The following is a 115343-nucleotide window of genomic DNA, read 5'->3' on the forward strand; positions in this document are numbered from 1 at the left end:
CGGACACCCTGGGCGTGGACTCGTTCTTCCTGCAGCTCATCTCGGGTATCCAGGAGGTCCTGTCCGAGCGTCATCTCGGCCTGCTCTTCCAGGTGGTCGAGGACGTCGACGACGAGTGCGCGGTGTACCGGCGCTGGTGGGCGGAGCACCGCGTGGACGGCGTGATGGTCGTCGATCCCCGGACGGACGACCCGCGTCCCGACCTGCTCGACGAGCTGGGCCTGCCCGCCGTGGTGATCGGCGGGGTGCCGGACGCGCGGCACCCGGGGCTGTCCACGGTCTGGGCGGACGACGCGGGTGCGATGGCGTCGGTCGTCGACCAGCTGTACGCGCTGGGCCACCGCCGGATCGTGCACATCGCGGGCCTGCCCGGCCTGGCGCACACCGAGCGCCGGATCCGTACGCTGCGCGCGGAGGCCGAGCGGCTCGGGCTCGCCGAGGTGCGCTCGGTGCCGACGGACTACTCGGACGCGGAGGGCGCCGCCGTCACACGCCGGGTTCTGGAGGGCGATTCGCCGCCGACCGCGCTGGTTTACGACAACGACGTGATGGCTGTTGCCGGGGTCGCCGCCGCGGCGGAGCTGGGTTTCGCGGTGCCGGGTGACGTGTCGGTCGTCGCCTGGGAGGACTCGGCGCTGTGCCGCATGGTCAAGCCCTGGCTGTCGGCGCTGTCCCGGGACACGGTGGAGTTCGGCCGGACGGCGGCGAAGGAGCTGACCTCGTTGGTGGACGGTGGTCCGGCCCGGACGGTGCAGGTGCCGGTGCCGCGGCTGATCGAGCGGGAGAGTACGGGGCCCTGCGGGGCTTGAGCCGGGGTTGGGGTGGCCGTCGTTTGTGACGGCCACCCCTGCCTCCGGTAGAGCGGGGGGTATTGCGTCCGCGGGTCGGTTGTAGCTGGTCGCGCAGTTCCCCGCGCCCCTGAGGATGCCGGGGCGGCCCGGTGCCGTCAGAGGCGCGAGCGGTGCAGCGCGAACTGTGCCAGCTGCGCCGACTGGCGCGACCTCGTCACTCGTACCCGCCAGTGCCTTGCCCGTACCGGAGTCGGCAGCAGCAGGATGCGGCTTGCGCCGAGTGTGCCCGCCTCGGTGACGCGCTTCCAGGTTCCGCCGGTGTGCGCCTCGATCACGACGCTCTCGACCTGCTGGCCGTGCCGGATGTCCTCGGCGAGCCGGATCCGGTCCACCTCGCGAGTGCGGCCGAGGTCGACGGTGATCGTCCCCGGCGAAGTCGTCACCCGGGCCCCGCGCGCCAGGTCCTCCGGCAGCTCGCGGTCGATCCGCTCACGGAACTCCCGCAGGCGGGTGACGTCGGCGGCCGGGAGGAGACCGTCCTTGTCGGGCGGCACGTTCAGCAGCAGTACCGCGTTGCGGCCCACCGAGCCGAAGTAGATGTCCGTCAACTGCTGGACAGACTTGGGCCGTTGGTCGGCATGGTAGAACCACCCGTCCCGGATGGACACGTCGGCCTCGGCCGGCCACCACTGAAGGTAGTCGGCCACGGGCCGCGCGGCGACCAGCGCGTCGCGGCCGCCCATGTCGGGAGCGTCGTACGAGAGCGCGAAGTCCATGCGCCCGTTGTCCTTCTCCTGGACGGGTACGACGCTCCACTCGTTCTCGCGGGCGAACCCGCCCTCGTTGCCGACCCAGCGCACGTCGGGGCCGGACACGGCGATCGTGGCGTCCGGCACGAGGGCCCGGATCAGCGTGTACCAGCTGTCCCAGTCGTACTTCTCGACCTTGTCCGGCGGGATGTGGCCCTGGGCGCCGTCGAACCACACCTCGTCGACGGGCCCGTACTCGGTGAGGACCTCGTAGAGCTGGTTGAGCATGTGGGCCCCGTAGTCGGTGGCCTGGAGCGTGAACTGCGGACCGCCTGTACGGTCGTCGCCCTCCACCGGTGTCGGGATCGTGTGCTCGGAGCGGGCGCTGCCGTTGGCGTACACGCCGTGCAGGTACTGGTTCTCGTCGGCCGGCGACATGTAGACGCCGACCTTGATGCCGTGCCGTCGCATCGAGTCGGCGAACGAGCGCAGGACGTCACCCTGTCCGTCGCGCCAACTGCTCGATGCCACGGTGTGGTTGGAGTAGCGGGTCGGGTAGAGCACGAAGCCGTCATGGTGCTTGACGGTGAGGATGGCGAGCTTGAAGCCGCCGTCGCGCAGGGCGCGGGCCCACTGGTCGGTGTCGAGGCCGACCGGTTGGAACACGTCGGGGTCCTCGTCCCCGGTGCCCCATTCGAGGCCGGTGAAGGTGTTCACGCCGAAGTGCAGGAAGGCGGTGCGTTCGAGGCTCTGCCAGGCGATCTGCCGTTCGGTGGGACGGACTTGGGAGGCCTTGCGTACCAGTTCTTCCTGGGTGTCGTCCGGGCTGACGGGGATCCGGTACTGCGGTTCTTCGGCAGAGGCGATGGAGGCGGCGGAGGTCGCAGAGGCGGCAGAGGCAGTGGAGGCGAGCGCCAGGGACGTACCACTGGACGCGACGACAGCCGCGGCTGCCGTGACGAAGAGACGTCTGGAGACGGCCATGCGGGTGGGACTCCTCAGGTCAGTGAAGGTCAGCGGGAGGTCACTGGGCGGTCAACGTCCATACAGCAGGAGGCTGTTGGTCCGGCGGATACTGGACGAGCCGTCCGTCGTCGGCGACGTGCACGGCCATCTGCGTGATCGCGTTGACGAGCCGATAGCCGCCCGGTGACGGCACCAACTGCCAGCGCTGCAGCGTGTTCGTCGCGTCGCAGGTCTCCTGGGTCACCTCGACGCCTGGCTGGAGCGGCACGTTGAGCGTGAGCTTGCCGCCGCGTACCTCCAGACAGCCGTTCGCTTTCTTCAAGGTCACATAGCCGTCCGGGGTGCGCTCGGCCTCGGCGCTGAAGGTCCGGTCGGCCGCGCGGAAGGTGTACGCCCCGTCCGCGACCGGTACCCGCGTGAGGTCCCGCCACCCGGGTGCGTGCCCCACGGCCGCCGCGCGAGAGGTGAACTTCGCGTACGTGGCGTCCGGATGCGGGCTCCCCCACGTGGCCTGCGCGAGGTGTCGCAGTGCCGGATCGGTGTCGACCGCGACCTCGTTCTCGGTCTCACCGCGCCCGTTGTCCGGCCAGAGGCTGATCTTCGCCCCGGTGATGCCCTCCCGCGAGGTGAGCTTCTGGCCCTCGAAGCTGCGCGGGTCCCAACTCTGGTCGTACAGCGCCTTGGTATCCGTGTGGAAGCCGCCGCGCACGAGATAGAGGGCGTAGGCCGCGTTCATCAACGGATAGCCCTGCGCGACGATCTGGCTCGGTTTCGTCGCCACGTTCAGCCAGTGCTCAACTGTCGTCCCGGCGGTTACGGGCACGGTGTTGTCGCCGGTCAGACCGTCGTTCCAGATGCGCAGCTGCTTGCCCTTGGCCGCCGCGTAGGCGTGGACGCGGTTGACGAAGTCGATGAACGCGTCCTGCGGGGTGGCGTTCGCGCCGTACTTCGCCCGCGCGTACTCCAGGACCTGCGGGTACTTGGCGAAGTCGGAGCCGAGCATGTACTCGTCGGCGCCCATGTGCCAGGAGCCGGCCTTGAAGACCTGCGCGTACTCGTCGATCAGGCTGGTGTAGTAGTCGAAGGCGGCCGGCTGAGTGACGTCGAGCCGGGACGGCTGCTTGCTCCCGTCGGAGTCGGTGAGCTGGAGATCCGGACGGTTCTCGATCCAAGGGTCCATGTGCCCCGGGGAGTTGATCTCCGGAATGATCGTGACGTGGTACTTCTCTCCGAGGGAGACGAGGCGACGGATCTCGTCCTTGGTGTAGTAGCCCCACGTGTTGGCCTCGGGGTGCGCGTCGCTCCTCACCTTCAGTTCGAGCAGCAGCTGGTTGAGCTTGTTGTACGCCATGTCGCGTACAAGGTTCTCCAGCCAGTCCGTGGTGATGTGGACGTAGCAGGCGCAGACGCCGACGCCGCGCTCCTCGTACTGCGGCACGTCCACGGTACGGCCGGCGGGCAGCCGGTCACCCTGCGCCAGGAGCTGGAGGACGGTCCGGGTGCCGTAGAAGGCGCCAGTCTCGGTGGCGCCGGTCACCGACAGGCGTTTGCCCGCGCGGAGTTCGTACCCCTCCTTCCCGAGCGCCTTCCTTGTGGGCGCGACGTCGACAACGATGTCTCCGGTGCGCGCACCTCCGCTCACGACGGAGACGGTGCCTTGTCCCGCCGCGCGTAGATCATCGGCGAGGGTGGCGGCGACGCGGCGCTCCGCCGCGCTGTCGGCGACGAGGCGTGCTCCGCGCCCGTAGAGGTAACTTCCGGATTCCGGGGCCCAGTTGGACAGAGCGGGAACGGTGACAGGGGGCGCGGGTTCGGCCGCCTCCGCTGCCCGCGCCACCGGGACGGCTGCCGTGAGCAGCAGTAGCGCCGTCACCACACCGACCAGCCGGGACCGTCTTGGATACGTACTCTTGGCTTCCGTGGTCACGGGCACCTCCCATTCATCGGAGGTGTGATGATTGGGCTGGCTCCAGGGCCTGTCAATGGGGTGCGACACCAGCCAAGTTGAGCCAATGGTCGGATGACCAGCCACTCCGTGCGAACAGCCGGACAGCCGGGGCGCGAAAAGTCCAAGAAGAGCGGACGGAATGTCCAAGCGATGTCCAAGCGTGGCGACTCTCGACGCGACGCCCCGTACCCGGGCACAGTGCTCCTCGTACTCAGCAGTAAGCACTCACCGATAAGCCCACGCCCCGAGGAGCCACCGTGACCACCTGGGCCGGCCGGACCGCCGCCGAGATCGCCGCCGCCGTACGCGAGAAGCGGGTCACCCCGCGCGAGGTGGTGGCGGAACACCTCGCGCGGATCGAGCTGCTCGACGCCCGCGTGGGCGCCTTCCGCCACCTGCGCGCGGCGGCGGCGCTCACCGAGGCCGACGAGGTGGCGGCCCGAACCGACTTGGCCGAACTGCCGCTGGCAGGTGTGCCGTTGGCGGTCAAGGACAACCTGTCCGTACGCGGCGAGTCCACCCGCAACGGTTCCGCCGCGACCCCGGACACCCCGGCCGACCAGGACCACGTCACCGTGGCCAGGCTGCGCGCCGCGGGCGCCGTCGTGGTGGGTCTCACGAACGTCCCGGAGCTCTGCGTCTTCGGCACCACGGACGGCGTGCACGGCATCGCCCGCAACCCGTGGGACACCTCGCGCACGGCGGGTGGCTCATCCGGCGGCAGCGCGGCAGCGGTCGCCGCCGGGATGGTGCCCATCGCGATCGGCAACGACGGCATGGGTTCGCTGCGCATTCCCGCCGCCAACTGCGGCGTCCTCGGCCTGAAGCCGGGCCACGGGACGGTCCCGGCGGACATCGGCCACGGCGACTGGTTCGGCATGTCCGAGAACGGCCCCCTGGCGACGACGACCGAGGACGCCCGGCTGATGTTCTCGGTCCTGGCCGCCACGGATGTCGTACGCGTCGAGGAGTCCGTCATCCGTACGGTCGCCCTCTCCGTGCGCAGCCCCCTGGTCGGCGTCACCATCAGCCGGCCCTACGCGGCCGCGGCCCGCGAGGCGGCCGAGTTGCTGGCGGGTGCGGGGCATCGGGTGCGGCGGGCCGATCCGCCGTACCCGGTGTGGCTGGGGACCACCGCGCTCGCGCACTGGACGGCGGGGACGGCGGTGGATGCCGAGGGGCTCGACCGGCGGCGGCTCACGCGGCGGACGCGGGTCCACGCTGCCGTGGGGCGGCGCTTCGTCGGCTCTGTGCGGGGAGGTGCGCGCCGGGAGCAGCTGCGGGAGCGGTTGGAGCCGTTCTTCGCGGAGCACGATGTGTTGCTCACCCCGGCCCTTGCCCGGCGGGGGCCCGCTGCCGCGGACTGGCACGCGCGCGGGTGGCTGCGGAATGTCCTGGCCAACACGAACTACTCGCCCCTGACGCCGCCGTGGAACCTTACGGGGTGGCCGGCGATGACGGTGCCGTTCGGGACGTTGCCGTCGGGGGTGCCGTGTGCTGTGCAACTGGTCGGGCGGCCTGGGTCGGAGGCGGGGCTGCTGGAGCTGGCGGGACAGTTGGAGGAGCTGCGTCCTTGGCGACGTACAGCTCCGCTGGGGTGACCGGAAGGACCGGACGCCAGTGGAGAAGCTGCGGGTCGGTTGTGGCTGGTCGCTCCCCCACTCTCGGCTTCTCCCCCACTCTCGGCTTCGCTCGAGCGGGGGGACCCCCATGAGCGGGGGGACCCCCATCGCGGCGGAGCCGCACAATGTCACAGCCCCGCGCCTCTTTGGGGCGCCTTTGGGAGCCCGGTATTACAACGCTCGGTACATGATGTGTAGGCCGACCCGGCCCTGATGCGGGTGTTCGTATGCGTCTGGGACTGTACCCAGGATGGTGAAGCCGAGTGAGGTCCACAGCTTCACGGCGGGGTTGGTCTCCACTACGGCGTTGAACACCATGGCCCGGTAGCCGTCGGCCTTCGCCGCTGTGAGGACGTGTTCGGCGAGGGCGCGGCCGATGCCCTGGCCGGACCGGTCGGGGTCGACCATGAAGCCGGCGTTGGCGACGCGGGCCGCGGGACCGCCGTAGTTGGGGGCGGTGTACGCGGAGCCGACGACGGCTCCGGTGTCGTCCTCGGCGACGTACACGCGCTTGCCCGGCGCCATCCAGAGGGCGCGGGCCGCCTCTTCGGAGGTGTCCGGGTCCCAGGCGTAGGTCTCGGCGGCGGCGACGATCCGGTGCCAGAAAGGCCAAATCCGTGGCCAGTCGGCGGCCACGGCTTCTCTGATCGGCATGGGCGTCAGTCTGACACTCCCATGCCGGTCAGCGATCGCGAGGGTTCCGCGGTGGTCTTGGTCGGTCAGTCCACGCTGGGCAGGATGTGGGGCTCCGCGAGGTCGTCCTCGTAACCCGCCAGACGGATCGGGGCGGACCGCGCCCACACCTCGAGGCTGCCGAGCTCCTCGGGCCGGCGACCTGCACGCTCTGTACGTTCCTTGGGGAGCTGATCGAGATTCGTCTTCTCCGGTGTCACCGCGCACTCCTTATGTGTCGGATCACCCTCGGGGCGTACAGGGCCGGTCCACTGCCGGTCGCCTGACGCCCGCTCGGGTCTGAGCAAAGGCCGTTCGGACGCGGTGGCGCCGGTTTACTTGTGTGAGAGCAGGCCGTGGTGACCGGCCTGTCCCGGGACGGACCATGGGTGTGGGTGAGACCCAGTCAGGCTGTCCGTCCGGTACAGAGTACCCAAATGAGCGGGCGCCCGCTCGATGGGGCTGAAAACACGGTGTAACTGTCTGAAGTCGTTCAGCGTCCGATCGGCCATCGGTTCGCCGTGTTTCACTCGGTTGTCCACAGGCACGGATACACCCGGCCGGCCTTGTGCCAACATGATCAACGCCCCATTGTCCACGCGAAGGAGCCGACATGGCCGCCCAGCAGGTACGCGGTGTCATCGCCCCCGGCAAGAACGAGCCGGTGCAGATCCGGACGATCCTCATCCCGGACCCGGGTCCCGGCGAGGCCGTGGTGAAGGTGCAGGCCTGCGGGGTCTGCCACACGGACCTGCACTACAAGCAGGGCGGCATCAGCGACGACTACCCCTTCCTGCTCGGCCACGAGGCGGCGGGCATCGTGGAAGCGGTCGGCGAGGGCGTCACCGACGTGGCGCCCGGTGACTTCGTCGTTCTCAACTGGCGTGCGGTGTGCGGCCAGTGCCGGGCCTGTCTGCGGGGCCGCCCCTGGTACTGCTTCGACACGCACAACGCGAAGCAGAAGATGACCCTGGAGGACGGCACGGAGCTCTCCCCCGCCCTCGGTATCGGCGCCTTCGCGGAGAAGACCCTGGTCGCGGCCGGCCAGTGCACCAAGGTGGATCCGACCGTCTCCCCGGCGGTCGCGGGTCTGCTCGGCTGCGGTGTGATGGCCGGGATCGGCGCGGCGATCAACACTGGAGCGGTGGGCCGCGGCGACTCGGTGGCGGTCATCGGCTGCGGCGGTGTGGGCGACGCGGCGGTCGCCGGCGCCCGGCTGGCCGGCGCGGCGCGGATCATCGCGGTCGACATCGACGAGCGGAAGCTGGAGACGGCCCGGAAGATGGGCGCCACACACGCGGTGAACTCCAAGGAGACGGACCCGGTGGAGGCGATCCGCGAGCTGACGGGCGGCTTCGGGGCCGACGTCGTCATCGAGGCGGTCGGCCGGCCGGAGACGTACAAGCAGGCGTTCTACGCCCGCGACCTGGCCGGCACGGTGGTCCTGGTCGGTGTCCCGACGCCGGAGATGAAGCTCGAACTGCCTCTGCTGGACGTTTTCGGCCGCGGCGGCTCACTCAAGTCCTCCTGGTACGGGGACTGTCTGCCCTCGCGCGACTTCCCGATGCTGATCGACCTGCACCAGCAGGGCCGCCTCGACCTGGAGGCGTTCGTGACGGAGACGATCGCGCTGGACGCGGTGGAGCAGGCCTTCGACCGCATGCACGAGGGCGATGTGCTGCGCTCGGTGGTGGTGCTCTGATGGCGGCCCGTATCGAGCACCTGGTCACCTCCGGCACCTTCAGCCTGGACGGCGGCACCTGGGACGTCGACAACAACGTCTGGATCGTGGGCGACGACTCCGAGGCCGTGGTCATCGACGCGGCGCACGACGCCGACGCCATCACCGAGGCACTCGGCGGCCGCACGCTGCTTGCGATCGTCTGCACCCACGCCCACAACGACCACATCGACGCCGCCCCTGCTCTGGCGGCCCGCACCGGCGCCCCGATCCTGCTGCACCAAGACGACCTCCCCCTGTGGAAGCAGACCCACCCGGACCGCCTCCCGGACGGCGGACTGGCCGACGGCCAGCAGCTCGCGGTGGCGGGTGTGGAGCTGACCGTCCTGCACACCCCGGGTCACGCTCCGGGCGCCGTCTGTCTGCACGCTCCGGAACTGGGCACCGTCTTCACCGGCGACACGCTGTTCCAGGGCGGGCCGGGTGCGACGGGACGGTCGTTCTCGCACTTCCCGACGATCGTCGAGTCGATCCGGTCCCGGCTGCTCGCCCTGCCCGCCGAGACGGTCGTCCGTACCGGCCACGGCGACTCCACGACGGTCGGCGCCGAGGCCCCGCACCTTCAGGAGTGGATCGACCGGGGCCACTGAGACGGGCCTGCCCGCCCCAGGACAGCGGCCCCGGGGCGGAGGCATTCCACGGTTCGCAGTTCAGTTCCCGTTGGCTCCGTCGAAAGCTGGCCATGATCTGCTGACGCGAGACAGCGGCCTTTCTCGCCCGCAGGGAGGACTGGCGCATGGAGCTGCGCAGTGTCGAGGAGCTGATGGATCTGCTGTACGCCTGCCGGGGGGCCTGGGACACCCCCGACGGCGGCGGCGATCCGGTCGATCTGCACGATCACGCGCTGCAGACCGCCGCGCTGCTGCGCCGGAGCCGCCCCGCGGACAAGGAACTACAGGTGGCCGGCCTGGTGCACGACATCGGGCAGCTGCTGCGGCCGGGCGACTACGCGGGACACGCGGACTGTGCGGCCGACGCGGTACGGCCGCTGCTCGGCGAGCGGGTCGCCCATCTCGTGCGCCTCCACAGGGAGGGGTTGGCGTACGACCCGGCCATGGAGGACGTACTACTCCTGCGGCAGGCGGACGAAGCCGCTCGGACGGCCGGTCTGGACGCCGGGGTCCTGGAGGACTGGCGCACGGTGCTGGAGCTGGTGGCGGCCGGACGCGCACGGCTGAGGCCTGTCGACTGAGCAGCCATGCCCTCGGCCGGCCCCGCTCCCGACCGGGGATTGTTGGCTGACGGTCCGTCATGAGACGGTACGCGGATGACGTCGCCGTACGGACTCGAGGGCAGAGTCGCCATCGTCACTGGGGCCTCGCGTGGCATCGGGCTGGCCGTAGCCGAAGCGTTCGTGGCGGCGGGGGCGAGGGTATGCGTGACGGCTCGTGATCCGGACGCGGTGCGCTGGGCCGCGGAGGATCTCGGCGGAGTGGGGCTCGCGGGATCGGTCGCCGATCCGGGTCATCTGCGGGAGTTGACCGAGCTGGCTCTGCGCGAGTTCGGGCGGATCGATGTCGTGGTGAACAACGCGGCGACCAACGAACCGTACGGCCCCCTCATGGACGCCGACCCGGACCGCTGGCGCGAGGCCTTCAACGTCAACGTCGAAGCACCGCTCCGGCTGGTGCAGTACGCGTGGCGGGCGTGGCTGAGGGAGCACGGCGGGTCGGTGGTGAACGTATGCACCGAGGGCGCGGGCCATGTGGGACCGAACGTGGGCGCGTACGGCACCAGCAAAGCCGCCTTGCTCCATCTGACCCAGCAGCTCTCGGGCGAGCTGGCCCCAAAGGTCCGGGTCAACTCCGTCTCCCCCGGCCTCGTACGCACAGAGATGGCCCGCTTCGTATGGGAGCAGGCCGAGGACGAGCTGGCGGCCGGGCTCCCACTGGGCCGGATCGGTGAACCCGAGGACATCGCGCGCGCCGTCGTGTGGCTGGCCTCGGGCGCGGCAGAGTGGATCACGGGGGCGGACCTGCTGGTGGACGGCGGGACGCGGGTACGCGCGGCGCACACGACGACGGCGTACGCCGTGCACGAGCGCCTGCGGGCGCACCGCGCCCCGTAACGGGCGCGGGGAACGGCGCGACCAGCCACACACGACCCGCTCGTCCCGGCGGAGTCGTCGCCCACGGCTCACGCTCGGCACGGAGCCGTTACCACTTGCCGGGCGCGTAGTCCTTCATAAAGACCCCGTACAGGTCCTCGCCCTGCTCACCTCGCACGATCGGGTCGTACACCCGGGCCGCCCCGTCGATCAGGTCGAGCGGCGCGTGGAAACCAGCGTCGGCGAGGCGCATCTTGTCCGGGTGCGGCCGCTCGTCGGTGATCCAGCCGGTGTCGACCGCGGTCATCAGGATGCGGTCCTTCTCGAACATCTCCTGGGCGCTGGTGCGGGTGAGCATGTTGAGCGCGGCCTTGGCCATGTTGGTGTGCGGGTGGCCCGCGCCCTTGTAACCGCGGTTGAAGACGCCCTCCATGGCGGAGACGTTGACGATGTACGTGCGGTTGGCCCCGGCTGCCGTCATCGCCGCGCGCAGGCGGCTGATGAGGATGAACGGCGCGGTGGAGTTGCAGAGCTGGACCTCGAGCAGCTCGACCGGCGTGACCTCCTCGACGGCCTGGATCCAGCTGTTGGTGTCGTGCAGGTCGGGGACGAGCCCGCCCGCGTCGATGGCCGTACCGGCGGCGATCCGCTCCAGGGACGCCGAGCCGGAGACTAGGGCCAGGTCGGTGACGTCCTGCGCGGTCAGGGCGCCGCCTCCGGGGACCGGCAGCGCGGCCACAGCGCCGGAGCCGAAGGTGCCGATCACCTCGGCGGGCGGCAGTTCACCGGCGGGCAGCGGGCCGGACTCGGCGGCGAGCAGCTCGGTGTAGGCCCCCGGCGAGCGGCGTACGGTCTGGGCCGCGTTGTTGATCAGGATGTCGAGCGGGCCCTCGGCGGCGACGGAGTCGGCGAGCGCGACGACCTGGGCGGGGTCGCGCAGGTCGATGCCGACGATCTTGAGTCGGCCGATCCACTCGTCGCTGTCGGGCATGGCCTTGAAGCGGCGGATCGCGTCGTTCGGGAAGCGCGTGGTGATCGTGGTGTGCGCACCGTCGCGCAGCAGCCGCAACGCGATGTACATGCCGATCTTGGCGCGGCCGCCGGTGAGCAGCGCGCGCTTGCCGGTGAGGTCGGTGCGGGCGTCGCGGCGGGAGCGGTTCTCGGCGGCGCACTCCTGGCAGAGCTGGTGGTAGAAGTAGTCGACCTCGACGTACCGCTTCTTGCAGATGTAGCAGGAGCGCGGACGCTGGAGTATCCCGGCGATCTCGCCGGCGTCGGTCACGGACGAGGGCAGGATGCCCTCCGTCTCGTCGTCGATGCGCTGGGCGGAGCCGGTGGCCGTGGACTCGGTGACCGCCTTGTCGTGCGCGGTCTTCGCCGCCCGGCGCTCCTGGCGGCGGCGCTGCTTGACCGTGCGGTAGACGCCCGCGGTGGCCCGGCGCACGGCGATGGCGTCGGGGTGGTCGACCTCGATCTTCTCGAGCTCGTCGAGCACGCTGAGGCAGACGGCCAGCCGCTCCGGGTCGATGCCGGGACCGAACGAGGCCTCCGCGACCACCTCTGCCGTGTCCACGGCGGGGGCCGCCTGGCTGTCGTCTGTCACCGTCATCGTTGTTGCCGTCTCTCGGGGTTTCGCGCCGCGCTCGAACCGCGCTCGCTTTCGAAGGCGGAATTTTACGGAGCGCAGGGCAAATGCACCAAACCCGCGATGATCAGCGGCCTCCTCGGGGCCCACCGGCGGGCCCGTGGACGGAGATCCACGGGCCCGCGAGTGGCTGTCCCACGGCCCCGCGGGCGGCGGTTCAGAGTACGCAGGCGTCGATCAGCTCCTCCACCTCGGCGGACACCGCCTTGGCCAGCCGGTCGAGGTCCGGCACGGCCTCGGCGTCGGCCACGAGCCCGTAGTGGACGCGGCCGCGGAACGTGGAGACCGCGACCGCGAGGGACTGGCCGCGGGCCAGCGGGGCGAGCGGGTACACCTCGGTGAGCGGGCAGCCGCCGAGCTTCATACCGAGGCTGGGCAGCGGCACGCTGGTGACCAGGATGTCGAAGAGCAGCCGGGCCGCCTGGCCGACGACGGGACCGCCGAGCCGGTGTCCGAGCGCCGGAACGTGGTCGGCGAGCAGCGCGACGGCGCCCGCGCCCCGGTTGGGTCCGGCGTCCTTGTTGCGGTCCATGGCCCTGCGCACCGTGTCGAGCCGTCCGAGCGGGTCGGGGTCGTCGACGGGCAGCCGCATCAAGTAGCCGGAGAGCCGGTTGCCCTGCGGGTGCGCGGTGCGCGGGCGGCGCCGCGAGACAGGGATCAGGGCGCGGGGCGCGACTCCTTCGCTGCCGTCGCCGCGCTCGTCCAGCCAGCGGCGCAGGGCGCCGGCGACGACGGCGATCAGGACGTCGTTGACGGTTCCGCCGACGCTCTTGCGAATCTTGTGCACGTCGTCCAGTTCGAGAGCCACTCCCGCGATGCGGCGAGTGCCGGTCGCCTCCGCGACGAGGGCGGAGGAGGACCGGACACCCCAGGTGGCGCGGGCGACGGAGGCGCCGATGTCGAGGGCGCGGCCCACGTCGGAGAGCGTGCCGCGGACGAGGCCCGGCAGCTTGCGGACGTCCGGGAACAGGGCGCGGGAGGGCTCCTCGGGTCGTGGACGGGGTGTCGGCATGTCCATGGGGTCCATGACCGCCGCGGCGAGCGTCAGTGCCCGCAGTCCGTCGGCCAGGGCGTGGTGGAACTTGAAGAGCACGGCGAAGGAGGTGCCGTCCACGCCGGGCACCACGTGCGCCTCCCACGGCGGCCTGCCGCGCTCGAGGGGGCGTTGCATGATCGCGCCCGCGGCCTCGTGGAAATCCGCGACGGGGGCATGCAGCCGAACGTGGTCGAACGGTTCGAAGTCGGGGACGGGCTCGCGTACGGCGCCGCCGAAGGACAGCGGCCTGCGCAGGTCGAAGGCCAGCGGCTGCCGGAGGTCGAGCGGTTGCCAGACGTCACGGATCCGCATGCGCAGTCCGGGGACGCCGGCCGCGCGGGACGCGAGCAGGTCGGCCGCGTGCGGGGCCGCGGCGGGCGAGTTGGCCGCGAAGACCCCGAGGGCCCCGAGGTGCATGGGGTGCTCGGCGGACTCGATGTTCCAGAACGCCAGGTCGAGTGGTGCGAGAAGGTCAGAGGTCAATGGCTTGGCTCTCGCTTCGACGACGGGTGAGCCAGCAGTCAATCCTGGCTGGGCGATTACGGTCAAGTACGATCAAGCTACGCACAGTTAACACCAGATTAAGTCCGGCCCCCAGCGAAAGGGGCGGGACGTGTGGGGCTCAAGGGGTCAGTTCAGCGCAGGCGGGGCGGCATCCGCGGCCGTACCCCACCCGGACGGCTCCGCCCCCACGGTGAAGGCGAGCGAGCGGATGCCACGCAGCGCGTCGGTCGTCAGATACGTACGGTCGTACCCGACCCCGTCGGTGTACGCCGACTGGATGTAGCGTCGGCTGTCCGAGGTGCCCGGAGCCGTCACGGTCAGGGCGCCGCGCGGGTAGTAGCGACGGTCGAGCGCGATGTCGACCCGTTCGAAGACGGGCGTGGACAGGCCCCAGGTGTCGAAGCCGGGCTGCACCGGGAAGATCCCGATCGACGACAGGACGTTCCAGGCGGACATCGTGCCCAGGTCGTCGTTGCCGGTCATGCCGGTCGGCGAGTCCGTGAAGAGCGTCAGCGCGGCGTGCACGACGTCGGTGGTCTTCCAGGGCCGGCCGGTCGAGAGGTAGGTGTAGGGGGCGATGAGGTCGGGCTCGTTCTGCGGGTTGTACTTGTCCGCGTTGTAGTAGTCGTACGGCCCGTTCACCCACACCTCGCGGGCGGTCTTCGCGGGGTCCTCCAGGAGCTGCTCGTACGCGAAGAACGAGTCGAGCCGATCGTTGGCCGCCTGCTCGCCGCCGATCAGGTCGACCATGCCCGGCAGGTCCTGCGGCACGAGCCACTGGTACTGCCAGGACGTGCCCTCGTGGAATCCCTCACTCTTGGCGGGGTCGGCCGGCCCGGTGAAGGCTCCGGAGGCGTCCCGCGCCCGGAAGAAGCCGGTCGAGCCGTCGAAGATCTCGCGGTAGTTCTGCGCACGGGCGGCATACCGCGCGGCGTCCCCGTCATGCCCCAGGCCGCGGGCCATCTCGGCGAGCACCGCGTCGGACAGGGCGTACTCCAGGGTCGCCGACGCGCCGTGGTCGTAGTCCGCGTCGCCGGGCTTGGCGTGCGGGCGGCCCTTGATGTGGGGCGCGAAACCGTGCGCGATGTACTCCTTGTTCGCCTCACGGCCCACCGCGGGCGAGTCGGCGGGCGGCACACCGTCGGCGTTCTCCTTCAGCGCGCGGTACGCCCGCTCCTCGTACCCCTTCAGCAGGCCCTGCTGGTAGGCGTTGGTGAGGAACGGGGTGACCGGGTCGCCGGTCATGATGTTCGTCTCGACCGTCCCGTAGCCCCACTTGGGCAGCCATCCGCTCTCCTCGTCGATCTTGAGCACGGAGATCGCCATGTCCCGCGCCTCGTGCGGCGCGAGCAGGGACAGGAGCTGCGACTGGGTGCGGTACGTGTCCCACAGCGACCAGTTCTGGTAGTAGGTGAAGCCCTGGGCTCGGTGGGTCTTCTGGTCCCAGCCGGTGTAGCGGCCGTCGGCGTCACTGCCGATGTTGGGCGCGAGGAAGGACCGGTAGAGGGATGAGTAGAAGGTGCGGCGGAGCGTGTCGCCGCCGCCCTTGACCCGTACGTCGTCAAGGCGGTCCTCCCACGTCCGCTGGGCCGTGTGCCGGACGGCGTCGAAGGAACGGCCGCCCTCGGAGCGGAGGTTGACCTCGGCGCCGCGCGCGTCCACGTACGAGAGCGCGGTGGTCGCCTCGACCGTGCGGTCCTTGGTGGTGTCGAAGCGGACGTAGGCGCCGCCTCGGCCGGCGCTCACCGACTCCTTGGACCCCTCCGTGACCGTGTCGCCGTTCCAGGTCCCGGACGTCGTGAACGGCCGGTCGAAGCGGGTGATCGTGTAGACGGTGTACGGCTTGGTGTCCTGGCAGAAGCCACTGCCAGTGATCGCGGTGCGCACGGTGCGATTGTCCACGATCTCGACCTTCGTGGAGACGGTCCTGTGCAGCGACTGGCCCGCGTTCAGCAGAACGTTCGCCTTGTCGGTGGCGGGGAAGGTGTAGCGCTGCACGCCGGTACGCTCGGTCGCCGTCAGCTCGGCGTCGATGCCGGTCTTCAGGCCGACCTTGTAGGAGCCCGGGCTCGCCTTCTCCTCGTCGTGACTGAACTCGGCGGCGTACTTCGCGTAGTCCGTCTGCGTGACGTCACCGGTGGTCGGCAGGACGGGCAGATCGCCGCCGAGTCCGCAGCCGACGCCGGAGAGGTGGACGAGCGAGAAGCCGCGGATGTGGTTCTCGGAGTAGTCGTAGCCGGTGTTGTGGCCGGTGTCCGGTGAGAACTGCACCATGCCGAAGGGCACGGCGGCGCCGGGATAGGTGTTGCCCTCGTTCTCGGTGCCGATGAAAGGGTTGACCAGCTCGGTGAGCCGGCCGGCACTCGGCTCGGCGGCCTGGACGGCGGGGACGGCGAGGCCGCCGCCCAGCAGGGCGGCGGCCGTCACCGCCCCGGCCGTGCGCAGGGGCAGGCGCCGGGTCCCTCTCATACGGAAGACCTCCGTTGTCGTCACGTCAGGTGGCCGGGCAACCCGTGGGGGTCGCCCGGGACGCGTCGTGGATCAGCGCCTCGTGCGCGGCCTTCAGCCGCGGCACGTCGGGCTTGACGACCTCGCGGTCGTAGGTCATGAGACCGTTCAACTCGCCTTCCATGTCGGATATCTGGGTGTAGACGGCGCCGTTTCCACCCCGGCAGACCAACGCGCGCACCTCGTCGAGGCGGGCCAGGCGCCGTGGCCGTGACCGGTAGCGGCGCGGCGGCGGCAGGGGCGAGCCAGCAGTCCTTTCAGCGCTGCCGAGGAGTCAACGCTGCCGAGGAGTGAGTGCCGCGAGGCCGGAGCGGACGGCGGCAGCGCTCTCGTCGAGCTCGGCACGCTCACGCGCGCGCCAGTTCGCGTCGATCCGGAAGTCGTCCCCGGTGAAGCGGGGGAAGACATGCAGGTGCACGTGGAGGACCTCCTGGAAGGCGGCCTCGCCGTCAGCCAGGAAGAAGTTGATACCGCTGCAACGCAGGGCTGAGCGACGGAGCGCGCGGGCAAGCCGGTGGGCCACCACCCACACATGGGCGCCGAGGGTCTCGTCGAGGTCCTCCAAGCCCACCGCGTGTGCCTTGGGAACGACCAGGAGATGGCCGGGCGTGACGGGTTGGAGGTCCATGAAGGCCACTACCGCGTCGTCCTCGTAGACCGTGCTGGCCTCTGCCTGACCTTGCGCAATGGCGCAGAAGACGCACTCGCTGACGACCACGGCCCTCTCCTGGACGACTGACTGCCTCTCCCGGACGACTGGACGGGTGTCCGGACGACGCCTACGGCACCCGCCTGCCCTTCGCCTACGACACCCGCTGGCCCTTCCCCAGTCCGATCACGCCCCCCTTGGAGACCGTGTAGAGCTCCTGGTCCCGTTCCGGGTTGACGCCGATCGTCGCTCCCGGGGGCACCTCCACGTTCTTGTCGAGGACCGCGCCGCGGACCACCGCGCCCCGGCCGATGTGCACGTTGTCGTGCAGCACCGAGCCCTGGACGACGGCGCCCGGGTCGACCCGGACACCCGGGGAGAGCACCGAGCGGCTGACTTGGCCCCTGATCAGGCAGCCCGCGCTGATGATCGACTCACTCGCTATGCCGCCCGCGCTGAAGCGGGCAGGCGACAGCTGGCCGGAGTGGGTGTAGATGGGCCAGCTGCGGTTGTAGAGGTTGAAGGCCGGCCGCTCGGCGATCAGGTCCATATGGGCGTCGTAGTACGCGTCGAGGGTGCCGACGTCACGCCAGTACCCCTGGTCACGGACCGTCTCGCCGGGTACGTGGTTCTCGCTGAAGTCGTAGAGCTGAGCCTCGCCCCGCTCGGTGAGCATGGGCAGGATGGAACCACCCATGTCATGCACGGAGTTCTCGTCCTCGGCGTCCCGGTGCAGCGCTTCCACCAGGGCCTTCGTGGTGAAGAGGTAGTTGCCCATGGAGGCGAAGACGCGCTCGGGGTCGTCCGGGAGGCCCGGCGGGTCGGCGGGCTTCTCCAGGAAGCTGTCGACGGTCTGGCCGTCGGTCCCGGGAGCGATGACACCGAAGGACGACGACTCGCCCCGCGGCACCCGTATCCCCGCGACGGTCACGCCCGCCCCGCTCTCGATGTGCTGGTTCAGCATCTGCCGCGGGTCCATGCGGTAGACGTGGTCGGCGCCGAACACCGCGATGTATTCGGGCTGTTCGTCGTGCACGAGGTTCAGCGACTGCAGGATCGCGTCCGCGCTGCCCAGGTACCAGCGCGGGCCGAGTCGCTGCTGCGCCGGGACCGGAGTCACGTAGTTGCCGAGCAGGCTCGACATCCGCCACGTCGTGGTGATGTGCCGGTCGAGCGAGTGCGACTTGTACTGCGTGAGGACGCAGATGCGCAGAATGTCGGCGTTGACGAGATTGGAGAGTACGAAATCCACCAGGCGATACGTTCCGCCAAAAGTCACCGCGGGTTTCGCGCGGTCCGCGGTCAAGGGCATCAACCGCTTGCCCTCACCGCCCGCAAGTACGATTCCCAGCACCGAAGGTCCACCGCGTCGCATGCCGCCGCCCCTCTACCCGCCCGGTTGTGCCACGTTCTTCGAACCACGCCTGCCAGAGAACTACCCCTGGTCGAAGGACTATTCCCCCGTGGACTATGCCTGTTTGAGGAGTTCCTCGTACAGCTGGACCGTGCGCCGGGCCACCGCGTCCCACCCGAACTCCCGCACCGCACGCTCCCTTCCCGCCTCGCCCATCCTCCGGGCGGTCTCCGGATCGGCGAGCAGCGAGTCGAGCGCACGCGCCAGCCGCACTTCGTACCCCTCGGCGGGCCCCTCGGCGGGATCTTCGACGGACACCAACAGCCCGGTCTCGCCGTCCGCGACGACCTCGGGAATCCCGCCGACCCGCGAGGCGACGACCGCCGTGCCGCAGGCCATCGCCTCCAGGTTGACGATGCCCAGCGGCTCGTACACCGAGGGGCAGACGAACACGGCGGCGTGCGTGAGGAGTTGGATCACGTCCGGGCGCGGCAGCATCTGCGGGATCCAGTGCACGCCCTCCCGCACGCGGCTGAGTTCTTGGTAGAGGTCGCGGAACTCCTGGTCGATCTCCGGGGTGTCGGGGGCGCCCGCGCACAGCACGACCTGTGCGGCCGGGTCGATGTCCCGGACCGCGCGCAGCAGGTGGGGCACGCCCTTCTGGCGGGTGATGCGGCCGACGAACAGGATGTACGGGCGGCTCGGGTCGAGGCCGATGCGGTCGATGACGTCCGTGCCGTGGTCCGGCTTGTAGAGGGAGGTGTCGATGCCGTTGTGCACGACGCGGACCTTCGCCGGGTCCAGGGTGGGGTAGCAGCCGAGGATGTCCTCGCGCATGGCCCCGGAGACGGCGATCACACGGTCGGCGGCCTCGATCGCGGTGCGCTCGGCCCAGCTCGACAGGGCGTAGCCGCCACCGAGTTGCTCGGCCTTCCAGGGGCGCAGCGGCTCCAGGGAGTGGGCGGTCATGACGTGCGGGACGCCGTACAGCAGCTTCGCGAAGTGGCCGGCGAGGTTGGCGTACCAGGTGTGCGAGTGGACGAGTTCGCGGCCTTCGAGGGCGGCGGCGATGGAGAGGTCCACGGAGAAGGTGCGCAGCGCGTCGTTCGCGCCGTCGAGCGAGGGCCAGGGCCGGTGTCGTACGACTCCGCCCGCGGCGCCCTCGCCCCAGCAGTGCACGTCCAGGTCGGTGAGTGGCCTCAACTCCCGGGCGAGGAATTCGACATGGACGCCCGCACCGCCATACACGTCCGGCGGGTACTCCCGGGTCAGCAGTCCCACTCGCACCCGGAACCCCCTGTCTCAGCGGCTGCTTCCCACATGGTCACCCAGAAGTGGCTCTTGGGGAAGACCGCAACGGAAGCCCCGCCGGGTTCCGTGCTCAGACTCGGCGCGGAGGACGCGTGAAACAGCAGTCGCCGCATACTCCGCCGCCGGGGACCCGGTAGTAGAGGCAGCAGCTGCGTCGGCGGAACGCCGTGCCGGTCAGGGTGCCGGTGTCCCGCAGGTCGGGGTGGTCGAGGAGTTCCGCGGCGAGTGTGCGGGCGCGATCGCTCACCTCTGTACGGTCGTTGGCGCGGGCCCACCGGTCGAGTTCGCGTGCGGCGCCCGCGAGCGCGGAGGCCGCGTTGCCCCACAGCAGCCCCGCGGAGACGGGGTGCCGGGCCCGAAGGGCCGCCGCGAGGGGTTCCAGGTGGCCGTGGTGCACGAGCTGCCGGATCGTCGCCGCGTCGCCGGGCAGCGCGCGCACCTCGGACAGCCACAGGTCGTCGGGTGCGCTGCCGTCCGCGTCCCAGCGCAGCAGCCGCGGATCGAGGTCGGGCACCTGCCCGTACAGCGCGGCCGCGCCCAGGGCCACCGACCACAGCCGGGCGGCGAGTCCCTGCTGCGCCACCGAGACGCCGATCCGCACCTCGGGCGCGCCCAGCGACCGTACGACCTTGAGGACACGGAAAGTGAGCGGATCCGCCCCTTCGGTGACGCCGTGTGTCGCGTACGCCTCCGCGAGGGTCGGCAGCGGCGGCCGTCCTGTGCGCAGGGCGAAGAAACCTTCGAGAGAGGCGAGTCGAGTGAGATCGGAGTCGAGGTCCACGGAGATCAAGTACACCAAGCGGGCATAAGGGTGCCACTTAAGGGGTTGTACCCGGTGTTGCCCACCCTGGGGAGGACTCGGCGGAGGTCGTACTCCATCGGCAGTACGACCCAATGAAGCCTCAGGTACGACGACACGGGAGCCTTTGAGAGGGATCGTATTAACCATGGAAGCCGACGGTTCGCCACACCGGACGCTCCGCTCGCCGGAGCTGATCCACCACACAGAGAGGAGCGCCGCATGAACGCCATTGTGCTGTCTGTGGTGCTCTCTCTCGTCTCCGCCGTCGCCTACGCCGGCGGGGCCATCGTGCAGGAACGGGTCGCGGCGACGACGCCGGACCAGACGTACGCTCCCATGCGTCAGGTCGCCTGGTGGATCGCGGTGGGCCTGAACGGCCTCGGCGGACTGCTGCACGTCGTTGCGCTGGCCTACGGTCCGCTCAGCCTGGTTCAGCCGCTCGGTGCGCTGACCATCGTGTTCGCGCTTCCGATGGCCGCCGTCTTCGTCCGCCGCAAGGCCGGGGCGACCGCCTGGCGGGGCGCGATCATGGCGACGGTCGGCCTGGCCGTACTGCTGGCGCTGGTCAGCACGGCCGACTCGCGGTCCCTGGACAGTACTCAGCGCGTGGTGGTGGCTCTGGTCACCGGCGGTGCGGTGGTGGCCCTGATGATGGCGGCCCGCGCGGTGCACCGGCACCCCGCGGTGCGCAGTGTGCTGCTGGCGGTCGCGGCCGGTATCGCCTTCGGTATGTCGTCGGTGTTCACGAAGACGGTCGCGGTGGACTGGACGGGCGGCGTCACGCTCGCCGACCTGCCGAGCCTCGCCGTGATCGGCGTCCTGGCGACCGCCGGAATGCTGCTGTCGCAGGCCTCCTACCGGGGCGCCGGACTCGCGGCGCCGCTGGCCACGCTGACGGTCGTGAATCCCATAGTGGCGGCCGCGGTAGGCATCACGATGTTCGGCGAAACCTTCCGCTACGGCGAGACGGGCACCGCCCTCGCGTTGGGCGCCGGGGTCGTCGCCGCGGGTGGCCTGATCCTGCTCACCACGGAGCGGATCGGCAGCGCGGGGCTTCCGGAGCCGGTTCCGGCGACAGCCGGGGCACGCGAGGTGTCCGTGAGCGCCGAGCCGAACCGCCTCAAGACGCTCGAGGAGACCGTTGTCCTGCCCCAGCAGTCCGTCGTGGCGGAACAGCTGGTCTCCGCGGGAGCACGGGAGAAGACGAACACGGGAGTACGGGAGAAGGCGCCCGCACCCGCCGGGGTGCTCGTCGCCGCCCGGGAGGAGGCCCTCCTGCCCCCGCCCGGGTCGAACGGGCCCCCCGCGGCCGACGAGGCGCCCGCCCGCCTACGGGACAGCCTGGACGAACGCATACCGGACAGCCTGGACGAAGCACCGTGGTCCGGCACCTACTACGGCAACCTCTACCTGCCGCTGCTGCCCGCCCCGATCGGGATCCGCTCCCGCGTCAAATCCTGACACCACCCGCGCGCAGATAGGCGACCGGATCGATGTCGCTGCCGAAACCGGGCCCCGTCCGCACTTCGAAGTGCAGATGCGGGCCCGTGCTGTTGCCCGTGGAACCGGAGCGGCCGATGCGCTGGCCGCTCGCCACGCTCTGCCCGGACTTCACGGAGATCGCCGACAGGTGGGCGTACTGGGTGTAGCGGCCGTCGCCGTGCCGGATCACCACCTGGTAGCCGAAGGAACCGCCCCAGCCCGCACTCACGACGCTGCCCTCCGCGACCGACTTGACCGACGTGCCGGTGGGCACCGGGAAGTCGACGCCCGTGTGATAGCCCTTCGACCAGGAGGAGCCCGCGACGCGGTAGGGCGTACCGGTGCCGGCGCTCACCGGGGCGGTGAGCTGCGTCGAGGAGCGGGCCTTCTTCTCGGTCTTCTCCTCAGTCCTGACCTCTGAGGAAGCCTTCTCCGTCGAAGGCTTCTGGGCCGACGTGGGAGTGGCGTCCGTGGCCGGCGCGGTCTTCGTCTTCAGGCTGAGCCGCTGGCCGGGAACGATCATGTTCGGATCGGCGCCGACGGTCTTGCGGTTGGCCTCGTACAACTGCTGCCAGCCGCCCTGCACTTCGCGGGAGCCCGCGATGCCGGAGAGCGTGTCGCCGCGGACGACCCGGTACATCTCGGCGGTGCCGGCCTGGGACTGGGGCGTGGTCTGCGGCTGTACGTCGCGGACGGTGCGCTTGCTGGTCTGGGGCGAGGCTGTCTGGGCGGAGGTGCCCGATGGGTTGATGTCGGGAGTGTCGCCGCCACGTGCGAGGCCCGCGCGGACCGAGCAGACCGGCCAGGCCCCGGGACCCTGGCCCTTGAGGACCTTCTCGGCGACGGCGATCTGCTGGTCCTTGGTCGCGAGGTCGGCACGCGCCGCGTACGCCCGGCCGCCGTACGCCTCCCAGGTGGACTGGCTGAACTGCAGTCCGCCGTAGTAGCCGTTGCCGGTGTTGATCTTCCAGTTGTTGGTGGACTCGCAGGCGGCGACCTTGTTCCAGGTGTCGACGTCGGCCCCGTGCGCGACGCCGGTACCGATGAGCGGTATCGCCATTCCGGCGCCGCCCACCGTGACGGTGAGTGAGGCTCGGTTGATCCTGTTGGGCTGATACCGGCGATGCCGGCCGCGTACGGCCATGAAGGAGCCCCCCTCGACAAGCGTCAGGAGCGGCAAAAGTAAACGCTGCTAACAAGCCGTGACAAGAGGACAATCAGCCGCACTATCTCGCCAAGTGTCCAGGAATACACACCCGTTGATGACTGGTTGTGGGTACATCCGAGACGGATGTGACGGCGAAGTTCGGCAAGGCGCTGAGGCAGGCGCGGCTCCGTTGCGTACACACCATCGGCAATTCAGGACGCGCGGTCGGCGAACGGGCAAGTCAGGATGGCCAGTGGGGCAATACTGGCGGGGCACGACCGGCACTACCGATTCAGGACCTTTAGGAGCCAACCGTATGAGCACATCAGCCCAGATCGGCGTCACGGGTCTCGCGGTCATGGGGCGCAATCTCGCCCGTAACTTCGCACGCAACGGCTACACCGTCGCCCTGCACAACCGGACGGCCTCGCGTACGCACGCGCTGGTGGAGGAGTTCGGCGGCGAGGGCGACTTCATCGCGGCGGAGACCGCCAAGGAGTTCGTGGCCGCCCTCGAACGGCCGCGCCGTCTGGTGATCATGGTGAAGGCCGGCGAGCCGACCGACGCGGTGATCCAGGAGTTCGCCCCGCTCCTGGAGCCCGGCGACATGATCATCGACGGGGGTAACGCGCACTTCGCGGACACCCGGCGCCGGGAGCACGACCTGCGCGAGAAGGGCATCCACTTCGTCGGCGCGGGCATCTCCGGCGGCGAGGAGGGCGCGCTGCACGGTCCGAGCATCATGCCGGGCGGCCCGGTGGAGTCGTACGACTCCCTCGGCCCGATGCTGGAGAAGATCTCCGCGAAGGCGGCGGACGGTACGCCCTGTGTCACGCACGTCGGTCCCGACGGCGCCGGCCACTTCGTGAAGATGGTGCACAACGGCATCGAGTACGCCGACATGCAGCTGATCGGCGAGGCGTACCAGTTGCTGCGTGATGTGGCGGGCTACTCCCCCGCGCAGATCGCGGACATCTTCCGCACCTGGAACACCGGGCGGCTCGACTCCTACCTGATCGAGATCACCGCCGAGGTCCTGTCGCATGTGGACGCGGCGACGGGCAAGCCCTTCGTGGACGTGGTCCAGGACCAGGCCGAGCAGAAGGGCACCGGCCGCTGGACCGTGCAGATCGCGCTGGACCTGGGCGTACCGGTGTCGGGCATCGCTGAGGCGGTGTTCGCACGGTCGCTGTCGGGCCACACCGAGCTGCGCGAGTCCTCACGCGGGCTCGCCGGGCCGAAGGCCGAGCCGATGGACGAATCGGACGCGGCGGCCTTCGCCGACCAGGTGGAGCAGGCGCTGTACGCGTCGAAGATCGTGTCGTACACGCAGGGCTTCCACGAGATCGCCGCGGGGAGTGCCGAGTACGACTGGAACGTCGACCTGGGCGCGGTCTCGGCGATCTGGCGCGGTGGCTGCATCATCCGCGCGGCGTTCCTCGACCGTATTCGCGCCGCGTACGACGCTCGGGCCGATCTGCCGAGCCTGCTGTCCGACGAGACGTTCGCCCAGGAGATCGGGGCGGCGCAGGACGACTGGCGTGCGGTGCTCGTGGCCGCGGTGCACCAGGGTGTGCCCACGCCGGGGTTCGCGGCGGCCCTCGCTTACTACGACGCCCTGCGGGCCGAGCGGTTGCCTGCGGCGCTTACGCAGGGGCAGCGGGACTTCTTTGGGGCGCACACGTATCGGCGGACGGACCGGGAAGGGTCGTTCCACACGATGTGGGGTGGGGATCGGGCCGAGGTCGCGGGCTGAACGGCTCGGCTTGTTAGTTCGGTCCATTGGTTCGGTTTGCGAGTGCGGGTCGTGGGGGCTGGTCGCGCAGTTCCCCGCGCCCCTGATGGGGCGTCGGTCGTGAGTCGCACCGGAAGGGGACGCTGGACGGGGCTTGCCCGAACCACTAGTGGCCCGGCGTGGAGGGTTCCGCGCCGGGCCGCCTGCGTGTTCGCCGTCTTCGCCGTCTTCGCCGTCTGCTAGGAAATCGGGCCCGGCTCAGGAGTGGGCTCCGGTACCGGGTCCGGGCCTGGTGGCTTGGGGACCGGTGACGGGGACGGCTCCGGTACGGGGTGGGGCTCGGGGGCCGGTACCGGGTCCGGGATGGGCTGCGGCCGGTCGGGGCCCGGGCCCGGAGTGGGTCCCGGCTTCACGGGATCGGGGTTGGGGTGCGTCATGGTGTCCTCCAGCCACTCGGAACGTCGGCTCTGGACTTGTCCCACGCGTACCCGTGCCCCGCGCGCGCACTCACCCCGTCGCGGGACGAACGGCGACCAGGTGGCCGAGGCGTTGGCCTGCGCCGCCCCCGCAATGGCTGCCGCGACCGCTCCTCCCGCTGCCGTTCTCGGGCGCGGGCGGCCCGTCAGAACCGATCCGGGTGCGCCCGCAGCCACTCCTTCGCCGCCTCCAGCAGCTCGGGGTCGGCCGCCGGAGCCGCGTCCCGGTGGCGTTCGGCCCACTGGACGACGTACGGGCAGAGCGGGGCGACCGGCATGTCCTCGCGGGCGGAGATGGCGTACAGCTCGCGGGCGAGGGAGCCCGCGATGCCCTTGCCTTCGTGGGCGGGCTCCACGATCGTGTGGACCGGGACGAGCGCGCGGCCGGGGCTTTCGAGGACGAAGTACTCGACGTGGCCGACCACTTCGCCACCCGAGCCGCCCGAGCCGCCGTCGGCGAATGCCTCCAGCCGCCCTCGCTCACGGTCGTCGCGGATCGAGATCTCACTCATGGGCTCTCCTCCTGGGCGAAGGTCAGGCCGTGGCGGCCGTGGCAGCCGCGACGGCCTGGGGGCTGCGCCGCGTGTCCGATCCCGGCACCGGCTCGGACGGGTCCGCGCCGAGCGCCACGATCCGGTTGTCGGCATCCACATGCACGACCCGCGGCCGCAGCGCGCGGGCCTCGGCGTCGGAGACCTGGACGTAACTGATGATGATCACCAGGTCGCCGGGGTGCACCAGATGCGCTGCCGCCCCGTTGATGCCGATGACGCCGGACCCGCGCTCGCCCTCGATGACGTACGTCTCCAGGCGAGCGCCGTTGGTGATGTCGACGATGTGGACCAGCTCGCCGGGCAGCAGGTCGGCGGCGTCGAGGAGGTCGGCGTCGATGGTCACGGACCCGACGTAGTGCAGGTCGGCCTGGGTCACAGTGGCACGGTGGATCTTGGATCTGAACATGGTACGAAGCATGGAGAAACTCCCGATCTGTCTGCTCCCTGCCTGCTTCTTGCAGGTCAAGGGCGTCCTCTGGAGATTACAGCGATTCGCATGTCCGGTCAGCTGCCCGCGGGTGTTTCAGGACTCACACTGACTCATTGCCGACTCTCTCGACGAACCATCAGATCGACTTCACGGCCGCCTCAGTCCTTCGCTCCCTGCCTTGCGCGTTCTCGTCCGCGTGACCGACTCCGGCGTCAACCCGCCGGCAGTGCCGTCGATCCGACGATCGCGAGCCGGCCCGTTACCGGCACGGTCGGCCACGGTCCGCGGGTCGACGCCCACGCGACCAGGGCCAGCGGCGGCACCGGCAGCAGGGTTCCGAGGACCCCTCCGACGGCCACCACCGTGAAGCTCTCCCGCCGCATCATCCCCAGCACCCGCGACCGGCTGCTGCCGGTCAGCCTCAGCAGCGCGAACTCCCGGCGGCGGGTCGCGGTGTTCATCGCCTGCGTGCTGACGACGGTGAGAGCGGTGCAGGCGATGATCACGCCGACCACCACGTAGTTCACCCACGCCATCGCCCGCTGCTCCTCCACCGGGGCGTCGGCCGCCGGCGCTCCGCTCAGCGTGGTGCCCTTGCACCGACTGGTCGACGCCCGCGGTGGTGTGTGACAGGAGCAGTAGTACCGACCGTCGGCCGAACTCCATGCCGTCACCGCGTCGTCGATGGCGTCGAGCATGACGGCGGAGTCACCACCACCGCGTTCTCCAACGGCGTCGTCTGCGCAGACACGCACCGCGGTGCCGTCCGCGGAGGGCGAACTGCCCAGTGAGTCAGGTACTGGCCGGCACCACCATCACGCTGACGATGAAGCTCACCCGACGGCCGGCGAGACGTCAGCGCAGCCGTGGAGGCGGAACCTTCACGGTTCTGCGCGTGGCCACGCCGCCACGACCGTCACAGTCGTCACGCGCCCGCGGTCGGAGTCAGCGACCCACGTGGTGGCCGCCCTCCGCCGGGAGGACGGCGCCGGTGGTCCAGCGGCTCTCGTCGGAGAGCAGGAACAGGGCGGCACGCGCCATGTCGTCCGCCGGGGCCACGTGATTCATCGGCGACATGGAGGCGAGGTGGTCCTGCATGGCGGGTGGGAGCATGTCCCACATCTCAGTGCGGGTGGAGCCCGGCGCGAGGGCGTTGACGCGGACGTTGTACGAGGCGAGTTCGAGCGCCGCGCTCTTGGTGAGACCGTTCACGGCCCACTTCGAGGCGACGTACTCGGAGATACCGGCCACACCCACCATGCCGCCGATGGAGGAGACGTTGACGATCGATCCTCCGCCCGCGGCGAGCAGCGCGGGGATCTCGTACTTCATGGACAGGAAGACACCCTTGGCGTTGACCGTCATGATCCGGTCGTAGACCTCGGTGGGCTTGTCGTGCACGAGGGTTCCATCGCTCGTGACACCGGCGGCGTTGAGCGCCCCGTCGAGGCGGCCGAAACGCTGGACGGCGGCGGCGACCGCGGCCTCGACGGAGGCTTCGTCGGTCACGTCGAGGGCAACGGGGAGGATCTCGGTGTCCGGTGCCGACGGTTCCGCTGCCAGCGCCTCAAGACGGTCGAGGCGCCGCGCGCCCGCGACGACGGTCGCTCCCTCGGCAGCGAAGCGCCTGACAGCGGCCTCCCCCATGCCCGCGGACGCACCGGTGATCAGGATGACCTTGCCCTTGAGACGGCGCCCTTCGATGGTCAGGGGTGCGGGGTTGCGGTTGGCGTGCGTGGTCATGAGAACGCTCCGTACGTGCGAGAAAGGGAAGGAAGCAGATGGGCGGACGGTCGAGCGGCTCTGGTCCGCTCCGCGTCACGGGCCGGGCACTGGCGGTGTCCGGAGGCGGGGCGAGAGGAGTCCGCGGCCGCCGTCTCTCCGCACAGTGCCGCCCTTCCGGCCCCGGCACCAGAGACCTCCTCTGCCTAGGACTGGCAGGGCGACGACGGCCCCGTCCCGGTGCGCGACGATGGCGTCATGGAGAATCGAGAACTGGCCCACTGCCTGCGTACCTGGCGCGACCGTCTCGCCCCGCAGAGCGTCGGGTTGCCGGTCGGCAGTCTGCGGCGTGCCCCCGGGCTCAGGCGCCAAGAAGTGGCGGAACTCGCCGGACTGTCCGTGGACTACCTCGCCCGGCTCGAACAAGGGCGCGCCGGCCATCCGTCCCCCTCTGTGGTGGAGGCCCTGGCACGGGCGCTGCGTCTGTCCCACGAGGAGAACGCCCATCTCTTCCGGCTGGCCGGTCACGCCGATCCGAAGGCCCACCGGATCGCCAGACACCTCACTCCCGGTGTGCAGCGCATGCTCGACAGGCTTGCCGACACCCCCGTCATGGTGCTGGACGCCACTTGGCAGCTGGTCGCCGCCAGTCCCCTGCTCACAGCGCTGCTGGGCGACATGTCCCAGGAGCCGACGCGCGAGCGGAACCTGCTGTGGCGGCACTTCACCGGCCTCCCGTCCCGGATCGTGGCCACCGCCGAGCAGGACGCCGCCTTCGAAGCGGCCACAGTCGCGGACCTGCGTGCCGCCGCCGGACGCTTCCCGGACGACAAGCCACTGCGTGCCCTCATCGCGGACCTGCGCGGAGCGAGCTCCCGTTTCGACCGCCTGTGGCAGGAGCGCACCGTGGCGCGCCACACCTCCAGCCGTAAGACGATCACGCATCCGCAGGTGGGGACGCTGACCCTGGACTGCGACGTCCTCACCGTGGAGGGCAGCGGCTTGCGGACCGTGATCTACACCGCCGTCCCCGGGTCGAGTGACGACCACGGCCTGGCACTTCTGAGAACGATAGGGACCCAGTTCGCCTCACCCCTGGTGTGAAACCGGCCGTTGAGGCGGCTGCGGCACCGGATACGACGTGAGCCGCGCTGGGTGGTCCGAGGGGAGGCAGTGAGGACGGCGTCGCTCGTCCGGCGTACCGCGCAGGGCGGTGAACCCGCGCACGGCGGACGGCGGCCGGGGTAACACCGTGCGGGAAGACCGGCGGCGACGCAGTCGTGCGGTTGCCTGTCCTGACGGACTACGTGTTCGGCGGACTCACCCCGACGTCAGCCCTCGGCGGTACGTGCGCGGTCGTCAGGACGGCCGGTCGGGCCGTACGGCCAGCCGTGGCAGGAAGAACGCGACGAGCGGTCCGATGCCCAGCGCGTAGACGGCTGTACCGATGCCGATGGTGCCGCCGAGCAGCCCTCCACCGGCCAGGACGGAGAACTCTATGCCGGTCCGCGCGAGAAGGACCGGCACGCCCAGCCGCGCGAGTCCGGTCATCAGGCCGTCCCGAGGTCCCGGCCCAAGGCCGGCACCAATGTATAGCCCCGTGGCGACAGCGACGCCGACGGTGCCGAGCCCGAGGAGGCACAGACGCCCTGGCAGCGTCTGCGGAGCGGGTATCACCTTCAGTGCCTGGTCCAGGACGGGGCCGACGAGGACGGCGTTGGCGAGCGTTCCGACGCCGGGACGCTGCCTCAGCGGGAGCCAGAGGCCGAACACGACGGCTGAGACGAGGAGGACGACGACCCCCAGGCTCACCTGTGTGGTCCGGGCGATGCCCTGGGCGAACACCGTCCACGGGTCCGCGCCCAGCTCCGCACGGACCAGCAGTGCCGTGCTGACTCCGTAAAGTGCCAGGCCGCACAGCAGACGGGTGCCTCGTCGAAGGGCCTGGTCCACGGCGGGCCTCATGACTTCGCGACGGCCGCCGCGATCAGCACGGCGGCCGCGTCCGCGGCTTCGGCCGTGGCACGCGCGGCGGCCTGTGGTCCCTGCACCACCACCCGCCCGGCCACTCCGTCGATCAACAGCAACAACTGTGAGGCCAGGTGTGCGTGGCGCGCCGCCCCGGCCTGTGCGCACAAGCCGGTGAGCAGCTCCAGCAGCCACGTCTTCTCCGCCTGGACAGCCTGGCGTACGGGGGCTTCGGCATCGACCACTTCGGCCGCGGCGTTGAGGAAGGCACATCCCCGTCGACCGCGCTCCCCGTACCAGTGGATCAACCATGAGAACACAGCCAAGGGGCGTTCCGCGGGGTCTTCCACCTCGGCCAGCCATGCTTCCAGTTCAGCGGACCTGCGCTCGTGACGGTGCCGCAGGGCGGCCGCGGCGAGTTCGTCCTTGCTGGGGAAGTGCGCGTAGAGGGTCGGTTTCGACACGCCCGCCGCCTGTGCGACGGCGTTCACGTTCGTGGCGCCGAGGCCCCGCTCGTAGAAGACCGTTTCGGCACTCTCGATCAGCAGGTCCCTGGCACTCCGTCGAGGTTTCATGAAACTTAACTTACCAGTTAGGCAAGTTGAGGCACGACGGTAAGCCGGGACGCGATAAGGAGGGGCGAGTTCAAGCGCTTGACACGACACCGCGTCGCTGAGGCCATGGCTGGCACCCGACCACCGCCGGGTTACGCGCCGGGTCGGCTGATCTGAGCAGAGCGGGCAGAGCCGATCTCTCGGTGACCATGAACGGCGGTCTGCCGCGACCTGGTCTCTTGGCCGGCGCGTAGCCCGGTGACAGCCCCGGCAGGCTGGAGCACTCACCCCGGTGGCGACGACAGCGCTCCTCTGGGCCGCCGTCGCCCGCCCCCTGGCGCACCTCACGGCTTCCTACCTGCGCCTGCGCGCCGACCGTCCGGTGTGAGGGCACGAGACACCTCGGCGGCCAGGCCTGGAAGCTGTCCACCTCCCGAAAGTAGCGGCGCCGCCGGAGGAGCGCTGATGACGGCACTGCTGTCAGCGGAAGTGAGCACTTGTGAGCGGTTCAGGCCGCCTCCCGTGAGCAGCCGCGACCGGCACGATGGAGCCAAGCTCCGGGAACGGCCGGACGGTTGGTGCCCTGATCCGTACGGGCGCCGCCGCCCGGGACACCGAGACGGCGCTCCGGCCGACCCCACCATTTCCGCTACTGAAAGTCGTTCCATGCGCATCCTGTTCTCCGGCACGCCGGCCTACGGCCACCTGCTTCCGCTGCTCCCCTTGGAACGGGCCGCCCGTAAGGCCGGTCACGCCACGGCGTTCCTGACCCACGCGTCCCTCGGTGACCTCGTCGCTCCCTCTCCGGTCCTCTCCGCGGGGGCGTCGCTGGAGGAGACGCTGGGTGAGTTCCGCCGCAGGACCGGTACGGACGCCGCCGAGGACATGAGCCCCGCGACGGCAGGTGAGTTCTTCGGCGGCACCCGGGTCGATCTGGGCGCCGACGCGGCGCCGGCGGCGGCGCGCGGCTTCGGCACCGACCTGGTCGTCGCCGAGACGGCGGACTTCCTCGGTCCCTTGGCCGCTTCGCACCTGGGTGTGCCGTGGGCGTCCCACGGCGTCGGCATCGCATTGGAGTCCCCGCTCCCGAGCGAACTGCGGCCCTGGGCGCCGCGGAGGTCATCGGTGAGGCCCGGGAGGCGGGCGAGGCCGTCATCCGTGTGCGGGAGGAGCCGTCCTACCGTGCCGCGGCCCGGACGGCGGCCGGGCACATCGACGCGATGACCCCGGCCGAAGACGTGCTGTCCCTGCTGGCCGCTCGCCTCGGCTGAGCCGTCGGACATGCGCATCGGACATCGGGCATCGGACATCGGGCTGAGCACAGGTTCCGTCGCCGGCCGGCGACGAAGTGGAGAAGGAAGTATGTACGCGATACGACAGTACGAGTTCGGACCGCCGGAGACCCTCGTGTACGAGGAGACAGATCCTCCTCTGCCCGGTCCCGGCGAGGTGCGCTTCGCCGTCACGGCCGCGGGCGTCCACCTCATGGACACCGTCCTGCGCGCCGGACGGGAGAGGGGCATGGCGCTGCCGCGGCTGCCGATGACACCGGGCCGGGAGGCCGCGGGCGTGGTCGACGCGGTCGGCGCCGGCGTCGACGACGGCTGGCTCGGCGTGCGGGTGGTCGCCTACCTGGGGCACGAACGCAACGGCGGTTACGCCTCGCTCGCCGTGGCACCGGTGGAGGCGCTGCACCGCGTACCCGCCGCACTCGACGACCCGGCCGCGGTCGCCGTGATCGGCACGGGACGCACCGCGGTCGGTGTCCTGGAACAGGCCGCTCTGTCGGCCGAGGACGTCGTCGTGGTCACGGCTGCGGCCGGCGGGATGGGCACGCTGTTCGTCCAGGAGGCGCGGCGGGTGGGCGCTTCGGTCGTGGGCCTGGCAGGCGGGCGGCACAAGACAGCGCTCGCGCTGGAGCACGGCGCGAACGGGGCTGTGGACTACACCCGGCCCGGCTGGCGGGAGCGGCTGGCCGAGGAACTGGGGGGCGCCTCCTCGACCGTCGCCCTCGACGGGGTGGGCGGCCGGCTCGGCCGGACCGCCGCGGAGTCGCTCGGCGCCGGCGGCCGGCACCTCTACTTCGGCTGGGCGTCCGACGAGGGCCACTTCACCCGGTTCGGCGCGGACGAGCTGAAGAAGCGCCGCATCACCTCCGAACTGGTGGTGGGACCGTCCCTGTTCGCGCTGCCGGGAGGGATCCGCAGGCTGGAGGAGACGGCCCTGTCCTGGGCGGCGACCGGTCGGCTGCGTCCCGTGGTGCGCTGCTTCCCCCTCTCCGGTGCGGCCGAGGCCCACCGGGCGCTGGAGACCAGGGCGACCGTGGGCAAGGTGGTGTTGCGCCCGGAGACGGGGGCCCGGCACTGAGGTGTCGCCGGCCCGCCCCTCGCCCCACCGAGGGACGGGCCGGCGGCGCGTCACGGCGGCGACAGCGGGCGGCCCTCCTCCTCGTGCCGCCACATGATCTCCACGATGCGTGCGGTGGCGCCCGCCAGGTGGCGCCGGTAGGTGCTGTACGGCAGTCGCAGCCGTCTGGCCGCCGCTTCCTGGGTGGGCGCCCCCTCCAGGAACGCCACGGTGGCCGCGCGGTGCGTCCTGTCACCGTCGCGGTCGGTGACGAGGGTGTCGATGGCGTTGGTGAGCACCTCGCGCAGGGACATGCCGTGGTCGGCCACGAGACGGCTGCCGCGCAGCGGGTTGGCCTCCAGTGCCCGGGGCCGGCGCAGGTCGCGCAGGGCCGAGCGGACCGCGGCGGCGAACTCCGCCCGGCCGAGCCCGGGCATGCCCGTCGCGACGCATCCGTTCCCCTCGCCGTGGGACGGCGCCCCCACGGGACCACCCGGGGACCCCGCCGTGACGAGGTCGCCGCTCGTCTCCGAGAGCATGTCCTGCTGCTTGCCGGCCAGCCACTCGCCGGGCGGCAGACCGCGCCAGTCGTGGGCGAAGAGCCGGTATGCGGCCCCGCCGACGGTGACGGCCCGCGGCAGCGGCGTCATGTCGCAGAACTCCATGTGCGCGTTCCAGAACCCGTCGTCGCGCAGCACGATGAACGACCACGCCGGCCGCGTGTCCCGCAGCAGTTCGCCCAGCATCCGCCAGAGCATCAGGTCCATCACCGGCGAGGGCCGCTGATAATGCCGCGGGTGGACGTGGAACCGGCCGAGAGCGATGCTCTCCCCCGGCCGGAGCGGGCCGTGCGCCGCCACGTGCTCCCAGGCCGCGGCGGCGACCGGGTCCTCCGCCCGCCCCTCGAAGGATGCGGGCCGCAGCCAGGCGGAGAAAGCCACGGCACGTGCCCGGCCCCTCAGACGCTGCACCCGGAAATCCTGCGGCCGGACGCCCAGCCAGTACCGGACCACCGCGGCCGAGTCACCGCCCTCACCCTGCTCGGCGAGCGCCAGGACATCGGCCTCCAGCGACGGATCGTACGGGCGGTCCTCCACCAGGCCAGGGGTGTACCACCCGTGAGTCTCGGCCATGTGTCCCTGCGACCGGTAGAGGAACTGCAGTGCGCCCACAGCCTGGAGCAGCCCGTCCGCGGAGGCGGCCCCCACGCGGTCCAGCAGGTGCGCGTGAATACGCCGGTAGAGCCGGTCGTACCCTTCCGGATCACGCCATCGCAGATCGGCCGCGAGCGCCTCCCGTACGACATCGTGCGGGAACAGCCCGCCGGCACAGTGCTCCATGTACGGCTGGTCCCTGAGCCAGTCGAACAGCTCGGGCGCGTCCTCGCCGACCACGGCGCGCAGCAACGTCTCGGTGGTCAGGTGGGCCTGGGCACACACTTCTAGGGCCAGGCGGTGCCGCGGGCACGGCACGGTTCCCAGGATCTGGCGTAGCAGCTGCGCGATCACCTGGGGAGCGGGGGCCCAGCCGCCCGGCGCGGACAGTCGGCTGTCCTCGGTCCGCGCGATGTGGGCGGCCAGCACGAGCGCGAGCGGATGGCCCGCGGCGAAGGCGAGCAGCGGCTGGTGACGGTCGGAGGCGACACCCTTCTTCTCCAGGAAGACCCGCGCGTCTCCGGCGTCCAGGTCACCGAGCGGCGCCAAGGCGAGCAGCCCCGCCCAGCCGGGATCGGCGGACCAGCTCACGTCCGGCGCGCGCCGTCCCGCCACGACCACGACGGCGTCCTCGGCCAGCTCCAGCAGGAATTCCTCGCGCAGCCAGCCCTCCAGATCCTGGCAGTGCTCGAAGGTGTCGATCAGCAGCAGCGCCCCCGGCTCGCGCGCACCGGCCGCCGCCCTCCCGAACGCCTCCGGTGTACCCGGTACGGTTCGGCCGTCGACGTGCACGACCGGCCTGCCGACGGCGCGCGCCTCATGGGCGTACCGCCGTAGAAGCGCCGTCTTGCCGATGCCGCCGGGGCCGTGCACGTACAGCACGGATGGCGCCCCCGGGGTCCCGGCGAGAGCGTCGCGCAGCAGGCCCAGCTCGGCTTCTCTGCCGACGAACACGGCGTCCCTCGCCCTGTGGACGCGGTCGGCGATCGTGCCGCGTCGCGTTGCATGCATGCCCTGCCTCTTTCTGGCCTGCCCGCCCGACGTCGGTGGTGAGTGCCGTCGATCGGCTGGTCGCCGCATCCCGGACGCCGATCAACCCTAAGCGAAGGCCAGGGCAGAGCTTCGGGCAGGGACCGGCACCTCACCGAGCCAGAGTGCGACCCAGGGCGGAGGCGGTCCGCATCGGACAATCCGCGGTCACCGGACCTGTAGTCGTCCGTCACGCCGAGCTGTCGACGTGTTCGCCCTCCGCGACGGGACGAGGCCGTCCGCTTCTTCTCCGCCCTGATACGGATCGTGTACGGATGCGGGCAGCGGGGCCGACCCGGAGCACGCACAGCCCTTGAAAGAAACGGCCCCATGCCGCGGGCGGGCTTCTGACCTGTGCAGATGACCAAGCGTTAGATTTTGGACTTGAATATTGCACGGAACACGGAGAGACCTGACGATTATCAGGCCAGGGTGGGAGCTGTCCCACGCGCTTCAAGCCCTGCCGCGACGACCTGCAGAGAAGATCTGACTGGCCCGTAATTCGCAACCGACGGCCGCCACCGTCCCGACCGCTCCCGTCCCTGGCCCACGGCTCGCCTTCTCCCTTCTCAGAGCTGATGGGCGTGGGTGCCCCGCAGCCGGCCCCGGGTGTCCAGTAACAGCGGGGAGTACTCGGGCAGCAGGTCGAATGGAACGGCGTCGTGATCCTGCACCAGGATCGTGAGGTCAGCGTCCGCTGCGGCATCCAACGCGTCGGCAGTCCGCTCCACCGGTTCGCCGTCCGGCGCCCAGGCGTCGACGAGAGGATCGTGATAGGTGACGTCAGTGCCGGTCTGCCGCAGCAGTCGCACGATGGTGGCGGCCGGGGTGGCCCGCAGGTCCGTACTGTTCCGCTTGTAGGTCACTCCGACGAGCAGCACCCGCGCGTTCCGCAGGGTCTTTCCTCGCTGACGCAGCAGGTGTTCGGCGCGCCGCACGACATGCGCCGGCATCGCGGCGTTGACCTCTTGCGAGAGTTCGACCAGCCTCAGTGGGGCCCCGGAAGCGCGCGCCCAATGCGTGAGATAGACGGGATCGACCGGAATGCAGTGCCCACCAATGCCCGGACCGGGGCGGAACGCCTGGAAGCCGAAGGGTTTGGTGCGCGCGCAGTCGAGAGCGTTCCACACGTCGACCCCCAGCGCGCCGGCGACGACGGCGAGTTCATTGACCAGGGCAATGTTCACGCTGCGGTACGTGTTTTCCAGGAGCTTCGCCAGTTCGGCCTCGCGTGCGGAGCCCGCTTCCACGACCTGGTCACACAGCTGCCGGAAGAATCCGGCGGCTGCCGCCGTGCACCGTGGGGTGTAACCACCCACGACGCGCGGGGTGTTCCGCACGCTGAAGGTGTCGTTCCCCGGGTCGATGCGCTCCGGTGAGAAGGCGAGGGAGAAATCTCTGCCGGCGCTGAGCCCGGAGGCCCGCTCCACGATGCTTCGCACGACGTCGTCCGTGGTGCCGGGATAGGAGGTGGATTCCAGGACGACGAGGGTGCCGGGCTTCAGGCGGTCCCCCAGACCGCCGGCGGCGCATCGCACGTGGGAGAGGTCGGGTCTGCCCATGTCGTCCAGTGGTGTGGGGACGCAGATCACCGCCACTGAGGCCTCGGCCAGCAGGTTCTCGTCGGCTGACGCTCGGAAACCGGCGTCCAGCATGGCTGCCAGGTCGGCGTCGGTGACATCGGGGACGTGCGAGCGGCCCGAGTTCAAAGACGCGGTCACGGAAGGGTTTTCGTCGATCCCCATGACGCGCATACCGGCGCGGCACGCCTCCCGTGCCAGCGGGAGACCGGTGTAGCCAAGTCCGATGACAGCAACGCTGTACATATCGCCTCCTGGATGCGGGGTGTTGGTGAGGAGGGGCTGGGACTCTCCGCGCGCGGGGCAACGCTTCGAACGCCTGCGGACCGGGGCTCGGGGCGCGGTGTGGCTCGGCGAATCCGGCTGGGTGAGACGGCGGTCCGACGACCGCCGCCGTTCTCTCCCTTGCCGCACGCGTTCGCAGGCGATGACCGGATAATCGAGGCCTTTCTCCTGGTAGCCCCTCCAGGAACAGGGCCTCGACACCCGTGCGCGGCCCCGGGTGGTCGCACTGTTCGCATGGGCAGGCGGCCTCGTCCATACGAGGCGTCGGCCACGTCACCACGTCCCCTCCGCGCCCAGAGGCAGAACGGCGGCCTCCCGTTCTCCGGGCGCACTCGTCATATGGGTGGACCCTTCGTGTGGTGAACCATCAACGAACGCCGGATGTCTCGCGGGCGGCGAGCAGGGCGAGGGTGCTGCGACAGATCTTTCCGGTGGGGCCGAGCGGCATCTCGTCCACCCGCAACAGCAGTTCGGGGAGTTTCCGGCGTTCGAGGCCGCGCTGGGACTCCAGGAACACCGTGAGCTCCCGCAGGTCGGGGGAGCGTGCGCCCGGCGTCTCGCGGATGCATGCGCACAGGCGCTCTCCCAGTTCCGGGTCGGGCACGCCGACGCAGGCCACCTCGGCCACGGCGGAGTGGGTGCTGAGTTCGCGTTCCACCTCGGCCGGGCTGATGTTGTAGCCGCCTCGTACGACGATCTGCTGGAGACGGCCCAGCACATGGAGCCGGCCGTGTTCGTCCAGAAACCCACGGTCGCCGGTACGGACCCAGCCGGTGGGAGTTCGGTACCGGGCGTCCAGGTCGGGGTCCGCCACGTAGCACAGCGGTGTCATCGGACCTCTGGCACGGATCTCGCCGGGGTGTCCGGCCGGCACGGGGACGCCGGTGTCGTCGGTGACGCGGATGCGTGCCACGGCAGGGTCGGGGAGCCCGGTGCCCGTGTCGGGCAGGGCTCCTGTGCCGGCGGTGTGGCAGTTCACGCCGTCGGATGATCCGTAGACGGTGATGACACGGCGCCCGAACCGGTCGCGGCACGCATCGGCGGTGGCGTCCGACAGAGCCGCTCCGCTGGAGACCAGGGCCTGCAAGCCGGTGAAGTCCTCCCGTGCTGTCGGTGGTTGGTCGGCGATGCGGCGCAGCATCGTGGGCACGCCGAAGACGTGCGTGGGACGGTGTTCGACGATCAGACGGAGGGCCTCGGCCGGGTCGAAGGCCTCCTGCACCAGCAGGGTGCCACCGAGGGCGGCGAGCGTCACGGATGTGCCGCAGGAGCCGAAGGAGGAGGCCAGCGGGACGAGCACGAGGTTGCGCATCACGCTGTCACCGTCGTGCAGGGCGCGTACATAGGCGGCTCGGCCGCCGGCCATCGCGTTGTGGGAGTAGGCGACCATCTTGGGCTCCGCCTCCGAGCCGGAGGTGACCAGGATCCGGGCAGGTGCCTCGGGGTCGACCGTACGGGGTACGAAGGTCTGCCGCGCGGGCGTCGCGAGTGACTGCGCGGTGGAATGGCTCTCCCCGACGGTGAACACCACCTCGAGGCAGGGGAGGTGAGCACGTGGTACCGCGTCGGAGGGATCCCTGACGATGGCAGCGCGAGCTCGGGACCGGCCCAGCAGGCTCACCGGACCCCTGCTGCCGTGCCCCGGCGGATAGGGCAGCGCGACGGCGCCGATGGCCGCGACCGCGAGTTCCGCGGCCACCGCCTCCCGCCCGTTCGGCAGCCGTACGGCGACGATGTCCCGCTCGTCCAGGCCGCGTTCGGCGAGAAGTGCGGCGATGTGCCGTACCCGTGCGTCGAGCCCCGCGTAGTCCACCGCACCCGCCGAGTCGATGACGGCCGTCCGACCGGGGTGACGTTTCACGTGCCCGGAGAAGAGCGTGTACAGATCACGGTCGGGGCAGTGGCCCTGTTCGACCCAGGCGCGCCGCACCGGGGCCGGTACCAGGTCACGGATTTCGACACCGGCGTTCGATGTCCATCCGGTTGTCATGAGAACTCCCAGGGCGCGAGGGGGGTGGCGTACTCCCCGACGCTCAGCGCCGGGGCGAACCGTGGGTCACGGGCCAGGTCCGCGAGACTGGTGCACACAGGCGTGGCGGACATGCCCGCTGCCGACAGCCGGGGCAGCCAGGCCGCGGTGGCCCGCGTCCGGGCCCGGGAGACGATCTCCGCCACGCCCGCCGAGGCGCCCAGTCCGAGCGCTCGCGCGATGCGGTCCGGCCGCTCGCGGGCTCCCGGTCCCAGCGAGAGGTACCCGTCCCGCGTCCGCAGCGGACGGTCCGTCCATCCGGCCCGCCGGGGCCGACGGGGCACGAGGGCGGCGGCGGAGAACAAGGAGGAGTCCACGCGTTGGCCTTCTCCGGTGCGCAGCCGCGCCAGCAGCCCGGCCAGTACGCCTTGCGCGCTGACCAGTCCGCCGAGGACATCGGTGAGCGTCAGCAAGGAGGGAGCGGGGGGCTCGTGCACGGGGCGCACCGCGGCGGCGAGCCCGCTGTGTGCCTGGACCAGGTAGTCGGTCCCCACCGGCGGTTCCGGCCCCAGGACCTCGCCCCACCCGGACGCCCACGCGTACACCAATCCGGGGCGAACGGAGTGGAGGTCCTCGGCGTCCAGCCCCAGCCCGGCTGCCTTGCCCGGCGCCCAGTTGTGCAGGAAGACATCGGCCTCGGACACCAGCTCGCGCACCTCCTGGCGTCCCTTCGCGGAGGTGAAGTCGATCTCCGTGACGGCTTTTCCGGCGTTGAGGGCGCTGAAGCGGGCCGAGCAGGCGCCCGCGAGGGGCGGTATGCCGCGCATCGGGTCACCGCCCGGCGGCTCGACGCGTACGACGTCGGCGCCCAGGAGCCGCAGGACGTGTCCGGCCAAGGGCCCCTGGACACGTCGCGTCGACTCGACGACGCGCAGGCCCGCAAGGGGTTTCACCTGCGTCGGGGCGGCCCTGCGGGACGCGTCGTCCGTGAGGGGCCGGCCGATCGCGGCGCCGGCAGGTCCGGGGCACGGTGTGAGGGTCCACGGCCGCGTCGCCGTGGGCGGGAGAGGGTCCTCCCGTACCGGCAGCACAGCGACTCCCGATCGGTCCGCCGCCACCCGAACGGCGGCGTACGAGGCACGCCGCACCGTCTCCGGCAGCGCGGGGGGCAGGGAGCAGGTGGCGGTGGCGAACCGCTGCTGGAACGGCCGCCACCCACGTCCGGTCTCGCCACGGTCCATGCCGAGCCGCTGCCAGAAGTCCAGCCATCGATGGGCGTCGAGGGTTTCGAGTTCGAAGCGCACACCGTCGGCGGAGACGAACGGGCAGCCGCCGGGCGCGAGGAACACCTCCCCCGTACCCGGAGCGCCGGTGCCTGCCGCGCCCTGCTCATGGCCGTCCGCCGCCCCGTCGCCGTGGGCGGTCGCGGCCGCGAGGTACTGGGCGAGGGCGAGCAGCGCGGCCTGGCTCACCGAGGTGCGCACCCGCGTCACGTCGGCGCCCTCGGCCCGTGCGACGAGTGCCGCGCAGACTCCCTGGGCGGTGAGGACCCCCGCCACCGTGGAGGCGTAGTCGACGGCGAGCGGGGTCGGCCGCCCGGCCGCCCTGCCGTGCACGTGCATGATCCCGCAGGCCGCCTGGACGGCGTGCTCGTCGGGCAGGGAGACAGGAAGCGGGCCCTGCCAGTCGATGTCCCACCCGACGGTGGCGGTGACGGGATCGTCCACCAGGGCGAGCACGTGTGCCGCGACCTGGGCGGCCACCGGGGCCGGTCCCCCGGCGCGCGGCACGTGGAGCATCACCGGGTCTCCTCCGCGCGCGGCCGCCGGGCGCCTTCCCCTTCTCCGGCCCGCGGTCGGCGGCCGTGTACCGAGTAGATGACGCTGGACGTGGCGCAGAACGACGGATCCCGCATCAGCGCGCGCACGTCCCTCAGCTGCGCCTCGGTCATGCCCGCGGCGATGAGCTTGTCCCGCAGGTGGTAGGTGTGGTTGAGCTGCAACCTCAGGCCGGGCGATCCCGCGGTACGCAGTTCGATGCGAGGCCGCGGGTCGATGTCGACGAGCCCCGCGGCACGCATGGCGGCCGGCGCGCTCCGGGCCCAGTGGGGATCTCCGCCACCGGCCCGCATGACGGCGCACTTGGTGTCGAGGAAGGCCGCGTAGAGCCGCGCGGATTCCTCGTCCGGGGTGAGCAGGGGCGGTTCGTAGGAGGTGTCGAACTCCTCGATGTGGAGCCACCCTCCGGGCTTGAGAGCGCACACCAACTTGTCGAGGACGGCGAGGCGTTCGGGCAGATGCTGGAGTACGAGACGGGCGACGACGAGGTCGAAGGACGCCTCCGGGAGCGGATCGGTCACCACGTCGTGCTCGACGACGGTCAGGCACGGCCGTCGCGGGATGTGGTGCGGTTTGACGTCGGTGGCCATGACCTCGCCGGTGGGAGCGACGCGTTCGGCGAGCCACTGGGCCACGCTCCCGCCTCCGGAACCGATCTCCAGGCACCGCCATCCGCTCGTCACACCGGTCTCGGCGAGCCGTGCGAAGGTCATGGCGTCGTAGGCCTCGGTGAGGCAGCGGTGCAGCTCGTAGCTGTACGCGTTGTCGTTGTCGAAGACGTAACCCGGGTCCTCGGCCAGGAACTGACGCATGTTGTCTCCCCTTTTCCCGTCTCAGGTCCACCGGCCGGAGCCGTAGGTGTCCGTACGTCCGGTGAGGCGGCGCAGCAGCTCCCTGCGCCGGACCTTGCCGGTGCCCGTGCGTGGCACTTCGTCCCAGGTGAGGGCGACCGGTTCACGCAGGGGCGGCAGGCCACGCACCGCTTCCTGCCAACCGGCACGGTCCAGAAGGCCGTCGGCGGTGACCACGACCGGCAGCGGATCCTGGCCCGGATCAGCGAGGACGACACACTCCAGGGCCTGCGGCAACCGGGCTTCCAGGACGTCCTCGGTCCGCAGACAGCTGAGCTGCGGAGTGCGGTCGACTTCGCGGTCGAGCAGCTCGATGCTTCCGTCGAGGTTGCGGGCGCCGATGTCGCCGGTGTTCCACCACATACCGTGCCGCTTGGCCGACCAGCGGTCTTCCTCGCCGACGTAACCCAGGGCGCAGGCGGCGGTCCTGGCCAGTACCAGACCCGCCTCGCCCCGGGGCAGCGGCTGGAAGGTGTCGGGATCGACCACCCGCAGCCGCGTCTTCAGCGGCACCGGACGTCCCAGATTGCGGGTGGCGGCCCCACGCGACGCCTTGTGTGCCGACTGGCGGGTGTGGAAGCGGAAGGTCAGCGGGCCCGTCTCGGTCTGCCCCCACCCCTCCACCCACACCGGACGGGGGTTCCTGCTCGCCGTGAGGTAGGCGCGGATCGTGGGGGGATGCATGGCGTCGTACGTGCTGATGACCATGCGGACGCGACGGAAGGGATTGTCCAGCCCTTCGGTCAGCGGCTGGAAGCGGACGAACGAGGCGGGCAGCGCCTCGAGGACGGTCGGCGGATGGGCGCGGAGCACCGGGTCCGCGAGGTGCGGGTCCTGTGTGGTGATGATCGAGATCTTGGCCGGGGCCATGCACAGCGTGCTCGCGGTCCAGCAGAACGTCCTGCCGTGGGAGAACGCGCTCGCGTTGACCAGGGTGTCGCTGCGTCGCAGGCCGATGCGCGGCAACCGCACGCTCTCGAACCGCGCCAGCTTGCCGATGATCGTGCGTGTCGAGTGCGCCACCAGCTTGGGGACGCCGGTGGTGCCCGAGGTGTGGTTGATCACCAGAGGCTCGTCGTCGTGCCTGCGGTGCGGGCCGGGGGCGGTGTGCCCGCGTACCTCGTCCATGCCCAACTTCCCTGGCGCGGTGCCGTCCAGAAGCAGGGTCACGCGTGCGGCCGCGGCGAGGTCGGTGCCCTCCTTCCGGCCGCGTTCCAGCACATCGGCCGTCGTGACGAGCAGAGCGGGACCGAGGCGGGCCAGCAGTGTTCCCAGCGCCTCGCCCGACAGGTGCGCGGACAGTTGCGCGGGCACGGCGCCGACGCGCACGGCCGCGCAGGCCAGCAGGTCGTAGTCCCAGTGGTTGTCCTTGACGATCGCCACCCGGTCGCCCGGCCCCGTCCCGGCGGCGGCCAGCCAGCCCGCTGCCTCCCGTACGAGCACGGCGAGTTGGGGGAGTGTGTAGTGGGTCCGGGCGCCCCCGTCGATGTCGAAGGGCCGGTCCAGGTACACGTGGGTGCCGATCCGGTGTGCGGCGCACTCGTCGAACAGGACGCCCATGTCATGCGGTTTCAAGAGACGTTCTCCTCTGCGGGGAGTGAGGCGAGGAGGGGCCGTGCGACCGACCGGGGCGACCGCAGCCGGCTCAGGACACGTGACGCGGCGAGCGCGCCCGACCGCACGGCACCCTCGCTGGCCGGCCGCAGCATCACCCAGTCACCGGCGTACTCCACCGGCCGTGCCTCCCGCGCCATGAACTGCGCGCGGTGGCGCAGCGCCTGGGGCGTGGCCTCGGGCAGGCCGTGGGTGAAGGCGTGCACGAAGCGGCGATCGCCGGCCGCCTCCAGACCGGGTACGTAGCGTGTGGCGGCCCGTACGAGCCGGTCGGCTGTCTGCTCCTCCGGCGCCTCCATCAGTTCGGGGATGCGGCGGGCATCGGCCATGAGGGTCAGCAGGCCCTTGCCCGCGGGCGCCCGGTCCGGGTGCTTGGCGTGGTCCACGATGATCGCGGAGAGCACGTCGTCCTCCGCATCGGGTGTCAGCAGGATGTACAGGGGCTTGCGGGACGCGGGCGCGAGCGGCCGGTCCAGCAGGCAGCTGACCTTGAGCGTCGGCGTGAACGTACTCGCCGACAGGAACGGGAGTTCGTCGGCCGGGGCGTTGGCGTGCAGCCGCGCCGCGACCGGAGCGGGCACGCAGAGAACCACCGAGCGCGCCGTGACGATGTCGTCGCCCACCCGCAGCCGCACGGAGCCTTGCTCGGCGACGACCTCGTGCACCGTGCTGCCGGTGGCCACGTCGAGTCCTTCGGCCAGCCGACGGGCGAGCAGGTCCATGCCGTCGCGGTACGTCCGCCAGCGGGCGGGCGGTCCCACCGACAGCAGCAGGCTGACCATCGGCGCCGCCGCGGAGCGCGCCGTGTCCCAGCCGAAGAAGCTGCCGGCGACCGGCTGGAACAGGTAGTCGTGAACGTCCCTGTGGTACCGCCGGGCGAACTCCCTGACCGTCGAAGCCCCCACCGGCGTGCGTTCGGGGTGGTCGTCGTCGAACTCCCGGCGATGCGCACCTGTCCAGGCCAGGAACCGGGCGAGATCGAACCGGGCACGGGGCGGGAGCCCGGCACCGGTGAGCAGCGCGGAGGTGTCCGCCACGCCGGGGTGGGCCCGCCCGCCGCGCCACACACCGATCGACTTGCCGATGCGCGGTACGTCGTGCTTCGGCACCCCCAGCCGCGAGAGCAGTTCCCACGTCGCGCGGTACCCCTGGTCCGAGACCTGTTCGGCACCCTCGTCGATGGTGTAGCCGTCGTGCCTGAAGCTGTGCATCCGGCCGCCGACGTGCTCCTGCTCCTCGAACACCCGCACCTCGAGACCGGCGCGCCGCAGTTCGTGTGCGGCGGTCAGCCCGGCCATGCCGGCGCCGACCACGGCGACGTCGAGATCAGGACTCATGCCGAGCCCCCCGCGCCGACGATCAGATTCGCGGTGATCAGCAGCACTGTGCTGACCCGGTGCGCCGGGAAACCGAGCCTGCGGGCGCGCATGATGTCCCCCTGCCGGAAGCCGGTGAGGTACTGCCGCGCGCGCAGCACGGTGACGGGCAGCATCAGGAGCACGAACCACCACGGGGCGATCCCGACGGCGGAGGAGATCGCGCCGATCAGGAACTCCGCCACGGACAACGAACCGATGAAGAGGGCGTTGCCTTTGGGCGAGACCAGGCACGCCACGGTCAGACGCCCGACGGCCCGGTCCCCGGGGATGTCGTTGGTGTTGGAGTACACGCCGAACAGCAGCGGCCCGAAACCGAACAGCACCCCCTGGACGAGCACGAATCCGGAGAAGTGGCCGGCCGCCAGCCCGTACGCCCCCATGACCAGCCCCGCGCCCAGCCCCGCGAGGAAGATCTCCTGGAAGCCGTGATAGCTGATCTTCAGCCCGTAGGAGTACTGGATCGAGACCGCGAACAGTGCCACGACCAGCACCACCGTCCAGGTGGTCAGGTGCGCGGCGGTTGCCATGGCGGCGGCCCACAACACGGCACCGATGACGGCGGTGGCCCAGCCGAAGCCGAGCGCTTCGCGCAGCGTCAGGGTCCCCGCGACCAGTGGCTTGCGGAGTTTGTTGCGCAGCGGGTTGTCCGGGCCATAGTTCGCGGCGTCACTGCCGTCGCGGTAGCCGGTCACGTCGTCGAGGGCGACCATGGCGACGATCACGAAGACCCCGCCGAAGAGAAACAGGGCGAGTGTCACGATGGTCGCGGGCGACAGGCCGGCGACGGGCAGCAGCACCGCGGACAGGGCCACGGCGATGCTCGGGTAGTAGTCGTAGACATCGAGTTTGCCCAGGCGGGCGTAGCTGCGGACCTTGCTCTCCGGGCGTACGTGGCCGGCCGTGAACGGTCCGGCCTCGGTGCGGCTCGTCATCTGCTCCGCTCCTTCGGCTTACTTCGGATTTCTTCGGATCGACCCCGGACGCCTTCTGGGGCGGCCGGTGAGGGGCCCGCGGCTGGTGCCGCCGCGTCACTGGTCATCGGGTCGTGCTCAGGTCGGCGTAGCCGCAGACGGTGTCCGCGATGTGTTCCACCTGGGCATCGGTGAGGCGCGGGTGTACGGGGATGGCGAGTTGGCGCCGGGCGGCGCTCTCCGCGTGCGGCCAGCTCCGGTCCGCGGGCGCGAACCGGGTGAAGGCAGGCTGGTGCGGTAGCGGCAGGGGGTAGTACACATGGCTCTCGACGCCACGGGCGGCCAGGTGTGCCTTCAGTTCGTCCCGCTTCTCGGCGAGGAGGGAGTACACGTAGAAGCAGCGGCCGTTGCGGCCCGGTGGAGGGGGTAGCACTCCGCGCTCGCGCAGTGGCGTGAAGCGTTCGGTGTAGTAGTCGGCGATGCGGGCCCGGCGCTCCAGCAGACCGGGGAAACCGGGGAGCCGGTGGAGTTGGAAGGCCGCGAGCACTTCGTCGAACCGGCTGCTGTAGCCGGTTCGCCGGTAGACGAACCGCTCAGCCTGCCCGTGGTTGCGCAACAACCTGACGGCACGCCCGAGTTCGGGGTCCATGGTGACGACGGCGCCGCCCTCGCCGACGGTTCCGAAGGTCTTGACCTGGACGAAGGAGAACACTCCGGCCTCCCCCCAGGTCCCGGCGGGGCGGCCGTCGAGGCTACCGCCCTGGGCGACCGCCGAGTCCTCGACCAGGCGCAGGCTGTGACGCCGGGCGATCTCACGCATGCGGGGCATGTCGGCCATCACGGAGAACATGTGCGCGGGCATGATCGCCCTGGTCCGGCCGGTGATCGCTTGTTCCACGCGGTCCGGGTCGGCCACCATCGTCCACGGGTCGATGTCCGCGAACACCGGCGTCGCCTCCAGTCCCACCACGGTGTTGGCGAGCGGGGCGCAGCCGTAGGCCGGTACGACCACCTCGTCGCCGGGTCCGATGCCCATGGCGTGCAGTACGAGGGTCAGTGCGGAGGTGCCGCTTGAGCAGGCCACTACGTCGGCGGCGTCGAGCGAGGTGCGCAGGGCTTCCTCGAAGCGGGCGGTGTGCTCGCCGAGGAGGAACCTCTGTTCCGGGGCGGTGCCGATCTCGTGGACGAGGTCCAGGAGCAGCTGCCGGTCGTCCTCGAAGAGGTCCGGGGGGAAGAAGGGAATCGTCACGCCGGCCTCCTGGTCGGGAACCGGCGGACGAGGTCGCACACGGTGTCGACGTCGTCGATGCTCAGGTCGGGGTACAGCGGGAGGGCGATCGTGCGTTCGCAGGCCGCCTCGGCGTGCGGGAAGTCACCGCGGCGGTATCCCAGGTCGGCGAAGCACTCCTGGAGGTGCAGCGGGGTCGGGTAGTACGTCTCGGTGCCCACACCGTGTTCGGCCAGGTACTCGGCCAGCTCGTCGCGCCGCTCGACCTCGATCAGGTAGACGTAGAAGACCGGCTGGGTCCGCGCGGTGCGTGGCACCACGGTGGGCAGCCGCAGTACGCCGGGCGCGTCGGCCAGTCTTTCTGTGTAGGCGGCGGCGAGTCGGGCCCGGCGGGCGATGTCCTCGTGCAGCCGGGCCAGCTTGGCCAGGAGGACAGCCGCCTGGATGTCGTCCATCTTGCTGTTGACGCCGTTGAGTGTGGTCTCGTTGCTGATGCCGGGGAAGTGGGCCAGCGTCCGGCCGTAGCGCCCGTGGTGGCGCAACGCCGCTGCGGCCTCCGCGAGTTGCCGGTCGTCGGTGAGGATCGCCCCGGCATCGCCGATGGCCCCGAGCGTCTTGGTGGGGAAGAACGACAGCACCCCGCCGGCTCCCAGCAGCCCGGCGTGTGCCCCGCCCCACCGCATCCCGATGGCCTCGGCACTGTCCTCCACCACGGTGAGCCGGTGGTGGTGCGCGACGTCGAGCAGCCCGTCCATGTCGGCCATCTGCCAGAACAGGTGGACAGGCATGATCATCCGGGTGCGAGGGGTGACCGCGTCGGCCGCGGATTTGGGGTCCATCGCATAGCTGACAGGGTCGATGTCGGCGAAGACCGGTCGGCCGCCGGCCAGCACGACGGAGGAGGCCGACGCCACGAAGGTGAAGGCCGGGACGATGACTTCGTCGCCAGGCCGCAGGCCGCAGGCGCGCAGCAGCAGCACCAGCGCGTCGGTTCCGCTGTTTACCCCCACCGCGTAGCGGGCGCCGGTCCACTGGGCCAGGGCCTCCTCGAACCGGGCGACCTGCCGGCCGTGCGAGAACTTGCCGTTGTCGAGGACTTCGGTCAGCCGGGACCGGATGTCCGGCCAGAGATCTTCGAACGTGCGGGCCTGGGTGAAGAAGGGCACCTGCCCCGAGGCGCCGCCCGCTGTGCCGGTCGCGGTGCCGAGCCTGCCGTTCCTCTGGCCGAAGGATGCGTCGCGCATGGTTCCTCTCGTGGCGGTGGGGCGAGGCAGGGGAACGTGGTGCAGGCCCTGCCGGGCAGGCGGCCGAAGCACCAGATGGCCTTGAGAGCCTGTTTCTGAACCCCCGTCGTCCGCGCGGAGCGCGGGCGCAGCGCCCGCCGCGATGGGGGTCCCCCCGCTCATGGGGGTCCCCCCGCTCGAGCGAAGCCGAGAGTGGGGGAGAAGCCGAGAGCGGGGGAGGCTGTCGGACACAGCCGGTGCGTGCCCTCGGCCTGCGGCGTTGCAGGTCATGTGGCGGAGCCACCTGTCCTGCGGCGACGTGCGGCGAGGGTGCGCACCGGGCGTCGGGGCGCAGGCGGGGGTTCAGAAACAGGCTCAAGGACCGGCGGCGAGCGGTCGAAAGGAGGGCAACGCCCGGCGCTCCCACGGTGTGCCGGGGAGCGCCGGACGAAGGTCCGCGGGTCAGAGCAGCGAGAACTCCAGCTCACCGGAGTGGTAGCGGTGTACCGCCTGGATCAGCTCCTCGACCGACAGCTGACCGTTACTGTCCGCGTCGATCTGCTCGAATGCCGCGTCCGCCGTGGACTCGTCGCTGCCGATGGCACGGATCCAGTGCCGGAACTCCTGGGGGCTGACCTGACCGTCGCCGTCGGTGTCGCACAGGTCGGCGATCGCCTTGATCGTCGGGCGCAGCACTTGGTCGAAGCCGGCCTGCCCGCGGTCGAGTACCTGCTTCGCCGCCACGTCCTGGAACTGGTCGAGGCTCAGCGCGCCGTCGGGCCCGACTCCGGCCTGGTTCGCCAGGTATTCCCACATCCCCAGGTACGCCTTGGTGAGGGCCTGGCCCTTCGAGGAATTCCCGGATTCCCCGAACGAGTCCAGGATGCGCTTTGCCTCACCTGCCCAGTCACTACGGTCGATGGTGCCGTCGCCATTCTTGTCCCACATTTCGAAGCGGCGACGCAGTCGCTGCTCCTGCACGGAAGTAGTCACACTTTTCCTTTCACGTGGTTTTCTCGGGACTGCGGTTCGCTGTCAGACTCACGGCCTGGCGCGTCTCCGGAGAGATACCCACCATAAAAGGTGCCACTAACTCACTCTCAAGAGTGATAAACCATCGCGCCGGAAATGTTTTGGGCGCACTGAAGCGCACTACTGAATCAACCAGGTGAAGATCTTCTTCAGCCGCGCAAGCCGCCCGGATACAGCCGAACCTCAGTCTCTGTCTTCGAGCGCTCCGATGCGCCGGCTCAGCAGGAGGACGATGCCTGATACAGCGATCGGGGCCACCTGAGAAATGAGTTGCGCGATCACATCCGCGGTGTCGAAGCGACCCAGATGCGCAACATGGAATGCCAGATGGGGAACCGTGAAGGCGAGACAGCCGAAGGCCGCGGTGCGCACCAGCCGCCGCTCCAAAGAGACAGCGGCCAACGCCAACACCGCCGTCAGGGCGAGCGACAGGGCACCGAGGTCGCGCACCAGGTGTTCGTTGTACGGCGGGAATTTGGCCAGCCACCCATAACCGGGGAGAGGGAACCCGTCATAGAAGGACCGTGGCGCGAAAAGAGCCCACACTCCTGGCAGCCCCTGCCCCAGGGACAGCAGTAGCAGCGCGGCACGTACCGGGAGCAGTCCGGCCACCGGCCCCGGTCCCGGTCCCACCATGCCGATCGCTTCGGTCCGATGAGCGGTTTCACGGGACTTGGCGGGCATGGATCCCTCGTCGGGACCCGTAAGGCTCTGCTGTATCCGCGGGTGAGGGGCCGCTCCGAGCGTCCTGCGCCCGGAGCGGCCCCTGCCGCCGGCGTGCGGCTCAGACACCCAGAAGAGGGGCGTCGAGTTCGCCCGCGTGGTACTGGCCCACCGCGGCCACGAGCTCCTCGACGGACAGCTGCCCGTTACTGTCAGCGTCCACCTTGCGGAACGCCTCGTCCGCGTCGATCCGGTTGTCGCCGATGGCACCGAGCCACGTCCGGAACTCTTCCGGATTGACCTGCCCGTCGCCGTCGACGTCGCACAGGTCGACCATCGCGCGGATGCTCGGGCGGAGCATGGTGCTGAAGCCGGCCGCGCCCGCGCTCAGCATCTGGGTGTCGGCAATCTCGACGAACTGCTCCAACGTCAGGGTCTCACCGGCGGCGATGCCGGCCTCTCGCGTCATGTAGTCCCACATGTGCGGGTACGCGTGCAGCAACGCCTGGGCCTTGGGAGAGTGCTCCGACTCGCCGAAAGCGCGGACGATGCGCCGGGCCTCTTCCTCCAGGTCACGGCGCCCGATAAGTCCGTCCCCGTCGGTGTCGTACAGCTCGAAACGCTGTCGGAGACGCTCGACCTGTGCGGTCTTGTTGGACATCTCACTCCTCGTTCTCGAAAGAGCTGCGGAGAAAACCGGCCGCCTCGCCAGAAACACAGGAGATCGAAGGATCTCCATTCCAGAATTCCAGAGGAATCAAAAATCCCGAGGGTATGGCCGAGCAATCGACCGCATCATGCAAGGCATATACCGCATGCCCTGTGCAAGATACATGAGTACTAGCATTCCTCGACTCCTGTCAACGGGGGTATGCGACCGGAAGACCGCAGAAACATTTCCTCGGATTCTCGACCGACCCCTGATGGCCAGTTGTTTTCGGTCGCAGGTTCGACCGAGTAAACGGGTGGGGCTTCTGGGCGTCCACCCGCCAGGCCGGACGGACCACGCAGTCGCCTTGCCGTGATTTTCGAGCCATCTTCTCAACAGTCGGCGAGCGCGGCGCATAAATACATGGGCGGCCGCTAATAGATACGTTGCAACGAGCCCGCGCCCATGCAGCCGACGCCTCGCTCAACAACATTCCGCGAAGGTCGTCGCGCGCGTTTCAGGGGAAGAAAGATGGGTATGCCGAAAATTTTCATACTAATTCGCCGACCTGATCTCGGACCACCCTGCTTCGTATCCGTGGGCGAATTCGCAGCCGTGTGCGACACCAGAGAAACGCGTGCGGTGGGTGGAGGAACCCGAGCCGGCGCGACGAACCAGTCGAAGAGGTGGGTCGAAGAGTGCTGCGTACGCTGATCGTCGGCCTGGGCCGCGCTGGCCTGGGACTGCATGTGCCGGTGCTGATGCGTGCGCGCTCCACAGCCGTGGACATGTTCGCCGATCACCCGATCGTGGGGGTGGACCCCGGAAACGCGCCGCTTGCCCGGCAGCGGGAAGATCTCCTGATCGTTGATTCCCTGGCACGAGCACGCGAGCTCCTCGACCCGGCGCAAACTGTCGTCCACCTGTGCACTCCGCCCGCCGTACGCGCCGAGGTGCTCCGCGATGTCGCCGCGCTCGGCTTCCGGCGGATCCTCATGGAGAAACCGCTGGCCGGTGACCGAGGCGCGCTCCAGTCCATCCTGCACCTCGCACGGGAACACGAGCTGCGACTGTCCGTGGTGGCGCCCTGGCTGCACAGCGCGCTGACGCGGCGTCTCGTCCAGATCGTGGCCGACGGGGGACTCGGCGCGGTCCGCTCCGTGTCCGTCACCCAGCACAAGCCCCGGTTCCGGCGCTCTCTCGGCAGCAGCAGCCACACCTCCGCCTTCGATGTGGAGGCACCGCATGCGGTGGGCGTCCTCCTGCGCCTCCTCGGGGACGCCCAGGTGTGCGGCGCCACCTGCGCCGACCTACAGGTGGGGAAGGTGACGGTACCGCGCATGGGCGGTGCGCGCCTGGAACTGCTGCACGACGGCGGGACCCGGAGCGAGGTGGTGTCCGACCTGTCCTCACCGGTACGCCAGCGGCGCATCGTGCTCGACATGGCGGGCGGCAGCGTCGTTGGACACTACGCGGTCGGCCAGGACGACGACTTCGCTCAGCTGGAGATCACCCGCGACGGCCACACCGTACGTGAGGTCCTTCGTGACGACTCCCTCACCTCGTATCTGACCCGCGCCTACCGCCGCTTCGTCGATGACGCCGACGCCGACGCGGACGACCTCGACCTGCACGTACGGACGGTCCAGCTGCTCGACGAGGCGAAGCGGCTCGCGGCGGGCGCGCACGAGGCAGTGCCGCCCCACGGCGGCCGGACCGCCCACAAGGAGGCGACGGTCCATGCGAGTTGACCTTCCCTCCGGAGCGGACCCTCTGCACCCCCCGTACGGCGTGCCCGAGGACGACCCCGTCGGACGGGCGCGTCCCGGCGTCCGTTTCGCGGGAATCGGCGACGAGGCCGCGGCAGATCTCGCCGGCCAACTTCACGCACTGCGACAACTCCGCTGGGAGACCATCGAGTTGCGTAACGTCGACGGTGTCGCGGTCGCCGACCTGGACGACCCGGCCTTCGCCGACCTGACCGAGCGGATCGCGGCAGCGGGCCTCGATGTCGTCTGCGTCGATTCCAGGATCGCCAACTGGAGCCGCCCGATCACCGGTCGCTTCGAGGACGATGTGGCGGAGCTACGGGTGCTGGCCCGGCGTTGCGCCATCCTGGGCACCCGGTATGTCCGGGTGATGTCCTACCCCAACGCCGGCCTCGACGAGGAGGAGTGGGGCAGCCGGGTGCTGGACCGGATGGCTCTCCTGGTCCGGCAGGCCGAGCAGCACGGGCTGGTGCTGCTGCACGAGAACTGCAGCGGCTGGGCCGGCACACGGGCCGACCGGATGCTGGACCTCCTCGACCACGCCGACAGCCCGGCGCTGCGGCTGCTCTTCGACATCGGCAACGGCGTCCCCCACGGCTACGACGCCCGCGCGCTGCTGAGCGCCGTCATCGACCATGTCGCTCACGTACACGTCAAGGATGCCCGGACCGGACCGGACGGCCACGTCACCTACACGCTGCCCGGGGAGGGCCGGTCCGAGGTGTCCGCCTGCGTGCGTGCCCTCCTCGACCACGGCTACACCGGGGCCCTGTCGATCGAACCGCACACCCACCTGCGGCCGCACCAGGACCACGACGCCACGGGTACCGACAGTGTGGCGGCGTTCGTCGGTTACGGCCGATCCCTGGAGCGCCTCGTGCGGCAGGAAGCCCTGGCTGCCCGCGCCCCCGCCGCCGGAGGGGTGCCGCATGCCTGACCTCCCGCCCCGCCTGCCTCCCCCACCCGACTCCGCCGCCGCTCCCCTGCCGCGTCCCGCACGGCTGACGCCAACCGATCACGAGCTGCTGCTCGACCTCCTCGACACCCCCACCACGGGTCCGCTGGAGTCGGACGGTGACGGCCCCGCCGCTCGCCTGTGGGAGGCCGGACGGGCCTATGCCACGGCTGCCGCGGCGCTCGGTCTGAGGGTGCTGCGCCACGCCCCGGCGGAACCAGAGGTGCTGCGCCGGGACGACGTACCGCTGACTGTTCGGGAGGCGGCGAAGGACGAGACGTTCCTGGCCCGGCAGCCCAGCCTGGTGCTGCGACTCGGCCCGGAACTCCCACGGCAGGACACGGTGATGTTCAACGTCCACCTGGACACGGTGGCCGGGTGGTGGCCGGCCCGCTTCGACGGACGGCGCTTCACCGGCCGAGGGGCGATCGACGCCAAGGGCCCCGCCGTTGCCCTGCTCGCCGGTATTCGGGCAGCTCGCGCGGCCGAACCGGCCCTGGGCAGCCGGATCGGCGTGCTCATCCAGGCGGTCGCGGGTGAGGAAGGCGGTGCCATGGGAACGTTCGGCACCCGGCCGCTGGTCGAGGAGGGGTTCACCGGCGGGCTGAACCTGTTCTGTGAGCCCACCGGGCACCGGTTCCTGCCACGTTCCACCGCGTCCATGACGGCCTGCGTACGCGTTCGGGGTGAGGACGCGGTGGACGACCGCCCCGAGGCCGGGCACAACGCGACCGTGTTGCTGGGGCACATCGGCCAATACCTGGCCCTGGCCCTGCCATCGCGAATCGGCGACGGCAAAGTGTGCGTGGCGGGCCTGCACACCGGCGAGCGGCACAATCGGGTCTACGGCACCGGCCGACTGCTGCTCAACGTCTCCTACGGCTCCCGGCAGACCGGCCGGGCCGCCGAGCGCATGCTGGGGCAGGCGTTGCGCGAGGCGCTCGCCGACTTCTCCGCCAGGGCCGCCGGCACCCGTGACCTGGCCAGGACGGCCACTGACGCGGCACGGATCACGTCCTTGCACTGGTACAAGCGGGGCCTGCCCGCGCTGGACGGCCGGGGTCGCGCGCCGTGGGCCGAGGAACTGCTGGAACGACGCGCGGGCCTGGTGCGCTGGCCCGACGAAGAGCCGGCTTTCACCTGCGACGCCATCTGGATGGCCGGCGTCCCCGACAGCTACACCGCGGTCTTCGGCCCCGGCAACCTGCACACCAACCACGCGCACGCCGACGGCGAGTACGCCGACCTGGACGACTTGGACCAGTACGCCGACGAGATCGCCCGCGTACTCGTCGCACGCGTCCGCCACCCGCCGCAGGACGGCGACGTCACCCACGACGACGGCGCTCCACAAGCACCTCACGCTCTCTCAGCTGTCGCGCCCGGCGCGGCCGCGGACAGGATCTCTCCCCGATGACCTCGCCGACTTCCACGACCCCGGCAACTGCCAGTGCCAGTGCCAGTGGCACTGCTACAAGGGCTGTGCCGACCCTTTCCGACCCGCGCCTCATGCCACCCCGGCCACCCGGCGACGCCGGCGTGCGGGTGCCATACCGGGAACTCGCCGCCTTCGTGGCCGATGTCTTCGGCGCCAGGGGCCTCCCGGAGGACCGCGCGGGAGCCGCCGCCGCGGCGCTGTGCCACGGCGACCTCACGGGCTTCACCAGTCACGGCATCACCAATCTCACCCGGCTCTACCTGCCGCTGCTCGACACGGGCCGGTGCGACCCGCGGGCTGAGCCACGGATCGTCGCCGACCACGGTGCCTCGGTTCTCCTCGACGCTCGCCGGGCGCTCGGGCTGTGGGCGGCCGCCGAGGCGATGGACCTCGCGGTCGAGCGCGCCCGCCGGTACGGGGTCGGCATGGTCTCGGTGCGTGGCGCCACACACTTCGGCTGCGCGGGCTACCACGCCCTGCGCGCGGTCCAGCACCACATGGTGGGCCTGGTCACCGCCAACTGCGGCCGGCAGCAGATCGTCCGCCCCGTCGGCGGACGGGCCGCCATGCTCGGCACGAACCCCCTCGCGCTGGCCGCCCCGGCCGGCGACCTGCCCCCGTTCGTCCTGGACATGGCCACCACCGTGGCCCCCACCGGCAGAGTCCGGGCCGCTGCACGCGCAGGGCAGAACGTGCCCGTGGGCTGGCTCCAGGACGACGACGGCGCGCCGGTCACCGACCCGGCGGCCTTCGACCGCGGCCAGGCGCACCTGAGCTGGCTCGGCGGTGACCCCGACGCCGGTGCCTACAAGGGCTACGGACTGGGCCTGCTGGTGGAGGTGCTGTCCGCACTCGTCCCCGGAGCCGGACTCGGCCCGCATGAGAAGACGGCGAAGCCCGCCGGCCCCGACGACGACATCGGCTGCCTCATGCTGGCCGTCGCCCCTGGGCGGCTTCGGCCCGAGGCGGAGTTCCTCACCGATGCGGCCGGCCTGTTCGGCGCTCTTCTCGGCTGCCCGCCGATCCGGGCGGACGAGCCGGTGCGCTATCCCGGCTGGCCCGAGGACGCGCGTTGTCGCGACCGGCGCGCTCACGGCGTCCCGCTCGAAGCGGCCCTGCATCAGGAGATGCTCGACCTGGCCCGGACCAGCGGCCTCCGCTTCCCGGCACCGGTGCCACCCACCGAGGAGGGAAGCCCGGCATGACCATCCCCCGCATCGGCCTCATCGGCCTCGGCGTCATCTCCCGCTTCTATCTGGCCGCACTCGAACGCGAGGCGTGCGCGCGGCTGGTGGCAGTATGCGACCCCGACGAGGACCGGCTCGCCACCGCACCACCGCAGGTGCCGCGCTACCGCGACCACCGCGAGCTGCTGCGGGCGGCGGACCTGGACGCCGTGGTGGTCAACGTGCCCAACGACCTGCACTACCCGGTGTGCAGGGAAGCGCTGGAGGCCGGACGCGCGGTGTGCGTGGAGAAGCCGCTCGCCACGAAGCCGCTCGATGCCCACCACCTCGTGCGGCTCGCCCAGCACAGCGGCGCCGTGCTGTTCACCTCTTTTCACCGCCGCTACAACAGGGAGGTGAACGCCCTCCGCGACCGAATCGCCTCCGCCTCACCGATCACTTCGCTGACAGTGCACTACGAGGAGACGATCGAGGAGCACGCCGGACGGGATCGCTGGTATCTCGACCCGGAGCGCTGTGGGGGCGGCTGTGTCGCCGACAACGGGCCCAACGCGTTCGATCTGGTCCGCCTGTTCCTCGGAGACGTCCAGGTGACCGAGGCCGTCGTGCACCGCGACGCGCACGGCGTCGACCGGCAGGCGCAGGTGCTGCTGGACGCCCCGTCCGGCGCGGCGGCACGGGTGGCGCTCGACTGGTCCCGCCCCGGTGAGCGCAAAACGGTTGAGGTGCGACTTGCCGACGGGACCGTGGACCGTGCCGACATGCTCGCGGGCCATCCGGAGTTCAAAGGGTCCCTCTGGCACGAATACGTGGGCGTGCTGCGGGACTTCACCGACATCCTGTCCGGCCGCCGCCCGAACGATCCCGGCGGCCTGGCCACCCTGGAGCTCGTGGCCGCCACGTACGCGCGTGAACGCGCCGGCCGACCGCGTCCCCGCCAGGAGGCACCCCAGACATGACGCCAGGCGAGGACGGTGCCAAACGCGCCGTACACGGGCAGTTGGTGAAGGTACTCACCCACCGGCGCGATGACCGGGGTATGGCGCTGGAGGAGTTCGCGAGCCGGTGCGTCCGCCGTGGTGAGGTGCATGAGCTGGTGACCACCGACCACACGGAGACCACTGCCGGCGCCCGGATCGACCGGGTCGGCTTTCTGGGCTTCGTGGAGATCGGATGCGCCGGGGTCATCGACCGGGGCGATGTGGTCTGGGCGAACGGTAAGCGGGTGGGGACGGTCCTGGGATTCGACGCCTGTCACTTCCCGAACCACTACAACATCCTCATCTCGGTGCCCGAACCGCTCTCCGGCCCGCAGCTCGGTCTCGTACCCGAAGTGGAGGTCCGGTTCGAGCAGCGGGCAGCAGTGCCGCGTCCGCCCGGCGGCCCTCCGGCCACCGTCCACTGACGACCGACAACCTGAGGCCCGATCACCAGGAGCACCCGCTCATGAACCCTCGTCTCAATCTCACCGAGCTGGAGCCCACCGCCTACCAGGCCATGCTGGGCCTGGAGCAGTACCTCGCGTCGAGCCCGCTGCCGGCATCCCTGAGGGAACTGGTCAAGCTGCGGGCCAGTCAGCTCAACGGCTGCGCGTTCTGCGTGGACCTGCACAGCCACCAGGCGAAGAACAGCGGAGAACCCGACGAACGACTGTTCTCTGTCGTGTCCTGGCGCGAGTCCCCCTTCTTCAGCGAGGCCGAACGTTCCGCGCTCGCGCTGACCGACGCCGCGACCCGCCTCGGCGCGGAGGGCGTGTCCGACGACGTGTGGAACGAGGCCGCCGCCCACTACGACGACCGGCAACTGGCGGCGCTCGTCATGACGGTCGCCACCATCAACGCCTGGAACCGGATCGGCGTCAGCACCCGCATGGTGGCCGGCTCACAACGAGCCGACAGGGCCTGAAACCCGCCAAGGGGGCTGTGGGCCGGGGGGGCGGGCCGGTGTTCTCCGTGCCGATCTCCCTTACTCGGGCACCGAGTTGGGCTGACCCGCAGGGCGAGAACAGGGATGGCCGAGAAATCCCGTTATTTATTCCGGGTCATTGACGAAAAAGGTGGAGGGCCACCATGCTGTGCGCCATGCGCATGCGGCATGCGGACAGCGGGCTGTCACGGAGGCTGACCTCGAGATGACCCCGGCTGACAGCGGGGCCGGGCCGTCCTCGGCCACGTGAGGCGCGGCGCCCACGTCGCCGCGCGGCTGAGCGGTAATCCCGCACGGTCCGGGCGGAGTTGAGCGTCGGGCGCAGCGCAGAGCCCCTGCAAGTGGCAATCCGACCGCGGCCATGAAGATCACGATGCGGTTCACAGCGCCACGAGCTCTGGCGCGAGAGACGCGAGAGAAAGGAGAGTTGTGATGGGGGAAAACTTCGGCGTGGAGTCGACCGGAGCCCACAAGCACCATGTGTTGTCCCGTCGGCGGATGCTCGGCGTGTCCGGGGCTGCCGGGCTGGCCGCGTTGGGCGCCGCGGGGTTCCGGGACGATGTGTCCGGACCGAGCAAGAACACGGGACCGAGCCAGAGTGCGGAAGCGGCGCAGAAGGTAGGGCTGAGCCAGAACGCAGGACCGGGCCAGGACGTCGTGCCGGGCGAGGATGCGGCTCGCGTTACGGCACCGCCCCCGGTCGGGGTCCTCGGGGCGAACTTCAACGGCGACCCGGGCAAATTGACATTCGAGCAGCTGGAGGATGTCGAGGCCACTTGGCTGCGGGGGTTCTACCCCATGCGCGATGCCGACGGTTCCTCCGCGGACGAAATCGCCGGGAGCCCGCAGATCGGAATGCTCCTGGATGCCAGTGCACGTGGCTACGGCACGGTCCTGTCGCTGAAATTCGAGTACAAAGAGAATCCCATCCCGACCCCGGGCAGCGACGCCTGGACGACCGCGTTCGAGCGCCTGGAAAAGGTACTGCCGGTCGTCATGAACAAGGTCGACATCCTGGTGATCGGCAACGAACCGTTCATCGAAAGCCAACCCGAGGACCGCGACGACCGCCTCAACGTCTTCTACGAGAAGCTCGCCCAACGCGTCATCGCCTACCGTGACGAGAACTCGGCGGACAAGACCGAGCTCTACATGGGTGCGCTCAACCACCTCGATGACGAGAGCAGGATCACGCGTGCCAAGAAGCGCTGGATGCGCTTCGTGAACAACACCATGGCCATCAAGGGAGTGGACATCCATCCGCACCTGGCGGCCCCGGGCGACGGCCAGGACTACCTCACATTCATACTCGACGGCCTCGATGGCTTGCGCACCGATCAGAAGTTCCTGGCCACCGAATTCTCCCTGGTCAACCTCTGGTTGGACCACCTGACGGACCCGGTCTCCGCCGAATTCGCACACGATTACCCGGAGGAGCAGGGGAAAGAGGTGTGGGAGGTGCTCAAGGGAGCCATCGATGACCGCTCCACCCAGGAGGATGAGCGCTTCACCCAGAAGAAGTGGGACGATTTCCTCGCCATGAGCCCCTGGTTCAAGAGCAACAACACCTTTCTCCAGGACCAGGTCGAGAAGTTCCGCAGCACCGAAAAGCTCGCGGTGGCCACCTACGGGGTGATCCAGGACGACGCCATGACGACGGACTTCACCGCGACGAAACAGCCGTGGATCCTCAACAGCCTGTTCTGCCCGTACACCGTGGTGGACGGCGAGGACGGTCTGCCCGGACGGAACCGTGTGTGGATCGACCAGTTCCGCGCACTGCAGAAGACCTGACGGTCACGGCCGCCCGTCAGACCCGGGGGCGGCCGTACCGCGCGTCGTTGTCACGCGTCGGCACCAGCGCGGCGAGCGCTGAGCTGGTGTCCCGCAGGTCCTCGGGGAGGTACTCCACCGCACCGACACCACGACCGCGATCCAGCCTCCGGCGCACGCTCATCGTGGCCCCCAGGTTCTTGCTCAACCCGACGGTCTCCACCAGGTCGGACAGGAACATCATGTGTTCGTCGATTCTGGCCTGCTCGTCGGCGGCGGCGCGGACCTCCGCGATGAGCGCGTCGCGCACCACGGGGTCGGGGTGGTGGCGTTGCCTCGCGGGGGATCGGAGGAGGCCGCTGTGCCGGCCGGGCTCTGGACGCAGTACGCCTCGCTCGGCGAGCGCCGCCCGGTGCAGCGAGAACCCTTGGTGGTGCCGCCGGAACCACCAAGGGAGGCGGACGCGGCCGTGTCCGGAAGCGGAGCCGTGCTGCTGCAACTCGGCCAGCAACTCGTCGGCCCAGGCGAGGCCGGTAGGGCCGGTGTCCAGCAGCTCGATCTCGACGCCGTGCGTGCGGTGGACGTCGAAGCCGAGCATCCTGGATTTCCGGGAACGGACCAGCAGCTTGCGACGCAGCGCGAGTTCGCCGAGTTCGGCCGCCGCGCATCCGATCACCGCCCGAGCGGAGCCGTGCACCTTGCCGGAGGCCAGGTGTGAGAGCAGGACGAACTCCTCGGGCAGGGACAGGTTCCGCGGCGGAGGCACGGACATGTGACTCGTCTTCCCTTCTTCTGGCGGACGGCCGGGCAGGCGGGCAGGCGGGCGGGCAATCGCCGGCCTGTCAGCCGCGGTACGTACGCAGGTACGTCGAACCGGGCGACGGCTCCCGCCGCGTTCAGTGAGACCAGGCCGATCTGCCACAGCCACATGGTGTCCGCGATCGGTCCGCCGGACATCTCGCCGTACGCCCGCCGGATCGGCGGTGCAGTCGCCCTCAGGAGCGTCACGGCGCGTACCCGCTGCCTACGCCGCCGCCTCTCCCGCCGCGGCGATCTCCGGCACGCCGTCCCGGGGGACGTCGGACCCTCCCGGCTTCTCGAACTGCGTCCGGTACAGCTCCGCGTACCGTCCGTCCGCCGCGAGCAGTTCCTCGTGCGTGCCGCGCTCGACGATCCGGCCCGCCTCGACGACGAGGATCAAGTCGGCGGCCCGTACCGTCGACAGCCGGTGTGCGATGACGACCGCGGTACGCCCCTCCAGGGCCTCTGTGAGCGCCGCCTGCACGGCGGCTTCGGAGGTGTTGTCCAAGTGGGCCGTGGCCTCGTCGAGGACGACCACCCGCTGGCGGGCCAGCAACAGCCGGGCGATGGTCATGCGCTGGCGCTCGCCGCCGGAGAGCCGGTAGCCGCGCTCGCCGACCACCGTGTCGAGGCCGTCGGGCAGGGAGCGTACGAGGTCGTCGAGGCGGGCCCGGCGCAGGACGTCCCACAGTTCGTCCTCGTCGGCACCGGGCCTGGCGAGCAGCAGGTTGGTGCGGATCGACTCGTGGAAAAGGTGCCCGTCCTGGGTAACCATGCCTAGGGTCGCCCGCATCGACTCGGCGCTCACCTCGCGGACGTCGACGCCGCCGATGCGTACGGAGCCCTCATCGGTGTCGTACAGCCTCGGCAGCAGCGCCGCGATGGTCGACTTGCCCGCGCCGGACGAGCCGACGAGGGCGACGGTCTGGCCGGGTTCGGCACGGAAGGAGATGCCGTGCAGGACCTCGGTGCCGCCGCGCGTGTCGAGCGCGGCGACCTCCTCCAGGGAGGCCAGGGAGACCTTGTCGGCGGACGGGTAGGCGAAGCGGACGTCGGTGAACTCGACGGAGGCCGGGCCGTCCGGAACCTCGCGCGCGTCCGGCTTCTCCTCGATCAGCGGCTTCAGATCGAGGACCTCGAAGACGCGCTCGAAGCTGACCAGGGCGGTCATGACCTCGACCCGGGCTCCGGCCAGGGAGGTCAGCGGCGCGTACAGGCGGGTCAGGAGCAGGGCCAGCGACACGACGGCGCCCGCTTCCAGGCTGCCGCGCAGCGCGAACCAGCCGCCGAGCCCGTAGACCAGGGCGAGCGCGAGCGCGGAGACGAGGGTCAGCGCCGTGATGAACGCGGTCTGCGCCATCGCCGTGCGCACCCCGATGTCCCGCACCCGCCGGGCCCGCGCCGCGAACTCCGCGGACTCGTCGCCGGGCCGGCCGAAGAGCTTGATCAGCGTGGCGCCGGGCGCGGAGAAGCGCTCGGTCATCCGCGTACCCATCGCGGCGTTGAGGTCGGCCGCCTCGCGCTGCAGTTTCGCCATCCGGCTGCCCATGCGGCGGGCGGGTACGACGAAGACCGGGAGCAGCACCAGCGCGAGCAGCGTGATCTGCCAGGAGAGCGTGAGCATCACGGCGAGGGTGAGCAGCAGGGTCACCAGATTGCTCACGACGCCGGACAGGGTGTTGCTGAACGCTCGCTGGGCGCCGATCACGTCGTTGTTGAGACGACTGACGAGCGCGCCCGTACGAGTGCGTGTGAAGAACGCGACCGGCATGCGCTGCACATGATCGAAGACCGCCGTCCGCAGATCGAGGATGAGCCCCTCCCCCAGGTTCGCCGAGAGCCAGCGGCCCACCAGTCCCAGCGCCGCCTCGGCGAACGCGATCAGGGCGATGAGCAGGGCGAGTCGTACGACCCTGCCCTCCTCCCCGCCGGACACGATCACGTCCACGACACGTCCGGCGAGGACCGGCGTCGCCACGGCGAGCAGTGCCGTCGCCACGCTGAGCACCACGAACTGCGCGATGCGGCGGCGATGCGGGCGTGCGAACTCGGCGATGCGGCGCATCGTCGCGCGGGCGAAGGGGCGGCGCTCCGGCCGGGCGGTCATGACGCTGTGCAGCTGCGTCCAGGCTGTGGTCTCCATACTCATGGGACCGACCGTAGAACCTCAAGCAACATTGAGGTCAATGTCGAGGTCAATGGAGTCCAATCGAGGCCAAGGGAAAGCCGATGACACTCACCGAACCGATCCTCCCGCCCGACACGAGCGACCCGATGCCGTGCCCGGCGTGTCAGGCTCCGTCCCCATGCCCGCAACCCCACGTTGGTGCGGCGTGGAAACGCTCTCCCGATGTGACGGTCGAACGCCTCCCCCCGAGCCTCCCCAGACGCCTCCCGGTCCGGCAGATCCTGTGCCTCCTCCCGCTCGCCCTCGTGGTCGTCGTCGCGGTGCAGCACCGGTCCGTGCTCGCCGACGGCTTCGGCCACCTGACGACGGCCGAGTGGCCGTGGCTGCTGGTCGCGGTCGCCGCGACCTGCCTCACCTGGGTGGCCGCGGCGGTCACACGGCAGGGCGCGCTCGTCGAGCGGCTTCCCAAGGGCCGGTTGCTGGCCGCGCAGTTCGCGGCGGGCGCGGCCAACCATCTGCTGCCGACGGGTCTGGGTGCGAGCGCCGTCAACCTGCGGTTCATGACGGTGTGCGGGGTCCCGCTGGCCCGTTCGTCGTCCGCGCTCGCGCTCTACATGCTCGCCGAGTCAATAGCCCGGATCGGGCTTCTGCTGGCCCTGTTGATCGCCTTCCCCGACGCCCTGCGGGTCGACGTGCTCCTCCCGAACGGGTCGGTCGGTCCGCTGCTGCTCGTCGTGGGAGCGGTGGTGTGCGTCGCGGTGACGGTCCTGCTGCTCATACGACGGGTGCGTACCGTCGTGTTCACCTTCCTGCGGACCGCGCTGGGCGAGGCCAGGTCCGTGCACAGCCGACCGGCTCGCGCGCTCGCGCTGTGGGGCGGCGCGATCACGTTCCCCGCGCTGCAGGCGGCCGGACTGGCCGCGGTGGGGCAGGCGTTGGGGCTGTCGGTACCCCCACTGCACATGGCGGTCGCGTATCTGGCGGCGACGGTCGCGGTCGCCCTCGTCCCGACACCGGGCGGCCTCGGCTCGGTGGAGGCCGCGCTGATCGTGGCACTGGTGGCGGCGGGCGGTCCGGCGGCGGTGGCGACCGCGGTGGTGCTCGCCTACCGCATCATCACGGTGTGGCTGCCGCTGCTGCCGGGGGCGCTGACGTTGGGCGCGCTCGTGCGGTGGAAGGTGATCTGAGGCGTCCGTATACCGCTTCGGGGGCCCGGCCGGTGATGTGCCGCAACTCCTCGGCGTGCGGAGCGAGTTGGGCGCACACGGTCTCGGCGCGCCAGTCCTGCCGCACGAGCGCGTCGGTGAGCGGCTCGCCGGTGTCGGGGTCCAGGCGAGGACGGTCTCGACCCCCGACCCGTACAGCTCGGCCGGGTCGACCTCGACCGGTCCGCCGGGCGGATACCGGGGACGTACGGGCGCGCTGCCGGAGCCGATCACACCGCGCTCGGGGCAGACGACAAGGGCTTTGACACCCGGATGCACCCTGGTCCACGGCGAGCACCGGCCCCAGCATCGGCCACCTCCGTGAGTCGTCGATCACGCGGGTCGCCGGTGATCACGGAGCGCCAGCCCGGTCCGGGTCTTGCCGGACGTCAAGGCTGCCGCGAAGGTGGGCGGATGGCCTGTCCGTGATGGCCCTGGCGTGAAGCACACCCGCACATGTAGCAGGATTAGTGAACCCGCCGGTCAACGACCCGTTGTCCCGGCGGGCTCGCACATTCCGGAATCCAGCAGTAACCGAGCAGCAGGTGACAACAAGGTGACGACACATCACATACCGGGTGCAGGCCCCCTTCCCGGCACGACGGGAGGCAGTTGGTGAACCGAGACCTCACACTGCACGACTGGATCGTGGCGGGAATCTGGCTGGCCGTCGGGCTGGCGGCGGGCGTTCTGCTGCGCCTCCTCCTGCGCTGGCTGGGCAAGCACGCGACCCGTACCCGCTGGAGCGGGGACGACGTCCTCGTCAACGCGCTGCGCGCGCTGGTGCCGGTCGCGGCGCTCGCGGGCGGGGTGGCGGCCGCCGCGGCGGCGCTGCCACTGACCGGCCGGATCAACCACACCGTCAACCAGATCCTGACGGTCCTGCTCATCCTCGCCGCCACCATCACCGCGGCGCGCGTGATCACCGGCCTGGTGAAGGCCGTCACGCAGTCCCGTTCCGGCGTCGCCGGTTCGGCCACGATCTTCGTCAACATCACCCGCGTCGTCGTCCTGGCCATCGGCTGCCTGGTCGTCCTGCAGACCCTGGGCATCTCGATAGCCCCGCTGCTCACCGCCCTCGGCGTCGGCGGTCTCGCGGTGGCTCTGGCCCTCCAGGACACTCTCGCCAACCTCTTCGCGGGCATCCACATCCTTGCCTCGAAGACGATCCAGCCCGGCGACTACATCCGCCTCACCAGCGGTGAGGAGGGGTACGTCGTCGACATCAACTGGCGCAACACGGTCGTGCGCAACCTCTCCAACAACCTCGTGATCATCCCCAACGCCCAGCTCTCCAGCACCAACATGACCAACTACAGCCGCCCGGAACAGGAGATGACCCTCACCGTGCAGGTCGGCGTCGGCTACGACAGCGACCTGGAGCACGTCGAGCGCGTCACCTCCGAGGTCGTCGTCGAGGTCATGACGGAGATCGAGGGCGCGGTCCCCGAGCACGAACCGGCCATCCGCTTCCACACGTTCGGGGACTCGCGGATCAGCTTCACCGTGATCCTGGGTGTCGGGGAGTTCAGCGACCAGTACCGGATCAAGCACGAGTTCATCAAGCGGCTGCACAAGCGGTACCACGTGGAGGGCATCCGCATTCCCTCTCCGGCGCGCACCGTCGCCCTCCAGCAGAACGGCGTGGCGATTCCCACGCAGCGCGACGGATCCATCACCATCCCGTAGAACGAACGCATGACGGTACTTGGGGTCGACATCGGTACGTCCAGCAGCAAGGGCGTGCTGGTGGACGAGGACGGGACCGTGCTCGCGACGGCTGTCCGCCCGCACGCGGTCAGCCGTCAGCGGCCCGGGCACGTCGAGATGGACGCGCGGGTGTGGTGGGACGAATTCACCTCGATCGCCCGGGAGTTGCTGAAGTCCCTCGGTGACGACGCCTCGGTCACCGCGGTGGGCGTCAGCGGTATGGGCCCCTGCGTGGCCCTGGCGGACGAGGCGGACACGCCGCTGCGCCCGGCGATCCTGTACGGCGTCGACACGCGCGCGACCGAACAGATCGCCCGCCTGGACGCCGAATTGGGCCACGACGCCGTGCTGCGGCGCTGCGGGTCCCTGCTGTCCACCCAGGCCGTGGGCCCCAAACTCGCCTGGCTGGCGGAGCACGAGCCCGAGACGGTCGCGAGGGCCCGGCGCCTGTACATGCCCAGCTCGTACCTGGTGTGCCGACTGACCGGGACGTACGTGCTCGATCACCACTCGGCGAGCCAGTCGGTCCCGCTCTACGACTCGGTGGCGCAGGAGTGGTACCAGCCGTGGGTCCGACGCGTCGCCCCGTGGCTCGAGCTGCCCCTCCTGAGGTGGCCGGGAGACATCGCCGGTCACGTCACCGCCGAGGCTGCCGGAGTCACCGGTCTGCCCGCCGGAATCCCGGTCGTCACCGGCACGATCGACGCCTGGTCGGAGGCGCTGAGCGTGGGAGCACAGCACACCGGTGACCTCATGCTCATGTACGGCAGCACCATGTTCCTGATCAACACCGTGTCCGACCGCATCCTGGTGCCCCAACTGTGGAGCACGGTCGGGGCATTGCCCGGAACACGCAGCCTCGCGGGCGGCATGGCCACGTCCGGCGTGATCACGGACTGGTTGCGGGAGCTGTTCGGCACACCCGACCACGCCTCCCTGCTCGCCGAGGCCGAGTCGTCCGGGCCCGGCGCGCGGGGGCTGCTGATGTTGCCGTACTTCGCGGGTGAGCGGACTCCGGTGGCCGATCCGTACGCACGCGGTGTGATCGCCGGACTGACGGTGGAGCACACCCGCGGCGACCTCTACCGGGCCGCCCTGGAGGCGACGGCCTTCGGCGTACGGCACAACGTCGAGGCGATGCGCGCGGCCGGTGCCGACATCCGCCGTGCGGTCGCCGTGGGCGGCGGCACCCAGGGCGGCCTGTGGACCCGGATCGTCTCAGCCGTGACGGACCTGGAGCAGGAGGTCAGGACCGTCACGCTCGGAGCGAGCTACGGGGCGGCGTTCCTCGCCGCGAGCGCCGTCGGCGGGCCGCTCATCGACTCTTGGAACCCGGTGCGCGAGCGGATCGCCCCGGACCCGCGCCTCCGCGCCCGCTACGACGAGCTGTACGCGCTGTACCTGCGGCTGTATCCGGCGACGCGCGACCTCACCCACGCGCTGGCCGAGTATCAACGGGACGTCGCTCGCTGAGAGTTGAGGGGATGTGCGCGCCTCCGCGCCCCCTGAGTCCGACCGGGGGGCGCTTCCGCGGGCGCGTTCAGCCGATCACGATTCCTCCCGGAGGACCTTCACATCCCACGGCCCCAGCGAGACCTCCTGGTCCGCGGCGTACGAGGTCCCTGTGAGCACGTCATGTGCGGGCATCGGCAGGACCACCCGCGCCGGATCCCACGACCAGTTGTGCAGGAAACGCACACGGCGCCCGTCCCGAGAGGTCGCCGCGGTCGACGTGACGCTCGGCGGGGCCGGGTGCCGGACACCCGCCGGGGCGGCCCAGCGGAAGAGAGCCTTCGCGAAGGCCGGGTCCGGCACGGTGCCGACGTATGTGATGCGCCCGGCACCGTGTTCGTGCGTCGTCGCCGCGGGCCAGCGGCCGAAGTGCGGGTGCTCGTAGGTGACCAGCGTCTCCGCTCCCTGAGGCTGAAGGCCGTCCGCCCAGTGGAGGGCGCGTGCCTGCTCCGGCAGGGGGAAGGTGTCGGTGCCGTGGACGACGAGTTCGCCGCCCAGGTTGCTGAACTCGTCGTACGTGACTCCGGCCGCCTTGGCCAGGCGGGCGGGCTGTGCGTCCGTGCGGGCCCTGGCCTCGTGGTCCGCGTAGGCCGTGCGCGGGCCCAGGACCAGGTGGCCGCCGGCCGTGGCGTAGGCGAGCAGGCGGTCGAGGGTCGCGTCGTCGGCCGCGTAGAAGGCGGGGACGACCAGCACCGGCGGCAGGTCCGCGGCGTCCAGCTGCCCGGGGTGCGTGATCCTGCTCTGCAGCCCCGCGTCGAAGGCGCCTCGGTAGAAGGCGTCGAAGACGGTCTGGTACGAGCGCTGGTCCGGGCCTCCGTCGGGCGTGGCGAGCGGAGGCTGCGCCTGGAGCGCCCATTTGCTGGGGCCGGAGTAGAGGAACGCCACGTCGGCGTCCGGGGTGAGGGAGGCCACCAGATCGCCTGCGGTCTCCAACTCGGCTCCAAGCGCGGCGAGTTCGCGGTACACCCGGCCGGGGCGCCCGTTGTGCGGCAGCACGCCGCCCCAGTAGGTCTCGGTACCGAAGTGCAGGGTGTGCCAGTGCCAGTACTCGATCATCGAGGCGCCGCGCGAGATGAGCGCCCAGGCCGCCTGGCGCCACTGTCCGTCGTACGCGGGGCGGTTGTTCCAGGGGAAGCCGATGGCCTGCGCGTCGGTCTCGGTCACCAGGAAGGGTTCCTGGCGGGAGGAGTACATGCGGTCGGCGCTCTGGTACAGCGCCCAGGTGCCGTTGGTCGTCCAGCCCTGATCACCGCGGCCCTCGTCCGGCAGGGCGAGGGCGTCCTGCATCGTGTAGTACGGGTTGCCGGCCGTGACGTCGAGCTCCTTGGTCAGCTCGTCGTCCTCGACCCCGGGCCGCTCGTAGGAGATGCACGTCGTGACGAACTGGTCCGGCCGGGCGTACTCGCGGACGATCTCCGTCTGCCAGGCGATGAACTCGGTGGTCAGCCGGGCCTGGAAGCGGCGCCAGGCCAGGTCGTACTGCGGTTGCGCATTGCCGTCGGGCGTCCACAGGTCGGCCCAGGTCGACAGCCGGTGCGACCAATAGACCAGTCCCCACTCGCGGTTGAGGGTCTCCACGTCGCCGTACGTGTCGCGCAGATGGTCGGTGAAGCGCTGGAACACGCCATGGTTGTGGAAGAGGTGGAGTCCCGGTTCGTTGTCGACCTGGAAGCCGATGACGGCCGGGTGGGCGGCGTACCGGCCGACGACCTTGCGGATGACTCGCTCGGCGTGGAAGCGGAACGCCGGGTGGGTGAAGTCGACTTCCTGGCGGCCGCCCCAGCCGATGCGCTGTCCGGTCCGGTCCTCCCCCGCGATCTCCGGGTACTGCCGGGCGAGCCACGGCGGTACGGCGTACGTCGGCGTCCCGAGGATCACGCGGATCCCCCGCTCGTGGGCGCCGTCCAGAACCGGCTGGAGCCAGTCGAGGTCGAAGCGGCCGCTCGTAGGCTCCCACGTCGACCAGACGGACTCGCCGACCCGGATCACCGTGAAGCGGGCCTCCGCCATCAGGTCGAGGTCGTCCTTGAGCCGCTCGTACGGCTGGTACTCGTGGTAGTAGGCGGCACCGAACAGGACCCGGTCGGGCAGGTCGAACATGATTCTCCTTCAGGTGAGTCGAGTGGGCGTCGGATGGCACATCGGCCGGCTGGCACCCCGGCGGGTGTCAGCCCTTGACCGCCCCCGTGGACAGGCCCTCCAGGAGCTGCTTGCGCAGGAGGACGAAGAGGGCGACGGCCGGGAGGACGGCCAGCACGGCACCGGCCATCACCAGGTCGTACTGTCGTTGCTCCGAGAGGAAGAGGGTCTGCAGGCCGAGCGGCAGGGTGTACTGCGAGCTGTCGGAAACCAGGACCAGCGGCCACAGGAAGCTGTTGTAGCTCTGCAGGAACTGCCATACGGCGAGCGCGCCGAGCGAGGGCCGCAGCAGCGGCAGTACGATCCGCCGGAAGATGCCGAACTCGCTCGCCCCGTCGATGCGGGCGGCCTCGAGGAGCGAGTCCGGGATGGACTGCACGATGTACTGCTGCATCATGAAGATCCCGAACGCGGGCGCCACCCAGGGCACGATCAGCGCGAACCACGGGCTGCCGAGCCCCGTCTTGACCAGGATCACGAACAGCGGCACGAGGATCACCGCGAACGGGATGGACAGCGAGCTGAACATCACCCCGAACAGCATCTTCCTGCCGGCGAACCGGAACTTGGCGAAGCCGTAGCCGGCCAGCGCGCAGACGAAGACCGACACGACGGTGGCGACGACGGCGACCACGGTGCTGATCAGGAACCAGCGCACGAACGGCTGGTCCTCGATCAGCGCACGGTAGTTGTGCAGGGTGAAGGGATCCGGAATCAGCTTCGGCGGATACGCGAAGATGTCGCCGCGCGGCTTGAACGACCCGCTCAGCGCCCACAGCAGCGGGGCGAGGAAGGCGAGAAGCAGCAGGACCAGGGTCAGGTAGAGCAGGCCACGTCGGCTCCTCGCGCGTACGGAAGAGCGTGCGGAAGAAGTGATCGCGCTCATGAGGATGCCCTCCCGATTCCGAGCAGACGGTTGAAGAGCTGACTGAGGCCGAAGACGACGACGAACAGCACGACGGCCGCGGCGGCCGCGTACCCGAACTGCTGGCGCTGGAAGGCGGCCCGGTAGATGAACATCGTCACCGACAGGGTGCTTTCGGCGGGTCCGCCGCCGGTCAGCAGGTACGGCTCCTCGAAGATCTGCGCGGCGCCGATGAAGGAGGTGACGACCACGAAGGCGGTCACCGGTTTCAGCGCCGGGAGGGTGACCGTGGTGAACGTGCGGATGCGTCCGGCGCCGTCGAGGGCGGCCGCCTCGTACAACTCCTTTGGTACGGCCTGGAGTCCGGCGAGGAAGAACACGGTGAGGTAGCCGGTCCAGCGCCACAGCATCACCAGGCCGATGCTCACCTTGGCCAGGTCCGGATCGCCGAGCCAGTCCACGCCTCCGGTGCCGAACAGGGCGCGCAGGACGGAGTTCAGCAGCCCGAACTGCCGGTCGAATACCAGGCCGAAGATCAGCGCCACAATGATCGGAGACACGACGATCGGCACGAAATAGGCGGTGCGCCACAGGTCGCGGACGCGCAGACCGCGCGTGTTGAGGGCCTGCGCGATCAGCAGGGCCAGCGGTACGACGAGGCAGACGGCGATGAGCACGAAGATGCCCGTGTTGCCCAGAGCGCGGTGGAAGCTGACGTCGGTGGCGAGAAGACGGTAGTTGCGCAGGCCCACCCAGTGCGGGGTGCCAAGACCGACCCATTCGGTGAGGCTCAGCCAGAGCGAGACCGCGATCGGGATCAGCATGAACAGGACGTAGAGGACGTAGAAGGGGGCGATGAAGAGGTACGGGGCGCGAGACTTCTTGAGACGGGGAGCGGCCTGGCGCGCACCCGTACGTTCGCGGGGCGTACTGGCCGGATCAGCGACAGCAGTGGTCATGGGCGGCTCTCCTGGGCGTACTTTCCAAACTGCGGTATCGCGCCCCGAAAGGGGCGCGGGGAACTGCGCGACCAGCCACTGACGGCCCGCAGCTTTCCGACGACGAGCGCTAACGCCCCGCCTGGTCACGAAACTCTTCCGCCGTCCCCTTCAGCGCCTGCCTCGGACTGAGGTCCCCGCGATAAGCCCGCAGCAGATTCCCGGCAAGCACATCGAAGAGGATCGACTGATCGGGACTCGTGTAGAGCGGAGGGACGTCCGGCAGCAGGTCGCGATAGAGGCCGAAGAGCCGCTGACCACCGCAGAACTCGTCCTTGAGCGCGCCGAGTTGCGGGTCCTCGAACACGGACCGGCGAGTGGGCAGGTAACCCGTCTCGGTGAAGCGGCGGACCTGGCCGTCGTGCGTGAGCCAGGTGTTGAAAAGGAAATCCGTGGCCGCCTGTGTATTGGCCTTGTCCTTGACGACGCCGAAGCCGGTGCCGCCGAGGGCCGCCGTCGTCCCGCCGCCCTTCGCGAACCGCGGCATCGCCTTGACCCGCCACTTCCCTTTCTGCTCGGGCACGTTGGGCACAAGACCGTAGTTCTTGTACCAGATGGCCATGGGCAGGCCGATGACCCTGCCCTGTTTCAGGGCGGTCTGCATCGCGGCCCCGTAGTAGTCGGAGACGTCGATGACGAAGCCGCTGCGCAACCCCTCACACAGGAAGCCCAGCGTTTCCTCGGCCTCGGCCGAATCGAGCACCAACTGCTGGTCGGCGTCGAAGAAGGCGCCGCCGCGCTGGTAGAGCAACATCTGGAAGGACTGCACGACCTGCCCCGGGTCGCTGCCGGCCGTACTGACGACGCACAACGAGGCGTTGTGGTCCTTGTGCACGCGGGCGCCGAGTTCGGCGAACTCCTCCCAGGTCGGGGTGTCCTTCGGCAGGCCGTACTCGGTGAACAGGTCGTCGCGGTAGTAGTAGACGACCATCGGGGTGTCCGAGTCGAGGGCGTAGAGCTTGCCGTCCTTGGCGTAGGGAGCGGTGCGGGCCGGCAGCAGGTCGTCCTTCAGTCCCGGCACGGCAGCGATGTCGGGGGTGAGGTCGTACAGCAGCCGCTCCGAGATGTCGCCGCGCAGCATGCGCGGGAAGCTGCCGATCTCGAATCCCGCCATGTCCGGTGTGCCGCGTCCCGCGACGGCCTGGGCGAGCAGCTTGGTGACGAGGTCGGCAGGTCCGGTGCGAGTGACCTTCAGGCGGAAGCGGAAGTCGGTGAGCCGGTCGGCCTCCGGGATGCCTTTGGTGAAGAAGGCCTCGTATCCCGGGTCGTGGGTCCACAGGGAAAGGCTCACGTCTCCGGAGGTACGGGCGGTGGTGCTGTCACGGCCGCAGGCTGCGAGTGCGGCGGCCGCGCCGAGGCCGAGGGCGCCGCGCAGCAGGGTGCGACGGGGCAGGGGCGGTGGGGTGGTGAACACACGTGACTCCTCACGTGGTGCGGCTGCTACGAGTGCGCGTGCGACGGCCGTCCCCGACGGCGCACGCGGGCAGGGCGGATCGGGCCGACGGCGGAGTGCGGTCGGCCGTCCCGCCGACGGTTCAGCGGTTCGGACGGGTGAGTGGCTGGGGGTCGGGGCGAGTGGGGGCGCTCAGCGGATGGAGCGCGGGGGTGCGGTGGAGTCTCGTACGGTCAACTCGACCGCGAGATCGGCGGGTTCGGCCGGATCGGGCCTGCCCTCGATCATGGCGACCAGGACCTCGACGGCGCGGGTCGCGACGGCGGCGAAGTTCTGGCGGACGGTGGTGAGCGGTGGGGAGAGGTAGGCGGCGGCGGGGATGTCGTCGAAGCCGACCACACTCAGGTCGCCGGGCACGGTGAGGCCGGCCTCGGTGAAGGCGCGCAGTGCGCCGAGTGCCATGTCGTCGTTGGCGGCGAACACGGCGGTCACATCAGGGGTTTGGGCCAGCGACTGTCCGGCGGCGTATCCCGAGGCCGGTGTCCAGTCGCCGTCCGCGGGCAGTGGTGGTTCGGGGGCTCCGGCCGCGGCCAGTGCCTCGCGCCAGCCGCGGGCGCGGTCGCGGGCGGTCCACCAGTCCTGTGGGCCGGGGATGTGCCAGACCGTGCGGTGCCCGAGGGCGAGCAGGTGTTCCGTGGCGATCCGCGCCGCGGCCACGCCGTCGGCACGGACCACCGTGCTGGGTCCGCCGGCCAGGTGCACGCTCTCGCCGAGGCTGACCATCGGCACGTTCGCGCTCAGCCGCAGCGGTGTGCCGTCGTCGATCGGCTCCGACAGGACGATCCCGTCGACGCCCTGCTCCAGCAGGGACTCCACGGCTGCCGGGATACCGGCGCCGCCCTGGCCCTCCAGGGTGCTGGCCACGGCGAACAGGTAGCCCGCCCGCTGCATGGCCCGCTCCAGATCGATGAGCAGAGCCGACGGGCCGTAGAGCGCGGTGCCGAGGGAGACCACGCCGATCCGCCGGTACCTGCCCATCAGCAGGGCGCGCGCCGCGTTGTTCGGACGGTAGTCCAGCTCACGGATGACGCTGAGCACGCGGTCACGGACGTCGGCGCTGACGTGGGGCTCACCGTTGACGACACGGGACACGGTCTTCTGTGAGACCCCCGCGGCACGGGCGACCTCGGTCATCCCGGGGCCGCGGCGGCGGCGACCGGGACCACTGGGCGACGGCGGCTCGGTACTGGTGGTGGCCATGAACCCTCCTCACACCCTTAGGAATTGACTACGTAGTCAGTCTCTCGCGAGATCCGCGAACGTCGGCGTGACTACGTAGTCAGGCCAGTGTTCACAGCCTCGTAACGTGAGTCAATACTTTGTGCGGCACTCTCTGCGGCATCGCTACTGCCCTGCTTGCCTTGCCGACCGAAGCACGCGAGCTCCTCGAAACCCTTCGCTCAGGTCGCGGAGACTTCGACACCGAGGCTGGGAAGGAGCGCGGAGTCGACGTAATCGACGAAGAAGGCCCGGTCGACCAGCAGATCCTCGATCAACGGACGAGTGATCAGGGCACCGACCAGCATGTGCGGGAGGTACGCCAACGCGGGGGTGTCCGCAGGGATTTCACCCCGTTCCACCGCCCGGCGCATCATCGCGTTGAACCCGTTCAGCTCGGGATCGATGAACAGCTCGCGCAGCGCCTTGAGAAGATCGGGGTGGCTGTGTGCGGCATGAACCAGACCCCGCATCAGTTCGGTGTTCCTCTGCATCCGCCCGTCACCGATCTGGTCCGCCATCGCGTGGAAGTCGCCGCGCAGGGTCCCCGTGTCGATGTCGCTGGGACTGGCGGCGGCCTTGTCCTGCCGCACGGCCACGGCCACCAGCTCGGGCTTGCCCACCCACTGACGGTAGAGGGTGGCCTTGCTGCAGCGGGTGCGGGTCGCGACGGCGTCCATGGTGAGGGCTTCGTAGCCGACTTCACGCAGCAGATCGAGTACGGCGCCGAACACTTCCGCCTCGCGCTCCGGCGTGATCCGGCTGCGCCGCGTCCGCGGGGCGGCTCCCGGCTCCGCTGCGGCGGCTGACGTCGAACGCCCGGCCACGGCTGTCATCATCGACCCCTAACCTGAACTGTACGGTTTCGTACAGATGAACGGTAGCAGGCAATCGATGAATACGAAACCGTTTCGGTAGTGGAATGAATAGGGGAAGCCCGCAGCACGCCCGGCGCCGGGCCGGCCGCCCAGAGCCCCTCCGACCCCCCACCCTCACGCCACCTGCGAAACTGGGCGGGGAGCAGCTCTGGAAGGGCGGCACATGACCAGCACGTCACCGGTCACGGCGAAGCCGGGACGTCCCCGGGACGCGGGTGCCGACGACCGCATCCTGCGGGCCGTCGTCGACGAACTCGCCGAGGCCGGCATCGTCGGCTTCCGCATCAACTCCGTCGCCGCGCGCGCCAAGGTCGCCAAACGGACCCTCTACACCCGCTGGACCGAGCGGAACGATCTGATCCTGGCCGGCCTGAACACCCTGGGCGGACATGTTCGGGCGCCGCACACCGGCAGCCTCGAAAACGACCTGCGCATTCTGTACGACGGGACCGCCAACGCCTTCGACGGTCCCCAGTGGCTGATCGCGGTCCGCTGCTCCCTGGAACTCCCCGACTACCCCGAGCTCTACGCCCTGTTCCAGCGCGACTGCATCGACCAGCCCCTCGCCGTCGTCGAGGACGTCCTCTTCGACGCACACCGGCGCGGTGAGCTGCGCCCCGGCCTCGACCGCTCCGTCGCCGCCGAGGCCTTCGCCCACTCGATCACGGGCTTCAGCACCCACATCGCCCGCCTCCGCGGTGTCAGCGCGCTCGGCGTACGCGAGCAGTTCCTCGACTTGTTCCTGCATGGGCTGCGCGCCGAAGGCGGGGCGGCGGGCACGGGGTGACGGTCGGGGCGCCGGTTCAACCGTTCGGTTGAACGGAGATTCCACCGGCTGTGCCCCTCCACTGCGGCTTACGGACGACGCGCGGTCCCGCGCCCGGCGAACAGAATCGTGATCGCCGCCGCACGCCCCGCCTTCCGCGGTCCGCAGATCAGAGAGGCACAGCCATGTCCCACTTCCTCAGCCGACGCCGAGCGCTCGCCACCGGAGCGGGTGCCGCGTTCGGCATCACGGCCCTCGGCGCCTCGGCACAGTCCGCGTCGGCCGCCACCTCCGCCGCCGGGTCCAGGACCGGCGGCCCGGAGGAGACGAGAACGCTCGACGAGCTCCATCAGGCCGCGCTCGCTGAGGGCGGCAAGCTCGTCATCTACGCGGGCGGGGACACCGCGACCCAGCAGGACGCCACCAAGGCCGCCTTCCTGAACCGCTTTCCCGGTATCGACCTGAAGCTGATCGTCGACTACAGCAAGTACCACGACGTCCGCGTGGACAACCAGTTGGCGACGGACACTCTGGTCCCCGACCTCGTACAGCTCCAGACCGTGCAGGACTTCGTGCGCTGGAAGAAGTTGGGCCGGCTGCTGTCGTACAGGCCGGCCGGTTTCGCCGCCGTCCACCCCGGGTTCAAGGACCCCGACGCCGCGTGGATTGCGATCCAGGTCATCGGGTTCAGCTTCATGTACGGCGTGGCCGCGGCCGGAGCGGACGCACCCAGGACACCGGAAGAACTGGTCGACCCCCGCTGGCAGGGCAAAATCGCTTCGTCGTACCCCCACGACGACGACGCTGTCCTCTACCTCTACGCGCTGTACGCGAAGACTTACGGCTGGGACTGGGTGGCCGCGCTCGCCGCACAGGACGTGCAGTTCGCCCGTGGCAGTCACACCCCCGCCGCGGCGGTCAACGGCGGCACCAAGGCCGTCGGCGTCGGCGGCTCCGGCTCGCTGATCTCGCCCTCCACGACCATGAAGTGGGCCGTCGCGGACGGCCACCCGTTCATGGCCTGGGGCCAGCGGGCCGCGATCCTCAAGCAGGCCGCCAACCCCACGGCCGCCAAGCTCTACCTGAACTGGCAGCTGTCCACGGCCCGTCAGCAGGCCGCCTTCAACGGCTGGTCGGTACGCACCGACGTCACCCCGGCGGGCGGGCTCAAGCCGGTCTGGGAGTACCCGAACGCGCACGTCGACGGCTTCCCCCGCTTCATGGCCGACCGCGCCGAGATCGAGCGGTGGAAGCAGACCTTCGCCCTCTACTTCGGCGAGGTCAAGGGCGATCCGACGCCCGGCTCGCTCGGACTGCGCCCCGGCGCGTAACTCCTGGGCGCAGCAGGCATGTTCGGCGGGCTGCCCGTGCTTCGGCACGGGCAGCCCGCTGTTTTCGCTCTTGACATGGGCCACACATGTACCGGCTTAGAATCGGGTGCCCTGTACGACTGCCCCGTACGCCCGAAGAGGACCCTTCCATGCCCGACACCGACTCCGTCCGTGTGTCCGTGAGGGCCCACAGGCTCCGGCCGGAAATGCGCCATCTGCCGCATCTGGCGTTCTTCCTCACCGTCGGCGGGGCCATCTCGCGGCTGATTCAGCTGAACAGCCCGTTGTGCTGGTTTCTCGCGTCTTTCAGCGCGCTGCTGGCCATGACGTACGCGGGCGGGCTGATATTCGAGGATCGGCTCAGCTCGGGTGTCGTGCGTGCCTGGCCTGCGGTGCTCATCCTCCTGTGGACGCTGCTGACCTTCTACGCACCGCAGCAGCTGACGGGCGTGTACGGCTGGTCCGCGGTTCCGCTGGCCTGCGTCGCCCTGCGCGCGCTCGGCCGACGGTCGGCCGTGGCGGCGGTGGCCGTGATCACCGGTTTGCTCGTCGCGGCCCTCCTGTACAAGACAAGTCCGGTCAGCCCCGAAGCGGTGGTGGCACCCGTCGCCGCCGTCTGGGCCACGGTCGCCCTCTACTGGGCCCAGCAGCGGGAGGCCGCCGTCCGGCAGCGCCTCGTCGACGAACTGCGCGGCACCCGCGACGCGCTGGCCAGGCGCCAGCGCGAGGCCGGGGTACAGGCCGAGCGGGCCCGTATCGCCCGGGATCTGCACGACACGCTGGCCCAGGAGCTCTCCGGCAGCCTGATGCTGCTCCAAGCGGCGGAGCGCGACTGGGACCGCCGTCCGGAGGCCGCCCGCACGCAGGTACGCGCCGTCGCCGAAACACTCGGGGCCAACCTGACCGAGACCCGGCAGATCATCGGCGATCTCACTCCGCTGGACCTCGCCGAGGAGGGCCTAGAGAGCGCGCTGCACGTGCTGTGCGTCCGCGCCCAGGCCGCCGGCACCGCCCCCCACGTGCGTTTCCGCATCGTCGGCGAGCCCCCGCCCCCGCTGCCCGAGGACACCGCGGTGGCCCTGCTGCGGGTGGCTCAGGGCGCCCTGGCGAACGTACGGGAGCACGCCCACGCGACGCAGGTGGTGGTCACTCTCCGCGGGGACGCAGACCAGGTGGTTCTCGAAGTGCGGGACGACGGCCGGGGTTTCGAGCCGGGCAAGACTCGCCCCGGCAGCGGGCGCGGATTCGGTCTGTCCGCCGCCAGGGCACGGCTGCGCGAGTGTGCCGGGACCTTCGAAGTGAGCAGTTCGCCCGGCCGGGGAACCCGCGTCCGGGCCGGTGTCGCGGCACGGCCCGTGGCGCGTCCGGCCGCTGACCTCGCCACCGTGGCCGGCGGATGACCGAGCGACCGCTGCGGATCCTCATCGCGGACGATCATGCCGTCGTACGCGCCGGACTGCGGGCGCTTCTCGACGGCGAGGCCGACCTGGAGGTCATCGCGGAGGCCGGCAGCGGCGAGGACGCCGTCCGGCTGGCCACCCGTACGCGACCTGACGTGACCCTCATGGATCTGCGGCTCGCGGGTCCCGGCGGCGGGATCGACGGCATCGAGGCGACCCGGCGGATCGTCGGGCAGGCGCCGGGCATGCCCGTGGTCATGCTCACCAGCTACGGCGGGCGGGCCGACGTCGTGCGCGCGATGGAGGCCGGAGCCCGCGGCTACGTCCTCAAGGCGGGCCCGCCCGAGGAGCTCTTCCGCGCGGTCCGTGCCGCGGCCGCCGGCACCATGGGCCTCGCACCGGAGGTGGTGGGCCAACTCGTCGGGCAGGTGGTCAGCCCCGACCAGGTACTGAGCGACCGCGAGATCGAGGTGGTCCGGCTGCTGGCGGACGGCCTCAGCAATCGGGCCATCGCGCAGGAGTTGTTCGTCACCGAGGCGACGGTGAAGACCCATCTCATCCGCATCTACCGGAAGCTGGGTGCCGACAACCGGGCGTCGGCGGTGTCGGAGGCCGTCCGCCGCGGCGTCCTCGAACTCCACTGAGGTTCCCACCGAGGGCTCCGCCGAAGGAACGAGCGAGCGGGCCGTCACCAGGGTTTACGGCCCCTGCTCACTGGCCCCACCCCTTGCCCGACGCGGCTGGAGCCGTGTTACAGTTCGGCCCACCAATCGACAGGAAACCTGTCGATCGAATGGCTCGACCATAGGGATCCCCATGTCCATCCTGGCCCGGCCGGCGGTGGCCTCCTTCGCCGCCAAGGTGATGCAGCGTGCCGTTCTGCTGGCCAGTCGGCGTGGCTCGGCGGCTTCTTCGGCCGACACCTTCCCCGAGTTCCCGCGCAACGCACACGAGCTGACGGTCCCGACCTCGGTCGCCCCGGCCCGGGTCATGGTGTACCTGCCCCCGACCGAGGGGCCGCCCCCGCCGGTCCACGTCAACTTCCACGGCGGCGGCTACGTCCTGCCGCTGACCGAGCTGGACGACGCGCTCTGCCGGTTCCTCGCCGCCGAGGCGGGTGTGGCCGTGATCAACGTGGACTATGTCGTCGCCCCGCAGCACCGGTTCCCCGCCCCGACCCGCCAGGCGTTCGAGGTCGTCCAGTGGGTCGCCTCGCACGGTGCCCAGCACGGCTGGGACGGCAACCGCCTCTCCGTGGGCGGTCAGAGTGCCGGCGGCGGCCTGGCCGCGGCAGTGGCACGCCAGGCTCTCGAAGAGGCCGGACCCGCGATCGCACTGCAGGTCCTCCACTACCCCCCACTCGACCTCGCGACGAGCGCCAAGGACAAGCGCGCCGCCATCGCCAAACCGGTGCTGCGCCCGTGGATGGCGGAGATCTTCGACGCCTCGTACGTACCGGACCCGCGCGAGCGCGCCGACCCTCTCGTGTCGCCCGCGAATCCGGCGGACACCACGGATCTCGAGGGCATCGCCCCGGCCCTGGTCATCACGGCGGAGTTCGACCTCCTCAAGTCGGAAGCAGTGCGCTATGCGGAGCGCCTCAAGAAGGCCGGCGCACTGGTCGAGCACTACGACGTGACCGGAGCCGACCACGGGTACGACGGCAAGGACATCGAGAAGGCCCGCCAGGTCTATGCCCTGATCGCCGAGCATGTGGGGCGGGCCGCCAAGACGACGCCGTCCGACGCCGCTTGACGGCTGTCGTCCCCCTTTTCCCCATGTGCCCACGTTCCGCCGGGCGTTGATGACGTCCGCCGGTGGCTGCGGCCGTCCGATGGCTGCGGCGATGAGTGCCGGTACGGCGGCGATCTCGCCGCCGCGGCACATCTGTCGGGACCGGCTCCCAGGCGGGTCTCCGGAGCGGCCGTTCTCGGTCAGGCCGAGGATGTCGGTGAAGAACCGGACGCTGCTGTCCAGGTCCGGGGTGAGCAGTTCGACGTGCCCGAGGTGGGCGATGCCTCCGAGGGGCGGGGACATGCGGGCCTCCTTACAGGTGGTGTGCGGCTCAGGCCTGCCGGGGGAAGACCGTGCCGTCGAAGATCTTTCGTGCGGTGCGTACGACGGCGGTGCGCCGGGCCACCGGGACATCGCCCGCGGCGTCGGACTCGACGCTCGTCTCGATGTCCGCCTTGCCGTCCGTCTCGGCGTCCGTGTCGATGTTCATCTCGGCGTTCGTCTCGATGGTCGTCTCGATGTCGAGGAATCCGGTGGGGTGCTCGATGCGCAGCCGGTCCCCTTGCGCGGGCAGGCGTGCCACGTCCTGGCCGACGCCGCCCTCGACGCGCAACCCGGCGGCGACGCTCGCGGCGCCCAGGACACCGATGGAGGTGTGGCAGCGCACCGGGATGAAGGTGCGGGTCATAACCGCTCCCCCGGCCAACGGCGGCGCGAGCAGGCTGAGTTTGGGCACGGTGGTGCCTTCGACGTCGCCGAGACCCATCAACTTGCCGGCCGCCAGCCGGATCTCCCGGAGCCGATCGGCGAGGGCCTGGTTCTCCTCCAGGTCCCCGGGCGTTTCGTAGCCGGTGCCGTCAAGGGAGGGCGCGGCGATCAGTACGGTCGGCATGCCGTTGTCCACGCAGGTGACGGGCACGTCCGCGACGATGTCGCGGACGTGACCGGTGGGCAGCAACGGGCTGCTGCCCGGCGGGAATTCGATCACCACGGGTGCGGCGGTCCCCGGCACGCCGGAGATCTCGGCGGAGCCGGTGTAGGCGACGCGCCGGTCGGGGGTGGGGAAGGCCGCGATGGCGAGGTCCCCTGTGTTGAGCATGCGGATCCGTACGGACGTCTCTCCGTCGCCCGGGATGACCAGTCCGCGTTCGACGGCGAAGGGACCGACTCCGGCGAGCAGGTTGCCGCAGTTCTGACGGTCACTCACCTCCGCTGCGTCGACGCCGACTTGGAGGAACAGGTAGTCGACGTCCGCCTCGGGGACGGCCGATACGGAGACCACGGCCACCTTGCTGGTGAGGGGATGCGCCCCGCCCAGGCCGTCGATCTGGCGCGGGTCGGGGCTACCCATGACGCGCAGCAACAGGTCGTCGCGTACGGCGGGGTCGGCGGGCAGGTCCTCGGCCAGGAAGTAGGCGCCCTTGGAGGTGCCACCGCGCATGAGCATGCAGCGCACCGACTCGTTGCCCGTCACGACCCCACTCCGGCCCGGGCCCCGAAGTTTCGCAGGCCTCGCTGGTGGTCCTCGTACGACTGACAGGTCAGGCACCCGACGGTGACCTTCCCTCCTCGGGAGGCGGCGGGGGTGATGGGTGCCCCGGCCCACCGCAGGACGTCCCGGGCGGGCGCGGCGATGACAGGCTTCGATCGTGGGATGGCCGGCGCGGGCGCCTCACCGTGCGTCATTGCTGCAATCTCCTTGATGGACAGGCCAGTTGGCCCATCCCCCGCGGTGTCATTCGCGCAACGCGTCGATCACTCCCGCGAGGTGGGCACGGACGGCGGCTTCGGCCGCCTGCGGGTCCCGGGCCTTGATCGCGTCGATCATGGCCAGATGCTCACTCAGGGACTTCTGGGGGCGCCCCGGTCGCAGCGCGAGCTGGAAACGGTGCCGCACCAGCTGCGCGTTGAGCCGCTCCAGCAGCTCCACGGCCGTCTGCTGGCCGGAGATCCGCCTTATGCGGGCGTGCAGTTGGTGGTTGAGGTCGGAGTAGGTCACCGGCTCTCCGTCGGCGACGGCCTTGGACATCGCCGCGCCGAGGTCCGACAGCTCGGTCAGCTGCTCGCCACTGGCCGCGACGGCCGCCTTGGCCGCGCACAGCCCTTCGAGGACCATGCGGCACTCGGTGATGGCGATGGCTTCCTCCACCGTCACCACCCGCACCCGCGAACCGCGGTTGAGGATCCGCTCGACCAGCCCCTCCGACTCCAGCTCGATCAGCGCCGCCCGGACACTGGCCCGTGTCACACCGAACTGCTCAGCGAGTTCGTTCTCCACCAGCCGCTGGGCCGGTGCCATCTCGCCGCCCAGAATCGCCTGCCGCAGCTGCACCAGTGCGTGTTGCCTGGCCTGCTCTCCGGTGCTCGGACGAGCTTGTTTCGGCATGTGCTCCCCCCTGAATGAGTGCCTGTCGAAGCTAAAACCAGTGGAACAAGATTGTCAACAATTTTGTCCCCTATGTTGCCGACAGGCTGCAGCGACGGCTACGGGTCAGGACCTCACGACATCGAGGGCCCTGATATCCGCCGAGGCGGACCAGGGCCCCTCAGGAGGCCGCGGGGAAGACACCGCACAAAGGTCGCCGCACAAAGGTCGCCGTACGAAGGCCGTCGTACGAAGGCCGTCGTACGAAGGCCGTCGTACGACGACGATCGCGGGCGGTCAGGCCGCCACGGGGAACCCAGGCGTACGGAGCACCCGCCGCTCGGCGTCCACCGCGAACACTTCGCAGCCCTCGCGCGCGGCGGCCCAGTCGATCCCCTCCACGCCCATCGCGAACGCCGCGGTCGCCGTCGCGTCCGCCTCGGTCAGGGACGAGGCCACGACGGTCATGCTGAGCAGTCCGGTCGCCGGGCGGCCGGTGCGCCCGTCGAGAATGTGGTCACCCCGTTCGTACCGCGCGGAGGTCGCCACCGCCCCGTCGGCGATCTCCAGCACGGTGCACAGCTGATCAGCCTGCTCCGGGTGCCGCACGCCCACCCGCCACGGCCGGCCGGCCGAGACCACGTCGCCTCCCGCGTTGAGGCAGAACGTCGTCACGCCCTCGGCGCGGAGCAGGTCGCCGGCCCGCTGCACCGCCCAGCCCTTGACCATCGCGCAGGGATCGAGCCCGCGACCGGGCATCCGCACCTGGAACGCGCCCCCGCTCGCGACCCGGTACTGCTCGCACAGGTCGAGGACCTCGACCAAGTCCGGGCTGAGCTCGTGGAGTTCGAGCTCTCCCCGGTCCAGCCGGGACACCTCGCTGTCGGGGAGGAAGGGGCTGAACCGAGCGTCGACCTCGCGAAGCCAGGCGAACGCCTGGTCCGCGGCCATGGAGGTGCCCCCGTCGCCGTCCCCCTCGACGTCCTCGCCGTCGATCCTCAGCGAGATCGGCAGCCCCATGATGTGCTCGACTCGGCGCACTTCCTCAGGCCTTCGCGTCGATGGCGGCCTGGAGCGAATCGACATATCCCTCGCTGGTGATCGTGGCGCCGGACACCGCGTCGATGTCGGCGCTCTGCGCCTCGAGCGTCTCCGCGATCAGCTTCGGAACGGCGGCCGTGGTCTGCGGGTGGTTCGGCTGCTGGAGCATGCGTACGGAGCTGATCTTGTCGCCCTCGAAGGTCACCTCCACCTGCACGGCACCCTTCTCGGTGTTGACCGTGCTGCCCTGGACGACCTGCGAGGCGTCGCCAGACCCGGCTGACGACGAGGACGAGGAGGTCGGCGAGGGGGCCGGGGCCGGCGCGGCGACCTCGGTGGTGGACGTCGTGCCACTCGACGGTGCGTAGCGCCACACCGGGATCAGGCCCGCGACAGTCAGGACCAGAATAGGCAGTGCTCGTTTCACCTTGTTCCTTCCAGGAGGTCCCGGCCTTCAGGCCGGGGAGGAATGGATCTCGAACAAGCGACGCGTAGCGCCGCAGCGTCTCCGTACGATGGCCCAGTCGTTCCGTGAACCCTTGAAGGCACGAACCGGCCTGGCCGGGGAGACGGTTGTACGTGGTGTCGACCGGATCGATGTCGCCAGGACTTTCCTGGCGTGGGGCCTTGTCACCGGTCCCGCACCGCTTGGCGGTCCAGCCGTCATGCGGTGGATGCGACCGGTGACCGCCCTGTCGTAGGGGGCAGTCGGGAGCGCGACGAGGTGTGGACGGCTGAGCGCATGAGCTCGGTCGCTTCGCGGCCGAGAAGGTGACGGTGTCTCTCTCATCCCGCCAGGCTGAAGCGCTCGAAGTGGATCTGCGACTTGGGCACGTCCAGCTCACGCAGAGTGCGCAGGACGGCGCCGGTCATTCCGGGCGGTCCGCATACGAAGACGTCCCGCTCGGCCACGTCCGGCACGAGGATCGAGAGCTCGTTCGGCGCCAGCTTGTCCGGGGTCGCCGGTCCGGTCACCAGGTGCAGGTGGGCGCCCTTGGCGTGGGCGAGTTCCCGCAGCTCGTCGTAGAGGACGGCGTCCTGGTCGGTCGCCACGCGGTAGATGAGCACCGAGTGACCGTGCAGTTCTTCGAGCAGGGCCCGGATCGGGGTGATGCCGACGCCGCCGGCTATGAGCAGCGAGTCGGGGCGGGTGCGGTGCAGGGTGGTGAAGGCGCCGTAGGGTCCCTCGGCGAAGACCCGCGTGCCCACCTTCAGATGGCGCAGGGCCGCGGTGCCGTCGCCCGCCGTCTTGGCGGTGAGCCGGAGCGTCCGGCCGTCCGGCGCCGCCGACAGCGAGAACGGGTTGGCCTGCCACCAGCGGTCCTTGGTCAGGAACCGCCACAGGAAGAACTGGCCCGCTCGTGCCGGGAGCCGGTCCAGGTCGCGCCCCGTGATGTAGACGGACACGACGTTGTCGGACTCGGGGACGACGGCCGAGACCCGCAGCTGGTGCCGCAGGTTACGCCACAGCGGGAGCACCAGCCGGCCAAGGAGCACCGAGCCGAGCGCCACTCCCCAAAGGACGTACCAGTACGTCTTGGCCGCGGACGACGAGTTGAAGGTCGTACCTGCCGCGACCTGGTGCGTGAAGGCCAGCACCACCGCGACGTAGGTGTACAGGTGGATGAAGTGCCATGTCTCGTACGAGAGCCGGCGGCGGGCGTAGCGGGCCGAGACGGCGCCGATCACGAAGATCAGACACAGCGCGACGATCGCGCGCAGCACGCCCTCGACGGTCTCGGCGAGGTCGATCAGTTGGTTCACGGGATTCATCGAGGACGACTGGGCGTAGCCGAAGGTGATGAACACGGCGTGGCTCAGCAGCGTCCACAGCAGGCCGAAGCCGACCCAGCGGTGCCAGGAGGTCAGCCGGTCCATGCCGATGCGACGGTCGAGCCAAGGCAGTCGGGCGACCAGGAGCAGCTGGAACGCCATCAGGAGCGCGCCGTACAGCCCGGCCAGCCGGCCCAGCACGATGAGCGCGTTCGAGGCGAACCCGGCCTGCGCGAAGAACACGGTCACCACGGCCGCGTTCGCGGCGAGCAGGGCGTACAGGCCGGCGCGGGCCACCACCTTGGGGCGCACCGCCGTGGGAGGTGGGGGGACGGTCGTCTGGACAGTCGTCACGGACGGCAACTCCTTGATCCGGGTCCTGGGACTCCGAGCCTGCCTGGCGGGAGCTGTCGTTTGCCTGTCGGTTAACTTTCAAGTGGTTATCGATGTGGCGTTGAGGGGCGGGCGGGTATGGCGTGAGGAGGCACGTGAAGCACTATGGGCACGTGGAAAAGGTACGACTTCTCGTCGTGGACGACGATCCGCCCATCGCCGACCTGGTCGCGACGGTTGCCCGCTACGAGGGCTGGGAGGCGGTCACCGCCAACTCCGGCGAGGAGGCGCTGCTCCGCGCCGCCGACTTTCACCCGGACATCGTGGTGCTCGACCTGATGCTGCCGGGCCTTGACGGCTTCGCCGTCCTCGACCGGCTACGGCTGTCCGGGACGATGGTGCCCGTGGTGTTCCTCACCGCCCGGGACGGCGTCGCCGACCGGGTCGCGGGGCTGACCAGGGGCGGTGACGACTACCTGGTCAAGCCGTTCGCGGTGGAGGAGCTAATGGCTCGGCTGCGGACCGTGCTGCGTCGCAGTGCGGGGCCCGGGTTCCAGCGGTCCGTGCTCAGGGTGGCGGACCTGACGATGGACGAGGACACCCGTGAGGTGCGGCGTGACGACCGGCTGCTCACGCTCACCCCGACCGAGTACGAGGTGTTGCGCTACCTGATGCGCAAGTCGCCGACCGTGCTGACCAAGGCCCAGATCCTGGACCACGTGTGGGAGTACGGCTTCGGAGGCCGCTCGAACGTCGTGGAGCTGGTGGTCAGCCGCCTGCGCCGCAAACTCGACGACAGTGGCGAGCCGTTGATCCACACCGTGCGGGGCGTCGGGTACGTGGTGCGGCAGGTCACCGAGTGATCGGCCGCGCGATCGGTCGTGCGCGGGAGACCTACCGCAGACTTCGCCTGGGCACCCGGCTGGCGCTGGGCATGGGTGTGCTCTCACTGGTCGTGTTCGCCGTCGTCGGGGCGGCACTGTCGACGTACATGCGGGAGTACCTGGAGCGACAGCTGAGCAGCCAGATGACGCACGTCCAGATCGCCCAGTCCAAGGACGTCGTGGACTACGGCACCGTGCAGGGGAAGCCGTACTACGGCTGGTACACCGCCTCGTACGAGGTCTCGGCCGGCGGCAGGACCGTGCTCCGCAGGCCCGCCGACGTGCCGGCGGACGCAGAGGAACTCGCCACAGTCGCCGCGGCGCTGCGGACCACGGGCTCCGACCCCATCTTCCGCACCGCGCAGCTCAAGGGGAAGGGCACGTACCGGCTCCGCGCCTGCGAGGCCGAGCCCGGCGTGGTCCTGGTCACCGCGGCGCCCATGGGGGACATCGAGAACACCATGGACCAGTTGGCCACGGTCCAGGTCATCGCGTTCACGGTCGCGCTGGTGGGGCTCGTGGTGTTCGGCCGTGCCGTGCTGCGGCGAGGCCTGCGGCCGCTCAGCGACATGGCGCACACGGCACGCGACATCACCTCGCACGACTTCACCGACTCGGCGCGGCTGCCGGTACGCGCCGACCGTGCGAACGGCGGCCCGGAGGTCGAGGAGCTGCGCACCGCGTTCAACACCATGCTGGAACACATCGACGATTCGCTGGCCGTCCGCACGGAGGCCGAACAGCGGCTGCGCCGTTTCGTCGCGGACGCGTCGCACGAGTTGCGTACGCCCCTGATGTCGGTACGCGGCTACGCGGACCTGTTCCAGTACGCGGCGGCCAACGAGCCCGAGGAACGGGACAAGCACCTGGCCCGTCTGCGGGCCGAGGCGGCCAGGATGGGCGTGCTCCTCGACGACCTGCTGCTGCTCGCCCGCCTGGACGCCGCCGAGGTGGAGGCACCGCTGCGGCTGGCGGACGCGGACCTGGTGGAGCTGGTGTGCCAGGCGGCGGACGCGTTCCGCGCCGGCCGGGCGGATCATCCGCTGACCGTGGAGTCCTGTCGCGGCCCGGTGCCAATGCGGCTCGACCTCCTGCGGATCCGGCAGGTGCTGGACAACCTGCTCGCCAACGCCGCCGTGCACACCCCGGCCGGTACCAAGGTGTGCGTGGAGGTGTCCGTCCAGTCCGGTGTGGCCGTGGTGCGGGTCACCGACTCCGGACCGGGCATCCCGGCCGCCGACCAGGAGCGGGTCTTCGACCGCTTCTACCGCGTCGACAAGGCACGCACCCGCGACCGGGGCGGCAGCGGCCTGGGCCTCGCGGTCGCGCGGTCACTGGTGCGCGCGCACGGCGGCACCATCGAGCTGACCAGCCGACCGGGCTCGACGACCTTCACGATGAGGATCCCGCTGGTCCGGGCATAGGCGTCCGTCGGCTCACCCCTCGCGATACACAGCGCCGTGAGGAGCTCGATCGCGACCTGCGTGGCGAGATGCGCGTCGTCCCGCCACCGCTCAACCGCACCGTCGGTCGGCGCACCCCCGAAGGCAAGGGCTCGGCGGCCGCCGCCTGTCTCTCCGCCCTGATGTTCCTGCCGGTCGGAGCCGTCATCGTCGTCGAGCACCCGCCGACGGCAGGGTCCGTCGCCTACGCCGTCGCCGCCGGAGTCCTCGCCTCCGCGGTGCCGTACCTCGCGGACCTGTTCACCCTGCGCCGGGAGCCGGCCCCGGCCTTCGGCCTCTTCATGAGCGTCGGCCCGGTCCTGGCCGGCCTGGTCGGCTGGGTCGCCCTCGGCCAGAGCCAGGGCTGGGCGGAGTGGGGCAGCATCGCGGCCATCGTCGCCGCCAACGCGCTCAGCATCACGTCGGCCCGGCCGACGGGACGTCGGCCGGGCCTTTGCTCATCGTGAGTCCGGTGTACGTGAGTCCGGTGTACGTGAATCCGGTGTACGTGAATCCGGTGTACGTGAATCCGGTGTACGTGAATCCGGTGTACGTGAATCCGGTGTACGTGAGTCCGGTGTACCCGTCACTCGGTGTAGAACGTCGCGTCCGCCTTGGCCGTCGTCGTGTCGGCGGGCTGCGTGTAGAGCAGGTACTCGTAGTGCCGGATGTAACGGCCGGGGAAGTTGAACGACTCGAAGGAGACGCCCGCGGCCGTGTCGGCCAGGCCCGCCCGCTGGTAGAAGCTGGCGTCGTTCTTGAAGGTCGTGGTCCCGTCGTTCTTCTCGACCCAGACCTCGTTGTTCTTGTGGCGGAGGTAGTAGCCGGGGAAGTTCGCCGATTCGAGGGAGACGGTCCCGGTGCCGGCGAGGCCGGTCACCACGCGGAACTGGGAGTCGGCGAGGTTGGTGACGTTCGCTTCCAGCTTGCCGCGGTATTCCCAGTGGCGGATGAACCGGTTGGGGAAGTTGTAGGAGGAGAAGCGGACCGGGGTCACGCCGTCGGCCACCGGGATGCCGAAGTTCGGGCTGCCGTCGGCGTTCCAGTACAGCTTCTGGTACCGGGTGCGGCGGTTCGGGTCGTTGAGCGGGTCGCCGCTGATGTCCTTGTAGTTGCGGTCGTGGTAGACGAGGATGTCCGACTTTCCGTCCTCGGACGTGGTGAAGGTGTTGTGGCCGGGGCCGTACTGGCCGGTGGCGGTGTTGCTCTTGAAGACCGGGTTCGGGTTCTTCGTCCAGGAGGCCGGGTTCATCAGGTCGGCGGTGTCATTGGCGGTCAGCAGTCCGAGGCAGTAGTTGGCATCGGTGGCCGCGGCCGAGAAGGTCATGAAGACCTTGCCGTTGCGCTGGATGACGGCAGGGCCCTCGTTGACCGTCTGGTTGACCTTCTCCCAGGCGAGGGTGGGACGGGAGATCATGACCGGGCTGCCGGTGATGGTCCAGGGGTTGGACATCCTGGCCAGGTAGATGTTGGTGCCGGCGCCGACGGCCGGGTCGTTCTGCGCCCAGCTCAGGTAGCGGGTGCCGTTGTGCACGAAGGTCGTCGCGTCGAGCGAGAAGGTGTCCAGCGGCAGGGAGATACGGCCCTTCTCGGTCCAGGTGCCGGTGAGCGGGTTGGCGGAGCTGGACTCCAGGACGTACGGCCGGATCTTCCAGATGTCGTTGGAGGAACCGGCGGTGAAGTAGATGTACCACTTGCCGTCGATGAAGTGGATCTCCGGGGCCCAGATGTGGGCGCCCATCTCGCCGCTGGCGTGCTTGGTCCAGATGGTGGTCTCGGCGGCGGTGGACAGGCCCTGGAGGGTGGTGGCCCGGCGCATCACGATCTTGTCGTACGCGGGGACGGTCGCCGTGAAGTAGTAGAAGCCGTCGGTGTGCTTGAAGATGTGCGGGTCGGCGCGCTGTTCGGCGATGGGGTTGGTGAAGGTCACGGCCGGGGAGGCCGGGACGGCCGCGTGGGCGGGCATGACGGTGGCGGTGAGCACGGCCAGTGCGACGGCCGCTGCCGTCAGGACTCTGCCTATGAGGCGTCTCATGCTGCTGGTTCTCCTGAGGGGGCACTGGGGAGGGGAGGGAGGGGGAGGTGCGGGGGCGGCTGCGGGGAGGGGGAGGCGGCAGCCGCCCGCCGGGTGTCACTCAGGTGACGGGCTGAAGCTTCCACTGCTGGCAGTTGTTGTTCAGCCAGGACCACTGGCGCACGTCGGCGCCGTTGGCGGTGGAGCAGTTGGCGACGTCGGCGACCTTGCCGGTGGACTCGTTCACGATCCGCACGTAGTCTCCGGTGGCCGTGTGGACCAGGCGGTATTTCTGGCAGTTGTTGTTCAGCCAGGACCACTGGGTGATGTCGGTGCCGTCGGCGGATGCGCAGCCGGCGGTGTCCATGACCTTGCCGGTGGCCACGTTCACCAGTCGGCTGGTGTCGTTGGCCAGGTCCTCGATGCGCCACTTCTGGTTGGCGCCACCGTTGCAGCTCCACTGGAAGATGTTCGTACCGTCCGCGGTGTTGCCGCCCTCGACGTCCAGACACTTCCCGCTGTTGCGGTTCACCAGCGTGTACGCGGTCGGGGTCGCCGCTGTCTCCCCGGAGGGGCCGGGCAGGGTGGTGCCGAGGGCTACCGGGGTGCCGAAGTTCGGCGTGCCGTCCGCGTTCCAGGTGAACTTCTGCGCACGGGTGGTGCGTGCGTTGCCGCAGCCGCCGTTCGCCGCGCTGTTCCCGTGGTAGACGATCCAGTTCTCGGTGCCGTCGGGCGAGGTGAAGAACCCGTTGTGGCCCGGCCCGTACACCCCGGCCGCGTCATCGCGCTGGAAGACCGGCGTCTGCTTCTTCGTCCAGGCGGACGCCAACAGCGGGTCGCTGCCGGTCAGTTCGAGCTGGCCGAGCTTGTAGTCGGGGGTCCCGCACGCGCTGGCGGAGTAGGTGAGGAACGTCCTGCCGTTGCGGTACAGCGGCTCGGGGCCCTCGTTGACAGCGCCGCCCGAGGTCTCCCAGCTCAGCGTGGGGCTGGAGATGATGCTGAAGGTGGAGCTGCTCAGCGTGTACGGGTTGCTCATCGGCGCGATCACCAGGCTCTGCGTACTGCCGTTGATGAAGCCGCTGCCGAGCAGGTACAGCTTGTTGTCGTGCCGCAGCACGCTGGCGTCGATGAGCCAGCCGCCCGGGGTGAGGTTGGAGCCGCTCAGCTGGTTCTTGAAGGTGTACGGGCCCATCGGATCGGTGCCCGCGCTCTCCAGGACGTACGTGCGCTGGGAGTCGCAGCAGGCGACACCGCTCTGCCCCGCGGAGTAGTACAGGTACCAGCGGCCGTCGAAGAAGTGCAGCTCCGGCGCCCAGAAGTTGGTGTTGCGGGTGGCGGTGGTGTCCGACCACACCTGCACGCTGGCGGCCGTGGACAGGCCGGCCAGGGTCGGCGACTTCCGCATGGTCAGCACCCCGGTGAAGGACGTGGTGACCAGGTAGTAGTTGCCGTTGTAGTACTCCAGCCAGGGGTCGGCGCCCTTCTGCGACTTGATGGGGTTCGTGTACGGCCGCCCCTCCGCGGCTGCGGCGGGCTGCGTGGCGACGGATGCGAGCATCACGAGCAGCGCTGCCACGAGGCTGAACCAGTGACGGGTACGGAGCACGGAGGGTCCTCTCCTGACGGCCGCCGTTCGAAATACCGGACAGCGTGCGTAACTTCGACCAGAACATAAGGACGAGACACCCGCGAGTCAACGGTTCCGACAGGTTTGATTCCGGTCAGCTTTCCATCACGTAAACGATCAGTGATCCGGCATCACGGCCCGGCGCTGTCCGACGCGTCGAACGCGCCCCCAACTCGGCACTGAGCTACGGCTCTTGGCGAAGGCGGTGGGAGGGCGAAGGGAGAGTGTCCGACCGGTCGCACGTTTCCTTGCGCCTCTTGACGCTGCGCTCCACCTCGATTGACACTCTCGCAACGCGACGTCACACAGACGAAACGGCACGGTGCCCGCTGCCTGAGGCCTCGCATTCCCTTTTTTCTTCGGTCCCGCCTCAGCAAGGGAACTTGAAACGATGCAAAACGCACGACCGCGCAGCCGCGCGAGACGCTGGGCCGGTCACCTCGCCGGACTCACCGCCGCGTCACTGTTCCTGGGCACCGCCGGCCCCGCCACCCCCGTACACGCGGCGGACAGCGCGGAGAGTGCGGAGATCACCGACGGCCTGGCCCTCTGGTACAAGCTCGACGCCGCCTCCGGCACGACCGTGACCGACGCCTCCGGCAACGGCCGCGGCGGCACGGTCAACGGCACCGCCGACTGGTCCGCGACCGGTGAGGGGCTCGCCTTCAACGGCTCCGACACCTACGTCAAGGTGCCGGACAACATCATGAGCGGCATGAACTCGATCACCGTCGCGATGGACGTACGGATCGACTCCGCCCAGGCGAGCCCGTACTTCCTCTACGGCTTCGGCAACACGAGCGGGACCGCCGGCAACGGCTATCTGTTCACTACCGGAAACACTTTCCGGGCCTCCATCGCCTCCGGCAACTGGTCGACGGAACAGAACACCCAGCCCTCCCCCGCGCGCGCCATGACCCGCTCCGTCTGGAAACACGTCACCTACACCCAGACCGGCACCACCGGTGTGCTCTACGAGGACGGCGCGGAGGTGGCCCGCAACACGGCGGTCACCATCACCCCCGGCTCCATCGGCTCCGGCACCACCACCGCCAACTACATCGGCAAGTCCGTGTACCCCGGCGACAAGCTCTTCAAGGGCAGGATCCGCGACTTCCGGGTGTACGCCCGCGCGCTGGCCGACACGGAGGTCGAGCAGCTCTCCCTCCCCGTCGCCACCCAGGGCGTCGCCGACGACAAGGCAGCTCTCACACTCGGCGACACGAGCGCCGTCGTCTCCGACCTGACCCTGCCGGCGTCCGGCACGGCAGGCGGCTCCACGATCACCTGGGCGAGCGACACACCGTCCGTGGTGTCGCCCTCCGGTGCCGTGACCCGCCCCGCCGCCGGTGAGCCGGACGGCCACGCGACGCTCACAGCGACGTTGCGGAAGGGAACAGTGACCGACACCAAGACCTTCGACATCACGGTCCCCGCCGCGTTCGACGACGCCGCCGCCACGCAGCAGGCCGCCGAGGCACTGACCGTGCCCAACCTCGACGACGTACGCGGCAACCTCACCCTCCCCACGAGCGGCGCCCACGGCACGGACGTCACCTGGTCCTCCGCGAAGCCGGACGTCATCGCCGCCGACGGTGTGGTCCACCGCCCCGCGCACGGCGACGGCGGCACCACGGTGGAACTGACCGCGACCGTCACCAAGGGCGACGCGAAGGCGACCCGCGTGCTCACCGCCAAGGTTCCCGAACTCCCCGCCGAGGAAGCCCTCAAGGGCTACATGTTCAGCTACTTCACCGGCGAGGGCACCTCGGACGGCGAGCAGCTCTACGCCGCCCTCAGCAAGGGCAACGACCCTTTGAAATGGCGGGAGTTGAACGACGGCAAGCCCGTCCTGACCTCCACGCTCGGTGAGAAGGGCCTGCGCGACCCGTTCATCATCCGCTCCCCCGAGGGCGACAAGTTCTACCAGATAGCCACCGACCTGCGGATCTACGGCAACGGCAACTGGGACGCCTCCCAGCGCACCGGCAGCAAGTCCATCATGGTCTGGGAGTCCACCGACCTGGTCCACTGGACCGACCAGCGCCTCGTCAAGGTCTCCCCCGACGCGGCCGGCAACACCTGGGCGCCCGAGGCGTACTACGACGAGAAGCTCGGCTCGTACGTCGTCTTCTGGGCGTCGAAGCTGTACGACAACGAGGCTCACTCCGGCGACACGTACAACCGCATGATGTACGCCACCACCCGCGACTTCCGCACCTTCAGCGAGCCCAAGGTCTGGATCGACCGCGGCTACTCGGTCATCGACTCCACGATGATCAAGCACGAGGACACGTACTACCGCTTGTCCAAGGACGAGCGGAACAACACCTCGTCCACCCCCAACAGCAAGTTCATCTTCGAGGAGAAGAGCGACTCGATCCTCGATCTCTCCTACGACCCGGTGGCCGAGGGCATCGGCAAGGGGGCGATGAGCGCCGCAGAGGGGCCGCTGGTCTTCAAATCCAACACCGAGGAGAAGTGGTACGCGTTCCTGGACGAGTTCGGGGGCCGCGGCTACATCCCGTTCGAGACGACGGACCTCGCCTCCGGCAACTGGACCCCGTCCACCGGCTACGACCTGCCTTCCAAGCCCCGGCACGGCACGGTGCTCCCGGTGACGCAGGCCGAGTACGACCGGCTGCTGCGCGCCTATCAGCCGGACCAGCTCGTCGAGTCCGTCGAGGACGTCTCCGTGACGACGGGCATCGGTGACGCCCCGGTTCTGCCGGGCACGGTCATCGCCGACTACGCCGACGGGGTCAAGCGCCCCGTCTCCGTGGCCTGGGACGACGTCCCGGCCTCGGCGTACGCGCAGGCCGGCACCTTCACGGTGACGGGCAGCCTGCCGGACGGCGCCGCGCTCAAGGTCCGTGCCGAGGTCACCGTCTCGGCGGAAGGCCCCGAGGTGCCCGCCGACCTGCTCCTGCGCTACGACTTCGACGAGACCGGCGGAAACATCGCCCGTGACTCCAGCGGCCGCGGCTACCACGGCACTTACGTCCGTACGCCCGACTTCGGCACCGGGGTGGACGGCGGCTCCTTCAAGATGTCCGGAGGGGCCGGCACCTCCACCACCTCGCCGTACGTCAGGATCCCGAACGGCGTGCTGAAGGGCACCGAAAGCGTCACCGTGTCCACCCACGTCAAGTGGAAGGGCGGGGACAACTTCCAGTGGCTCTTCGGCCTGGGCCCCGACAGCAACAAGTATCTCTTCGCCTCGCCGTCCAACGGCGGCGGCAAGCTGTTCTCGGCGATCACGAAGGCCACCTGGTCGGGCGAGAAGCAGATGACGGCGGGCTCCCCGCTCACCGCGGGCGAGTGGCAGCACGTCACCGTCACCGTGGACAGCGCCGCCGAGACGGCGGTCCTCTACGTGGACGGCATCGAGGCGGCCCGGGCGACCGGAGTCACCATCAAGCCGTCCGACCTCTACGACGCGAGCAAGGGCTACAGCGGCTACATCGGCAGGTCCCTGTACTCCCCGGACCCGTACTTCGGCGGCGAGGTGGACGACTTCCGGATCTACAACCGGGCCCTGTCTGCCACCGAGGTCCTCGAACTGAGCGGCAACACCACGGGCATCGCCGCGGCGACCCACCCCGCGCTGAAGGTCGACGCCATCGTCGACGACGCGGACAGCAGGATCACCCTCCCGCTGACCGAGGGCAGTGATCTCACGGCCCTGGCCCCCGAGTTCACCCTCGCCCACGGCGCGTCCATCAGCCCCGCTTCCGGCACGCTCCACGACTTCACCGAGCCGGTGACCTACGAAGTCACCGGCTCGGACGGCGAGAAGCGCACCTGGACGGTGGCGGCCCTGGTGATGAAGAGCCCCGTCCTGCTGGGCCTCAACGCCGATCCGAACATCGTGCGGTTCGGCGACACCTTCTACATCTACCCGACCACCGACGGCTTCCCGGGCTGGAGCGGCACGCAGTTCAAGGCGTACTCCTCCACCGACCTGGTGCACTGGAAGGACCACGGGGTCATCCTCGACCTGGGTCCGGACGTGACGTGGGCCGACAGCAGGGCGTGGGCCCCGACGATGGAGGAGAAGAACGGCAAGTACTACTTCTACTTCTCCGCCGACACGAACATCGGTGTCGCGGTCTCCGACTCACCCACCGGCCCGTTCAAGGACGCCCTGGGCAAGCCACTGATCGCAGCGGGCAAGTACACGGGCCAGATGATCGACCCGGCGGTCTTCACCGACGACGACGGACAGTCGTACCTCTACTGGGGCAACGGCCGGGCGTATGTCGTCCCCCTCAACGACGACATGGTCTCCTTCGACGAGTCGAAGGTCACCAACATCACGCCCAGCGGCTACAACGAGGCCTCCTTCGTCATCAAGCGCAAGGGCACCTACTACCTCATGTGGTCGGAGAACGACACCCGGGACGAGAACTACCGTGTCGCCTACGCCACCGGTTCCTCGCCTCTGGGCCCCTGGACCAAGCAGGGCGTGATCCTGGAGAAGCGCCTGAGTCTCGGCATCAAGGGGCCGGGCCACCACTCGGTCGTCAAGGTGCCCAACACCGGCGACTGGTACATCGCCTACCACCGCTTCGCCATCCCCGGCGGTGACGGCACGAACCGCGAAACCACCATCGACAAGCTGGAGTTCGACTCCGACGGCCTGATCAAGAAGGTCGTCCCCACCCTGTCCGGCATCGACCCGGTCACCATCGTCCACGCCGGCCCGAACGCCATGGGCACCGAGGGCAGCGCGATCCCGGTCACCGGCACCATCTCCGGGGCCGGAGACCCGAAGTGGACGGTGGAGGAGGGAGCGCCCTGCGTCTTCTCCGACCCCGACGCAGTCCTCACCTCGATCACCTGCGCCGACGACGGCACCTACGAGGTCACGCTGACCGGAGGCCGCAGCAGCGACACGCTCACCGTGACCGTGGACAACGCGGCCCCGGTGATCACCTCGGCAACGGGCCCGAGTGCTCCGCTGTCGGTCGGCCAGCGCGCCGTCGTCACCGCGAAGTTCACCGATCTGGGCTCCGGTGACACCCAGACCTGCCGGGTCGACTGGAAGGACGGCACGGACCCGGCGCCCGGCACGGTCACTGGCTCCGCGTGCGAAGCCACCCACACGTACACCTCGGCCGGCGTCCACCGTCCGGTGATCACCGTCACCGACGACGAGGAGGCCTCGGACAGCTCCAAGCTCCCCGAGCTGATCGTGTACGACCGGGCGGCCGGCCCCGTGGCAGGCGTGGGCATCATCTCCTCGCCGGCCGGCGCCTACCCGGCCAAGCCCACCCTGACCGGTCCGGCCGCCTTCTCCTTCGGCGCCAAGTACAAGAAGGGCGCCACCGTCCCGGACGGCAGCGCCACCTTCGACTACAAGGCCGGCAACGTGAAGTTCCGTGCCACGTCCTCCGACTGGCTGGTGGTCACCGACTCCGAAGCCCAGTACCAGGGCTCCGGCACCGTCAACGGCACCGGCGGCTACGGCTTCCGCATCACGATCACCGACTCCCCCGACACCTACCGCATCAAGATCTGGAAGAAGTCCACGGGCGACGTCCTCTACGACAACCTCACGGGCAGCAAGGCCTACGGCATCATCTTCGGCTGACAGCGACAGCGACAGCGACAGCGGGGCCGTACGGCCCTCATGACACCACCGGGCGGCGCCCGGGGCTCACCACGCCCCGCGCGCCGCCCGGTGCGTTGCTCAACGCCGCGGAGTGCCCTCCCCTGTGGCCCGTGCGAGTCCGCCGAGCCAGGTGGCAGACGGCTTCGGGGTGCGTTCGAAGGTGTCGGGGTCGACGGAGATGAGGCCGAAGGTGGGCTTGTAGGAGCCCCATTCATAGTTGTCGAGTGCGCTCCAGTGGAGGTAGCCGCGTACGTCGAGGCCGTCCTCCAAGGCGGCGGAGACTTCCTGGAGTGCTCCGGTGGTGTAGTCGATGCGGCGTGTGTCGTCGTCGGTGGCGATGCCGTTCTCGGTGACGATCAGGGGGACGTCGCCGACGATCTCGGCGGTGTGGCGCAGGGCGTATCCGATGGCTTGCGGGTAGTACTCCCAGCCGGTGAGGGTGCGTTCGGCGTCGTCGGGAGCCGCAATCGGGCCGTCAGCGGTGATCCTGGTGCGGGTGTAGGACTGGACGCCGATCCAGTCGTCGTCGCGGGCGGCTTCGATGAAGACATCTTCGCGGGGGTGGCTGTAGGCGGCCGTGGCGGCTTCGGCACCGGGGAGTGCCTGGTACACCTGGTTGGCGATCGACCAGCCGACCTGGATGTCGGCGGAGATCGCCTTGACGGCGGCCGTGGCGCGGTGGTGTGCCTGGATCAGGGCGTCGGTGGTGGCCTTGTCCGGGAGCGGGAGTCCTGCCGTGGGAGGTGCTTCGGTGCCCAGTTCGCGGACGGCGCCGGCGACCGCGATCATGTTGGGTTCGTTGATGGTGCACACGTGCCGTACGCCGCTGCCGATGACCGGCGCGGTCGCCCGCACGTACCGCTCGAACAGGTCCACCGCCCCGTCCGCGGTCCAGCCCCCGCGCTCGGCGAACCAGCGCGGCACGGTGAAGTGGTGCAGGGTGACCATGGGCCGCAGGCCGCGTTCGACGGCGCCGTCGACCATGCGCCGGTAGTGGGCGATCTCGGCCCGGGAGAAGTGGCCGGGGGCGGGCTCGATGCGGGCCCACTCGATACTGAAGCGGTAGTCGGTGAAGCCCAGTTGGGCGAGCAGGTCCATGTCCTCGCGCCACCGGTGGTAGCTGTCGGCCGCGTCGAGGCTCGGCTCGGCGATGGAGCCGCCGCCGTGTTCCATCTGCCACCAGTCACTGTTGACGTTGTTGCCCTCGATCTGGTGGGCGGCGGTGGAGGCTCCCCACAGGAAGCCGTCGGGGAAGCGGAGACCGTCGGCGGTGACGTTCATGGCTGAGCCTTTCCGGAGTCGTGCGGGGTGTCGATCAGCGCGTGCGGGCTCTCGCCCGTCAGGGAGTCGTGGGGCCGGGCCAGATGGCCGAGGCGTCGTCGCGGTGCGGGTCCGGCAGCCGGATCGGGCGGACGGGAATGGTGCGCTCGCGTCCATCCGTGACGGCCGTCCACGGGGCGGGGTGCCCGGAGTAACACAGAGTGGTCAGGACGAAGACGCCGTCGGCGTAGACCTCGACGTACTCGCCGATGGTGAGGATGCGCAGCGTGGCGGCGGGTTCGGCCAGGACGGTTTCGCCGAGCCGGATGCCGCCGGGGCCGGTGACCCAGAGGTACTTTCCGTCGCAGCCCACGGCGAGGGCGGTGTGGTCGCCGCCCGGGCCGTCGGTGCGCAGGGTGATCTCGACAGGCCCGGAGATACCGATGTCGCCGACCGCGTGCAGGGCGGGGCGGTCGGTCTCCTCGCCGAGCCAGGCGTTCAGGCCGGACCACCATTCCAGGCGAGGCGCCGAACTCTCCCGTACGACAAGGGACTTGGGCTGGGCGAGCATCCCGCGGCAGCGGTCACCGGTGTCGGTGAGGCCGACGCGGCGGGGCGTGGTGTGCAACACGACGCGGGAGCCGTCGGGGGCGGCGATCACACGGGGAGCGTAGGCGCCGGTGGGCCCGAGGGGGCCCCGGCCGGTCCAGGGGCCGCGCAGGCTCGGAGCGGTCCATGCCTCGAAGCCGCGGGTGGCGCCGATGGAGCCGAGCAGCAGCCAGCTTCCGTCGTCGAGACGTTCCAGGACCGGGCACTCCAGCTCGTCCACGTCGCCGGGTGAGAGGAGCGGCGGATGCACGGTCCAGTGCTCCAGATCGTCGGAGGTGGCCAGCGCGACGCAGCCGCTGACCTCCACCGGGAGGGAGGCGTCGCTGGCGCAGACGACCATCACCCAGCCGTCCGACTCGTCGTCGCGTACGACGAACGGGTCGCGCCAGCCCATGCGTTCACCGGTGCGGTACCAGCGCGGGTCCGCCTCGACCACCGGCCCGGACCCGTGGCGCCGCCAGCCCGTGCCGTCCTCGCGGTCGGAGTACGCCAGCCCGACCGACTGGACCGGCCAGCCGCCCGGCGTGAGACCGGAGACACCCGTGTAGAACATCGCCATCCGGTCGCCGTGCCGGAACGGGTGCATGGTCCACACCGCCTGCTGGTCGAAGCGGCCGGGCAGTCCGTTGCCGAAGACGGTGCCCCGCGGCTGCCAGTTGACCAGGTCGGTGGAGGTGGCCCGGCCATAGGAGGTCTCCATCCGCAGATGGTCGAACTCGTCCGTCCAGGGGCCCTGCAGGTGCAGCACCGCGTACGTGCCGTCCTCGTCGCGCAGGAGGGCGAAGTCGTTCACGCAGAGGCCGGGCGGGGCGTATCGCATGCACAGTTCCTGTCGGCTCACCAGCGCTCAAACGTGTGCGCTGCCCTTTGGTAACAACACGGCCTCTTCAGAATCGGCCCAAGTAAATATGAACGCAAACGCTTGCGCAACAACGAGGCCGGGTTTACGGTCACGTCACTCGCAGATCACACCGATGTGAAACCGACGGGAGAAAAGCGCTGTGACGGTCAGCATCACCGATGTCGCCCGCGCCGCCGGAGTCTCGGCGTCCACCGTGTCCCGCGCACTGCGCGGCCGGCCAGGCGTGTCCGACGAGGTACGGGCACAGATCGCGGCCGTCGCCGCCCAGCTCGGCTACACCGCCTCGCGTTCCGCGTCGAGCCTGGCCAGCGGTCGCACCTTCACCATCGGGGTCGTGGTCCCGTACGTGGGCCGGTGGTTCTTCGGCACCGTGCTGGACGCCGCCGAGCGCGAGTTCAGTGCCGCCGGGTACGACGTGCTGCTGTACAACCTCGGCTCCCCGGAGACACGCAAGCGTTTCTTCACCAAGCTGCCGGTCCGCAAGCGGGTGGACGCCGTGCTGTCGCTGCTCATCCCCGACGAGGAGGAGTCCGCCGCACTGCGCTCACTGGGGGTGCCGCTGGCCAGCACGGTCGGCGGCACCCGGCCCGGCTTCACCGTGGTCGGCATCGACGACCGGGCCGGGACGGAGAGCGCCGTACGGCATCTGGTCAACCTCGGCCACCGCCGCATCGGCATGATCAGCGGAGCCAGCGGGCCGCTGCACTGGACCACCCCCATCGAGCGCCGCCAGGCGTATCTCGACGTCCTGGCCGACGCCGGGATAGAGCCCGATCCGGCCCTGGAGGCGGACGGCGACTACACCGTCGAAGGCGGCGAGCGGGCCATGACCGAACTGCTGGCCGTCTCCCGTCCGCCGACCGCCGTGTTCGCGCAGTCCGACGAGATGGCGATGGGCGCCCTGCGGGCCCTCAGACGCCACCGGCTGAGGGTGCCGGAGGACGTGTCCGTCGTCGGCTTCGACGACCACGAACTCGCCGACGTGGTCGGCCTGACCACCGTCGCCCAGCCGGTCGCCGAGCAGGGCGCGGAAGCCGCCCGACTGCTGCTGCGTCAGCTGGACGAACCCGGCGCCGAACCACCGGCCGGGCAGGTGCAGATGCCCATCCGTCTCGTCCTGCGCGAGACCACCGCCCCGCCGCGCCCGCGCGGACCGCAATAACTCCCTCAGCTCCACACCCCCACGCCCGGAAAACACGTCAGCACGTCAGCACGTCGAACCCTCTCCACAGCACGGAGGCACAGCCATGAGCTCGACCAGCAACTCGACCAGCAGAAGGTACCGCCGCACCGCTCGTACGGGACTGGCCCTCGTCCTGCCCTTGGCGGTACTGGCCGCCTGCGGTGGGGGCGGCGGCACCGATGCCTCCGCCGAGGCCGGGAGCGGCAAGGGCACCATCAGCGTCTGGGCCCACCAGGGCCAGAAGAACGAAACCGCCGCGCTGCAGAACGCGGTGAAGTCCTTCAACTCCTCACAGAGCAAGATCAAGGTCGACCTCAAGCTGATCCCCGACACCGACTACACCAAGGCCATCACGGCCACCGACGCCTCCAAGCTGCCGGACGTGATGGAGTTCGACGGCCCGACCATGGCGAACTTCGTCTACAACAAGAAGCTCGCGCCGATCGACGACTACGTCTCCACCAAGACCATGGCCAACGCCACGGGTGCCATCAAGGCCCAGGGCGAGATCGACGGCAAGCACTACGGCCTCGGCATGTACGACTCCGGTCTGGGGATCTACGGCAACAAGAAGCTGCTCGACGCGGCCGGGGTGAAGTACCCGACCGGCCTGTCCGACGACTGGACCGCCGAGGAGTTCACCGCCGCGCTCAAGGCACTGAAGGCCAAGGACTCCGACGGCAAGCCCTTCGACCTCCAGGAGACCGCCGGCTACGCCAACGAGTGGGGTACCTACGGCTTCGCCCCGATCGTCTGGTCGGCCGGAGGGTCCCTCCTCAAGGACGGCAAGGCGGAAGGCGCCCTCGACACCCCGGCCGTGGTCTCGGCCATGAAGACCTTCCAGTCCTGGAAGACCTACGTCGACCCCAACACCGACGGCAACGCCTTCGCCAAGAGCCGCGTCGCCCTGAGCTGGGTCGGCCACTGGATGTACCCCGCGTACAGCGAGGCCCTCGGTGACGACCTCGTCGTGCTGCCGCTGCCCGACTTCGGCAACGGCCCCAAGACCGGACAGGGCTCCTGGGCCTGGGGCGTCGGCGCCAACAGCAAGAACGCCAAGGCCGCCGGCACGTTCCTCGACACCCTCCTGGACGACGCCAACGTCACGGCCATGACGACGGCCAACGGGGCCGTGCCCGCCACCAAGACGGCCCTCGCCAAGAGCACCCTGTACAAGCAGGGCGGCCCGCTCCAGCTCTACTCCGACCAGCTCGCCAAGCCCTGCGGCGACACCGACATCTCCAAGGCCTGCGTCGCCGTCACCCGCCCGGTGACCGCCGGCTACCCCGTGATCACGTCGAAGTTCAGCGAGGCCCTGAACTCCATCTACGGCGGCGCCGACCCGAAGAGCGCCCTGGAGAAGGCCGCCCGCGCCATCGACCAGGACTTCTCCGACAACGCCGGCTACCAGATCCCGTAGGACCCATCGGCGGGGGCGGGCCCGAGGAAGGCGCGCCCGCCCCGCCCGGAACAGGACCCTCCCGTCAACTTCTCGGCCGCCAACGGCCCGAACTCGTCGGCTCGGCTTCGTGACACCTTGTCGCGCTCGCGGCTGCCCCTACGACAGGACGGCCACGGGTCGCATCCACCACCAACGTGGTGCGGGACCGTTGACAGGGCCCCACGCTGGGACAAGCCCAACGACACCCGCCCGGTCAACGCCGTACAAAACCGTGTCCCCGGCAAGCCGGTTCGTGCCTTCCAAGCTCACGGACGGATACGCAGAACCTACCTGTCCGCCGAGCGGCCGGACGGCAGAGGAAGACGATTCCCTCGCACGAGTGAACGCCTGGCTCCCTCGCATGAACAGGACGAAAACCATGGAACCCGCATACGCCGCGCCCCCTGCCGCGGAGAAAACTCAGCCAGAGACAGACACGAAGCCAGTGCCTTCGAGGCGAGCGGGCCGCAAGAACCGTGACTGGCTGCACGGACTGCTCATGTCCGCCCCGGCCGTCGTCGGCCTCATCGCCTTCGTCGGTGTGCCGTTCGGCTACGCCGTGGTGCTCTCCTTCTACAACGTCCGCCTCGGCTCCCCGCTGCAGCCCACCTTCTTCGGCCTGGAGCAGTACCGGCGGCTGTTCACCGACCCCGACCTGTCCGGACCGTTCCTGCGGGCCCTGCTCAACAACCTGACCTTCGCCGTGGTCGTCGTACCCGTGCAGACGGCCCTGGCGCTGGCCCTGGCGATCCTGCTCAACCGCAAGCTCAAGGCCATCGGCCTGTTCAGGTCCCTCTTCTTCATGCCGGTCGTCTTCCCGATGGCGCTGGTCGCCGTGATCTGGCGCCTCATCCTGGCCCGCAGCGACCAGGGCATGCTCAACTCCGCGCTGGACGCGGTGAGTTTCGGCAACTGGGGCGCCTTCGACTGGCTCGGTGACGGCGCCACCGCGATGGGCTCGATCATCGTGCTGTCCATCTGGCAGGGCGTCGGCTTCCAGATGGTCATCCTCCTGGCCGGTCTCCAGCAGATCCCGGGTGAGCTCTACGAGGCCGCCGAACTCGACCGTGCCGGCCGCTGGCAGCAGTTCCGCCACGTCACCCTGCCCGGCATCCGCGGCACCCTCGTCTTCGTGGCCATGCTCACCTCGGTGCTCTCCTTCCGGGTCTTCGACCAGGTGTACGTCCTCGTCCGCGGCGGCGGCCTGGACGAGGACGCCACCCGCACCGTGATGTACCAGGCCGTCACCACCGCCTTCGACCAGAACAACATCGGCCAGGCGTCCGCGATCACCGTCGTCTTCTTCCTGATCGTCGTCGTCCTGACGCTCATCCAGCGCCGCGTCGTCCGGCCCGGAAACGAGGACTGACCCATGGGCACGACCCCTACGCCCCTGCGCCGCTTCATGGACTACGCCGTACTCAGCGTGCTGGCCTTCGTCTTCGTACTGCCCGTGATCTACCTGTTCCTGGGCAGCCTCAAGCCGTCCGACGAGGTCCTCAACGGCCTGTCCGGCTTCCTCCCGACCAACCTGTCCTTCGACAACTACTCCGCCGTCCTCGACAGCCTCAACTCCGACAGCACCGGCTACTTCTGGCGCTTCATGGGCGTCTCACTGCTGCTGGCGTTCGTGGTGGTGACGGGGGGTCTGTTCGTCAACTCGATGGCGGCGTACGGGCTTTCGCGGCTGAAGTGGCGCGGCCGGGAAGCGGTCTTCACGCTCGTCCTGCTGCTGATGCTGGTTCCGTTCGAGTCGGTGGCCGTGCCGCTCTTCTACATGTTCAACGACCAGCGCAACACGCTCTACATCCTGGCGCTCCCGTTCATCGCCAACGCCTTCTCGGTCTACCAGTTCCACACGTTCTTCCGTCAGATCCCGCCGAGCATCGAGGAAGCGGCCCGGATCGACGGGGCGGGCCCCTGGCGCACCTTCTTCGCGATCATCGTCCCGATGAGCAAGCCGGCCTTCGCCTCGGTCGCGATCCTGACCTTCCTCATCCAGTGGGGCTCGTTCCTGTGGCCGGTGCTGATGGTCTCCGACCCGTCGGTGCGCCCGCTGCCGCTGGAGATGAGCGTCTTCCAGGGCCAACAGCCCCCGGACTGGGGCCAGATCCTCGCCTTCGGCGTCCTCCTGGTCCTGCCCGTACTGGTGGTCTTCGCCTTCTTCCAGCGCTGGTTCGTCCAGGGCGTCGCCAGCTCCGCCGTCAAGGGCTGACCCACGCCGACGGCCCGCCCCCGAGCTCGGGGGCGGGCCGTCGGCGTGAACGAACTGACGGGTCAGGTCTTCTTCCGCGTCGTCATCGCCCGCTGGATCAGGATGAAGGCGCACAGCAGCACACCCGTGGCGATCTTCGTCCACCAGGAGCTGAGCGTGCCCTCGAACTGGATGATGCTCTTGATCAGGCCGAGGACCAGCACGCCGAACAGGGTGCCCAGCACATAGCCGGAGCCGCCGGTGAGCAGCGTGCCGCCGATGACGACCGCGGCGATCGCGTCGAGCTCCATGCCGGTGGCGTGCAGGGGGTCACCGGACTGGATGTACAGGGTGAAGAGAAGCCCCGCGAGCGCCGAGCAGAAGCCGCTCATCGTGTACACGGCGATCTTCGTGCCGCCCTGCGGGAGACCCATCAGCATGGCCGACTGCTCGTTGCCGCCGATGGCGTACACCCGGCGTCCGAAGCGGGTGTAGTGCAGTACGTAGAACGCGGCGGCCAGGACGACCAGCGCGACGATGGCTCCGATCGACAGGAAGGCCCCGCCCAGTGACACCTGTGTCTGGGCCATGCTGCTCACGGAGGAGTCGCTGATGGAGATCGACTCCTTGCTGATGACCAGGCACAGGCCCCGGAAGAGGAAGAGGCCGGCGAGAGTCACGATGAAGGGCTGGATCTCGAAGTTGTGGATCACATAGCCCATCAGGAAGCCGCCGAAGGCGCCCACGGCCAGGGCCATGGGTATCACCACCAGGATCGGCAGTCCCTGACGCTCCACCAGCCATGCCGTGAACATGGTCGTGAAGCCGATCACGGAACCGACGGAGAGGTCGATGCCGCCGGACAGGATGACGAAGGTGGCACCGACGGCGGCGACCAGCAGATAGCCGTTGTCGATGAACAGGTTCATGAAGACCTGTGTCTCGCCGAACCCGTAGTTCTGATACCGGCTCAGACCGATGACGTACATCACGAGGAAGAGTCCGGCCGTCACCAGGACGGGCAGTCGCCGGTCGCCGAGCACACGCGCGGCCCTGCTGGGCATCGTGCGGCTGTCGGGCGCCTTGGGCTTCTGGGTGGTCGTGCTCATCACGACACCTCCATCTTGGGAGCGGCCTCGGTCGCTGCGGCGGGCTCCGCCGGAGTCGCGGCCTGCTTGCCGCCTCCCTTCGCGCCGAAGTTCCTGGAGCCGAACACCTTGGCGCGGAACTTCGGGGACTGCATCAGGCAGACGATGATGACGACGGCGGCCTTGAAGACCAGGTTGGTCTGCGTCGGTACACCGATGGTGTAGATCGTGGTGGTCAGGGTCTGGATGACGAGGGCGCCGACCACCGTGCCGCCGATGGAGAACCGGCCGCCCAGCAGCGACGTGCCGCCGATCACCACGGCGAGGATCGCGTCCAGCTCGATCCACAGGCCGGCGTTGTTGCCGTCCGCGGCCGAGGTGTTGGAGCTGATCATCAGACCCGCGATGCCCGCGCACACCGCGCAGAACACATAGACCATGATCTTGATGCGCATGGACCTGATGCCCACAAGCCGGCTCGCCTCGGCGTTGCCGCCGACCGACTCGACGAGCAGGCCGAGCGCCGTGCGGCGGGTCAGCGCCACAGTGACGGCCACGACCGCAGCCACCACGAAGATGGAGAAGGGCAGCGTCAGCCAGTAGCCGCCGCCGATCAGCTTGTACGGCTCGCTGTTGACGGTGATGATCTGCCCGTCGGTGATCAGCTGGGCGACACCGCGCCCTGCGACCATGATGATCAGCGTGGCGATGATCGGCTGGATGCCCATCCTGGCGACCAGGAAGCCGTTCCAGAGGCCGCAGACGACCGCGGCCACCAGACCCAGGGCCATCGCGAGGAGCACCCCGGAGAGGGCGCCCTGGTCGGCCTGGTCACTGATGTACGAACAGGTCAGTGCGCCGGTGATCGCGACCACCGCGCCGACCGAGAGGTCGATGCCGCCGGTGGCGATGACCAGGGTCATGCCGACGGCCACCAGGATGAGGGGCGAGCCGAACAGCACGATCGAGACGAGACTGCCGTAGAGGTGGCCGTCCGTCATCTTGATCGAGAAGAAGTCGGGGGTGAAGGGAACGTTGACGAGCAGCAGGATGACCAGCACGGCGACCGGCCAGAAGAGGTGATGCTGCGTCAGTGCTCGCCATCGGGCAGTGGTGGTCACTGGTGCTCTCCGCTCGCGATGGTCTCCAGGATCCGGGTGGGGGTGATCTCGGGCCCGTTGGCGAGCTGCGCCACGAGCTTGCGGTCACGCAGCACTCCGATGGTGTGACTGAGCCGGAGTACCTCCTCCAGCTCGGCCGCGATGTACAGCACGGCCATGCCCTCCTCGGAGAGCGAGACCACGAGTTTCTGGATCTCCGCCTTCGCGCCGACGTCGATGCCGCGCGTCGGCTCGTCCAGGATCAGCAGCTTCGGCTGGGTGATGAGCCAGCGGGCGAGCAGCACCTTCTGCTGGTTCCCGCCGCTGAGTTGGCCCACTCGGGCCTCTGGGTTGGCGGGGCGGATGTCCAGCGCCTTGATGTACTTGGCGACGAGTTCGTCGCGCTGTGCGGCCGGGATGGGCCGGATCCAGCCGCGCGAGGCCTGCAGGGCGAGGATGATGTTCTCCCGCACCGTCAGATCCGGTACCAGGCCCTCGGCCTTGCGGTTCTCCGAACAGAACGCGACGCCGGCGCCGATCGCGTCGTTCGGGGCGCTCATCGAGACCGGCTTGCCGCCGATGGTGACCTTGCCGCTGTCCGGCTGGTCGGCGCCGAAGAGCAGCCGGGCGAGTTCGGTACGGCCCGAGCCGAGCAGTCCGGCCAGTCCGACGACCTCGCCCTTTTTGATCTCCATGTCGAAGGGGGCGATGGCACCGGTCCGGCCGAGGCCGTCGGCGCGCACCAGTGTTTCGCCGACGTCGGCGTGCAGCTGGTGGTCGTGCAGCTCCTCCAGCTGGTCCAGGGCCTTGCCGATCATCAGCTGGACCAGTCCGACCTGGTCGAGGTCGCTGACCATGTGCTCGCCGACGAGGGTGCCGTTGCGCAGGACGGTCATCCGGTCGCAGATCTCGTAGATCTGGTCGAGGAAGTGCGAGACGAACAGGATCGCGACGCCTTCGTCCCTCAACTGCCGCATCAGGCGGAACAGTTCGAGGACCTCGTCGCGGTCGAGACTGGACGTCGGTTCGTCGAGGACCAGCACTTTGGTGCCGGCTCCCGCGCCGTCGCTGTCGCCGGTGCCCACGGACCGTACGATCGCGACCAGTTGCTGCACGGCCAGCGGGTACGAGGACAGGGGCGCGGTCACGTCGATGTCGAGGCCGAGCCGGTCGACCAGCTCCGCCGCCTCCCGGCGCATGCGGCTCCACTGGATGCGGCCGAAGCGGGTGGGTTCACGTCCGATGAAGATGTTCTCCGCCACCGACAGGTTGGGGCAGAGGTTCACCTCCTGGTAGACCGTGCTGATGCCGGCCTGCTGCGCCTGCAGCGGGCTGTCGATCCGCACAGACGTCCCGTCGAGGGTGATCGTGCCGCTGTCCAGCGAGTAGACGCCGGTCAGCACCTTGATGAGGGTGGACTTCCCGGCCCCGTTCTCGCCCATCAGGGCGTGGATCTCGCCGGGGAAGAGCCGGAAGTCGACACCCGACAGAGCCCGTACCCCCGGAAACTCTTTGACTATGCCCGTCATCTCCAGGACGGGCAGCGGCTCTGCCATGGCAGCGCTCCTCATGGATTTCGTTCAGGCCCGCAGGGAGCCCCCTGGACCGCCCTCCGGACGGAGGGGTCGGTCGGGCGGAGGCTCCCTGCCGGTGGGTGCGGTCGGTCAGTACTTGCGCTCGGGGAGCGCGGCCTTGGCCTGGTCCTGCATGAAGTCGCTCTCCTCGGTCTTGATCCAGCGCTCGACCTTCTCGCCGTCCTTGACCTTCTGTACGACCTCCATCAGCTGGGGGCCGAGCAGCGGGTTGCACTCGACGATGGCGTTGATCTTGCCCTCGGACATGGCCACGAAGCCGTCCTTCACGCCGTCGACCGTGACGATCAGGATGTCCTTGCCGGGCTTCTTGCCGGCCGCCTCGATGGCCTGGATGGCACCGATGCCCATGTCGTCGTTGTGCGCGTAGAGCACGTTGATGTCCGGGTTGGACTGCAGGAAGGCCGCCATGACCTGCTTGCCGCCGGCGCGGGTGAAGTCACCGGTCTGGCTGACGACGATCTTCCAGTCGTCCTTGTGGTCGGCGTCCATGACCTCCTTGAAGCCCTTGGCACGCTCGATCGCGGGGGCGGCACCGGTGGTGCCCTCCAGCTGTGCGATCTTCACGGCACCCTTGTGGCCGGCCGTCTCGAGGACCTTCTCCAGGATCTTGGCCGCGCGCCTGCCCTCGTCCGTGAAGTCCGAGCCGACGAGCGTGACGTACAGGGACGGGTCGGAGGTCTCGACGGAGCGGTCGGTGAGGACCACCGGGATCTTCTTGGCCTTGGCCTCCTTCAGCACCGCGTCCCAGCCGGTGACGACCACCGGCGAGAAGGCGATGACGTCCACTCCCTGGGTGATGTAGCTGCGGATCGCGGAGATCTGGTTCTCCTGCTTCTGCTGCGCGTCGGAGAACTTGAGGGTGTAGCCCGCCTCCTTGGCCGCTGCCTTCACCGAGTCGGTGTTGGCGCTGCGCCAGCCGCTCTCCGAGCCGACCTGGGAGAAACCGAGGGTGATCTTCTTGCCGCCGCCGCTGCCGCCGGCGGAGTCCGAGGCGCTGTCGTCCTCCTTGGCGCAGGCCGCCAGGCCGCCCGCTGCCGCCACGCCGACCGCCGCGGTGAGGAAGTTGCGTCTGTTGAGCATGTTCTTCTCCTTTGAAGAGCCGGCCCGTGAGGGCCCGCTGGTACTCGGTTACTCGGTTACTCAGTTACTCGACGGGACAGACTGCACTGCGTCCAGCCTGTCGATCATCGTTCGAAATATCGATCACGCTGGGTTGGGGACAGATGCGGTGGATGTCTCGTCAGGGAGGGGGTTGAGGGGGTCCGGCATCAGGGTGGATGCGGGGAGCTGCTGGCGCGGACGACGAGTTGGGGTTCGATGAGGATCCGGGACGCCCCGGTGGAGGACCGGCCCTCGATCAGGTCCAGGAGAAGGGCGATGCTCCGCTTGCCCACCGCAGAGAAGTCCTGCCGGACGGTGGTGAGCGGCGGGGCGAAGAACTCCGACTCCGGGATGTCGTCGAAGCCGACCACCGCGACGTCCCGGGGAGTTCGCACGCCCGCTTCCCGAAGCGCCCGCAACACCCCCAGCGCCATCTGGTCGTTGGCCACGAAGACCGCGGTCAGCCCCCGGCCCACCCAGCCGGCCAGTTCCTGGCCTGCCCGGTAGCCCGACAGCGGACTCCAGTCCCCGCTCAGTGGGGGCGGCGCCTCGATGTCCGCCGCCTCCAGGGTCGCCCGCCATCCGGCGACCCGGTCCGCCGCCTCCTGCCAGTCCTCGGGTCCGGCGAGGTGCCAGACCTTGCGGTGCCCGGCGGCCAGCAGATGCCCGGTGGCCAGCCGTGCGCCCAGCCGCTGGTCCACGTTGACGCTGGGGATTCCCAGGCCGTGCCCGCTCCCGACGGTCACCACCGGGAAAGGGTGGCGGAGTTCGGCGAGGGCGGCGACCGCCGACTGGCGCGGCGCGATGGCGACCACTCCCTCGACTCCGCCGTCCCTGAGGTGATCAAGGGCTTCGGAGAACGTGGAGACAGTCATCTCGCGCAGACTCACGGTCGAGACGAGGTAGCCCTCGGCCCGGGCCGCCTCCTCGAGCGCGAACAACGTGCTGGCCGGACCGTACAGCGTCGTGTTCGAGGCGACCACACCCAGAGTGCGGGTGCGGCGGGTGGCCAGGGCCCGTGCGGAGGAGTTGGGACGGTAGCCCATTTCCTCGATCGCGTGCAGCACCTTGGCCCGTGTCTCGTCCCGCACGTTGGGGTGATCGCCCAGAACGCGGGAAACGGTCTGGTGGGACACGCCCGCCAGTCGCGCGACATCGGCCATGGTGGGCGGCCGAAGCTGTGATTGTGTCATGGCCGCACCTCCTTGGCGGTCGTATACCGAAAAGACCTGTGACGTGGGTGGACATGTCCGTGAGGCAGGGCCCGACCCCCCTCCGCGGCAACCGGTCCACCGGGTGGCCGGGTAACTCTCCGAGCGTGCCGCCTCCCCCGGTCCGGACGGGGAATCGTCCTGTGCGGATGGCCGCGAACCTTACGACACCGACCACGGAGGCGAGTTGTGGCACTGCGAACAGCACGGTCGTACCTCCCTGGATGTCGGCCGGATGTCGGTTCATGCGATGCGGAGGTCATTGTGAGCGCTAACAATTCATGCCGGTCAAGGGGTGACGCAGAAGGAGGGCGTCACGTTTGAGTAACGTGACCGAAGCATGTGAACAGTCCCGCGAAGGTATTGACGCGCATGAGGCATGGCCCTATTTTCAGCACCGAAACTTCGAACCACGACCGAAATATCGGACGTCGTTGCGGCTCGGTTCCAGCCGGAGGAGCGCACCCCTCCCCGGCGGTGCTGATGCTTCGCCGACGACCGACGGTCATCAGCTCACAGTCAGGGGCCAACTGGCAGCCGCCGCAGTCGACTTGGCGACGGCGCACGTACGACACGGGTGGTGGGCCCGTGGAGAGGACGACGACTCCCGGCGGCCAACCGCCGCCTGTACCGGGCACCGGCCTGTGCGGCGGCGGTGCCAGGCTCGAGGCAGACAGAGGTCCCGGGTTCACGACCGACAAAAAAAAATCGTACCGGGTCCACGCCCTGGGGCGCCGGAGAAGGCCGGCCTCGGTACGACGAAGCACACGGCGGTGACGAGCACGTATGCGCTGGTGTCCCTCACCCAGTGGTCCCTGGGCATCCGGCAGCAAGCCGGCGTAAGTCTGCTCGTCGCCCTGCACAACGTCGCCCTGCACGGCACGCTGCGGGTACTGGGCCGGGCCGTCGCGCTGAGCTTGGTCGAACCGGTACTGACCTCGGCCTGCTGCCCGTCGAGCAACCGCCGCCCGCGCCCGCTGATCACCAGTCGTCCACTGGCCACCACCCACCGGCCATCCGGCGCCGACCCGCTGCCCGCCGACCTATGCCTTCGCTCACACTTACGAAAACCAACGTAATGCCGGGTTAGCGTGGATATCACCTGAGAGGTGATGTCTGTGCCGTTCATGTCGGCGAAGCTCCGTTCTGCGCTTCCCACCGTTCCCCCGCTCGTCCGTAGGGTGGCCAAGATCGGCGGCCTGTGCCTGCTCGGCTACGCGGCACTGTGGCTGGCCGCCACCGTGGGCATGCTCGGCGTGCACGTATGGGCCGGCAAGGAAGCCCCGACCGGCACCCGCCTCTCCGGAATCAACCACTTCGAGTCGGTCGACGACCGCCTCTGGCGCGGCTCCGCCCCGGACGAGGCCGGCTACCGGGCTCTCGCGGACCGCGGCGTACGCACCGTCGTCGACCTGCGCGCCGAGAACCTCTCGGCCCGGGAGCTCGCCGAACCGGCCAAGGCCGGCCTCACCACGGTCCGCATGCCGATCAGGGACGGACAGACGCCCACATCCGCGCAGGTCGACTCCTTCCTCAGGACCGTGCGGACCGCCGACGGGCCGGTGTTCGTGCACTGCGGCGCCGGAGTGGGCCGCACCGGCTCGATGAGCGCCGCCTACCTGGTTCGCACCGATCAGGCCAACTCCCACCAGGCAGCCCTGAGGACCCTCGCGATAGGCCCACCCTCCATCGAGCAGGTCTACTACGTCCTTTCCGCGGGCCGGGACCACTCCCAGCAGCCGCCCGCCGCGGTCGAGGCACTCAGCCGCATCCTCGACGCGCCCCGCCGCATCAAGGCCTCGCTGTAGGGCGCCGGTCAGGCCTGGCGCAGCTTCGTACGGATGCGGGACCAGCGCGGATGCGGGACCAGCTCATCGGCCGGCCGGCCCGGGAAGCGCAGGCCGCATCGTGACGACTTCCGGAATCGCCGATTCGCGCTCTTTTCACGAAGCTCTGAAAAGAGTGCGGGCATGGAATCACTGAGATCAGTGAAATTATCGGCAGGTCTCGCGCGCGTCGACGCCGTGCTCGCCGCGAGCCGCACGGGACGCGTCGGCGGCAAAATCGCGGCGCTGCCCCGACCGCAGCTCTACGGCCAACGGTGGTGGCGCCGGATTTCCGCCGATGCCACCACCGCATAGTGAATTCGTACGCGACACATGAGTGAATTCAAGTGAATTCATACGTGTCACATGCATGTACCACAGTTGCCGTTCAGCCGTCGACAGCGAGTTCACCGGAGAAGGCGGCGGCCATGCGCAGCCACGGCGCGGCCTCGTCCGCCCGCCCTTGACGTTCCAGCGTGCGGCCGAGCATGAGGTGGGCGTAGTGCTCGACCGGGTCGCGGTCGATGACCTTGCGCAGCTGCTCCTCTGCTCGCCGCAGCTGCGCCGAGTGGTAGTAGGCGCGGGCCAGCAGCAGCCGCGGGGCGGTCTGCTCAGGGACTTCCTCGACGACTGCGGTGAGCAACTTGGCGGCCGTGATGTAGTCCTTGGCCTCGAAGAGCAGCCCGGCGCGCTCCCAGCGTTCGGCGGTGGTCTCCTCGTGAGGCACACCTACGCCGTTGTCGAAGAGGTGCAGGGCGGTTGCCCAGCGGTCGGCGGCGGGCGTGCCGTCCGGCTGATAGTCGTTGAAGTTGTCGATCACTGAAGTTCCTCTCCCGGCATCACTTGCGACATCCGTTCACTGGCGTCGCGGAGCCTTCACGCGATTGAACGTTCAACTGCAAGAGGGCATTCCCCTGATCCGAGCCGAGCCGAGCCGCAGGCGGCCAGGGCCGGCAGCGGGCGTGCCCCGGCGTACCCGACTTCGCGGCCTCACGAGCCAGGGATCCGGAAGGTGGTGCTGCCTCCGGACCCCTTTTTCCGTCTGGTCTTTCCGTTGAGTTGTTCCGTCTGGCTGCCTGCCGCTTACGTGAGCTCCGGATGGCCAAGGAGCTCGGCGTACCCGGCGGGAAGACCACTGATGAGCTTGTTCAGTTCGCCTCCCGATACCGTCTCGCCGAGCACGGTCAGCACGCATTGCGTGTGCCGGCGGGCTTCCTCTTCGCCGCTCCCGGTGGTTTCGGCGACATGCTGTACGAACTCGTGGACCCCCCAGGTCGCCGCAGGCCTGTTCTCGGCGGTGAGGGCGGTCGCGAGCTCCTTCGGGAGCTGGTCGGCGAGTTTGCGTGCCGCGTCGGGCTGCATGCGGCTGCCCAGCGCGGACACGACGGCCTCGGCGGTGCGGGCCACCTCGGCCGTGTCCTCGTACCCGCCCCGCTCCCGCACCTGGGAGAGGAACTCTCCGTACGACATGGATCTCACTTTCTGGTGGGATGCCGGGTTCTGATGGGATGTCTGAGAGGTCACTTGTTGGGGGCCGCGGCGCTGATGTCGCCGAGGGCGGACTGGGGATCGCGTTCGATCGCCAGGTCGGCGAGAGCGACCATGCCCACGGCCTGGTCGCCCTCGACCACCGGCAGCCGGCGCAGCGCGTGCTCGCGCATCAACTGCACCGCGTGGCCGACCTCGTCGTCTGGCTCGACGGTCACGAGCTCAGGGCTGCACGCCTCCTGAACGGTCGTGTCGCCCGGGTCCTTCTCCTCGGCGAGCACGCGTATCACCAGGTCGCGGTCGGTCACCAATCCACGCAACCGATCGCCCTCGGTGACGAGCACGGCGCCGATGTCCTCGTCGCGCATGCGATGCGCCACCTCGCTGACTGCGGTGAGCGCGCCCACCGAGACGGGTGCGCTCGTCATGATCTCGCGGACTTGCTGGGCCATCGCGGTCCTCCTCGGTCGGTCCTGCGGCGACCGCGGCGGCCGCCGCTGCCCAGCCCAGTACCCCTGAGGGCCGCGCCCACTCAGCGCTCCGCCGGACGCACGGCATCCGTCCGTGGTTCCCGCATGGAGCCCTGATGCGGGGGGGGTACCCGCGTACGTCCGAGGCGACAGACTCTTTGGGAGGTGCGAGATGGCCACGATCAGTCCCATCGATCTGCAGAAGGCGCTCAAGGGTGCGGAGTACCCGACCGGCCGAAAGGACCTGGTGCAGCTCGCTCAGGACCACGGCGCCGACACCGCCCTGGTGGAGCGCATCGAGTCGCTGCCCGACAAGGAGTTCGACGGCCCCGACGCCGTCAGCCGGGCAGTCTTCGAGTCTGCTTGACGGGCGCGCTCACCGCACTCACCTGACCCACGGCCACGGCCATGGATCTCCGTCAGTGAGGAGAATCCTGGTGGCTCACACAGACGTTCAAGAAGTCCTGTAGTCCTGAGCGGCGTGCAATCACCGGCCGGCAGACAGCGCCGCTCCTCGCGTCGGCGGCGACCGCACGCCCACCCACTGCTCGTATGCCGATGCAGGTGTACGCCCCGGGGGGCTCCGCTCTCAGGCAGTCAGGGCCTGCCCCGGCCCGAGGTGGAGGTGGGCGAGGAGAGCGGTCCGATGGAGGTCGGCCACGGGGGCGAGGAGGTCGGGGTGGCGCAGCAGCGCCGCCGCCCGGAGGTCGCGTTCGTCGGGTGAGACCAGCCGCCGGAAGTCGATCGGCAGCCCTGTCATGCGGTCGCCAGCGGCGACCGCGGTCACCGCCATCGCCGCCAGCGCCGGTTCGGTGAGCAGGCACGCCGCCCAGCTCGCCACGACCTCGTCCACCCAGGTACGCCACGCGTACCGCGCCACGTCCTCGGTCCAGGTCGTGTCCGTCGCACTGTCGGCACCCGTGATCCAGTCGAGCCGCTCGGAGCCGCCCGGTCCCGCCATGCCGACCAGCGCGGCGTCCATCGACGTCGGGTAGCGCAGCCACGCGGCGACGGTCACGGCCTGCCGGGCCTGCACTTCGGCAAGGGCGGAGTCCAGCGCACCGCCACCTGCCGGATAGGCGCGCGTCAGCCACTGAGCGGTCGCTGCGATGAGCGGGGAGAGATCTGCGGGCACCACTGAGCCGTTCGAATTACTGGGATATGGGAACTGGGACGCTATCTCGCGCGCGCGTCGAGGGAAATGGCACGGACCACGCGGAAGACGTGGTTTGGGACACATCCGGCAGCCGCCACGCCCTCGGGGGCGGCAATGACCCGGAGCGTGATCTCGAAAGAGCTTCACTGACGTCCGGAGAGGCCTTCGAAAGAGCGCGAGGCCATGACAAACGTAAAGGAGCCACGGAATGGGACACGGCGGAGACGTCATCAGCGAATTGACCACCGACCACCAGGAGGTGGAGGAGCTGTTCACGAATATCGAGGAGCTGCCCTCGGGCGATCCTCAGCGA

General features: G+C 69.9%; 96 protein-coding genes and 3 pseudogenes (2 of these 99 running past the window's edge). 40 read left to right on the forward strand and 59 right to left on the reverse strand.

Going from position 1 to position 115343, the window contains the following annotated elements:
• A protein-coding gene (locus ACTWQR_RS04900) for a LacI family DNA-binding transcriptional regulator (RefSeq protein ID WP_443225633.1) crosses the window boundary here: on the forward strand, positions 1 to 809 show its 3' portion. The gene continues 235 nt to the left of window position 1, outside the view; 809 of the gene's 1044 nt are visible here — the last part of the coding sequence; its start codon lies beyond the left edge, outside the window; it ends in the stop codon at positions 807 to 809.
• A 137-nt stretch (positions 810 to 946) separates the two neighbouring features.
• Here the strand turns inward: ACTWQR_RS04900 and ACTWQR_RS04905 are convergent, their stop codons facing one another.
• Both ACTWQR_RS04905 and ACTWQR_RS04910 read right to left on the reverse strand, forming a co-directional pair.
• Positions 947 to 2524 carry an alpha-L-fucosidase gene (locus tag ACTWQR_RS04905; RefSeq protein ID WP_443225634.1) on the reverse strand — a complete coding sequence of 526 codons (1578 nt, stop codon included), beginning with the start codon at positions 2522 to 2524 and terminating at the stop codon, positions 947 to 949.
• Positions 2525 to 2564: 40 nt separating this feature from the next.
• On the reverse strand, positions 2565 to 4433 hold the full coding sequence (locus ACTWQR_RS04910) for a family 20 glycosylhydrolase (protein WP_443225635.1): 1869 nt from the start codon (positions 4431 to 4433) through the stop codon (positions 2565 to 2567).
• Positions 4434 to 4711: 278 nt separating this feature from the next.
• On the opposite strand from ACTWQR_RS04910, the gene ACTWQR_RS04915 reads away from it, so the two are divergent.
• Complete coding sequence (locus ACTWQR_RS04915) at positions 4712 to 6055, forward strand: amidase (RefSeq protein ID WP_443225636.1); 1344 nt, start codon at positions 4712 to 4714, stop codon at positions 6053 to 6055.
• Positions 6056 to 6247: 192 nt separating this feature from the next.
• Here ACTWQR_RS04915 and ACTWQR_RS04920 read toward each other — a convergent pair whose 3' ends face one another.
• Together ACTWQR_RS04920 and ACTWQR_RS04925 are read right to left on the reverse strand one after the other, a co-directional pair.
• A complete protein-coding gene (locus ACTWQR_RS04920) occupies positions 6248 to 6730 on the reverse strand; it encodes a GNAT family N-acetyltransferase (protein WP_443225637.1) in 483 nt (160 codons plus the stop codon).
• A gap of 65 nt (positions 6731 to 6795) precedes the next feature.
• Positions 6796 to 6969: a hypothetical protein gene (locus ACTWQR_RS04925; protein ID WP_443225638.1), complete on the reverse strand. Its 174-nt coding sequence runs from the start codon at positions 6967 to 6969 to the stop codon at positions 6796 to 6798.
• 392 nt (positions 6970 to 7361) lie between these two features.
• Between ACTWQR_RS04925 and ACTWQR_RS04930 the strand changes: the two genes are divergently transcribed.
• From ACTWQR_RS04930 to ACTWQR_RS04945, 4 genes are all read left to right on the forward strand, one after another.
• The gene (locus ACTWQR_RS04930; RefSeq protein ID WP_443225639.1) at positions 7362 to 8450 is read left to right on the forward strand and encodes an S-(hydroxymethyl)mycothiol dehydrogenase; all 1089 of its coding nucleotides are present in this window, start codon (positions 7362 to 7364) and stop codon (positions 8448 to 8450) included.
• Entirely contained in the window at positions 8450 to 9079 is a 630-nt protein-coding gene (locus ACTWQR_RS04935) for an MBL fold metallo-hydrolase (protein WP_443225640.1), read from the forward strand. Before ACTWQR_RS04930 ends, ACTWQR_RS04935 begins: the two co-directional genes overlap by 1 nt.
• A 146-nt stretch (positions 9080 to 9225) precedes the next feature.
• On the forward strand, positions 9226 to 9681 hold the full coding sequence (locus tag ACTWQR_RS04940) for an HD domain-containing protein (RefSeq protein WP_443225641.1): 456 nt from the start codon (positions 9226 to 9228) through the stop codon (positions 9679 to 9681).
• A 75-nt stretch (positions 9682 to 9756) separates the two neighbouring features.
• Positions 9757 to 10557, forward strand: a complete 801-nt coding sequence (locus ACTWQR_RS04945; RefSeq protein ID WP_443225642.1) for an SDR family oxidoreductase — start codon at positions 9757 to 9759, stop codon at positions 10555 to 10557.
• Between the two features lie 88 nt (positions 10558 to 10645).
• Here ACTWQR_RS04945 and ACTWQR_RS04950 read toward each other — a convergent pair whose 3' ends face one another.
• The 8 genes and pseudogenes from ACTWQR_RS04950 to ACTWQR_RS04985 all read right to left on the reverse strand — a co-directional run bounded on the left by ACTWQR_RS04950 (position 10646) and on the right by ACTWQR_RS04985 (position 20342).
• Entirely contained in the window at positions 10646 to 12145 is a 1500-nt protein-coding gene (locus ACTWQR_RS04950; RefSeq protein WP_443225643.1) for an SDR family NAD(P)-dependent oxidoreductase, read from the reverse strand.
• A gap of 193 nt (positions 12146 to 12338) precedes the next feature.
• Complete coding sequence (locus ACTWQR_RS04955; RefSeq protein WP_443225644.1) at positions 12339 to 13700, reverse strand: wax ester/triacylglycerol synthase family O-acyltransferase; 1362 nt, start codon at positions 13698 to 13700, stop codon at positions 12339 to 12341.
• 147 nt (positions 13701 to 13847) lie between these two features.
• The gene (locus tag ACTWQR_RS04960) at positions 13848 to 16190 is read right to left on the reverse strand and encodes a GH92 family glycosyl hydrolase (protein ID WP_443225645.1); all 2343 of its coding nucleotides are present in this window, start codon (positions 16188 to 16190) and stop codon (positions 13848 to 13850) included.
• Positions 16191 to 16215: 25 nt separating this feature from the next.
• Positions 16216 to 16428: pseudogene (locus ACTWQR_RS04965) on the reverse strand (hypothetical protein); the annotation flags it as partial.
• A gap of 75 nt (positions 16429 to 16503) precedes the next feature.
• The gene (locus tag ACTWQR_RS04970; protein ID WP_443225646.1) at positions 16504 to 16947 is read right to left on the reverse strand and encodes an HIT family protein; all 444 of its coding nucleotides are present in this window, start codon (positions 16945 to 16947) and stop codon (positions 16504 to 16506) included.
• An 85-nt stretch (positions 16948 to 17032) separates the two neighbouring features.
• A complete protein-coding gene (gene glgC / locus ACTWQR_RS04975) occupies positions 17033 to 18253 on the reverse strand; it encodes a glucose-1-phosphate adenylyltransferase (protein ID WP_443225647.1) in 1221 nt (406 codons plus the stop codon).
• Between the two features lie 93 nt (positions 18254 to 18346).
• Positions 18347 to 19519: a glycogen synthase gene (gene glgA, locus ACTWQR_RS04980; RefSeq protein ID WP_443225648.1), complete on the reverse strand. Its 1173-nt coding sequence runs from the start codon at positions 19517 to 19519 to the stop codon at positions 18347 to 18349.
• A gap of 94 nt (positions 19520 to 19613) precedes the next feature.
• Positions 19614 to 20342, reverse strand: a complete 729-nt coding sequence (locus tag ACTWQR_RS04985) for a (2Fe-2S)-binding protein (protein ID WP_443225649.1) — start codon at positions 20340 to 20342, stop codon at positions 19614 to 19616.
• A 222-nt stretch (positions 20343 to 20564) separates the two neighbouring features.
• Between ACTWQR_RS04985 and ACTWQR_RS04990 the strand changes: the two genes are divergently transcribed.
• The gene (locus tag ACTWQR_RS04990) at positions 20565 to 21806 is read left to right on the forward strand and encodes a DMT family transporter (RefSeq protein ID WP_443225650.1); all 1242 of its coding nucleotides are present in this window, start codon (positions 20565 to 20567) and stop codon (positions 21804 to 21806) included.
• Here the strand turns inward: ACTWQR_RS04990 and ACTWQR_RS04995 are convergent.
• A complete protein-coding gene (locus tag ACTWQR_RS04995) occupies positions 21796 to 22971 on the reverse strand; it encodes a transglycosylase family protein (protein WP_443225651.1) in 1176 nt (391 codons plus the stop codon). The two genes, ACTWQR_RS04990 and ACTWQR_RS04995, sit on opposite strands and share 11 nt — an antisense overlap.
• A 319-nt stretch (positions 22972 to 23290) precedes the next feature.
• Between ACTWQR_RS04995 and gndA the strand changes: the two genes are divergently transcribed.
• Positions 23291 to 24730, forward strand: coding sequence for an NADP-dependent phosphogluconate dehydrogenase (gene gndA / locus ACTWQR_RS05000; RefSeq protein WP_443225652.1), 1440 nt, complete (start codon positions 23291 to 23293; stop codon positions 24728 to 24730).
• 601 nt (positions 24731 to 25331) lie between these two features.
• Here the strand turns inward: gndA and ACTWQR_RS05005 are convergent.
• From ACTWQR_RS05005 to ACTWQR_RS05020, 4 genes are all read right to left on the reverse strand, one after another.
• Positions 25332 to 25697, reverse strand: a complete 366-nt coding sequence (locus ACTWQR_RS05005; RefSeq protein ID WP_443225653.1) for a GNAT family N-acetyltransferase — start codon at positions 25695 to 25697, stop codon at positions 25332 to 25334.
• Between the two features lie 22 nt (positions 25698 to 25719).
• Positions 25720 to 26157 (reverse strand): aspartate 1-decarboxylase, encoded by a 438-nt coding sequence (panD, locus tag ACTWQR_RS05010; RefSeq protein ID WP_443225654.1) that lies wholly within the window; start codon positions 26155 to 26157, stop codon positions 25720 to 25722.
• Between the two features lie 224 nt (positions 26158 to 26381).
• Positions 26382 to 26867 carry an FtsX-like permease family protein gene (locus ACTWQR_RS05015; RefSeq protein WP_443225655.1) on the reverse strand — a complete coding sequence of 162 codons (486 nt, stop codon included), beginning with the start codon at positions 26865 to 26867 and terminating at the stop codon, positions 26382 to 26384.
• Between the two features lie 247 nt (positions 26868 to 27114).
• Positions 27115 to 27912 carry an SDR family NAD(P)-dependent oxidoreductase gene (locus tag ACTWQR_RS05020; RefSeq protein ID WP_443225656.1) on the reverse strand — a complete coding sequence of 266 codons (798 nt, stop codon included), beginning with the start codon at positions 27910 to 27912 and terminating at the stop codon, positions 27115 to 27117.
• A 237-nt stretch (positions 27913 to 28149) separates the two neighbouring features.
• On the opposite strand from ACTWQR_RS05020, the gene ACTWQR_RS05025 reads away from it, so the two are divergent.
• Entirely contained in the window at positions 28150 to 28995 is an 846-nt protein-coding gene (locus ACTWQR_RS05025; protein WP_443225657.1) for a helix-turn-helix transcriptional regulator, read from the forward strand.
• Positions 28996 to 29250: 255 nt separating this feature from the next.
• Here the strand turns inward: ACTWQR_RS05025 and yczE are convergent, their stop codons facing one another.
• On the reverse strand, positions 29251 to 29844 hold the full coding sequence (gene yczE / locus ACTWQR_RS05030) for a membrane protein YczE (protein WP_443225658.1): 594 nt from the start codon (positions 29842 to 29844) through the stop codon (positions 29251 to 29253).
• Between the two features lie 8 nt (positions 29845 to 29852).
• A complete protein-coding gene (locus tag ACTWQR_RS05035; RefSeq protein ID WP_443225659.1) occupies positions 29853 to 30434 on the reverse strand; it encodes a TetR/AcrR family transcriptional regulator in 582 nt (193 codons plus the stop codon).
• 645 nt (positions 30435 to 31079) lie between these two features.
• Between ACTWQR_RS05035 and ACTWQR_RS05040 the strand changes: the two genes are divergently transcribed.
• Both ACTWQR_RS05040 and ACTWQR_RS05045 read left to right on the forward strand, forming a co-directional pair.
• Positions 31080 to 31637: a hypothetical protein gene (locus tag ACTWQR_RS05040; protein ID WP_443225660.1), complete on the forward strand. Its 558-nt coding sequence runs from the start codon at positions 31080 to 31082 to the stop codon at positions 31635 to 31637.
• Positions 31638 to 31775: 138 nt separating this feature from the next.
• The gene (locus tag ACTWQR_RS05045; RefSeq protein ID WP_443225661.1) at positions 31776 to 32780 is read left to right on the forward strand and encodes a zinc-binding dehydrogenase; all 1005 of its coding nucleotides are present in this window, start codon (positions 31776 to 31778) and stop codon (positions 32778 to 32780) included.
• A 50-nt stretch (positions 32781 to 32830) separates the two neighbouring features.
• Here ACTWQR_RS05045 and ACTWQR_RS05050 read toward each other — a convergent pair whose 3' ends face one another.
• The 13 genes from ACTWQR_RS05050 to ACTWQR_RS05110 form a co-directional block, all read right to left on the reverse strand.
• A complete protein-coding gene (locus ACTWQR_RS05050; RefSeq protein ID WP_443225662.1) occupies positions 32831 to 34924 on the reverse strand; it encodes an AAA family ATPase in 2094 nt (697 codons plus the stop codon).
• A 587-nt stretch (positions 34925 to 35511) separates the two neighbouring features.
• The gene (locus tag ACTWQR_RS05055; protein ID WP_443225663.1) at positions 35512 to 36768 is read right to left on the reverse strand and encodes a nucleotide sugar dehydrogenase; all 1257 of its coding nucleotides are present in this window, start codon (positions 36766 to 36768) and stop codon (positions 35512 to 35514) included.
• A 406-nt stretch (positions 36769 to 37174) separates the two neighbouring features.
• Positions 37175 to 38797, reverse strand: coding sequence for a class I adenylate-forming enzyme family protein (locus ACTWQR_RS05060; protein ID WP_443225664.1), 1623 nt, complete (start codon positions 38795 to 38797; stop codon positions 37175 to 37177).
• Positions 38794 to 40575 carry a CoA transferase gene (locus ACTWQR_RS05065; protein WP_443225665.1) on the reverse strand — a complete coding sequence of 594 codons (1782 nt, stop codon included), beginning with the start codon at positions 40573 to 40575 and terminating at the stop codon, positions 38794 to 38796. Before ACTWQR_RS05065 ends, ACTWQR_RS05060 begins: the two co-directional genes overlap by 4 nt.
• Positions 40575 to 41426 carry a methyltransferase domain-containing protein gene (locus ACTWQR_RS05070; RefSeq protein ID WP_443225666.1) on the reverse strand — a complete coding sequence of 284 codons (852 nt, stop codon included), beginning with the start codon at positions 41424 to 41426 and terminating at the stop codon, positions 40575 to 40577. The genes ACTWQR_RS05065 and ACTWQR_RS05070 overlap by 1 nt, the downstream gene beginning before the upstream one ends.
• Positions 41427 to 41447: 21 nt before the next feature.
• Positions 41448 to 43025 (reverse strand): AMP-binding protein, encoded by a 1578-nt coding sequence (locus ACTWQR_RS05075; RefSeq protein ID WP_443225855.1) that lies wholly within the window; start codon positions 43023 to 43025, stop codon positions 41448 to 41450.
• Between the two features lie 11 nt (positions 43026 to 43036).
• Positions 43037 to 44416, reverse strand: a complete 1380-nt coding sequence (locus ACTWQR_RS05080) for a protoporphyrinogen/coproporphyrinogen oxidase (protein ID WP_443225667.1) — start codon at positions 44414 to 44416, stop codon at positions 43037 to 43039.
• Positions 44413 to 45390: a UbiA family prenyltransferase gene (locus ACTWQR_RS05085; protein ID WP_443225668.1), complete on the reverse strand. Its 978-nt coding sequence runs from the start codon at positions 45388 to 45390 to the stop codon at positions 44413 to 44415. The genes ACTWQR_RS05080 and ACTWQR_RS05085 overlap by 4 nt, the downstream gene beginning before the upstream one ends.
• Before the next feature lie 103 nt (positions 45391 to 45493).
• Positions 45494 to 46618 (reverse strand): DegT/DnrJ/EryC1/StrS family aminotransferase, encoded by a 1125-nt coding sequence (locus ACTWQR_RS05090; RefSeq protein ID WP_443225669.1) that lies wholly within the window; start codon positions 46616 to 46618, stop codon positions 45494 to 45496.
• Positions 46615 to 47841 carry a DegT/DnrJ/EryC1/StrS family aminotransferase gene (locus ACTWQR_RS05095; RefSeq protein WP_443225670.1) on the reverse strand — a complete coding sequence of 409 codons (1227 nt, stop codon included), beginning with the start codon at positions 47839 to 47841 and terminating at the stop codon, positions 46615 to 46617. The genes ACTWQR_RS05090 and ACTWQR_RS05095 overlap by 4 nt, the downstream gene beginning before the upstream one ends.
• 441 nt (positions 47842 to 48282) lie before the next feature.
• Positions 48283 to 48813, reverse strand: a complete 531-nt coding sequence (locus tag ACTWQR_RS05100; protein ID WP_443225671.1) for an EF-hand domain-containing protein — start codon at positions 48811 to 48813, stop codon at positions 48283 to 48285.
• Between the two features lie 222 nt (positions 48814 to 49035).
• Positions 49036 to 49536 carry a hypothetical protein gene (locus tag ACTWQR_RS05105; RefSeq protein ID WP_443225672.1) on the reverse strand — a complete coding sequence of 167 codons (501 nt, stop codon included), beginning with the start codon at positions 49534 to 49536 and terminating at the stop codon, positions 49036 to 49038.
• A gap of 100 nt (positions 49537 to 49636) precedes the next feature.
• Positions 49637 to 50176 carry an EF-hand domain-containing protein gene (locus ACTWQR_RS05110; RefSeq protein ID WP_443225673.1) on the reverse strand — a complete coding sequence of 180 codons (540 nt, stop codon included), beginning with the start codon at positions 50174 to 50176 and terminating at the stop codon, positions 49637 to 49639.
• Between the two features lie 686 nt (positions 50177 to 50862).
• On the opposite strand from ACTWQR_RS05110, the gene ACTWQR_RS05115 reads away from it, so the two are divergent.
• From ACTWQR_RS05115 to ACTWQR_RS05150, 8 genes are all read left to right on the forward strand, one after another.
• The gene (locus tag ACTWQR_RS05115) at positions 50863 to 51915 is read left to right on the forward strand and encodes a Gfo/Idh/MocA family protein (protein WP_443225674.1); all 1053 of its coding nucleotides are present in this window, start codon (positions 50863 to 50865) and stop codon (positions 51913 to 51915) included.
• Complete coding sequence (locus ACTWQR_RS05120; RefSeq protein ID WP_443225675.1) at positions 51905 to 52870, forward strand: sugar phosphate isomerase/epimerase family protein; 966 nt, start codon at positions 51905 to 51907, stop codon at positions 52868 to 52870. The genes ACTWQR_RS05115 and ACTWQR_RS05120 overlap by 11 nt, the downstream gene beginning before the upstream one ends.
• Positions 52863 to 54305 (forward strand): M20/M25/M40 family metallo-hydrolase, encoded by a 1443-nt coding sequence (locus ACTWQR_RS05125; protein WP_443225676.1) that lies wholly within the window; start codon positions 52863 to 52865, stop codon positions 54303 to 54305. The genes ACTWQR_RS05120 and ACTWQR_RS05125 overlap by 8 nt, the downstream gene beginning before the upstream one ends.
• Positions 54306 to 54397: 92 nt before the next feature.
• On the forward strand, positions 54398 to 55531 hold the full coding sequence (locus ACTWQR_RS05130) for an Ldh family oxidoreductase (protein ID WP_443225677.1): 1134 nt from the start codon (positions 54398 to 54400) through the stop codon (positions 55529 to 55531).
• Complete coding sequence (locus ACTWQR_RS05135) at positions 55528 to 56472, forward strand: Gfo/Idh/MocA family protein (protein ID WP_443225678.1); 945 nt, start codon at positions 55528 to 55530, stop codon at positions 56470 to 56472. The genes ACTWQR_RS05130 and ACTWQR_RS05135 overlap by 4 nt, the downstream gene beginning before the upstream one ends.
• Positions 56469 to 56918 carry a DUF6917 domain-containing protein gene (locus ACTWQR_RS05140; protein WP_443225679.1) on the forward strand — a complete coding sequence of 150 codons (450 nt, stop codon included), beginning with the start codon at positions 56469 to 56471 and terminating at the stop codon, positions 56916 to 56918. Before ACTWQR_RS05135 ends, ACTWQR_RS05140 begins: the two co-directional genes overlap by 4 nt.
• A gap of 41 nt (positions 56919 to 56959) precedes the next feature.
• Positions 56960 to 57418 (forward strand): carboxymuconolactone decarboxylase family protein, encoded by a 459-nt coding sequence (locus ACTWQR_RS05145; protein ID WP_443225680.1) that lies wholly within the window; start codon positions 56960 to 56962, stop codon positions 57416 to 57418.
• A 453-nt stretch (positions 57419 to 57871) separates the two neighbouring features.
• Positions 57872 to 59233, forward strand: coding sequence for a hypothetical protein (locus tag ACTWQR_RS05150; RefSeq protein ID WP_443225681.1), 1362 nt, complete (start codon positions 57872 to 57874; stop codon positions 59231 to 59233).
• A 16-nt stretch (positions 59234 to 59249) separates the two neighbouring features.
• Here the strand turns inward: ACTWQR_RS05150 and ACTWQR_RS05155 are convergent, their stop codons facing one another.
• Together ACTWQR_RS05155 and ACTWQR_RS05160 are read right to left on the reverse strand one after the other, a co-directional pair.
• A complete protein-coding gene (locus ACTWQR_RS05155) occupies positions 59250 to 59984 on the reverse strand; it encodes a GOLPH3/VPS74 family protein (RefSeq protein WP_443225682.1) in 735 nt (244 codons plus the stop codon).
• 252 nt (positions 59985 to 60236) lie between these two features.
• Positions 60237 to 62156 (reverse strand): ABC transporter ATP-binding protein, encoded by a 1920-nt coding sequence (locus ACTWQR_RS05160; protein WP_443225856.1) that lies wholly within the window; start codon positions 62154 to 62156, stop codon positions 60237 to 60239.
• A gap of 209 nt (positions 62157 to 62365) precedes the next feature.
• Here ACTWQR_RS05160 and ACTWQR_RS05165 point away from each other — a divergent pair, with 209 nt between their 5' ends.
• On the forward strand, positions 62366 to 63328 hold the full coding sequence (locus ACTWQR_RS05165; protein ID WP_443225683.1) for a lysylphosphatidylglycerol synthase transmembrane domain-containing protein: 963 nt from the start codon (positions 62366 to 62368) through the stop codon (positions 63326 to 63328).
• A gap of 28 nt (positions 63329 to 63356) precedes the next feature.
• Here the strand turns inward: ACTWQR_RS05165 and ACTWQR_RS05170 are convergent.
• Positions 63357 to 63656, reverse strand: a pseudogene (locus ACTWQR_RS05170) (FGGY family carbohydrate kinase); the annotation flags it as partial.
• A gap of 305 nt (positions 63657 to 63961) precedes the next feature.
• On the opposite strand from ACTWQR_RS05170, the gene ACTWQR_RS05175 reads away from it, so the two are divergent.
• Complete coding sequence (locus ACTWQR_RS05175) at positions 63962 to 65035, forward strand: mechanosensitive ion channel family protein (RefSeq protein ID WP_443225684.1); 1074 nt, start codon at positions 63962 to 63964, stop codon at positions 65033 to 65035.
• A gap of 9 nt (positions 65036 to 65044) precedes the next feature.
• Positions 65045 to 66529 carry an FGGY-family carbohydrate kinase gene (locus ACTWQR_RS05180; protein WP_443225685.1) on the forward strand — a complete coding sequence of 495 codons (1485 nt, stop codon included), beginning with the start codon at positions 65045 to 65047 and terminating at the stop codon, positions 66527 to 66529.
• Positions 66530 to 66604: 75 nt separating this feature from the next.
• Here ACTWQR_RS05180 and ACTWQR_RS05185 read toward each other — a convergent pair whose 3' ends face one another.
• The 6 genes from ACTWQR_RS05185 to ACTWQR_RS05210 all read right to left on the reverse strand — a co-directional run bounded on the left by ACTWQR_RS05185 (position 66605) and on the right by ACTWQR_RS05210 (position 74068).
• Positions 66605 to 68668, reverse strand: a complete 2064-nt coding sequence (locus ACTWQR_RS05185; RefSeq protein WP_443225686.1) for a beta-galactosidase — start codon at positions 68666 to 68668, stop codon at positions 66605 to 66607.
• A 67-nt stretch (positions 68669 to 68735) separates the two neighbouring features.
• The gene (locus ACTWQR_RS05190; protein WP_443225687.1) at positions 68736 to 69593 is read right to left on the reverse strand and encodes a carbohydrate ABC transporter permease; all 858 of its coding nucleotides are present in this window, start codon (positions 69591 to 69593) and stop codon (positions 68736 to 68738) included.
• Positions 69590 to 70531, reverse strand: a complete 942-nt coding sequence (locus ACTWQR_RS05195; RefSeq protein ID WP_443225688.1) for a carbohydrate ABC transporter permease — start codon at positions 70529 to 70531, stop codon at positions 69590 to 69592. The genes ACTWQR_RS05190 and ACTWQR_RS05195 overlap by 4 nt, the downstream gene beginning before the upstream one ends.
• 109 nt (positions 70532 to 70640) lie before the next feature.
• Complete coding sequence (locus ACTWQR_RS05200) at positions 70641 to 71984, reverse strand: ABC transporter substrate-binding protein (protein ID WP_443225689.1); 1344 nt, start codon at positions 71982 to 71984, stop codon at positions 70641 to 70643.
• 171 nt (positions 71985 to 72155) lie between these two features.
• Complete coding sequence (locus ACTWQR_RS05205; protein WP_443225690.1) at positions 72156 to 73223, reverse strand: LacI family DNA-binding transcriptional regulator; 1068 nt, start codon at positions 73221 to 73223, stop codon at positions 72156 to 72158.
• Positions 73224 to 73423: 200 nt separating this feature from the next.
• Positions 73424 to 74068, reverse strand: coding sequence for a TetR/AcrR family transcriptional regulator (locus ACTWQR_RS05210; RefSeq protein ID WP_443225691.1), 645 nt, complete (start codon positions 74066 to 74068; stop codon positions 73424 to 73426).
• Positions 74069 to 74282: 214 nt separating this feature from the next.
• Here ACTWQR_RS05210 and ACTWQR_RS05215 point away from each other — a divergent pair, with 214 nt between their 5' ends.
• The 5 genes from ACTWQR_RS05215 (at position 74283) to ACTWQR_RS05235 (ending at position 79371) form a co-directional block, all read left to right on the forward strand.
• Complete coding sequence (locus ACTWQR_RS05215) at positions 74283 to 74906, forward strand: TetR-like C-terminal domain-containing protein (RefSeq protein ID WP_443225692.1); 624 nt, start codon at positions 74283 to 74285, stop codon at positions 74904 to 74906.
• 164 nt (positions 74907 to 75070) lie between these two features.
• Positions 75071 to 76216 carry an ABC transporter substrate-binding protein gene (locus ACTWQR_RS05220; RefSeq protein WP_443225693.1) on the forward strand — a complete coding sequence of 382 codons (1146 nt, stop codon included), beginning with the start codon at positions 75071 to 75073 and terminating at the stop codon, positions 76214 to 76216.
• 149 nt (positions 76217 to 76365) lie between these two features.
• Positions 76366 to 77616, forward strand: coding sequence for a histidine kinase (locus ACTWQR_RS05225; protein WP_443225694.1), 1251 nt, complete (start codon positions 76366 to 76368; stop codon positions 77614 to 77616).
• Positions 77613 to 78260: a response regulator gene (locus tag ACTWQR_RS05230; RefSeq protein WP_443225695.1), complete on the forward strand. Its 648-nt coding sequence runs from the start codon at positions 77613 to 77615 to the stop codon at positions 78258 to 78260. The genes ACTWQR_RS05225 and ACTWQR_RS05230 overlap by 4 nt, the downstream gene beginning before the upstream one ends.
• A gap of 172 nt (positions 78261 to 78432) precedes the next feature.
• On the forward strand, positions 78433 to 79371 hold the full coding sequence (locus ACTWQR_RS05235) for an alpha/beta hydrolase (RefSeq protein ID WP_443225696.1): 939 nt from the start codon (positions 78433 to 78435) through the stop codon (positions 79369 to 79371).
• A gap of 310 nt (positions 79372 to 79681) precedes the next feature.
• On the opposite strand, the gene ACTWQR_RS05240 is transcribed toward ACTWQR_RS05235, so the two are convergent.
• The 5 genes from ACTWQR_RS05240 to ACTWQR_RS05260 form a co-directional block, all read right to left on the reverse strand.
• Positions 79682 to 80824 carry a 4-oxalomesaconate tautomerase gene (locus tag ACTWQR_RS05240; RefSeq protein ID WP_443225697.1) on the reverse strand — a complete coding sequence of 381 codons (1143 nt, stop codon included), beginning with the start codon at positions 80822 to 80824 and terminating at the stop codon, positions 79682 to 79684.
• Between the two features lie 261 nt (positions 80825 to 81085).
• A complete protein-coding gene (locus ACTWQR_RS05245) occupies positions 81086 to 81736 on the reverse strand; it encodes a GntR family transcriptional regulator (RefSeq protein ID WP_443225698.1) in 651 nt (216 codons plus the stop codon).
• A 276-nt stretch (positions 81737 to 82012) separates the two neighbouring features.
• Complete coding sequence (locus tag ACTWQR_RS05250; RefSeq protein WP_443225699.1) at positions 82013 to 82756, reverse strand: FAD:protein FMN transferase; 744 nt, start codon at positions 82754 to 82756, stop codon at positions 82013 to 82015.
• Between the two features lie 4 nt (positions 82757 to 82760).
• Entirely contained in the window at positions 82761 to 83183 is a 423-nt protein-coding gene (locus ACTWQR_RS05255; RefSeq protein ID WP_443225700.1) for an FMN-binding protein, read from the reverse strand.
• A 359-nt stretch (positions 83184 to 83542) separates the two neighbouring features.
• Positions 83543 to 84883 carry a ferredoxin reductase family protein gene (locus ACTWQR_RS05260; RefSeq protein WP_443225701.1) on the reverse strand — a complete coding sequence of 447 codons (1341 nt, stop codon included), beginning with the start codon at positions 84881 to 84883 and terminating at the stop codon, positions 83543 to 83545.
• Between the two features lie 152 nt (positions 84884 to 85035).
• On the opposite strand from ACTWQR_RS05260, the gene ACTWQR_RS05265 reads away from it, so the two are divergent.
• From ACTWQR_RS05265 to ACTWQR_RS05275, 3 genes and pseudogenes are all read left to right on the forward strand, one after another.
• Positions 85036 to 85725, forward strand: a complete 690-nt coding sequence (locus ACTWQR_RS05265; protein WP_443225702.1) for a response regulator transcription factor — start codon at positions 85036 to 85038, stop codon at positions 85723 to 85725.
• Positions 85722 to 87170: a sensor histidine kinase gene (locus tag ACTWQR_RS05270; RefSeq protein WP_443225703.1), complete on the forward strand. Its 1449-nt coding sequence runs from the start codon at positions 85722 to 85724 to the stop codon at positions 87168 to 87170. Before ACTWQR_RS05265 ends, ACTWQR_RS05270 begins: the two co-directional genes overlap by 4 nt.
• An 89-nt stretch (positions 87171 to 87259) precedes the next feature.
• Positions 87260 to 87655 (forward strand): annotated as a pseudogene (locus ACTWQR_RS05275) (EamA family transporter); the annotation flags it as partial.
• 119 nt (positions 87656 to 87774) lie between these two features.
• Here the strand turns inward: ACTWQR_RS05275 and ACTWQR_RS05280 are convergent.
• Positions 87775 to 89223 carry a family 43 glycosylhydrolase gene (locus ACTWQR_RS05280; protein WP_443225704.1) on the reverse strand — a complete coding sequence of 483 codons (1449 nt, stop codon included), beginning with the start codon at positions 89221 to 89223 and terminating at the stop codon, positions 87775 to 87777.
• Positions 89224 to 89323: 100 nt separating this feature from the next.
• Positions 89324 to 90760 (reverse strand): family 43 glycosylhydrolase, encoded by a 1437-nt coding sequence (locus tag ACTWQR_RS05285; RefSeq protein WP_443225857.1) that lies wholly within the window; start codon positions 90758 to 90760, stop codon positions 89324 to 89326.
• Between the two features lie 460 nt (positions 90761 to 91220).
• Here ACTWQR_RS05285 and ACTWQR_RS05290 point away from each other — a divergent pair, with 460 nt between their 5' ends.
• Positions 91221 to 96425 (forward strand): family 43 glycosylhydrolase, encoded by a 5205-nt coding sequence (locus ACTWQR_RS05290; protein ID WP_443225705.1) that lies wholly within the window; start codon positions 91221 to 91223, stop codon positions 96423 to 96425.
• A gap of 99 nt (positions 96426 to 96524) precedes the next feature.
• Here the strand turns inward: ACTWQR_RS05290 and ACTWQR_RS05295 are convergent, their stop codons facing one another.
• Both ACTWQR_RS05295 and ACTWQR_RS05300 read right to left on the reverse strand, forming a co-directional pair.
• Positions 96525 to 97727 (reverse strand): glycoside hydrolase family 1 protein, encoded by a 1203-nt coding sequence (locus ACTWQR_RS05295; protein WP_443225706.1) that lies wholly within the window; start codon positions 97725 to 97727, stop codon positions 96525 to 96527.
• A 58-nt stretch (positions 97728 to 97785) separates the two neighbouring features.
• Complete coding sequence (locus ACTWQR_RS05300; RefSeq protein ID WP_443225707.1) at positions 97786 to 99135, reverse strand: mucin-1; 1350 nt, start codon at positions 99133 to 99135, stop codon at positions 97786 to 97788.
• A gap of 181 nt (positions 99136 to 99316) precedes the next feature.
• On the opposite strand from ACTWQR_RS05300, the gene ACTWQR_RS05305 reads away from it, so the two are divergent.
• The 4 genes from ACTWQR_RS05305 to ACTWQR_RS05320 all read left to right on the forward strand — a co-directional run bounded on the left by ACTWQR_RS05305 (position 99317) and on the right by ACTWQR_RS05320 (position 104016).
• Complete coding sequence (locus ACTWQR_RS05305) at positions 99317 to 100339, forward strand: LacI family DNA-binding transcriptional regulator (RefSeq protein WP_443225708.1); 1023 nt, start codon at positions 99317 to 99319, stop codon at positions 100337 to 100339.
• 85 nt (positions 100340 to 100424) lie between these two features.
• Complete coding sequence (locus tag ACTWQR_RS05310) at positions 100425 to 101780, forward strand: ABC transporter substrate-binding protein (RefSeq protein WP_443225709.1); 1356 nt, start codon at positions 100425 to 100427, stop codon at positions 101778 to 101780.
• A gap of 400 nt (positions 101781 to 102180) precedes the next feature.
• On the forward strand, positions 102181 to 103170 hold the full coding sequence (locus ACTWQR_RS05315; RefSeq protein WP_443225710.1) for a carbohydrate ABC transporter permease: 990 nt from the start codon (positions 102181 to 102183) through the stop codon (positions 103168 to 103170).
• Positions 103171 to 103173: 3 nt separating this feature from the next.
• Positions 103174 to 104016 (forward strand): carbohydrate ABC transporter permease, encoded by an 843-nt coding sequence (locus tag ACTWQR_RS05320; protein WP_443225711.1) that lies wholly within the window; start codon positions 103174 to 103176, stop codon positions 104014 to 104016.
• A 62-nt stretch (positions 104017 to 104078) separates the two neighbouring features.
• Here ACTWQR_RS05320 and yjfF read toward each other — a convergent pair whose 3' ends face one another.
• The 5 genes from yjfF to ACTWQR_RS05345 form a co-directional block, all read right to left on the reverse strand.
• Complete coding sequence (gene yjfF / locus ACTWQR_RS05325) at positions 104079 to 105104, reverse strand: galactofuranose ABC transporter, permease protein YjfF (protein WP_443225712.1); 1026 nt, start codon at positions 105102 to 105104, stop codon at positions 104079 to 104081.
• On the reverse strand, positions 105104 to 106204 hold the full coding sequence (locus ACTWQR_RS05330) for an ABC transporter permease (RefSeq protein ID WP_443225713.1): 1101 nt from the start codon (positions 106202 to 106204) through the stop codon (positions 105104 to 105106). The genes yjfF and ACTWQR_RS05330 overlap by 1 nt, the downstream gene beginning before the upstream one ends.
• Positions 106201 to 107739 (reverse strand): sugar ABC transporter ATP-binding protein, encoded by a 1539-nt coding sequence (locus ACTWQR_RS05335; RefSeq protein WP_443225714.1) that lies wholly within the window; start codon positions 107737 to 107739, stop codon positions 106201 to 106203. Before ACTWQR_RS05335 ends, ACTWQR_RS05330 begins: the two co-directional genes overlap by 4 nt.
• Positions 107740 to 107847: 108 nt before the next feature.
• Positions 107848 to 108858, reverse strand: coding sequence for an ABC transporter substrate-binding protein (locus ACTWQR_RS05340; protein WP_443225715.1), 1011 nt, complete (start codon positions 108856 to 108858; stop codon positions 107848 to 107850).
• Between the two features lie 188 nt (positions 108859 to 109046).
• The gene (locus ACTWQR_RS05345; RefSeq protein ID WP_443225716.1) at positions 109047 to 110072 is read right to left on the reverse strand and encodes a LacI family DNA-binding transcriptional regulator; all 1026 of its coding nucleotides are present in this window, start codon (positions 110070 to 110072) and stop codon (positions 109047 to 109049) included.
• A 791-nt stretch (positions 110073 to 110863) separates the two neighbouring features.
• On the opposite strand from ACTWQR_RS05345, the gene ACTWQR_RS05350 reads away from it, so the two are divergent.
• From ACTWQR_RS05350 to ACTWQR_RS05360, 3 genes are all read left to right on the forward strand, one after another.
• Positions 110864 to 111169, forward strand: coding sequence for a hypothetical protein (locus ACTWQR_RS05350; protein ID WP_443225717.1), 306 nt, complete (start codon positions 110864 to 110866; stop codon positions 111167 to 111169).
• Between the two features lie 102 nt (positions 111170 to 111271).
• On the forward strand, positions 111272 to 111898 hold the full coding sequence (locus ACTWQR_RS05355) for a phosphatase domain-containing putative toxin (protein WP_443225718.1): 627 nt from the start codon (positions 111272 to 111274) through the stop codon (positions 111896 to 111898).
• A 180-nt stretch (positions 111899 to 112078) separates the two neighbouring features.
• A complete protein-coding gene (locus ACTWQR_RS05360; protein ID WP_443225719.1) occupies positions 112079 to 112231 on the forward strand; it encodes a hypothetical protein in 153 nt (50 codons plus the stop codon).
• A 73-nt stretch (positions 112232 to 112304) separates the two neighbouring features.
• Here ACTWQR_RS05360 and ACTWQR_RS05365 read toward each other — a convergent pair whose 3' ends face one another.
• From ACTWQR_RS05365 to ACTWQR_RS05375, 3 genes are all read right to left on the reverse strand, one after another.
• Positions 112305 to 112736, reverse strand: coding sequence for a tetratricopeptide repeat protein (locus ACTWQR_RS05365; protein WP_443225720.1), 432 nt, complete (start codon positions 112734 to 112736; stop codon positions 112305 to 112307).
• Between the two features lie 263 nt (positions 112737 to 112999).
• A complete protein-coding gene (locus tag ACTWQR_RS05370) occupies positions 113000 to 113386 on the reverse strand; it encodes a DUF2267 domain-containing protein (RefSeq protein WP_443225721.1) in 387 nt (128 codons plus the stop codon).
• 50 nt (positions 113387 to 113436) lie between these two features.
• Positions 113437 to 113856: a CBS domain-containing protein gene (locus ACTWQR_RS05375; protein WP_443225722.1), complete on the reverse strand. Its 420-nt coding sequence runs from the start codon at positions 113854 to 113856 to the stop codon at positions 113437 to 113439.
• Between the two features lie 190 nt (positions 113857 to 114046).
• Between ACTWQR_RS05375 and ACTWQR_RS05380 the strand changes: the two genes are divergently transcribed.
• A complete protein-coding gene (locus ACTWQR_RS05380) occupies positions 114047 to 114241 on the forward strand; it encodes a DUF2795 domain-containing protein (protein ID WP_443225723.1) in 195 nt (64 codons plus the stop codon).
• A gap of 222 nt (positions 114242 to 114463) precedes the next feature.
• Here the strand turns inward: ACTWQR_RS05380 and ACTWQR_RS05385 are convergent, their stop codons facing one another.
• On the reverse strand, positions 114464 to 115009 hold the full coding sequence (locus ACTWQR_RS05385; RefSeq protein WP_443225724.1) for a hypothetical protein: 546 nt from the start codon (positions 115007 to 115009) through the stop codon (positions 114464 to 114466).
• 229 nt (positions 115010 to 115238) lie between these two features.
• Here ACTWQR_RS05385 and ACTWQR_RS05390 point away from each other — a divergent pair, with 229 nt between their 5' ends.
• Positions 115239 to 115343: the start of a hemerythrin domain-containing protein gene (locus ACTWQR_RS05390; protein ID WP_443225725.1), read on the forward strand. 459 nt of this gene lie beyond the right edge of the window; only the first 105 of its 564 coding nucleotides appear in the window; the start codon lies at positions 115239 to 115241; the stop codon falls past the right edge of the window.

The organism is Streptomyces sp. 2A115, from assembly GCF_052245575.1.
Taxonomy (GTDB): Bacteria; Actinomycetota; Actinomycetes; order Streptomycetales; family Streptomycetaceae; genus Streptomyces.

Bases quoted from the DNA above. Each gene is read 5' to 3' on its own strand.
- ACTWQR_RS04960 (WP_443225645.1), bottom strand. From the start codon at position 16,190: ATGAGAGGGACCCGGCGCCTGCCCCTGCGCACGGCCGGGGCGGTGACG.
- ACTWQR_RS05230 (WP_443225695.1), top strand. From the start codon at position 77,613: ATGACCGAGCGACCGCTGCGGATCCTCATCGCGGACGATCATGCCGTC.
- yjfF (WP_443225712.1), bottom strand. From the start codon at position 105,104: ATGAGCACGACCACCCAGAAGCCCAAGGCGCCCGACAGCCGCACGATG.
- ACTWQR_RS05380 (WP_443225723.1), top strand. From the start codon at position 114,047: ATGGCCACGATCAGTCCCATCGATCTGCAGAAGGCGCTCAAGGGTGCG.
- ACTWQR_RS04940 (WP_443225641.1), top strand. From the start codon at position 9,226: ATGGAGCTGCGCAGTGTCGAGGAGCTGATGGATCTGCTGTACGCCTGC.
- ACTWQR_RS05285 (WP_443225857.1), bottom strand. From the start codon at position 90,760: ATGCTCGCATCCGTCGCCACGCAGCCCGCCGCAGCCGCGGAGGGGCGG.
- ACTWQR_RS04950 (WP_443225643.1), bottom strand. From the start codon at position 12,145: ATGACGGTGACAGACGACAGCCAGGCGGCCCCCGCCGTGGACACGGCA.
- ACTWQR_RS04990 (WP_443225650.1), top strand. From the start codon at position 20,565: ATGAACGCCATTGTGCTGTCTGTGGTGCTCTCTCTCGTCTCCGCCGTC.
- ACTWQR_RS05160 (WP_443225856.1), bottom strand. From the start codon at position 62,156: ATGGAGACCACAGCCTGGACGCAGCTGCACAGCGTCATGACCGCCCGG.
- ACTWQR_RS05130 (WP_443225677.1), top strand. From the start codon at position 54,398: ATGCCACCCCGGCCACCCGGCGACGCCGGCGTGCGGGTGCCATACCGG.
- ACTWQR_RS05345 (WP_443225716.1), bottom strand. From the start codon at position 110,072: ATGACACAATCACAGCTTCGGCCGCCCACCATGGCCGATGTCGCGCGA.
- ACTWQR_RS05245 (WP_443225698.1), bottom strand. From the start codon at position 81,736: ATGCCGAAACAAGCTCGTCCGAGCACCGGAGAGCAGGCCAGGCAACAC.
- ACTWQR_RS05280 (WP_443225704.1), bottom strand. From the start codon at position 89,223: ATGAGACGCCTCATAGGCAGAGTCCTGACGGCAGCGGCCGTCGCACTG.
- ACTWQR_RS05110 (WP_443225673.1), bottom strand. From the start codon at position 50,176: ATGTCCAACAAGACCGCACAGGTCGAGCGTCTCCGACAGCGTTTCGAG.
- ACTWQR_RS05370 (WP_443225721.1), bottom strand. From the start codon at position 113,386: ATGTCGTACGGAGAGTTCCTCTCCCAGGTGCGGGAGCGGGGCGGGTAC.
- ACTWQR_RS04920 (WP_443225637.1), bottom strand. From the start codon at position 6,730: ATGCCGATCAGAGAAGCCGTGGCCGCCGACTGGCCACGGATTTGGCCT.
- ACTWQR_RS05065 (WP_443225665.1), bottom strand. From the start codon at position 40,575: ATGCTCCACGTGCCGCGCGCCGGGGGACCGGCCCCGGTGGCCGCCCAG.
- ACTWQR_RS05135 (WP_443225678.1), top strand. From the start codon at position 55,528: ATGACCATCCCCCGCATCGGCCTCATCGGCCTCGGCGTCATCTCCCGC.
- ACTWQR_RS05235 (WP_443225696.1), top strand. From the start codon at position 78,433: ATGTCCATCCTGGCCCGGCCGGCGGTGGCCTCCTTCGCCGCCAAGGTG.
- ACTWQR_RS05335 (WP_443225714.1), bottom strand. From the start codon at position 107,739: ATGGCAGAGCCGCTGCCCGTCCTGGAGATGACGGGCATAGTCAAAGAG.
- ACTWQR_RS05340 (WP_443225715.1), bottom strand. From the start codon at position 108,858: ATGCTCAACAGACGCAACTTCCTCACCGCGGCGGTCGGCGTGGCGGCA.
- ACTWQR_RS05180 (WP_443225685.1), top strand. From the start codon at position 65,045: ATGACGGTACTTGGGGTCGACATCGGTACGTCCAGCAGCAAGGGCGTG.
- ACTWQR_RS05040 (WP_443225660.1), top strand. From the start codon at position 31,080: ATGCGCATCCTGTTCTCCGGCACGCCGGCCTACGGCCACCTGCTTCCG.
- ACTWQR_RS05080 (WP_443225667.1), bottom strand. From the start codon at position 44,416: ATGAGTCCTGATCTCGACGTCGCCGTGGTCGGCGCCGGCATGGCCGGG.
- ACTWQR_RS05225 (WP_443225694.1), top strand. From the start codon at position 76,366: ATGCCCGACACCGACTCCGTCCGTGTGTCCGTGAGGGCCCACAGGCTC.
- ACTWQR_RS05125 (WP_443225676.1), top strand. From the start codon at position 52,863: ATGCCTGACCTCCCGCCCCGCCTGCCTCCCCCACCCGACTCCGCCGCC.
- ACTWQR_RS05075 (WP_443225855.1), bottom strand. From the start codon at position 43,025: ATGGGCGTCCTGTTCGACGAGTGCGCCGCACACCGGATCGGCACCCAC.
- ACTWQR_RS05140 (WP_443225679.1), top strand. From the start codon at position 56,469: ATGACGCCAGGCGAGGACGGTGCCAAACGCGCCGTACACGGGCAGTTG.
- ACTWQR_RS05050 (WP_443225662.1), bottom strand. From the start codon at position 34,924: ATGCATGCAACGCGACGCGGCACGATCGCCGACCGCGTCCACAGGGCG.
- ACTWQR_RS04995 (WP_443225651.1), bottom strand. From the start codon at position 22,971: ATGGCCGTACGCGGCCGGCATCGCCGGTATCAGCCCAACAGGATCAAC.
- ACTWQR_RS05045 (WP_443225661.1), top strand. From the start codon at position 31,776: ATGTACGCGATACGACAGTACGAGTTCGGACCGCCGGAGACCCTCGTG.
- ACTWQR_RS05145 (WP_443225680.1), top strand. From the start codon at position 56,960: ATGAACCCTCGTCTCAATCTCACCGAGCTGGAGCCCACCGCCTACCAG.
- ACTWQR_RS05310 (WP_443225709.1), top strand. From the start codon at position 100,425: ATGAGCTCGACCAGCAACTCGACCAGCAGAAGGTACCGCCGCACCGCT.
- ACTWQR_RS05005 (WP_443225653.1), bottom strand. From the start codon at position 25,697: ATGAGTGAGATCTCGATCCGCGACGACCGTGAGCGAGGGCGGCTGGAG.
- ACTWQR_RS05150 (WP_443225681.1), top strand. From the start codon at position 57,872: ATGGGGGAAAACTTCGGCGTGGAGTCGACCGGAGCCCACAAGCACCAT.
- ACTWQR_RS05195 (WP_443225688.1), bottom strand. From the start codon at position 70,531: ATGACCACTGCTGTCGCTGATCCGGCCAGTACGCCCCGCGAACGTACG.
- ACTWQR_RS05315 (WP_443225710.1), top strand. From the start codon at position 102,181: ATGGAACCCGCATACGCCGCGCCCCCTGCCGCGGAGAAAACTCAGCCA.
- ACTWQR_RS05060 (WP_443225664.1), bottom strand. From the start codon at position 38,797: ATGACAACCGGATGGACATCGAACGCCGGTGTCGAAATCCGTGACCTG.
- ACTWQR_RS05085 (WP_443225668.1), bottom strand. From the start codon at position 45,390: ATGACGAGCCGCACCGAGGCCGGACCGTTCACGGCCGGCCACGTACGC.
- glgC (WP_443225647.1), bottom strand. From the start codon at position 18,253: ATGCGACGCGGTGGACCTTCGGTGCTGGGAATCGTACTTGCGGGCGGT.
- ACTWQR_RS05320 (WP_443225711.1), top strand. From the start codon at position 103,174: ATGGGCACGACCCCTACGCCCCTGCGCCGCTTCATGGACTACGCCGTA.
- ACTWQR_RS05155 (WP_443225682.1), bottom strand. From the start codon at position 59,984: ATGTCCGTGCCTCCGCCGCGGAACCTGTCCCTGCCCGAGGAGTTCGTC.
- ACTWQR_RS05105 (WP_443225672.1), bottom strand. From the start codon at position 49,536: ATGCCCGCCAAGTCCCGTGAAACCGCTCATCGGACCGAAGCGATCGGC.
- ACTWQR_RS05055 (WP_443225663.1), bottom strand. From the start codon at position 36,768: ATGTACAGCGTTGCTGTCATCGGACTTGGCTACACCGGTCTCCCGCTG.
- ACTWQR_RS05070 (WP_443225666.1), bottom strand. From the start codon at position 41,426: ATGCGTCAGTTCCTGGCCGAGGACCCGGGTTACGTCTTCGACAACGAC.
- panD (WP_443225654.1), bottom strand. From the start codon at position 26,157: ATGCTTCGTACCATGTTCAGATCCAAGATCCACCGTGCCACTGTGACC.
- ACTWQR_RS05120 (WP_443225675.1), top strand. From the start codon at position 51,905: ATGCGAGTTGACCTTCCCTCCGGAGCGGACCCTCTGCACCCCCCGTAC.
- ACTWQR_RS05190 (WP_443225687.1), bottom strand. From the start codon at position 69,593: ATGAGCGCGATCACTTCTTCCGCACGCTCTTCCGTACGCGCGAGGAGC.
- ACTWQR_RS05375 (WP_443225722.1), bottom strand. From the start codon at position 113,856: ATGGCCCAGCAAGTCCGCGAGATCATGACGAGCGCACCCGTCTCGGTG.
- ACTWQR_RS05300 (WP_443225707.1), bottom strand. From the start codon at position 99,135: ATGCGATACGCCCCGCCCGGCCTCTGCGTGAACGACTTCGCCCTCCTG.
- ACTWQR_RS05015 (WP_443225655.1), bottom strand. From the start codon at position 26,867: ATGCTCGACGCCATCGACGACGCGGTGACGGCATGGAGTTCGGCCGAC.
- ACTWQR_RS04945 (WP_443225642.1), top strand. From the start codon at position 9,757: ATGACGTCGCCGTACGGACTCGAGGGCAGAGTCGCCATCGTCACTGGG.
- ACTWQR_RS05025 (WP_443225657.1), top strand. From the start codon at position 28,150: ATGGAGAATCGAGAACTGGCCCACTGCCTGCGTACCTGGCGCGACCGT.
- ACTWQR_RS05095 (WP_443225670.1), bottom strand. From the start codon at position 47,841: ATGCGCGACGCATCCTTCGGCCAGAGGAACGGCAGGCTCGGCACCGCG.
- ACTWQR_RS05185 (WP_443225686.1), bottom strand. From the start codon at position 68,668: ATGTTCGACCTGCCCGACCGGGTCCTGTTCGGTGCCGCCTACTACCAC.
- ACTWQR_RS05205 (WP_443225690.1), bottom strand. From the start codon at position 73,223: ATGGCCACCACCAGTACCGAGCCGCCGTCGCCCAGTGGTCCCGGTCGC.
- ACTWQR_RS05220 (WP_443225693.1), top strand. From the start codon at position 75,071: ATGTCCCACTTCCTCAGCCGACGCCGAGCGCTCGCCACCGGAGCGGGT.
- ACTWQR_RS04930 (WP_443225639.1), top strand. From the start codon at position 7,362: ATGGCCGCCCAGCAGGTACGCGGTGTCATCGCCCCCGGCAAGAACGAG.
- ACTWQR_RS05290 (WP_443225705.1), top strand. From the start codon at position 91,221: ATGCAAAACGCACGACCGCGCAGCCGCGCGAGACGCTGGGCCGGTCAC.
- ACTWQR_RS05295 (WP_443225706.1), bottom strand. From the start codon at position 97,727: ATGAACGTCACCGCCGACGGTCTCCGCTTCCCCGACGGCTTCCTGTGG.
- ACTWQR_RS04905 (WP_443225634.1), bottom strand. From the start codon at position 2,524: ATGGCCGTCTCCAGACGTCTCTTCGTCACGGCAGCCGCGGCTGTCGTC.
- ACTWQR_RS05020 (WP_443225656.1), bottom strand. From the start codon at position 27,912: ATGACCACGCACGCCAACCGCAACCCCGCACCCCTGACCATCGAAGGG.
- gndA (WP_443225652.1), top strand. From the start codon at position 23,291: ATGAGCACATCAGCCCAGATCGGCGTCACGGGTCTCGCGGTCATGGGG.
- ACTWQR_RS05215 (WP_443225692.1), top strand. From the start codon at position 74,283: ATGACCAGCACGTCACCGGTCACGGCGAAGCCGGGACGTCCCCGGGAC.
- ACTWQR_RS04935 (WP_443225640.1), top strand. From the start codon at position 8,450: ATGGCGGCCCGTATCGAGCACCTGGTCACCTCCGGCACCTTCAGCCTG.
- ACTWQR_RS05035 (WP_443225659.1), bottom strand. From the start codon at position 30,434: ATGAAACCTCGACGGAGTGCCAGGGACCTGCTGATCGAGAGTGCCGAA.